Here is a 92,131-nt window from a genome sequence, read left to right as displayed (position 1 = left end):
GACGCAAATTTAACACTTTTCCTAAAATCCATGCACCGGAATTTCGGCTTGTGCCAAAGAAGCACTCCTTTGACAATTATGGCAAACTCATAAAAAGCACCATGCCGCTGATTATCAGTTGTTCCGCTAAAAAATTAACGGGTAAAGTTAATATAAGAGTATTTTTCAACTAATGAAAATGAGATTTATATAATTCGGGTAAAGTGTAAAAAATGATAAATTAGTGTTTATATTATAATTTGTCGGGTGTTATTATTATGTTCCGATTAATTGTATGGACGGGGACTTCATCAATCAGTGAAGTTCTGTCTACATGTTTTATGATAATGTATATAGTTCTGTTTATATGGTACTATGGCAAATGCCTTGATACTATCTTTGTTGAGTGCGGATGTTGCCAAAGACAATAAAAGTGCTAATGCTGTTAAAAATGAGTTTTCTTGTTTTTATAGGTTTATTATTATTCATTGGACTATTTGTTTGTTCGTTTATTATTTAGAGCGGGTTTCCACGCATTGAAGATTATGTGTTATGTTTTCAGTTTTTTCAGCCTCCGTATAGCGTCAAATGCTTCCGGATATAATTCAATGGCTTTCTCGTAGTTCTTTATAGCCGCTTCTGTCATGTGTTCTCTTTCACACTCTTTGCCAAGCAAGGTATATTCAGCGGCAAGTTTTTTGAGGAATTCATTTTTCCAGATTTGCTCTTCCTTAAGTTTTTTGTTTTCTTCTGCGAGAGTGTGTATAATTCCGAGTTTTTTGCGGATTAGACGTTTTGCGGCAGGTTTCTCGATGTCGTAGCGACTGTGAATTGCTTTGAAGAAGTTGTCGAGGAAAGAGTCGAAGTCTCTATTGTCGAATGCTGTGACGGCATCGTGATATTCTCGGTCGGCCTTGCTTTCGCTCAACGCCCGGTCTATATATCCACGGTTATTGTATTGGCGGGCGAATTGCACGACTTCTGTTCTTACGAATATATCCGACATCTTTATCGGTTCGCGCAGGCTGATTCCGTTGAGTGACGTGCAGCGGCTGAGAGCTACGTATGTCTGTCCTCCGGCAAATACGCCACCAGTGAAGTCTATGTTTACCTTACGGAATGTGAGTCCTTGACTTTTATGCACAGTTATTGCCCAAGCAAGGCGTATAGGGAATTGGGTATATATGCCAAGTTGTTCTTCTTCTATTTTTTTCTCTTTCTCGTTGAACACGTACCTTGTGTTTTCCCATATCTCACGTTCCACGTCATACTCGTTGCCGTCTTCCATAACCACGCAGATAATTTCATTTTCCTCATCTATACCGCTTATTACACCCAGCGAGCCGTTTACCCACCGCTTGTCTTTGTCGTTCTTGATGAATATAACCTGTGCACCAGGTTTCACTTGTAGTTCCATCGGGGTAGGGAGGGATGTCTCGGGAAAGTCACCTTTTATATTGCCATGGAAAACAGATGGACGACCTTTAATGCTAGCCAGTTGGCGGTCGTTAATATAATCTACTGTAGTGCGGCGTGAGGCAAGGGTTATGATAAGGTCAGAGTCTTTTCCGTTAAGTTTGGACCCAAGCCGTGAGTTGAGCGTCTTAAGGTCGTGTACTGTTGTTGAGTTATTTCTGATACGGTCTAGAATACCGATGAAGTCGGCATCAGTCTGTCTGTAAACTTTACGCAGTTCGATACTTATGAGAGGCATCTCATGGAAAATTTTTGCTGCGAAGAAATATGATGACGGGTAGAATGGTTGTAGCAGTCGGCGGTCGTCTTCACGTAATACGGGTTCGAGTTGATATATATCGCCGACGAATAGCATCTGTTTTCCACCAAACGGCTCACGCATGTTTCTACTGTATATCCTTAGCACTTTATCCATGAAGTCGATGATATCCGCTCGCACCATGCTTATTTCATCGATGATGATGAGTTCCACCTCACGAAGTAATTTGCAGTGGGCACCGCTGTATTTCAACGTCTGGCGGATGTTGCGTGGACTGTAACGGCTGTCGTTTGGGAGTAGGGGATGAAACGGAAGACGGAAGAAACTGTGCAGGGTACTCCCTCCGGCGTTGATGGCCGCTATGCCTGTAGGTGCGAGAACTACGTGCTTTTTCTTTGTGTTTTCGGCGACATAGCGAAGAAAAGTTGATTTACCCGTCCCCGCTTTTCCAGTCAGGAAAAGCGAGCGACGGGTATAATTGATTATTTGCATGGCATCATGCCATTCCTTGTTGTCTTGATCGGGTGTTAATGTCATCTCTATTGCATGCAATCAGAAATATACATCGTCATAAGTGACTGTGTTGTTTTTCTTTTTTTCAGTCGCTTCGCCATTAGGCTGAGCATCGGGAGAACCTGAAATGTTATCATTGGTAGTTTCGGATTTCTTTTGTATCGGATTTCCGTTTTCATCAATGAGTATTTCTTCTTCTGCAACTTGAACACTGTCAATATCTGTACTATCCTCTTCTTTTTTGTGATAGTAACTGCTGCATGTATACATGTCATACTTCACCGCTTCATCTTTTGGTTTGGAAAATTTACCGTGATATTCTTTGAAAGCAGGGTCATTAAGTACTGACTCGAAGAAATATCCGCAGATAGGTAAGGCTGTGCGGCTTCCTTGTCCAAGAGCACCGGTACGGAAGTGTATAGAACGGTATTCTCCGCCTACCCATGCACCGGCAACAAGTTTTGGACTGACGCCGACAAACCATGCGTCGGAGTGGTTGTTTGATGTTCCGGTCTTTCCGCCGAATTCAGTGTCGTTATGCTTACCTACATATCTCCAAAGGCTCATGCTGGTTGCTCCCGGCTCCCGCAGTCCGCTTTGCAGGAGTTGCTGCATGAGGAATGCACTTTTGTATGGTATGGCCTGATGCTGTTCGGTGGGGGCGGTGTATACTTCTTTTCCGTTGCGGTCGAGAATTTTTGTCACGAGCACGGGCTCGTGCATTTTTCCATCATTTATTACTGTGGAGTATGCATTCACAAGTTCAAGCAGATTAACATCGCTGGATCCGAGAGACAATGCCGGAGTATTGTCGAGCGGACTTACTATACCCATTGCATGGGCTGTATTCACTATATTGTCTATTCCGACTTCCTGTCCGAGTTTCACGGCTATTGAGTTTATACTCTGTGCAAATGCAGCTTTTAAAGGCATCGAATCATTCGTGAAATATCCGTTTGCGTTTGTCGGTGCCCATGTGACTTCCTTTTTCTTGAACTTATCATATACTTTCATGCTGAAATAAGAATCACGTCGTTTGTCGCATGGGGTAAGACCTTGGTTCATTGCCTCTGTATATACAAATAGTTTGAAAGTCGATCCGGGTTGTCTCATAGCTGTTACTTTATCATATTTCCATGCATCGAAATCTATATCGCCAACCCACGCCTTAACATATCCTGTGGTTGGTTCCATAGCCACAAAACCACAGTGCATGAAGCGGGTCATATAGCGGATAGAGTCCATCGTGCTTATTTCTTTTTCAATTGTTCCGTTCTCATAGTCAAATAGCTTGACTTTATGTGGTTTGTTCAGCCAATAGTTTACAGAATCGGGGTTATTGGGATATTTTTGGACGAGTTGTTTGTATACGGGTAATTTTTGTACTATGCCTTCAATAAAGTTGGGAATTTCAATGTGATGTTCATCCTGCCACGGATTGGTTCTTCCCCAATGATTGTTGAAGTTGCGTTGCACGACCTTCATCTGTTTGCGTGCAGCCTCTTCGGCATACTTCTGCATGCGTGTATCTACTGTGGTATATATTTTCAAACCACTGTTATAAAGGTCATAACCGTTTTCTTTGCACCATTCTTTCAGGTGATTGGCTACAGCCTCGCGAAAATAAGTCGCTTGTCCGTCATAGTTGCTTTCTACACTATAATCAAGTTTTATGGGAATATCTTTCAAAGAGTCGTATTCTTCTTTACTAAGATGTCCGTGGGTGACGAGGTTTTGCAAGACTGTATTACGTCGTTTCAGACTGTTATTCGGGTTTATTTTGGGGTTATAGTATGTTGTGGCTTTCAGCATGCCCACAAGAACAGCTGCCTGTTCGGTGGTTAACTCTGTCGGTGTATTGCCGAAGTATGTCTTGCATGCGGTTTTTATGCCAAAAGCGTTTGAACCGAAATCAACCGTGTTTGCGTACATTGTCAGAATTTCTTTCTTATCGAAAAGCATCTCTATCTTAACTGCCGTAATCCATTCCTTGCTCTTCATTATAAGCATTTTCAAGCCAGGAATGTTTCCTAATAGTCCGGTAGAGTATTGGGTGCGTACTCTGAACATGTTTTTGACAAGTTGCTGAGTGATGGTGGATGCACCACGGGCATCGTGGTGTATGACATAATCTTTTGCCGCAGCGGCCACGCCTTGGAAATCTATCCCGAAGTGTTTATAGTACCTTTCATCTTCCGTGGCGATGAGAGTTTTCCAAAAGACAGGATTTACTTCTTCATATTTTACTGGGGTTCTGTTCTCGCTGAAATACTTGCCTATGAGCACTCCGTCTGCACTATATAGTTCTGATGCCTGGCTTGTAACTGGATTTTTAATCATGTTCATACTCGGAGATTTGCCGAATAACCATAAGAAATTAATGTCTACGGCAACGAGATAAAGTATGAAAACTATAAATAGTGAGATAATTCCCGATATGGTTTTGATATACCAAGGTTTTCCCTTATACAGGCTCTTATACCAGTTGCCGATCAGGGAAATTTTGTTAATGCCGAGTTTACAATAGTAAACAAATGCGTTTTGTTTGTTTTCAGAGTCCATTTTCATATTTTTGAGATATGTAATTCATTATTTCTTCTTTGTCATCTGGGTGCACCCAATATATGTCTTTGTCTTTTTTATACCACGTCAATTGCTTGCGGGCATATCGTCTTGTATTGCTTTTTATGTGTTCAATGGCTTCTTCCAATGTATATATGCCATCTAAAAAATTAAATATCTCTTTGTAACCGACAGAGTTTAACGCATTTAAATTTCTATACTTGTAAAGCTGCCTGACTTCATCAAGTAGTCCTTCCTCCATCATTTTATCCACTCTGTTGTTAATTCTATCATAAAGTTCTTCACGACTCCTGTTAAGAGCAATCTTTATGATATTAAAAGGACGTTTTTGTTTGTTCTTTTTCCGGAAATAAGTATATGGTTTACCTGTTTGATAGCAGATTTCAAGTCCATGTATTACCCTTCGGTGGTTTTTCTTGTCAACCAGATTATAATATTCAGGATCTACGACTCTCAGTTCCTCAAGCATTCTGTCCAGACCTTCATGCTCAAAGCGTTTTTTCAACATTTCGCGAATTTCAGGCTCGATCGTGGGAATATCGTCAATGCCATTGCATACACTGTCAATGTACATCATTGACCCACCGGTCATTAAAGCTATATGGTTATTGTCATTGAACAATTTACTAAGGACTTTCATTACGTCTTGTTCAAACATAGACGCATTATAGTAGTCGTTCAAATTAAGAGCACCCACAAAATAATGGTGAACGTCTTTGAGTTGTTCTTTTGTGGGTGCTGCTGTTCCTATTTTCAGGCCTTTATATATCTGTCTCGAATCAGCATTAATGATAGGTATGCCATATTTTTTAGCAATATCCATACATAATGCGGTTTTTCCTACCGCAGTAGGCCCGGTGATGACAATAAGTGTATCTTTCATTAGCGAATTATACCTCGCTTGGAGTTCTCAATGAAAGAGCATATATATTCAACCTCCTTAACATTGGGATACTTGGCTCTTGCTTCTTGGATACCGTCTTTTATAAGGCCATTGGCATATATTATGCGGTACGTGTCGTGTATTATGTCTATTGTTTCATTGCTAAAACCGCGACGACGCAATCCGACAATATTTATACCACAGTACTTTGTAGGTTCTTTTCCCGCAATAATATATGGAGGAATGTCTTGGCTGAAACGACATCCGCCTTGAATCATTACATAACCGCCGATATGACAGAATTGATGACAAAGTACCGAGGCACTAATTATGGCATTGTCATCCACACAAACTTCTCCGGCGAACTTCGTTGAATTGCCTATGATCAGGCCGTTGCCAATGATGCAATCATGTGCGATGTGCATATTCTCCATAAGTAAATTGCCGGAACCTACGACAGTTTTGCCTTTACTTGCCGTACCGCGACTTATTGTGACATTTTCTCTTACACTGTTGTTATCTCCAATCTCACATAGAGTCTCTTCTCCCTTGAATTTAAGATCTTGGGGTTTTGTACTTATGCTCGCACCGGGAAAAAACTCATTGTCATTCCCTATGCGTGCTCCGGTGTGTACCGTTACACTGTTATAGAACTTATTATTGTTTCCGATGACAGTGTTTTTATCTATATAGCAGAAAGGACCGATTATATTGTTGTCTCCAATTTTTGCTTCCGGACTGATAAAAGCTAATGGACTTATTTGGTTCATACCTTATCGTATTATTTGTTTTTTACTATTTGGGCAGTGAATGTCGCTTCAGAAACAATATGGTCTCCAACGAATACATAACCTTTCATTGAGGATATTCCATGACGAACCGGTGCCAGCAATTCAACTTTAAATAACAAAGTATCGCCGGGTACGACTTTCTGACGGAACTTGACACTATCTATTTTCATGAAATAAGTAGACCATCGCTCCGGCTCCTCAACAGTGTTAAGTACGAGCAGACCGCCACATTGTGCCATCGCTTCCACTTGCAATACCCCTGGCATTACCGGCTCTTGCGGGAAATGTCCTTGGAAGAACGGTTCATTGCTTGTAATGTTTTTTACACCGACAATATTTGTCGCACCCAGGGAAATAACTTTATCTACCAATTGCATCGGGTAGCGGTGGGGAAGAAGTTCGCGTATCCTGTTAACATCCATTACAGGCTCTTCGTTTGGATCGTATATAGGTGCCTGAACTTCATGCTTGCGTATCTCCTTTCTCATTTGGCGGGCAAACTTATTGTTTATGGTATGTCCAGGGCGTGTGGCAATAATGCGTCCTTTTATAGGTTTACCAATAAGAGCCAAATCACCGACAATGTCGAGTAGTTTGTGCCGAGTGCATTCATTTTCCCAAACCAAAGGCTTGTTTTGGATATATCCGAGCTCTTCGGCATCATGGTGTCTTGCTTGAATCATATCGGCCAATTTGTCCAATTGCTCTTGCGATATTTGTTTTTCGTATATTACAATGGCGTTATCCAAATCCCCTCCCTTTATTAGGTTGGCTTTGAGTAAAGGTTCAATATCACGTACAAAAACAAAAGTGCGTGCAGGTGCAATTTCTGTTGTGAAGTTCTCTATCTTGTCAAGAGAGGCGAATTGGCTGTTAATGAATTTAGAGTTAAACGAGCACATTGTCGTAAGACTAAACTCATCATCAGGCAAAATTGTTATACATGAACCGGTTTCTTCATCTTTTACCTCAATCTTTTTGCGTATTATATACCAATCTTTGGGAGCATTTTGCTCTTCTGTCCCGATTTCATTTATTTTTTCTATATATTTGCTTGCACTTCCATCTAAGATTGGAAATTCAGGGCCGTTTACTTGAATTAGACAGTTGTCAATGCCTAATGCATATAAAGCCGCCAGTCCATGTTCTATGGTTGAGACTTTGGCATCTCCTTTTCCGATAACGGTTCCACGCTGTGTATCAATTACATTTTCTGCAATGGCATCTATTATCGGCATTCCTTCCAGGTCGATTCGTTGTATCTTATAGCCGGTGTTTTCCGGTGCAGGGTTAAATGTGATGGTAAGACTTAATCCTGTATGTAATCCTTTTCCACAAAGTGAAAAACTTCCTTTTAGTGTTTTTTGCTTCATCATAAAATAAAATTATTTATTCTTTAATTCTTCAATTTGTTTTTGTAGTTCGTTAATCTGTTTGTAAAGTTCAGGTAACTTGCGGAATATAGCTTGTGATTTAAAATAAGCTTTAGGCTCCATCGGTGGAGTGCCTATAAGTGTTTGATTACCTTTGATATTTCCAGGAACTCCGGATTGTGCACCAAGGAAAGTCTTGTCTCCGATATTGATATGTCCGGCCAATCCCACTTGTCCGCCAAACATGCACCACGAGCCTACTTTTGTACTTCCGGCAATGCCGACTTGAGCGGACATTACGGTATTTTCGCCAATCTCAACATTATGGGCTACTTGGATAAGATTATCCAATTTCACACCTTTATGTATTACGGTACTTCCCATAGTGGAGCGATCGATACATGTATTGGCTCCAATTTCAACATCGTCTTCAATTGTTACAATACCGATTTGCGGTATTTTGTTATATCCGTCAGTGTTGGGGGCAAATCCAAAACCGTCTGCTCCTATTACTGTTCCGGAATGAACGGTAACGTTGTTTCCCAATTTACAATTCTCATAGATTGTTACGTTCGGATATATTTTTGTGTTGTTTCCAATCTTTACATTCTCTCCAATCACTGTGTTGGGATAAATCATGCTGTTATCTCCAATCACTGCGTTATCTCCTATCACGGCAAATGCTCCGATATAGGCATCTTTTCCGATTATTGCGGTAGGGGCGATTGAAGCGAGGGGATTTATCCCCTTTTTTCTTGGTTTGCTTGATTCGTAAAGTTGTAATAATTTAGCAACGCATTCATAAGCATTTTTTACTCTGATGAGAGTTGCCGCTACCGGCTTGTTTAATTCAACATCCTCGTTGATGAGAATTATGCTCGACTCGCTGTCATAAATATATTGTGTATATTTGGGATTCGAAAGAAAAGATATTGCTCCTGCTTTTCCTTCTTCTATTTTCGCAAAGGTGTGAACTGTGGCATTTGCATCTCCTTCAACTTTACCACCGATAAAATCGGCAATTTGTTTTGCTGTAAATTCCATTTGCAGTTAATTTATTTTCTATTAATATGCAAATATAACAAATTTTATTTATATGCGTTGATAACAGAGATAATATTTTCTTATTTTTTTAGAAAGCAGTTGCATATTAAGTATTTCAGAAGCCTTTGAAATATCCTTTGTTGTTCCATCTTTATATAGAATGGTTATCTTGTCATCGTTTGTGTCATACATGTCTTTTTGAATGGTGTTGACGCTTATCATGTAGCTCGTGTCTTTTTCTTCGATGGCAAACTTTTTTGCAATACCGTGTCTTATTTCTGAAATTCGGTTTTCAGATATTGGTTCGTCGTAAACCTCAACCTTGAAAATGTTTCTGTTAATCATGTCACATGATAAAGTCGATAATATCTTGTCGTCATGATTTGCCCATACTTTCAGAGAACTCCAAATATCATTGTCGTCAAGACATTCGTACATCTTTAAGGCTTCATCGTGCTCATAGAACCAAGCACGGTTTACATCATTATTCAGAAAATAGGATAATGCAGGAGTCGCGAATAGTTTGTGGCCTTCATTTACCAGATGTTTAGCTCGTGTTAGTGCGTTGATCAGAACTTTTTCATAAGCTACGGCTGTCTTATGTAGATATACTTGCCAGTACATCAACCGTCGTGATGTGAGATAATTCTCTATGGAATATATTCCTTTTGAGTCGGCAACCAATTGGTCGTCGTGGACATTGAGCATCTTTATTATTCGCGCGCTTCCGATATTACCCTCTGTAACTCCTGTATAGAAAGAATCTCTGCGTAAATAATCAAGTCTATCCATGTCAAGTTGACTGCTTATGAGCTGATGAAGGAACTTCTTGGGGTATTCATCTTTAAAAATTTTCATGGCAAGATTAAGATGACCGCCGAGTTCCTTGTTTATCTGCTCCATCATAAGCAGCGATATTTCTTCATGGGAAATGTCTTTTATGAGTGTGTGTTCAAGTACATGACTGAACGGTCCGTGCCCTATATCATGCATAAGTATGGCCGCTTCGACTGCCTCTGCCTCACTATCAAAAATAAAGTTACCTTTTTGTTGTAGTGAAAGTATAGCTTCACTCATGAGGTGAAAAGCTCCCAATGAATGCAGAAATCGTGTATGTTGTGCGCCTGGATATACAACAGAAGCCAATCCCAACTGGTTTATGCGTGTCAATCGTTGCATAAGCGGATGTTTGACGATGTCAAGCAATAAACCGGTTGGGATTTTTATAAATCCGAAAACCGGATCGTTTATAATTTTAGCTTCATTCATTACATGCTAATTCGGCTTCCATTTCTTTTTGCAGTTCCTTTGCTTTTTGGGCGGCAATTTCTGCAAAATCCTCTCCTGTGGAAGCATATATTATTCCGCGGCTGCTGTTTACAAGAAGCCCGCAATCTTTATTCATACCGTATTTGCAAACTTCTTGCAAACTTCCTCCTTGAGCTCCTACACCTGGGACAAGAAGGAAATGATTGGGGGCAATTTTTCTTATGTCTCTGAACATCTCGCCTTGGGTGGCTCCTACTACGAACATCATATTCTCGTCATTTCCCCAATTTTGGCTTTTTTGAAGTACTTTTTCAAACAGTCTCTGTCCGTTTTTATCTTCCATAAGCTGGAAATCGTGACTGCCTTTGTTGCTTGTAAGTGCTAAAAGTATTACCCACTTGTTTTCATATTTTAAGAAAGGGGTGACACAGTCTTCTCCCATATAAGGGGCGACGGTCAAAGCGTCAATGTCATATTCTTCAAAAAATGTGCGGGCATACATATCCGATGTGTTTCCGATGTCTCCGCGCTTGGCATCTGCGATGATAAAATGTTTGGGATAGTTCTCTTTGAGATATTTTATTGTTTTCTCAAATGAAACCATACCTTTAACGCCGAACGCTTCATAAAAAGCCAAGTTGGGTTTATACGACACACAATATGGTGATGTCGCGTCTATTATTGCTTTATTGAATGCGAATATAGGATCTTCATCTTTTAGCAGATGCGGCGGGATTTTTTTTGTATCGGTATCTAATCCGACACACAGAAAACTTTTCTTTAATCTGATTTGTTCTATTAATTCTTGTCTGTTCATTATTATTTGTCTTTATTTAATAATGGAAAGATTATCGTAACACTTGCCGATTTATTATTACAGCTCGGCTTCTTTCATACGTTCTGCATTTTCTGCTACGGTAAGGGCGTCAATCATAGCTTGTATGTCTCCACCCATGAAGCCTTGCAAGTCGTGGGTGGTAAATCCTATGCGATGATCCGTAACACGTCCTTGCGGGAAATTATATGTTCGAATTTTTGCGCTGCGGTCTCCCGTAGATACAAGTGTTTTGCGTCTGTTGGCAATGTCATCGACATATTTCTGATGTTCCCTGTCGTATATGAATGTGCGCAAACGTGACAAAGCTCTTTCTTTATTCTTTGGTTGGTCTCGTGTTTCTGTACATTCAATAAGTATCTCTTCCGTCTCTCCGGTATTGGGGTTTTTCCAGGGATAACGCAGGCGCACGCCTGATTCTACTTTGTTTACGTTCTGTCCTCCGGCTCCCGAACTTCTGAACGTATCCCATTTGATGTCTCCTTCATTTATGTTTACCTCGAATTTGTCGGCTTCAGGAAGTACGGCCACTGTTGCCGCACTTGTGTGCATGCGTCCTTGTGTCTCGGTTGCCGGTACACGTTGCACGCGGTGTACTCCCGATTCATATTTCAATACTCCATACACGCAATCTCCGCTTACGGCAAAATCAATTTCCTTAAATCCTCCTACAGCTCCTTCGCTTGCACTGGTTATCGATAGGCTCCAGCCTTTGGAGTCGCAATACTTTTTATACATTTGGAACAGGTCGCCGGCAAACAGGGCGGCTTCGTCTCCGCCGGTTCCGGCTCTTATTTCCATTTGTACATTCTTTGCGTCTTCCGGGTCTTTGGGGATGAGTGCAAACTTAATCTCTTCTTCAATCTTAGGCATCAGTTTTTCGTTAATGGCCAGTTCCTCGCGGGCCATCTCTTTCATTTCAGGATCATTTTCATTCGAAAGAATATCTTTTGCTTCCGTAATACCGTTGATGCAGTTAATATAACGTTTGCGGGCATCCATAATGTCGCCGAGGTCCTTGTATTCGCGGGTTAGTTTTACGTAACGTTCCTGATCTGCGATTACGCTTGGGTCTGTAATCAACGTCCCTACTTCCTCATAACGGCTCACAAGACCGTCAAGTTTTTCGAGTATATTGTTGTTGTCTATCATTAATTGTCTGTTGTTTCTTTTTTTCAAGCAATGCCGGATTTTCTCGAAAAAACTTTATTGTTTTCTCAAATTCCTGGGTTTCGTATTTCTTTTAATACTCAAACACTCCGTATTCAGATTTTATTGTCAGGCTTTTCTTTCCTTCTTCTACACGTCCGACTATCTGAGCGTCAATATTGAAACTTTTGCTTATTTCAATTATAGAGTCGGCAAGTTCCGGGTTTACGTATATTTCCATGCGGTGCCCCATGTTGAACACCTTGTACATTTCTTTCCAGTCGGTACCGCTCTCTTCGCTGATGATTTTGAAAAGTGGGGGGACAGGGAACATATTGTCTTTTATCACCTTGCAGTTGTCTCCGACGAAATGTAGCACTTTGGTCTGTGCGCCGCCGGTACAATGCACCATTCCGTGTATGTCTTTTCGGTGAGCATCCAGGATTTTCTTTATCACAGGAGCATAAGTACGGGTGGGGGAGAGTACAAGTTTACCGGCATTGACATCCGTACCATCCACAGCCTGCTCCAAACTGTAGTTTCCGCTATATACAAGTTCATCAGGGACTGCATGGTCATAGCTTTCCGGATATTTCTCGGCAAGGTATTTGGAGAACACATCGTGACGTGCGCTTGTAAGCCCGTTGCTTCCCATTCCTCCGTTGTATTGCTGCTCATAAGACGCCTTGCCTGACGAAGAAAGACCAACGATGATGTCTCCCGGTTTGATGTTGGCATTGTCGATAACATCACTTCTTTTCATTCGGCATGTCACGGTAGAGTCAACGATAATCGTACGCACAAGGTCTCCCACATCGGCTGTCTCGCCGCCGGTGGCGTATATGCCTATTCCCATTTCACGCATTTGCGCAAGAAGTTCGTCGGTACCGTTTATTATAGCCGATATTACTTCGCCCGGAACAAGCATTTTATTACGTCCGATCGTGCTTGAAACAAGGATATTGTCCACCGCTCCTACGCAAAGCAAATCATCTGTGTTCATTATCAATGCGTCTTGCGCTATTCCTTTCCATACGCTTAAATCACCTGTCTCTTTCCAATACATGTATGCCAGAGCCGATTTGGTGCCTGCCCCGTCTGCGTGCATGATATTACAATACTCGGGGTCTCCGCCCAAAATGTCGGGGATTATCTTGCAGAATGCCTGCGGAAAGATTCCTTTGTCAATATTCTTAATGGCATTATGCACATCTTCTTTGGCTGCGCTTACACCGCGCATCATATATCGGTTATTCTTGTCCATAAATATTTTTGATATTAATAGTGTTTATTTCGGTGCTTTCAATCTTTGTTGTTCCAAAACTCCCAACTTGCGAATGCTTGTAACAACAGCATCTCAAGTCCGTTTTTAACATTGGCGCCATATTCTATGCCATTTTTCATGAATAGCGTCTCGTCCGGATTGTATATAAGATCGTAGAGAATCGTGTGATTATCCATTGCCTCGTATGGCAGTTGCGGACACTCGTCGGAGTGTGGATACATCCCGCACGGCGTGCAGTTCACAATCACGTTGTATTCTTTTATCACTTCCGGTGTCACATCTGTATACTGTATAGTTCCGGGACGTTTGTATCTGCTGACGAAGACAGTTTCGAGACCTAAAGATTTGAGGCCGTAATCGATGGCTTTCGATGCGCCTCCTGTGCCGAGAATCAATGCTTTCTTGTGATATTTTTCTAACATAGGCTCAATGCTTTGTGTAAATCCTATCACATCGGAATTATATCCTTTCAGCGTTACCTTATTGTTTTCATGTATCACCCTAATCACATTTACGGCTCCGATGGCTCTTGCTTCGGGACTCAGTGCGTCAAGATACGATATTACTTTTTCCTTATATGGAATAGTGACATTAAGTCCCCGCAGGTTTGGGGTTGAATCGATAATTTCCATCAGCGATTCTATTGACTGAATTTCAAAGTTCTCGTATCGGGCGTTTATTCCCTCGTCTTCAAATTTTTGGTTGAAGTAGCTTATCGAGAACGAATGTAGAAGCGGGTAGCCGATTAAACCGTATATGTCCATAGGGGTGTGTTTGTTTTATTTTGTTGCGAAATATAAGGTGCAGATGCCGAATGTGAGACGTTTGAAACCTGGGGCTCTGAAGCCGGCATTCTTCAATATTTCAATCATTTTCTCCCCTTGCGGGAAAGCCTCTATCGTTTTTATCAGATAGTTGTAAGCGGCCGGATCTTTTGAAATCATGTGTCCGTATGCCGGTAGAAATGTGTGAGAATAAATTCTGAACAACTGTTTCATCGGGAATCTGACAGGTGATGTCAGTTCTATGATGGACAGATGACCGCCCTTTTTCATTACTCTGTGCATCTCTTTTAATCCAAGGTCAAGGTTTTCAAAGTTCCGGATGCCGAAAGCCGCTGTCACCGCATCGAATGAATTGTCACCGAATGAAAGGCTCATGCAGTCTTCTTTCGAGAAAGAGATAATATCCGACAGGTTTTTACGAGCTGCTTTCCTGCGTCCGATTTCCATCATGCCGTTGCTTATGTCGACTCCCGTTATCTTGCATTGGGGAAGGCTTTCTGCTTGCATTATTGCAAAATCACCGGTCCCTGTGGCTATGTCGAGTATTGATTTGGGGGCATATCGTGCAAGTTGGCTTATGGCTTTTCGTCGCCAATACCTGTCGATGTTCCACGACAGGCGGTGGTTTAGAGTGTCATAGGTAGAGGCGATGTTGTCAAACATCAACTCTACCTGTTCCCCTTTGTCGGCCGATTGTCCGTATGGTTTTATCTCTTCCTGCTTGTACATTTATCTGCCGGCAAGATATTCGTTTACGTTCTTTTCTATTCGTGCCGCAATGTCATCGCTGTCCGCAGCCTTTGCGAATTTCTCTCCAGTGATATGTTCAAACAGTTCGATATAGCGGTCGCTCACGCTTTCGGCGTACTCGTCCGTTATTTCCGGCATTGTCTGTCCCGGTTCGTTCATGAAGTTATGCTCTATGAGCCATTGGCGTACAAATTCCTTTGACAGTTGCTTCTGTGGCTCGCCTTTGTCAAATTTCTCCTCATATCCGTCTGCATAGAAATAGCGGCTCGAATCCGGAGTGTGTATTTCATCTATGAGATAGACTTTTCCGTCTCGTTTGCCAAACTCATACTTTGTGTCTACGAGTATAAGCCCTTGTTTGTCAGCTATATCTTGGCCTCTCTTAAAGAGTTTTCTTGTGTAGTCTTCCATTACGGCATAGTCTTCCGCGCTTACTATGCCTTGCTTTATTATCTCGTCTTTCGATATGTTCATGTCATGTCCTTCGTCGGCTTTTGTCGTCGGGGTGATGATCGGCTCTGGGAAGCGTTGGTTCTCTCTCATGCCATCAGGCAGTTTCACGCCGCAAATCTCTCTGCATCCCTTTTGATAGTCGCGCCATGCCGACCCGGTAAGGATAGAACGGATAATCATTTCAACTCTGAAACCTTCGCATTTCAGACCCACTGTTACCATTGGGTCGGGGGTGGCGAGTTTCCAGTTTGGACAAATGTCGCTGGTGGCATCGAGGAATTTTGCGGCAATCTGGTTCAGCACCTGACCTTTGAACGGAATGCCTTTGGGAAGAATGACGTCGAATGCTGAAATTCTGTCTGTGGCAACCATGACCATCAGGTCGTTGTTAATGTCATACACGTCGCGTACTTTTCCGTGATACACGCTTGTCTGTCCCTGAAAATTGAAATCAGTTCTTGTTAATGCTTTCATCGTTATTCTGTTGTTTTGATATTTTTGTTTTGTCGAATGCCTCGTATGCGTTTACAATCCGTGTCACGAGCTTGTGGCGCACTATATCTTTTTGATTGAGATTTATAATGCTTATTCCTTCAATGCCGTTCAGTATTCTCAAAGCTTCCACAAGTCCGCTCTTCTGTTCTCTCGGAAGGTCAACTTGGGTCATGTCTCCCGTGACGATCATTTTTGTGTTCCATCCCATTCGCGTGATAAACATTCTTATCTGTGCGGGAGTGGTGTTTTGAGCCTCGTCCAAAATCACCACTGCATCGCTCAGTGTGCGTCCGCGCATGAATGCCAGTGGAGCAATCTGTATGATGTGTTTTTCCATCATGTCTTGCAGTTTCGCTGCCGGTATCATATCTTCGAGAGCATCGTAGAGCGGTTGCAGGTACGGGTCTATTTTATCTTTCATGTCGCCTGGCAGGAAACCCAGTTTCTCGCCGGCTTCCACCGCAGGGCGACTCAAGATTATCTTTTTTATTGTTTTTTCTTTAAGTGCTTTTACCGCAAGTGCTATACTGAGGTAGGTTTTTCCTGTTCCTGCCGGGCCTACGGCGAATACCATATCATTGGCGTGGTATGCTTCTATTAGTTTTTGTTGGTTTTCGCCACGGGCCTTTATCGGTTTGCCGGATATGTTGTATACGATGACTCCTTCGGGAAACTCATCATTGGGGCGTTCACCGTTGACGATTTTTATAATGTCTTCTTCATTCAGAGTGTTGAATTTAAGCACGTGTCTGCGCATTTTCTCGGTGCTTTCCTCGAATGCGCACATTTGTTCCTCGTCTCCGAGCACGCGCATGACATTGTCGCGCGCCACTATTCTCAGTTTGGGATATAACGCTTTTATCATTTGCAGATGAGCGTTGTTGACTCCGTAGAACGTTACGGGGTCTATGTCTTCAAGTACGATATGCTTCTCTATCAATTTCTTATGATTTTGAATTTTGTTGCAAAATTAGCGAAAAACGTTGTAATATACGAATAAAATCTGCAAAAAACATTGTTTATACTACATGTCTTTTCTGTATTAAAATATTGTTTATATGTTCTTTCGGTTTTGTTGGGTTTCGAATGCCGGGGCGGCCATCGGTCAGTTAATCCGAACGGGATATATCCGTATAGTATTGCGGATGTCCGTAAGAAAAGCCTTGACATGGTAATTATCTTGAAAGGTAAGTGATATGCGGCATCATGAAAATGACTCTTTACGATGTTATTTTCATTTATGTTCGTAAACTTAATGGTTGTCCGGTAAGGCATTATTGGGATAAAAAGTGTATCTTTGCATTGAAATTTGTTTTTCGAACATGAGGAAAATATTCAATACGAAGATAACCAAACAGAGATATTTGCAAGGCTTTTTTGCCATCGTTATTCTTTTGGCTGTTATACGCTGTGTTTTTCCGGGAGTGGCGAAGCCGTTGGACGGTAACGGGACGGAAATAGTTTCCGGGGCGGTTTTGGACGAGGGAAAAGCCGGAATACAGGTGTCAGAAAGAGTCGGCGCTCGCTTTTTCAATGCCGACGGCACTCCGGTAAAGCATCGCATATACAGTGTAAGTTCATTTCAGAAGGCGTTTCCGGATAATAATGACGTACAGCTGGAAGCGGCAAACTCTCACGGTGTGTCGCCGGTGAAAGATCGTGACGAGGCTGAGCATAGGAAGAAAGATCTTGTATATGTGGGTAGTAATCCTTATTATCATGTGGACAGACTCAACAGCAGTATTCCGTATCTTGTACCTCGTGCGGCCGTGCTGCTTCAGGATATAGGCCGTGCTTTTTTCGACAGTCTGCAAATAAAAGGCATACCGCTTCATAAAATTATTGTGACGAGTGTTCTCCGCACTCGTGACGATGTGCAAAGACTGCGCAACCGCAACGGAAACGCCACGGAAAACAGTTGTCATCTTTATGGTACAACATTCGATATATGTTATAACAGATATAAGACGGTGGAAGACCCTGACGGGCCGGAGCGTCGCCGTGTACGCAACGATACGTTAAAATGGGTATTGAGCGAGGTGCTGCGAGATTTCAGGGAACAAGACAGGTGTTATATAAAATATGAGCTGAAGCAAGGATGTTTTCACATGACTGTGAATTGATTTTTACTATTTTTCAATTCTGATAGTATTATGTCTATCTGTTTTGCGGTTGCATACAACTTTATGTTGTAATAATAAAGTCATGGAATTAACATTTCGTTTTTTTCTCATTCCAGATTGATTAAGGCGATATTGATTTCGATATACAATACTATAAGTTATTCATCACGGAAAGGTGGTTTGGGCTTTGTCTTGCAACGGGACGCTCGTTAGAGTGCGTTTGGCAGGTAATTGCGATGCGTTTAGCGTCTCGTTGTAATGCAACGGATTGCTGAATGTAGGCCAACGGGATGCTAAACGCAATGCAATAAGGTCTTTATCATTAATAGTCGTGAAGTGGAATTTTGCTATTTAGTTGATAGCCAAGCGATTATGTAAATTGCTTAAAACTTGCGTATTTACGACTCCTGTTTTTTCTTATTAAAAATAAACGAGTTTTGAAAGTCTTTTTGTCTTATTATTTCATAACCGCAATTAATGAATGTATCGTATTTAAAAAAGATGTGATAAGTTGAATAAAAATATATTATAGACATAGAGACACGGAGATATGGAGAGTTACCGTATTAAACGATATTTTCTTCATAATCTCCGTGTCCCTGCAGTTGTTTTTTTTCAGGCCGGGCTTTCTGTATACATTGTTTTATGTGTAGTGTCCGGTCTTTATCTGTCAATTATAGGAACGCTACAGTGAGTCCGGCCATTACTATACTTACCATGGACATGAGTTTGATAAGAATATTGAGTGATGGGCCTGACGTGTCTTTAAACGGATCGCCCACGGTGTCGCCCACGATAGTTGCCTTATGGCATTCTGAGCCTTTGCCGCCGAAATGACCTTCCTCTACCATTTTCTTGGCATTATCCCATGCTCCGCCTGCGTTTGCCATGAACACGGCAAGGGTGAAACCGGCGGTAAGTCCGCCTACGAGCAGTCCCATCACACCAGCCACTCCGAGCAGGACACCCACAACGATAGGGATGATAATGGCTAAAAGGCTGGGGAAAATCATCTCGCGCTGTGCCGAACGTGTGCTGATTTCTACACAACGGCCGTAATCGGGAGTGGCTTTGCCGTCAAGTATTCCGGCTATTTCACGGAATTGACGGCGCACTTCTTCAACCATTGTCTGTGCGGCGCGACCTACAGCTCCCATGGTGAGGCCGCAGAACAGGAATGCTGCCATTCCGCCTATAAAAGCACCGACAAGAACTTTGGGGTTCATCAGGTTTACTTGGAAGAACTCCATGTAGTCTACCATGTTGGCAGTGGCGGGATTGAACACTTCGCCAACGCTGTTGAAAAATATCTGTCCGTTGTCTACTGCGCGTACCATGGCAATCTTTATCTCCTCAACGTAAGATGCAAGGAGTGCAAGGGCTGTTAGGGCAGCGCTGCCTATGGCAAATCCTTTGCCTGTGGCCGCAGTGGTATTGCCCAGTGCGTCAAGTGCGTCTGTACGGTGACGCACGTTCTCGCCCAGTTCGCTCATCTCGGCGTTTCCGCCGGCGTTGTCGGCGATAGGGCCGTAAGCGTCCGTGGCGAGAGTGATGCCGAGTGTTGACAACATGCCTACAGCGGCGATACCGATGCCGTAGAGCCCCCTTGAAATACTTTCTGCGCTCATGGACAGATCAAAATGGTTGGCGCAGAGATAACTCAGCATGATTGCGACAGATATTGTCACGACCGGAATCATGGTTGAGATCATTCCCGTTCCGATACCCTTTATGATAACGGTGGCCGGGCCGGTCTGTGATGATTCAGATATCTGTCGTGTAGGTTTGTAGCTCTGGCTCGTGTAATATTCCGTGCCTTGACCGATGATTACGCCGGCCATAAGACCCGTCACTACGGAGAATGACACTCCTATCCAGTTGTCAAGTTCCAAAAGATACAAGATGACGAAAGACGCGGCGGCAATAAGTATGGCCGAAACATTTGTTCCCAGTCCGAGAGATTTGAGCAGGTCTTTCATTGTTGCTCCTTCATTGGTTCGCACAAGGAATATTCCGATCAGCGAAAGGAATATTCCTACGGAAGCGATTATCATGGGGGCAATGACGGCTTTGAGTTGCATATCCATATTGAAAGCGAAGGCTGTTGCTCCGAGGGCCGCCGTGCTGAGGATGCTTCCGCAGTAGCTTTCGTACAGGTCGGCGCCCATGCCGGCTACATCGCCCACGTTATCTCCCACGTTGTCAGCGATGGTTGCCGGATTTCGAGGGTCGTCTTCGGGAATGTTGGCCTCAACTTTTCCAACCAAATCGGCACCAACGTCGGCCGCTTTGGTATATATTCCGCCTCCTACACGTGCGAACAGTGCTTGGGTAGATGCTCCCATGCCGAAAGTAAGCATGGTGGTGGTAATGGTTATGAGTGCCATGCTGTCTCCGTTATAGAAATAACTGAGCACGAGGAACCAGATTGCGATATCGAGCAGGCCGAGTCCCACTACTACAAGCCCCATGACAGCTCCGCTACGGAAAGCTATTCTAAGGCCGTTGTTAAGTCCTTTCCGTGCAGCGTTGGCCGTGCGTGCGGAAGCGTATGTGGCGGTTTTCATGCCGAAAAAACCTGCAAGTCCGGAGAAAAGACCGCCTGTGATGAATGCGAACGGAACCCAAGGATTCTGTACATTAAGCGCATAGGACATGAAAGCGAATATAAGCGCAAGCACTACGAATACGATACCGACGACTTTGTACTGTTGTTTCAGATAGGCCATCGCACCTCGGCGCACATGTTCCGCTATTTCCCGCATGCGCGGTGTTCCCTCGTCTTCTTTCATCATCTGACGGAAGAAGAACCATGCCATTCCCAGCGCCGTTACAGATGCTGCCGGAATGAGCCAAAAAACTTCTGGAATGTTCATTGTTGTTTTAGGTTATGTTATTTGATTAAAATGAAAATGTGAGCAAAAGCTCTGGAGTTTTATTGTTAAAAAAAGAGGAGCGATCGCTCTGCTTTAACGCAGTGCACGATGGCTCCTTCAACTCTTTATACTATGTATATTGCATTAGTAGTTTTGTATATACTATTCGTCACCGAAATCCGACATGCTTTCCGCTTCCTCGTCGGGTTCACCTTCTATTTCAAATGTAGTGCGGTAGTTGTCTTCGGTAATATCATCGTCGCCCAATATGGTCGGTTCCTCATCGATGATATCATCTTCGTCAGGCTTGTTGTAGTCGTCTTCCGGAATTTCGTCTTCCTCGTTTTTCGACATTAGTTTCAGGCGTGGCTTCTCTGTCTCGGGTTTCAACTTTGCGAAAATGGCTTCCACCCATGTTCCTTTTACTACTTCAAGCACATCATATCCGTCGGCGACTTTCTTTTCGTACATACCGCCAGATTTGTGAAGCCTGTCTTTGGGGAGTGTGGTTGTGGATATGTCGAAACCGCTTTCGATAATATCCTTGACACTTTGGGATAACGATTCCCAACCGCCTCCGAAATTTCTGTCGAGTACTTCTATTAGTTTTGCGGCAGTGATATGGTGTATATTCTCATACGTGAGATCGGTAACACGTGATATCGGGCGTTTTTTGAGAGCCAATGTCATTTTGGTATTGTCGTCAATCTGTATTTGTCCGATTTTATATCCGGTCTTCTCAAATTTACCTTTCATTGCAGATGATGGCTCTTGAAGTTCTTCAATCATAAATGCAACCCTGATAATGTCTGTGTATCGACGGATGTTATCCCTTATGTCTGCATCCTTCTCCACACTTTCCAACATTCGGAAAATGTCATTCTCTTGTACGTCCCAGACTGTGTTTTTGGTCAATGTCTTGAGCGTGAGCGCTTTTTGTGCCATTGGTTGTGTCATTATTCTGAATATTTTTAATTTGTGTGCAAATGTATATACTTTATTCATTATCCACAAGTTTTTGAAGATTGTTTTTTAGTTAATTTCTCAAAAAAGGATGACAAGGTAAATAAATCGTCTTTTTCATCATGTCGTGTTGGTGCTTTACGATGTTTTTTGTTAATTTTGCGTACGTAAACAAATAATGATGAACTATGGATACATTTGAGAACATATCTACACCTATTTATATTGTAGAGGAGAAACTGCTTCGGCGCAATCTTTCCGTGATTTCTGATGTGGCGTCAAGGGCTGGCGTGGAGATAATTCTTGCTTTTAAGGCATTTGCCTTATGGAAGACATTCCCCATCTTTCGCGAATATATTAATGCAACGACGGCAAGCTCTTCTTTTGAGGCAAAACTCGCGTTTGAAGAGTTCGGAACTCCTGCACATACATATTCTCCCGCATATACCGATGATAGTATAGATGATATCGTGCGTTGTTCAAGTCATGTCACGTTTAATTCGTTGTCACAGTTTGAGACATATTTTGAGAGGGTTAAGGCGTTGGATGCTTCTGTGTCGTGCGGCATACGTGTTAATCCGGAGTATTCGGAGGTCGGCACGATGCTATACAACCCATGTGCTCCCGGTACGCGATTCGGTGTTTCGGCATGTAAACTTCCTGAGATATTGCCGGAAGGAATAGATGGTTTTCACTGTCATTGCCATTGTGAAAGCGGGGCTGATGTGTTCCGGAGAACCCTTGTGCATATAGAGGAGAAATTCTCACGTTGGTTTTCGCAGCTGAAATGGATAAATTTCGGTGGTGGTCACTTGATGACCCGTGATGACTATGATATCGATTTGATGGTGGAGATATTACGGAGTTTCCGTTGCCGTTATCCTAATCTTAGAATTATACTTGAACCGGGAAGTGCGTTTGCGTGGCAGACCGGAGTATTGGTGTCGCAAGTAGTGGATATAGTCGAAGATAACGGGATAAAAACCGCAATATTGAATGTTAGTTTCACATGCCACATGCCGGATTGTCTTGAAATGCCTTATCAGCCTGTCGTCCGTGGAGCGAAATCTCTTCCAATGGAAAAGGCAGTGGAAGAAAACACATACAGGCTTGGGGGAAATAGTTGTTTGTCGGGAGATTTTCTTGGAGCATGGCGTTTTGAAAAGCCGTTGAAAGTTGGAGACAGGGTCATTTTTGAAGATATGATTCATTATACGACGGTAAAGACCACCATGTTTAATGGAGTAGAGCATCCGGCAATAGGAATGCTTAAAAATGACGGGGAACTGACTGTTTTGCGCCAATTTTGCTATGAAGATTATAAAAATCGTATGGATTAATGCCGTTTTTAGTAAAAAAAGCTCGAAAAAATTTGTCGGAACAAAAAAAAGTACTACCTTTGCAACCGCATTGAGAGCAATGCTCCTGACAAAAGGAAAAGTTGCGGAAATAGCTCAGTTGGTAGAGCACAACCTTGCCAAGGTTGGGGTCGCGGGTTCGAGTCCCGTTTTCCGCTCGTTTTTATTATTCTACAAGGAAAACAACAATTTTTAAATGAACTTATATCTAAGATATTTTGATAAAGAGACATTAGTCACTAATGTTAATGATGCCATTACTTTTTTGGGTAGTATAAGTGAAATCGGAATGAACCCCGTACTTGAAGCCGATGTCCGTGAATATGTTGAGAGTGATGTTTACTATCCGAAGCGTTATAAAATACGTCCCCGTGTATATTTTATTATTATAAAGACTGAAGCAGCTACAATGCTCGATTTTAAGGAAAAGCGTGCTGTGCATGGCGGTACTGCCGATAGCAGAGAAAAGGTTTTGCCCCCTGTCATGTCACGTCTTAATGATAATCTGTTCGGATGGTATGAGGGAGAGATTGATTTTAAGCGTGTGCTTCAAGTTCCGGGAACAGGAAAATTCCAATATCGTGATACTCGTTTTGTAGCCCGTTGCAAGGCAAATTCAGGGTTGGAGTGTTATAACCGTATTGTCGATTATCTGCGTCAGCGTGTGGATAGCCGCAGCCAGTTCCCATCGGTAAAGGGAAAGAACTTTAAGTTCCATTATCTTGGAATGTGCAAATAGTATCGAAACTTGATAGAATAATAAGTCATGAACAAGGTTATGCTTATCGGAAATGTGGGCAGGGAACCGGAGGTTCGCTATGTAGATCAAGGTGTTGCGGTGGCGCGGTTGTCGCTTGCGACAACCGAACGCGGTTATACATTGCCGAACGGTACCAAGGTGCCCGATCGTACTGATTGGCATAATGTCGTGCTGTGGCGGAGATTGGCTGAAATAGTGGAAAAGTATGTGCACAAAGGTGATAAGCTTTATATAGAAGGGCGACTCCGTTATTCGGTTTATGACGACAAACATGGGAAGAGGCATAGTATTACGGAAGTGTGGGCAGACAATATGGAGATGTTGACACCAAAGACTTTGCAGATGTCTCAGGATGTTGAAAGTTCCGAAAATACAGCCGTTCAGTCTGCGACAGGCAAGTCGATGGAGCCGGAAAATGACTTGCCATTCTAAATTTAAATTAAAGTGTTACTTTTAACAATAGAACAAATGTTTAGTGAGGTGCATTTTATGGCACCTGATGCCGGGGTTATCATATCTGGTGTATTGGCCTGTCTTTTGTTGGTAGCTTCCGGTTTCGCTTCCGGTTCGGAGATTGCTTTTTTTTCACTTACTCCGAACGATCTTAGCATAATAGCCGAAAAAAAATCTGTATCGGATAGTAATATAATGCAACTTCTTAATGATTCGGAACGTACATTGGCAACAATACTGATAACCAATAATTTGGTTAACGTAACGATAATCATGCTTTGCAACTATTTTTTCGGCCGTTTGATAGATTTTGGCAATGCCTATTGGCTGCAATTCGTATGTATCACTGTTATTCTTACGTTTATATTGCTCCTTTTCGGAGAGATTATGCCTAAAGTATATTGCAGCCAACAGCCTTTGCGGTTCTGCCGTTTCTCTGCACCCGGTATTCTTTTCTTACGTAAAATATTCTATCCTCTTGGCAGTGTATTGCTTCGTTCCGGTGTGTTGGCGGAAAAAGTGGTGCAGAAAGAGAACCATGTTTTGAGTATAAATGACTTGGAGCAAGCGCTTGAATTGACGGATACCGATGCTATAAAGGAAGAGAAAAAACTGCTTGAGGGAATCGTGAGATTTGGTGACGAGACGGCAAAGGAGATAATGACGAGCCGCCAGGATGTCGTGGATTTGGACTTTAAATCAACATTTCCGGAAGTACTTAGATGTATTGTGGAGAATAATTATTCGCGGATGCCTGTGTATCAGGACAATATAGATAATATACGTGGGGTACTTTATATTAAGGACTTATTGCCACATTTAGGGAAATCAGCAAATTTCCGGTGGCAGACTTTGATTCGTCCGCCATATTTTGTTCCTGAAACCAAGAAGATAGATGATTTGCTTCGTGATTTTCAGGATAATAAAGTGCATATAGCCATTGTTGTGGATGAGTTTGGGGGAACGAGCGGAATAGTGACCCTTGAAGATGTATTGGAAGAAATTGTCGGTGAGATTAATGATGAATATGATGATGATGAGAAGAGTTATATACGTATAAATAGTAGCACTTTTATTTTTGAGGGCAAGACTTTGTTGAGCGATTTTACTAAAATAATGAAAGAGGATAGTAATATCTTTGCCGATGTGGAAGGAGAAGCTGATACTATTGCCGGGCTTTTACTTTACATAAAAGGTGAGTTTCCGCGGTTACATGAGAAAATACCGTTTGATAAATTCAAGTTTGAGGTATTGGAAATGGAACAGCATCGTATCTCGAAAGTGAAAGTGGTTGTCGGAGACAGAGCTTGATAATATTATTGCTGGACGATATTTAAACATAGCCTGCGGTTTGAGTTTGTCAGAGGGGGCAACCACAAACGTATTGGTGGATCTATATTTTTATATGCCAAATACACAAAGGGCATTGATTACATATATTTGAGTAATCAATGCCCTTTGTATGTTTTGCGAAAGTGGTATCAGTTGGCCGCTTCAAATTCTTTAAGGAAGCGCAAGTCGTTTTCAGAGAACATGCGCAGATCGCTTACTTGATATTTCAGATTAGTGATGCGTTCGACTCCCATACCGAAAGCATATCCGGTGTATATTTTACTGTCGATGCCACATTGCTCCAAAACATTCGGGTCGACCATTCCGCATCCTAAAATCTCCACCCATCCGGTGTGTTTACAGAAGCCACATCCCTTGCCACCGCAAATGTGGCATGAGATATCCATTTCCGCACTTGGCTCGGTGAACGGGAAATAGCTTGGGCGCAGGCGTATCTTGGTGTCGTTGCCGAACATTTCGTGTGCAAATGACAACAGAACCTGTTTGAGATCTGTGAACGATACATTTTTATCGATATATAGTCCCTCTACTTGGTGGAAGAAGCAATGAGCGCGTGCAGTTATGGCCTCATTACGATATACGCGGCCGGGGCATATGACCCTTATCGGCGGTTGTGAAGTTTCCATTACACGTGCTTGAACAGAACTTGTGTGGCTGCGAAGAACCATGTTTTTGGTTACATCATTCTTGTTTTGCTCCACAAAGAAAGTGTCTTGCATGTCGCGTGCAGGATGATCCGGGGCGAAATTCATTTTGGTGAATACGTGCATGTCGTTTTCAACCTCCGGGCCATCAGCCAGTACAAATCCCATCCGTGAGAAAATGTCGATTATTTCGTTTTTGACAATTGTCAGAGGGTGGCGAGTACCAAGTCTGATAGGGTATGGTGAACGTGTAAGGTCGAGCCCCTCTATGTCGCTGTCTGTTGTATCCAAAATCTCTTTAAGAGCGTTTATGCGTTCTTGGGCTGTTTGTTTCAGTTCGTTTATTTTTATTCCGACGCTCTTTTTTTGATCAGCCGGAACATTGCGGAAATCAGCCATAAGTGCTGTTATCTCACCTTTTTTGCCGAGATATTTAAGTCTCAGGTTCTCAATCTCTTCCGCATTGTTTGCGCTCATATTGCCAACCTCTTCCAGAAGTTGCTTTATTTTGTCAAGTATCATTGTTGCTTTAATTTATCTAAATTTCTTGCAAAGGTAATATTTTTGTACTTAAATAGCGCAAAATATCAAAATAAAGTTGTACTTTTGCGCAAATTTGGGAGATGGATAGCATTTCGATTTGAAAGATGAAAAGGTTTTTAATCGCGATTTTCGCTTTTGCCATGCTTATGTTTTCCTGCAATGGGAGTAAGATGGCTGGTTCTCATGACGAGGCTCCGGCAGACTCGTCAGATTTTGTAGACTCGGTTGTTGCCGACACAATGGAACTGTTGATAACGGAAACTCCGATGCCAAAGGCGGCTGATGAGCTTTTTGATGATTTCTTCTTTAATTTCGCCGCCAACCGGAAGTTGCAAATGGAGCGTATTGTTTTCCCGCTTCCAGTTATCAATGCAGAACGGACAGACTCTATTGGGAAATCGGAGTGGAAGACAGAGCATTTCTTTATGCGACAAGGATATTACACATTGATATTCGATAATGCAAGACAGATGGAGGCTGGAAAAGACACTACAATCAATCATGTGGTAGTGGAGAAGATCTATCTGAACATAAAGACTGTCAAACAGTATCTTTTTGACAGGGTAAATGGGTTGTGGATGATGCGCGGTATAAATATAATACCTATGTATAAAGACAAGAATGCATCGTTTCTTAAATTTTACCAGTCATTTGTGTCAGATTCGTTGTTCCAAGTTTCAAGTTTGAGCGATCCCGTAACATTTGTCGGTCCTGACCCTGACGATGATTTTGCCCAAATGGAGGGAGTACTGACACCTGAGACATGGCCTGCTTTTGCTCCGGATTTGCCTTCCAAGATATTGTATAATATCAACTATGGCCAGGCCAACCGGAACAGCAATGACAAGATTTTTGTAATGCGGGGTATATCAAATGGCCTTGAAATAGAACTTACATTTACTCGTCGCAATGGTAAATGGTTGTTGACCAAACTGATAACTTGAACCATGAAAGATATTAATAACTACGATCTTACGTCATATAATACCTTTGGGATAAAAGCATTTTGCAGAAGATTTGTAGAGTTTGACTCGTTAGAGGAGTTGCGTCTGATACTTACGACTCTGACCGCTGGAGATGCTCCGCTACTGATATTGGGCGGAGGAAGCAATTTATTGCTGACAGATGACTATTCGGGAACGGTGCTTCATTCTGCCATAAAAGGAATATCGGTAGATAGCATGCAGGAAAGTGTTCTGCTTCGTGTCGGCAGTGGCGAGACTTGGGATGATGTTGTGAGGCTTTGTGTCGACAACGGATGGTACGGTGCGGAAAACCTTTCGTTTATTCCTGGTGAAGTGGGTGCGAGTGCGGTACAGAATATAGGTGCCTATGGTGTGGAAGCCAAAGATATTATATATAAGGTGGAAGCGGTGGAAATCGGTACAGGACAGGAGGTCTCTTTCACAAATGAAGACTGTGCATACTCATACAGGCAAAGCCGCTTCAAGGGTGAATGGCGCGACAAGTATGTTATAACATACGTTACGTATAGGCTTAAAAGAACATTTTGTCCACAAATAGATTACGGAAACATTCGTTTAGAGCTTGAAAAGAGGGGCTTTTATAAACCTACAGCTGCACAGTTGCGAGATGTTATAATTGGCATAAGGAAAGAGAAACTGCCAGATCCGGATGTAGAAGGTAATGCAGGGAGTTTCTTTATGAACCCTGTGGTGCCGCGAGCCAAATATGATGAACTTTCTAGTTTATATCCGGAGATGCCTCATTACAGAGTGGATGCCGAATATGAGAAAATTCCTGCCGGATGGCTTATAGAGAGTTGCGGGTGGAGAGGAAAATCACTCGGCAGGGCAGGAGTACATTCTCGTCAGGCTCTTGTGCTTGTAAACCGTGGCGGAGCCGATGGTAAAGAGATCATGAGGCTTTGTGATATGATACGTAATGATGTAAGAAACAAGTTCGGAATAGAAATATATCCAGAGGTTAACATCAAATGAAGATAACTTTTCTTGGCACAGGCACGAGTTGCGGCAGTCCGGTTCTCGGTTGCAGTTGCGATGTGTGTATGAGTGAGGATCCTCATGACAAGCGGCTTCGCAGTTCGGTGCTGATTGAGACAGAGAAGACAAGAATACTCATAGACTGCGGTCCGGATTTTCGCCAGCAAATGATGTTCCGTCCTTTTCGTCGCATTGATGGAGTGCTTATTACTCATACGCATTATGATCACGTTGGAGGAATGGACGATTTACGGCCTTATTGCGCTTTCGGAGAGATAGATGTCTATGCCGATTCTGGAGCGGCCGACAGCTTGAGGCAAACTATTCCTTACTGCTTCACTGAGAATAAATATCCCGGAGTGCCCGGCATAAGATTGAATGTCATAGAACCTGACATTCCTTTTGATATTGGTGATATTACAGTAAGACCGTTTCGGGTGATGCATGGCAAAATGCCAATATTAGGATTTCTTATCGGTGATTTTGCTTATATCACGGATATGAAAACCATAGGTAAAGAAGAGATAAATGTGCTTAGAGGAAGGATTGATACGCTTATTGTCAATGCTTTGCGATTTGATAAGCCACATCATTCACATCAACTTGTAGACGACGCAATAGAGTTCTCGAGAACTGTATCTGCCCGACGTACTTTTTTTATACATTCATGCCATCATTTGGGTAGGCATAAGGATGCAAACCGGTGTTTCCCAGAGGGATTTGAATTGGCTTATGACGGACAGGAAATCGTGGTATAATACAAACCGTTAATGTTTGTTAGTATGAATATGTTTTATTTATGTGAAATTTGCACAAATAAAACAAATTCACTATATTTGCATCGTGTTTTTCATAGTATTAGATTTAAGGTTAACAAAGATTGGAGTACAGCGGTACTCCTTTTTTTTATGTCTTGCCGTTAGTATCGTGGTAGGTTGTTTGAAGTTTCTTCAGGCTTGTTTTATAAACGCTTCCAGGCATTTTGTGAATGAAATACTGTCATTATAATAATATTTCTTGTTACTGCGTAATATGGTGTACAATACATATTCAGGGAACGGAGTGCATGCTTTTTGATTAAGATAAATCAAATATTGAAGTTTTGCAGATATACAGAATTATTTGTTATGGTAAGTTGCGATAAGACGATGATAAGTATGTTTTATAAATATTAATCATGATTTCAATGTCGGGTTATCCCTTTTTCTATAAATTTACAAATAAAAGGATTTCTAACCAAACATTCATCATGATGTACTTACTATATTTTACCTGCGTTTTCGCTTGAATATTCTCCCGTATTGGGTCACAAGTTTTCTTGCCAGCATAAATGCGTCGAAGGCCGTGATGCTCTTGCTTATTATGCTTGTCATCATTTCGCCTTTTGTCGATGGCTTGTTGTCGTTTGTTATTTCCATCCAGATGTTTCCTATAAGCTCGCTGCTGGCATGCAGTTCATCACGCAACTCTTCTTTTCGCAACTGTATTTCTTCTATTGTATTGAATGTCTTCATCATGCCTTTTTGTTTGTTCAGTTTAATAGCAGGTTAGCGAGAAATCTTACCAACGGACGTTCTATCAGTGATTTGCGGAATGCAAAAATGGCAATGAGCATAATCGTGAATGCTCCCGAAACTATAGCGAAGGCACCCCCTAATCCTGTGGCGGGAGCCATCCAGTATACTATTGCGAACGACAGATAGAACATCATGGCTATCAGGAGCACAAAAAAGATAGTGAATAGCGTGAAAGCCGTGAGAAGACGGACGGTTTTGTCTATCACATCGAACTTCAAATATTCTTTTTGAAGTCCGATGTGTTTTTTCAATACTTCTATTAATTGTGCTATTGATTCAACGTTTTTATCGCTTGATAGCATATCTAGGATATGTTTTATAGAAGTGTAAATGTGTATTTATTCAGCAGGAGCAACATCTTTGATGTCGTCCACCAAATCGTTAATGTCTTTACGGCTCAACTTTATGTTGTGCTTTTTCATGAAGTCATCCACTGCGTCAGTGATTTTCTCACGGGTGTCACGACCTTTCTCGGGAGCCACCAAAAGACCTAAAACAGTGCCGGCAATAGCCCCTCCGAGGAATGCGCCGAGGTAACCTAAACTTTTCATAATGCTATAATTTTATTAGTTAAACAATCAATTCGTGAGGCAAATATATGAAAACTTTTCTGATTGTAAATTAAATGCGTGGCCATTTTTTGTTAAAATTATCCTATTTCCTTTATTTAACAAACTTTATGTGACTTGAATTGGGCTTTTCACTCAGTATTTAGTAACTTCGCAAACATATTTTTATATGAGAGAATGATTTTTAAGGTGTAATTAATAAAAAGATTTGAAATGAAGAAGTACATGGTTTTATGTGCCGGTTTGTGTGCGGCGATGGCTTTTACCGGATGTAAATCAAGTGAAAGTGCTTATAAGAAAGCGTATGAGAAAGCCAAGGCACAGGAGACGGCGCAAGTACAACCGGAAACAACGGAGACGAATACCAATGTTGTGGCTCCAGTGGTTGAGGCTCCGGTGACAGAAGTCAGAATCGTAGATAATTCCGATAATGTAGAGGTAAAGACAGAAAGCGTGTCTCTTGTCAATGGTTCCGGATTGAAGAATTACAGTGTTGTTGTTGGCTCTTTCTCTGTTATGGCAAATGCCGAGGGGCTTCAACAGCGTCTTAAAGGCGAGGGATATGATGCGCAGGTGGTTAAAAACACTGATCGTAATATGTATCGCGTGATTGCCACCACATTCGACAGCAAGGGTGATGCAGCTTCGAGTCGTAATGACCTTCGCGCCAAGTTCCCGGACGCTTGGTTGCTGTATAACGGCAGATAATAAATAACGTATCTAAAACGTGGCACGTATACTTTCTATTGATTACGGAAAGAAACGTACGGGATTGGCAGTTACCGACCCACTCCAAATAATTCCGGGTGGGTTGGCAACTGTTCTTACGTCAGACTTGTTTGATTATCTCAAGGCTTATGTGGCTCATGAGAGTGTGGAGCGTATTATAATCGGTGAACCGAAACAACCTAATGGTCAACCGAGTGAGAATATGGCTCGTGTGCAGGAGTTTGTCAATAGGTGGCGTAGGGCGGTACCGAGTGTTCCGATTGAATTTTATGATGAGCGTTTCACTTCTGTACTTGCACACAAGGCAATTATCGACAGTGGATTACGGAAAAAAGCCAGACGTGACAAGGCGCTTGTGGACGAGATAAGTGCGACTATAATATTACAGGATTATATGTCGTCACGTTTCTGATCCAGTATCATGTTTATTTATAAATAAAATACAACAAATGATTTTACCTATATACATATACGGACAACCTGTGTTGAGAAAGGTTTCCGAAGATATACCGACAGACTATCCTGAACTTGAGACACTCATCAGTGATATGTTTGAGACATTGACGGAGTCTGAAGGTGTTGGACTGGCCGCTCCTCAGATTGGCAAGGCTATTCGTGTGGTTGTGATAGACCTTGATGTTTTGTCGGACGATCTGCCTGAATATAAGGGTTTTAAAAAAGCATATATCAATCCTCATATAATTGAATACGACGAAACTATTGTTGAGTCTATGGAGGAGGGGTGTCTCAGTTTGCCGGCTATTCATGAAAAAGTCACACGTCCCACTCGAATACATGTGCAGTATCTAGATGAAAAATTTGAACCACACGATGAATGGGTTGACGGATATTTGGCAAGGGTAATGCAGCATGAGTTTGATCATCTTGACGGCAAAGTTTTTGTAGATCGTATTTCTCCAATGCGTAAACAGCTTATAAAGAGCAAAATGCGTGCGTTGTTGCAAGGCCGGTATCGTTGCGGTTATAAAACAAAAGCCGCACAGAGGAAGTAAAACTTGGAATGTATAGAAAGGTTGTATTCTTCATATTTTTATTTATACCGTTTGCCGGTAAGGCACAGTTTAATACCGACAAGTTGGTGGCAGTAGGGCGGAGTGCGCTCTACTATGAAGATTATGTTCTTTCTATACAATATTTTAATCAGGCGATAAGTTCCAAACCTTATCTTTATGAACCTTGGTTTTATAGGGCGGTAGCAAAGTATTATTTAGGAGATTATATCGGTTCGGAGCGTGATTGTTCACAGGCCATAAATCTTAATCCTTTTGTAGTAAAAAACTATGAATTGCGCGGATTGGTGAGGATACAGCAGGAGAAATACGAAGAGGCAATTTCTGACTATGTGTTGGCATTAAAATATGACCCAGAGAATGACGGGCTTTGGAATAACAGGGTTTTGTGCCGAATACATGGGAAAGACTATGATGGTGCTCTTGCCGATGTGGACACTATGTTGACCAAATGGAGCAGAAATTCACGTGTATATTCTATGCAATCGGAAATCTATTTGTTACGTAAGGATACGGTAAAGGCCATGGAAGCATTGGAGAAAAGTATAGAGATAAATCCGTATGACGCAAGCACATGGGCTGTTCGTTCCGGTATCAGTTTAAAGAGAGAAGCGTGGGATAAGGCTGAGGAATATCTGAGTAGGGCTATACATTTGCAATCGGATAATGCCGGATATTATATAAACAGGGCCTTGGCCAGATTGAAAAGGAATAATCTCCGTGGAGCTATGGACGATTATGACACTGCTCTTGATTTAGAACCGGATAATTTTCTCGGGCATTATAATCGAGGATTGCTGAGGGCGCATGTGGGTGATGACAATATGGCAATACTTGATTTCGACTTTGTTCTAAAACTTGAACCAGATAATATCATGGCTTTATTTAACAGGGCTATCTTGCTTGACAAAACAGGTGATTTGCGCGGAGCGATCAGGGATTATTCGAAAGTGATAAAGAAATTCCCTAACTTTTGGACTGGGTTATTACATCGTGCCGAGTGTTATCGCCGTCTCGGTATGGTTAAACAAGCGGAAGCAGATGAGTTTAAGGTGTATAAGGCGCGGTTGTATAAGTCTCTTTATGGAGTGCAACCGAGAATGAGTAAAGACCAAATCCGTAGGCAAAGTGACGTGAATCCTGAAAAATACAACCAGATTGTGGTTGCTGATGATGCCGAGGTAGAGCAAAAGTATAAGAGCGAATATCGTGGTTTGGTTCAAAATCGTGCTTCCGACATGGATTATATGCCAATGTATGAATTGTCATACGAATATGTGGGAAGTGAAATAAGTCGTTATATACCCTTTGACCGTCAGGTTGACGCCTTCAATACCGTATCTGAAAAACTGATGGATGATGGATCGCTCACAAAAAAAATATATATAAGTAATGGTCTGCACAATCTTGATGAGAAACGTGTTTCAGAATATTTTAAGTATATAGATGGATTAACGGCAAAACTAACAAGTTCCAAAGATACGGATTCGCTTATGCCACTTTTGCTCAGAAGAGCTTTGGCTTATTCTGAAATTCAAAATTTTGACAGTGCAATTGAAGATTTCAATACTTATATTGAGATAGACTCCATTTCTTCTTTGGCATATTGGCAGCGTGCCATTTGTCTGTTTAAGGCGAATGAAGTGAAAACTTCGCAGGGCAAGGGCATGGCAATGAAGACAACGAATGTATTGTCTGATATATCCAAGGCGTTGGAGAATAACCCTCAATGCGCTTATCTTTATTATAATCGTGGAAATGTATATGCCTTGCTTAAGGATTATGGCAATGCCATTGAAGATTATGGTAAGGCTATAGAGATAGATGAAAATATGGCTGAGGCTTATTACAACCGCGGGTTGTCTTATTTATTTGTTAATAATAAAGAAAGCAGTAATCGTGATTTGAGTAAAGCAGGGGAATTGGGACTTTATAAAGCATATAGTATAATGAAGAAAAACCGATAGAGTGGTAGTGAATATTTTGAAGTTAAAATTATTTTATTACGAATAAAATAATTAATTTTGCGCTCAATAAACTTAAAACATATATTGTAGATATGATTAACATTACTTTTCCTGACGGTTCTGTTCGCTCGTATGAGCAGGGTGTCACTGGATTGCAAATAGCGGAAAGCATCTCGCCTGCTTTGGCACGCGATGTATTAGCTTGCGGTGTGAATGGTGAGACGGTAGAACTTAACCGCCCGATAAATGAGGATGCGAAAGTTCAATTGTACAAGTGGGAAGATGAGGAAGGAAGGCATGCTTTTTGGCATACATCGGCTCACTTGTTGGCAGAAGCATTACAAGAACTTTATCCTGGGATACAGTTCGGTTTCGGACCGGCTGTCGAAAACGGATTTTTTTATGATGTATTATTAAAGGATGGCGAATCAATTAGAGAGGCTGATTTTGGTAAGATTGAGGCTAAGATGAAAGAATTGGCATCCAAGAAAGAGCCGGTTGTTCGCAAAGAGATTGCCAAAGCCGATGCACTCACTGAATTCGGAGCGGCAGGTCAGACTTATAAATGTGAACATATAGATCAGGATTTGGAAGACGGAACAATTACGACATATACACAAGGTACTTTTACTGATTTGTGTAAAGGACCTCACTTGTTGAATACAGGTTCCATAAAGGCCATTAAACTTACGAGTGTTGCGGGAGCATTTTGGCGTGGTGATGCTACGCGAGAGCAGATGCAGCGTCTTTACGGAGTGTCGTTCCCAAAGAAAAAGATGTTGGATGAGTATCTCGTTATGCTTGAAGAGGCCAAGAAACGAGATCACCGAAAGATTGGAAAAGAGATGGAACTCTTTATGTTCTCGGAGAAAGTGGGTAAAGGTTTACCGATATGGTTGCCTAAAGGAACGGAACTTCGTCTTCGTTTGCAGGATCATTTGCGTAAGGTTCAGACCCGTTTTGGCTATAAGGAAGTTATAACTCCGCATATAGGAAGCAAGAATTTGTATGTAACCAGCGGTCACTATGCCCATTATGGCAAGGATTCTTTTCAACCTATACATACACCGGAGGAGGGAGAAGAGTACATGTTAAAACCGATGAACTGTCCTCATCACTGTGAAGTGTTTGCATGGAAACCACGTTCATATAAGGATTTGCCTCTTCGTCTTGCAGAATTCGGTACAGTATATCGTTATGAGCAGAGCGGGGAGTTGCACGGGTTGACACGTGTTCGCTCGTTTACGCAAGATGACGCTCATATATTCTGTCGTCCTGATCAGGTTAAGCAGGAGTTTCTTAACGTCATGGATATAATAAATATTGTATTGACGGCATTCGGCTTTAACTTTGAGGCTCAAATTTCTCTTCGTGATCCTAATGATCATGAGAAGTATGTGGGTTCTGATGACGATTGGGCACGTTCGGAGGCTGCCATTGTTGAAGCTTGCAAAGAAAAAGGATTATCGGCCAAGGTTGAATATGGTGAGGCTGCATTCTATGGACCCAAACTCGATTTCATGATAAAAGACGCTATTGGTCGTCGTTGGCAGTTGGGTACCATTCAAGTCGATTACAACTTGCCGAAACGTTTTCAGCTTGAATATACGGATGAAGATAATACCAAGAAAACTCCGGTTATGATTCATCGGGCTCCGTTTGGATCGATGGAACGTTTCTGTGCAGTACTTATCGAGCATACAGCCGGACATTTTCCGTTGTGGCTTACTCCAGATCAGGTTGCTATACTGCCTATATCAGAGAAATATAATGATTATGCGGCAAAGGTTGCCAAATATTTTGATTCAGTCGGAGTTCGTGCTACCATTGATGCGCGTAATGAGAAAATAGGCCGTAAGGTTCGTGATAACGAGTTGAAACGTATTCCTTATATGCTTATTGTTGGCGAAAAAGAACAGACAGATGGAACAGTTGCCGTTCGTCCGCAAGGTGGTGGGGAGCAGTGCGTAATGTCAATGGAAGATTTTGCTAAGAAGATAAATGATGAAGTGGCAGAAATGACAAAGGACTTCTAATAATAAGTATGATTATTTTAAAAGTAATGCCATAAGACTGCGCTTAATGTTTTATGGCATTATTTTTATAATTAATTAGGTAGAAAAAGAATAAAATATTTTGATAATTCGCTGAATTATCGTATATTTGCAGCCGATTTTCATAAAATAGTTGAATGAAGAATGACAAAATAAAGAACCAGTACCGTGTCAACGAACAGATACGTGTACGTGAAGTCCGCATTGTAGGTGACGGCGGATCGACAGTAGTCCCTACACGTCAGGCACTTGACATGGCTCGTGAGCAAGGAGTAGATCTTGTTGAAATATCTCCTAATGCTAATCCTCCCGTATGTCGTCTCATCGACTATTCAAAGTTCCTTTATCAGCAGAAAAAGCGTGCTAAGGAAATGAAAGCCAAACAGGTGAAAGTCGAAGTGAAGGAAATTAGGTTTGGTCCGCAGACAGATGAGCATGATTATCAGTTTAAGTTAAAGCATGCGAAAGAATTTCTTGAAGATGGAAATAAAGTGCGTGCATACGTGTTTTTCCGTGGTCGTTCGATACTATTTAAGGAACAAGGAGAAGTTTTACTTCTTCGTTTTGCCAATGACCTTGAAGAATGGGGTAAGGTTGAGTCTATGCCGTCACTTGAAGGAAAGAAGATGTTTATTTATTTGGCACCGAAGAAAGCTGGTGTGGTAAAGAAAAGTCAGCAGGCCATGGATCGTGAGAGAAAGGCTTCAGAGATTAAAGATACAACAACTTCGATGTCTGTATCTGAGGATGATGAGCCGACAAATGGCGGATTGCTTGCCAATGCAAAGATAAGTGAGGACGCACTTAAAAAGTTGACGGCTGACGAAAACTGATGTAATAGGTTTTACTATTGATAATGAGAGAAACAGAGTGCGTAACGCCCGGTATATGCGTTGCCACTGTATAATAAATAACCAAATAATTAAAACGTAAAAAAATGCCAAAAGTAAAGACAAATTCCGGCGCAAAGAAGAGATTTCGTTTCACCGGTACAGGTAAGATTAAGAGACATCACGCTTACCATCGTCATATCTTGACGAAGAAATCAACTAAGCAAAAACGTAATCTTGTACACCAGACATTGGTAGACAAGAGCGATTTGAAGCAAGTTCGTGATTTGTTATGTCTCCGTTAAACCTAATTGTCAAACATTTAAAGTAAAGAAATTATGCCAAGATCAGTAAATCATGTTGCTTCAAGAGCAAAGAGAAAAAGAATTTTAAAGCTGACACGTGGTTACTTCGGAGCCCGCAAGAATGTTTGGACGGTTGCGAAGAACACATGGGAAAAAGGTCTTACCTATGCTTATCGTGATCGTCGCAATAAGAAACGTAATTTCCGTTCTTTGTGGATTCAGCGTATCAATGCTGCCGCACGCCTTGAAGGTATGAGTTATTCAGTATTGATGGGTGCTTTGAATAAGGCCGGAATAGAGATTAACCGTAAGGTTCTTGCTGACCTTGCAGTAAACAATCCCGAGGCTTTCAAGGCTATTGTAGCCAAGGTTAAGTAAAAGTATTTATTTCATTCGTGATATTATAATCAATAAAATAAAAGGTGATGAAAACATATTTTCATCACCTTTTATTTTTCCTTTTGGCTAAGTATTATAATTCCTTTTTCATGCTTGCAAATCTTAAATCTTCAATTCCTTTCATGGAGAGAGAAATCCGTTTGCGTTTTCTGTCTATTTCAATAATCTTGACTTTAACATGCTGATGTAGTCTTACTATTTGTGTCGGGTCAGTAATAAACCTATCTGCTATTTGAGATATATGCACAAGTCCGTCCTGATGAACGCCAATGTCAACGAATGCCCCGAAGTTTGTTATATTTGTAACTATACCGGGAAGAATAATACCCTCGACAAGATTATCAATAGAAGTGGTGTTAGGATCAAATTCAAATTCTTCTATTTGTTCTCTCGGATCTCGTCCAGGTTTATCTAATTCTTGCATAATGTCAGTAAGTGTTGGTTGTCCGGTCATAGATGTAATATAGCGTTTTATGTTTATTTGTCTACGTTTATTCTTATTTCTGATAAGTTCTTCAACAGTGCATCCACAATCATTTGCCATATGTTCCACTATATTGTAACTTTCAGGATGTACAGCGCTGTTGTCAAGAGGATTATGGCTGTCAGGTATTCTAAGAAACCCAGCGCATTGTTGATATGCTACAGGACCGAGTCGTGGAACTTTTTTTAGTTGTGTACGACTTGTGAATGCCCCGTTTTCACGTCGGTATTCCACGATGCTTTGAGCCAATGATAAACTGAGTCCACTCACATATGATAATAGATGCTTACTCGCTGTGTTCAGGTTGACACCTACTAAATTGACGCAACTTTCAACTGTATGATCGAGGCTCTTTTTTAGTTTTATCTGATCCACATCATGTTGATATTGCCCAATGCCGATACTCTTCGGATCTATCTTGACCAGTTCTGCGAGCGGATCTATCAGTCGCCTTCCGATAGATACCGCTCCACGAACAGTTACATCCTCATTTGGAAATTCCTCACGTGCGGTTTTGGAGGCTGAATATACTGATGCGCCGGCTTCACTAACCATAAAGACTTTTATCTGGGTGCCTTTTACTGCGTCGTCTACAAATATTTTTGTCTCTCTACTCGCTGTCCCATTTCCGATGCCTATGGCTTCGATGGCATATTCTTTTATCATGGCCTGCATGCGGGTTGTGGCGATGGAAATTTTTGATACAGGCGGGTGGGGGAATATAGCCTCATGATGTAGCAGGTTACCTTGTGTATCAAGGCAAGCAATCTTGCATCCAGTTCTAAATCCTGGGTCGACCCCCATAACACGCTTTTGCCCGAGTGGTGCGCTGAGTAATAGTTGCCGTAAGTTTTCGGCAAATACATTGATGGCTTCTTTATCGGCTTTTTCTTTACTCAGAGCTGCAAATTCAGTCTCGATACTTGGTTTGAGTAAGCGTTTATATCCGTCTTTTATGGCATAGGCCACCAGATCGCAACACTTGCCATGTCCATGTATATATCTTTGATACAGTTTTTCAATGCAATTATCATCGTCTACCGATATATTTACGCGTAATATGCCTTCATTTTCCCCTCGGCGTATAGCAAGAAGTCTGTGAGAAGAACATTTTCGGAGAGGTTCGGAGAAATTGAAGTAATCACTGTATTTGGCGGCATTCTCATTTTCCCCTTTGGCTTTTATTAATTTTGACGTAATGAATGCATCTCTGCGGAAACTGCCGCGTACTTGTTGTCTTGTCCATTCATCTTCGCTTATATGCTCGGCTATTATGTCCTGTGCACCTTTTATGGCTGTTGTGATGTCTTTAACTTCATCTTTTACAAATCTTTTGGCTATTTGTTCAGGCTCTCTTTCACGTTGTGACATAATGATTTTTGCCAATGGTTCGAGCCCCATTTCAAGTGCGATCTGAGCTCTGGTGCGACGCTTCGGCTTGTATGGCATATATATATCTTCCAGTTCGGTGGCATTCCAGATATTGTTGATGCGTATTCTCAACTCATCAGTCATTTTATTCTGTTCCGTGATTGTATTGATTATTGTCTCTTTTCGTTTGGCGATTTCTTTTAACCGTCCGCTCATGTCGTGGATAGCGGTAATCTGCACCTCATCGAGTTCTCCGGTGCGTTCCTTGCGATATCTGCTTATAAAAGGTACAGTGAATCCTTCATCAAGCATAGAGAGTGTATTTGCTACTCCGTGTTCAGGCAGGTTAAGTTCAGTGGATATCAGCTTTACGAATACCGATCTTTGATTTTCCATATATGTATTTATATTGTATGGTTGCAAAATTACCTATAAAATTCGAAACACTCATGTATTGCAGGAGTATTTTTCATAATGTATATCGTGTATCATTATTTGGTTGTATGGCCATCTTGTGGGAATGGTAAAGATAAGCGATTGGTATATTGGGTATCCTTTTGCAACGGGCGGTCAATCGGATCGCATGACAGAACAATGCTAGTTGATAGTATAAGGCTGATGAGTCCGTAATTACACTGAAAACTTCATGCATTAACTTGCATAATTTGTCAAGTGACTTGTGAATATGTCACAAATTTAATTTTGTGAAGAAATAAAAATTGTTATGGATAGAATGATAAAGGAAGAAGAGCTCAGGATACGCTTAATTTATTTTCTCATCAGCCACTTTTTCTCTTCCTTTGAGAATTTTTCTATTGCATATCTCAGCATTGTGCGAGGCATCTCCGTTCTATAGGTATCAACAAATTCATATAGTCGTCTTGGATTCCGCTTACCTGCTTCCCGTAGCATCCATCCGATGGCTTTGTGGATTAAATCGTGCGGATGGTTCATCATTTTTAAGGCAAGGTTATATGTGTCGTCAAATTCATTTCGGCGTATGAATGAGATTGTGGATACAATGGCAATTCTATTGTCCCACAGCAGTTTACTCTCTGCCAAACGGTAAAGAATGTCGTGTGACTTGTCAACCAAATAGTTGCCTACAATCATTGGGGCAGATAGGTCGACGAGATCCCAATTGTTAATTCTATCAGTGTGTTTCAGATACATGTTAAACATTTCCCTCATGACATTATCGTTTCCTTTCTGGCATTTTCTCACCATTATCAGTAGGGCGCACAACCTCACTTCGTGATATTCGGAATTCAAAAGTTTTAAAATGTCTGATTTATCAATGTCAGCGTACTTTCGTGCTATTATTCTTGTGTGTGGTACGATAACTCCAAGAAATATGTCTCCTTCTCCATATTGTCCTTTGCCGGTTTTGAAAAAGCGTGGAAGAAAACGTTGTTTTTCTTCTGTTGCCAGAAGGCTTAATTCCTTGATAATATTATCAGCATTTGTCATACTTGTGGTTAGTATTATGTTTACTATGTGTAATATCTTTAATTTACTAACTAAATAACGGTGTGTTCCTTGTTTTAGTGCTGTATACTATTCAAAATTTGTTAAAAATAACTCTAGATTTATTTTGATGTTTGCATGATTTGCAGTAACTTTGCGTTTTAATAAACATGATAATAAATGAACCATATACGAAATTTCTGCATAATAGCACATATTGATCATGGAAAATCAACCCTTGCCGATCGTATGCTTGAATATACCAAAACAATACAAGTAACAGAGGGGCAGATGCTTGACAATATGGATTTGGAGCGTGAGCGTGGTATAACGATAAAAAGTCATGCTATCCAGATGGAGTATACTTATAAAAACGAGAAGTTCATACTCAATTTGATAGACACTCCGGGACATGTCGATTTTTCTTATGAGGTTTCGCGTAGTATAGCGGCATGTGAGGGTGCGCTTCTTGTTGTAGATGCCACACAGGGTGTGCAGGCTCAGACAATCTCCAATCTGTATATGGCGATAGACCATGATTTGGAAATAATACCGGTGATAAATAAGATAGATATGCCGAGTGCTATGCCTGATGAGGTAGAGGACGAAATTATAGACCTTATAGGGTGTGACCGCTCTGATATTATTAGAGCAAGCGGTAAGACAGGACATGGAGTGGAAGAGATATTGAATGCTGTTGTTGAGCGCGTCCCACATCCAGTCGGAGAAATAGAATCACCACTACAAGCTTTGATTTTCGACTCGGTATTCAATTCTTTTCGTGGAATAATCGCTTATTTCAAGATTGAAAATGGTACGATAAGACAAGGTGACAAGGTAAAGTTTTTCAATACCGGCATGGAATATACAGCCGATGAGATCGGAGTGTTGAAAATGGATATGCATCCTCGTAAACAGTTGAGTACGGGTGATGTGGGATATATAATAAGTGGAATAAAGGATAGTAAGGAGGTAAAGGTAGGTGATACGATAACTCACGTATCCTGTCCTTGCGATAAGGCAATAGAGGGGTTTCAGGAGGTAAAGCCCATGGTCTTTGCTGGTGTATATCCTATTGATCCGTCTGACTATGAGAACTTGCGTGCGTCTCTTGAAAAATTAAAGTTGAACGACGCTTCGTTGACTTTCTCACCGGAGTCTTCAATCGCTCTCGGATTTGGATTCAGATGCGGTTTTCTCGGCCTGTTGCATATGGAAATAATCCAGGAGCGTCTTGACCGCGAATTTAATATGGATGTAATAACAACAGTGCCGAACGTATCGTACATGTGTTATGACAAGCATGGCGAAGTAAAAGAGGTTCACAATCCGTCAGGACTTCCCGAGCAAACGTTGATAGATCATATAGAGGAGCCATATATCAGGGCTTCTATTATAACAGCGGCTGATTATATCGGTCCGATAATGACATTGTGTCTTGATAAACGAGGCGAGCTTATAGATCAGCAGTATGTGAGCGGCAATCGTGTGGAGTTGCATTTTATGTTACCTCTTGGTGAAATAGTCATTGATTTCTATGATAAATTAAAGAGTATATCTAAGGGGTATGCTTCATTTGATTATCATGTGGATTGTTTCAGGCCGTCGAAGTTGGCTAAGTTGGATATATTGTTGAATGGGGAACCAGTAGATGCTTTATCTACTTTGACACATCAGGATAATGCGGTGGCATTCGGTCGAAGGATGTGTGAGAAATTGAAAGAACTGATACCGAGACAGCAGTTTGACATAGCTATTCAGGCGGCAATTGGAGCAAAGATTGTTGCTCGCGAGACAATAAAGTGTGTCCGCAAAGATGTTACAGCCAAATGCTATGGTGGAGACGTGAGTCGAAAACGAAAATTGTTAGAGAAACAGAAAAAAGGCAAGAAGCGTATGAAGCAGATCGGCAATGTGGAAGTGCCGCAAAAGGCATTCCTTGCTGTATTGAAATTGGATTAATAAAATAATTAAGGAGGAGTTGTATGCCAAATATAGGACTGACAAAGCGCGATGTGGCAAGAGAATTAGCCAGACGTTACAGTACAATGTCTCATGACGAATTGGATGTATTGGAGAATGTTTTGGTTCCGATGAAATTTCAGAAAGGTGAGAAGATTCTTGTTAAGGGTGAGACGTGTACACATATATATTGGATAGTAAAAGGATTAGTCAGGCTGTTTTATCATAAAAATGGTAAAGAGGTGACTGAGCACATGGCGGTAGAAAACCACATTGTGATGAGTATAGAAAGTCTTTTCAAAGAAGAACCTACAGCTCTTGAAATAATAGCTCTTGAACCGACGGTTATATATGCGATGCCAAGGCCTATTTTGGAACAGGTAGCAATGAAAAGTGTGAACATACAAATATTGTATCGTAAGATATTAGAAGAATCGTTGATAGAAAGTCAAATCCATGCAGACTTGCTTCGTTTTGAGACAGCACAGGATAGATATTCAAAATTGGTTAAACGGCATCCTCAACTTGTTTTACGCGCTCCATTGGTTTATATTGCAAGCTATTTACAGATGACTCCAGAGACTTTAAGTCGTGTCAGAACATCATCTTTGCTAGAAGATAGAAAGTGAGAATTAAAGTTATATCTGCCATTATCTTGCGTCCATAGATAGATTGCGAATTTGAGTTTCAAGTATTGAAAGGAGGGTTTCTTAATTTGTTTAGTTTGTGGTAAAAGAAGATAATGACTATTAATGAGCTGATCTGTTTTTCTTGAAATTGAAATTAATGATGATGTGGGTTTATTACATGAGAAATATTTTAATTGGAGCATTTGGACAGCTTAGACCTATTTAATGGAATAGTATACTTGTTCATCGTTGATGAGAATAATATGTACATGCAGGTAAGGCATTGTTATTAGAACGATGTATAAGTTAAAAGCATTCAGAGTACATTTTAGGGTAGATTCTAAATTACGTAGTATATAGTCATAACCAATGATAAAAAGGTAGAAAAGTGTCTACGTATAGTGTGAAGTACAATGGGCTTTTCACTTTCAAAGTTTTCAATGCTGCGGTGAAAAAATATACGAATTATCTTCCGACGCAGAAGCGGTTAATTTGTTGATATACAGATAAGTGTGACTCTAATCCGTACAAGTGACGTGAATTTTCTATGGTTGCAAGTTGTTAACCGTCTGCTACTTAAATTGTTACAAGCCGCACTAGCCAAACCGACAACAGTGACTCAATGTAAAAGTAGCGATAATCTTCCGATTATCAAAGGAATATAGTGACTTTAACTTTTCGCGACATACAGATGAGCGTACAAATTGCCTAAAAGTAAGTCTTGACGGCGAAGAGGAACTGGTCAATAAAAATACGTTTGAAGGCTGCGATATTATTTTGCTCGTAGAACATCAGCATTGCCTTTTTGTAGTCGATTGAATTTACCGTGCGGAATGAAATCGGGCAATAGCCGTTGGCGATGAGAATACCGTTGCTTACTATTCGGGCTGTACGCTTGTTGCCGTCGGTGAACGCCTGAATATAGCTTAGTAAAACGAGCGCAAGCAGAGCCTTCTCGAAGATATTGCTCTTGCCGTTGATTAGTCGCACTGTATCTTCAAGTGTCTCGCGAATCTGAAACTCATTGTCGAGGGGAGTATAGTTGGTTCCGGTTATACCGACACGGCGATGACGGATATTTCTCTCAACGCCTAATTCTTTTGTAAGTAGCGCATGAATCTCCTCGATACGGGCGACAGTCAAATCCATAAGATAGTCCGGCACATCAAGAATAAAGTCAAGAGCATCCTTGTGATTGAGGAGCATCACGGCTTCCTCTTTCGTTTTACCGCTTGCCGTCTGTTTTTCTTTCAGCAGTCTCTCCGTTTCCAGCAACGAATAAGTATTGCCCTCAATCTGCGAAGATTTCCAAGACAAGTCAATTCCGAGACGTTCCATCTCTTTGCGATATTCCAACTCGGACATCTCCGAGAGATGCAGACGGAAGAGTTTCTGTGCGTCATCAAGACGTTGCAATTCCTCATTGGTGAATAAATCCACCTTTGGAAGAATTTCATTTATGAGCTCAAAATTGAACGATTCCTGCACCTGACGTTCGTCGACATCCTTGTCAAAGTATGTGTCAAGATTCAACTCCATAGTCGCATGAGCCTGCGGAGTAAGTCTATAACGAGTAGCCGGACCACGACCGACAACCTCTATGTGTCCTTTAGCGACGCCATCGGCAATCAATCGTTTAAGTGTTGCCGGACTTGGGGCATTAGTCAATGCTGAGCCTATTTCAGCACGTGATACCTCCGGATTGTAGTGAAGGAACTGAAGGATTTCAATCTCTTGAGTCATATCTCAAAGTTTTTATCGGCTCAAAATTACTAAAATTTATTGGATTATCGGCTCAATTTGAGCTGATTTTTGCCATGTTAGCACTTGATTTGAGCCGATAGGCTCTGTTATCTATGACTTACGATGTCTTACTCTTTGCATCTTTTTACCTTTATCATCGTATGTATATGGTGATTCCGGGAGTTCCGGCATTAAAGATTCCCAACTTGTTGCCAATCCTATAACTTTCAAAAGTCGATATAGTGTGCTGAACGAAATATCGGTCATATTCCGATGCAGAAACTCAGTTTGTTTTCTTAACTGTTTGATACTTACTTTCTTAGGTTGATATTTGGGAACTTTCAGCAACAGAATAGCAACAAATGTCTGACAACTCCTGAAAAACGCCATTTTTCACCTTATTTTCCGATGCAGAATGTTTATTTCCCCACGCAAACGATATTTATATTGTGTAAATCGCTGTGTATCAATGGAGAATTTTTTGAATGATATTTTCGGGGGACAAACGGGGGACAAAATTTCGCATATAAAAAGAAAGAAAAACAATAAAACCACTTCCTAAAAGCCCTACTGAAATGTAAGGGACACGGTTTGTCCCTCACGATTATTTTTTCTTTATCCCTCCTTGTCCCTCGGATCTATAGTTAGATTCTGTTTTATTTCAGAAATGTTAAAAGCCGTAATCTTGCACACCAAAAGAAAAAAGCTATAAAAACATTCCTGAAAAACCATGCTGAAATGCAAGGGATATAATTTGTCCCTCGTTGTATTGTTGCTTGTCCCTCGCCTGTCCCTCGGACGAAAGTTAGGTTTGATGCCGTTTCCAATAACGTGAGTAAAGTAATGATGGAATAGGTTTAGTTTGGTTTTTGTATATCTAATCAAGTTCTAAACTAAACTACTTGATTTTCTCAATTTCTAAACTCTTGATTGCTTTTTCTTTTCGTCAGCAAATCCTTCTTTTTATTCGCTATTGTTTTGAAATGCGTTTTTCCGTTTATAGTGCTCCTGTTGTACACTTACTATCCTTTCTCGTCTTCACATCGTCTTTCGGGTTGGCAGATAAAAATTGTGTCGCAAAGGTATATATCCCGTCTTTCTTCCTTGCAAGATAGCAAGGTCTATCAATTGAGAGTGCAACTCAATGAGGGTACGCCAATGAGCCGACAACAGAAAAATTGGCTTACGAACAGCGTGAACAGCAACACCTATTTCAAAAGGGCTATTCCGCTAATGGGCTACCGCTTTGACTTCTCTGACATACTGAAACGCTACTTTGTCAAGCAATACGGACATATAGCCGAATACTATGCTGTGGACAAGACCGCTTTACGGACATTCCTTTGCGGTCGGATTGATGAAATAATTGAGATAACAGATTAAAAGAAAGATTATGCTGTACGATTACAGAAAAGAAAGTAAATCGCCTATGCTTCTGACTTTGGCGAATGGCAAGACCATTGAGGGCGAATTTATTGATTTGCGGATTGCCACCGAAACCTTGCCCAAGGGTAAACTGTGGTATCATATCCGACATACGGACGATGATTGGAGTGAACCAGCCTCTCTGAAAAACGGCTGTGTAGTAGTCAATTTCTGTGGTACATTCATTTGTGACCCTATCATTGATTTCCCTTGTGGCGAGGAACTGGAGATAGCAGAATGGTCATACCTGAACTGACCGACATCTGGCAGAACGGCAATGTGGGGCAATGCTCCACATTGCTGTGTCCATGCCATTTGGAAATACATATCCAATGGCATCAACTTTATAATTGGAGCTTGCAAGGCAAGCCGTTCTTCCTCTTATATATTCATCTTTGACTGTCAAGTCTCCTTTTGTATATATGGCATTTCATATTTCGCAATGGCGACCGGGCTGCTTTGTTCAACGAGCACCGGACTTCTTGCCTTTGTTTTCTTTGCCTTGATTTCTCCGGTTCTGTCGGTAAGGTAGAACGCGGCTATTCTGATGCTGGTTTCCGCGATCGTCGTGCCATTCTGTTCTTCGGCTATCCCTTCCATAGCAAAATACCTTTGGCTGTGCAGCGTCATAACGGATTCAGTATTACGGCATCCACATTGAGAGGACATACTGGATTCCTCGCTTCATCGCTCTGCTTCTTTTGGATTTACAGCCGAAGCGTACCTGAAACTTTGTGTCTGCGGACGGATGCTGTCCTTTGTCTGCGAACCTCGCTCACTTGTTTATTCACCAATCCATATCGTTACAGCTTTTGGTCGTGTTATTCCTCATTTTTCCGTTGCAAAGTTAGTATGCAGCCGGGTACGGCTGAAAGCCTTGGTCAATGGTGTAGCTTCACAAATCTTCCTTTATCGGGCCGGAGGTTTTGACGGCTTACGCTGACAAAAATAAAGAGTATTTGATTGCTAACCTTGTCGCAACCCTGTAACTGCACTCACTTATATTGGCAGCGTAAAAATAATTTAATTAACAACTTAAAGCATTGTAACATGAAACAGATTGAGAACAATTTCGCAGTATCAGGATTCGTAGGTAAGGACGCAGAAATCCGTCAGTTCGCAAACGCAAGCGTGGCACGCTTCTCATTGGCAGTAAGCCGTCAGGAGAAGAGTGGCGAGGAAACAAAACGTGTGTCCGCTTTCATCAACGTGGAAGCCTGGCGCAACAACGCCAACACCGATTCGCTTGCCCAAATCACCAAGGGTACCCTGCTCACAGTGGAGGGCTACTTCAAACCTGAAGAATGGATTGACAAGGACGGCGTGAAACACAACCGCATCGTCATGGTCGCTAACAAGTTCTACCAGACACCCGACAAGGAGGAAACTCCTGCGGAGCCGGAAAAGAAAACGAAAAAAGGTAAGAAATAACTCCTGCCTCGTTCCGACAAACAAAGCGGCTTCAGTCGCTTTTGTTTTTGCTCGTATGTTTACCTGTTATACATCTATGGGTTGCCCATTATAAGTTTTCACCCATCCCGTAAATGGCTTCTTCTATTTTTCTTCGAGAGACTTGCTCGGCTGCGCAATGTTGCACGTTGCTCCTCTTTCGCAAGACACTCTGCCGAAATCGCCCGATACAAAAAGATTTGCCAACCGCTCCAAGACTTCGTTTTCTTCCGGTAGGCAAAACATTTTGTTATTTATCGGGCTTGCAGAAGAAACTCGTTTACTGCCCGCCCTTTGCTTGGGTTGATATTTTCGACAGGAGGGAGAATTAAATACTGATTTTTAAGTCCCTCGCTATGCCAGACATGAACGACTGTCATAGGCTGCATTCTGTTGGTTGAATCTTACCTGTCCCGCTGGTAGTCGCTTTTGCTCCAGCCTCCGAATATCACTTTCACGATTTTGATGAACACCCACAATCCCAATACTGTAATGATTACGTCTCCCATATCACTGATTTATTTCTGATTACTACTTGTAAAGGTACTAAAAAATCACGATATGACAAATGTATAGTATTGAAAATTAGTTAGATAATATATTTTTATAGTCTTTTTCGCTCAATGTTTTCAATAATATTAATTATCGCATCTCTGTGTAGTTCAACTTTACGTCCTTGTGGATGTAGTGATAAAATAATAAATCTGTTATCCAATTTGTAAACCTTAATTTTAATGTGTGGGTTTTCACTATCCCATGATATATCGTATATAGTAGATGGAACAATTCCGTTATTTAAAGATGATATATAATTACTTGTCCAATCAATTGTAGTTTTGTTATCTCTCTTTATTCCATCAGTGAAAAGAACGATATATTTTGGCGACCAAAAATCTAATTCAGTATGGAATACCTTTAAGTTATTTTCTAAAGTGGAATAAAACACTTTATCACTTGGATTCCCTTGCGAATATGGAGCGACCTTACAAATGTTACTCCATGCCACATACTTAAACCATTCATCTCCGTAAAATCTTGTTGAGATGCCTTTTATAATGCTCCAAAATTGAGATTTACTTGTGTCATAACCGTCTTCAGAATTACACCATTGTTCCTCTACCCATGCCATTTGGTTATCCCTATTCCATCCTCTATCTTCATCATTATTACTGAAGAAAATGTCATAATCCCAAGTGCCAAACCAACCATTGGTTGCTCTTCCGTAAAAAATAATACCACTATTTGGAGTGATTGGAAATCTATTACCCCACTGCATTAAGAAAGGACAAAGATTATCATCTCTATTACAATCATCTCGTAGAGAGTTATATATAGGAATAAGTTGGGATTTAAATTGGTCTATATCATGTTTCATAACTATTGTGTATTGTATTATTTTTCAGTTTTGCTATTTAATACCAAACAATTCAATCTCAAATATCAAAGTTGAACCACCGGGTATGCCGGGTTGCGAGAACTTACCATATCCCATTTCGGCAGGAATGTAGATCTCCCATTTGTCCCCGATACACATCTGTTGCATTGCGATAATCCAGCCCTCTATCAGTTCGTTCAAACGGAACGCTATTGGTGTTCCGCCACGACTGCTGTCGAACTTCTTTCCGTTTATTGTCCACCCCGTGTAGTGTGCGGTGACGATACTGCGTGGCGAGGGATGTCTGCCATCGTTCTTTCCCTTACTGATGACCTTGTAGTAGATACCGTTTTGTAAAGATTTCACTCCTTCTTCTTTGGCTTTCGCTTCCAGCCAATCCTTGTTGGCTTGTATGTATTCTTTCTTGCTCATAATGAATTTATATTATAGCATCAATCGCAATGTCTTCCTCTGTATAATTAAATAGTTCGATAATCATTTGTCGTATTGCACCATTATCTAACCTGTATACACAAGAACGCTCTTTGTTTTGTGCTATTTCAATTCCAGTAATATGCTCAGCTTCATTGAAAATAATACCTAACATATAGTATATTACAGGAACATCATATCCTGCGTCTTCTGCCCATTCTAATTTATCCTTTGTTTTCTTTTTGCTTAAAAAAATTGTCCTTTCTTCGTCATTCCTTAGTTGAGCATATATATTTTTTTCGCAAGCATATCTAAGAGCAAAACAAACAGCATAAGGATCATACGATTCTTGACCTTTAAGATATTTGTTTAGTTCCGGTAAGATATCAGAATGCAAATTAGTACCCTCAAACCAATTCTTTTTTAAACCATCCTTTGCTTGATAAATAGCCGACAAATCTTGTTCATTTATTTTGGGATTATAGTGAAAGTAATAATTTGATAATGCACTATAATTTGCTTCATTTGTTTTTTTGAGTGAGTCTCTAAATGCGATAAAAGCTTTTGTGTTAATACTGGCTTTTGCTTGCGTAGGTTTGATATATTGTGTATTAAGTTTCTTCTTTAGTACCCAACCTCTAAAATGTTCTTCTGTAATATGAGAAAGAATGATTAGATAGAAATCTTCCCTGTTTTCCGACAAAAAGTCAGATAAAAAATATTGAGCGGCCACAACATTCGCATCATCTAAATAATCGAACACCTCGTCAATGATTAGAATTTGTTTTTTTTCATTATTGTAATTCATTCGAAATTTAACGAGACTTGTGATAAAGGTAATTATATCCCTTTGCCCATTTGATATTGTGTCAGCCTTCGGAAATGAAACGATCAGTTTGCCGTCTTGCTCGTGAGCAGCTATATTTCTTCCAGTTGTGTCAATTGATCTAATAATTGCATTGTAACTATTTTTGAGATTTACATAATCCTCATGCCTTTTGGCTTCCTGGAGATTTGCGCGTTTGTTATTATACAGCCAAATAATTTGAAAGAATACTTCAAATCTTGAAAATTTTGTGTTAGATATTCGTAATCCACTCACTTTATTTTGTAATTCTTGGTACTCACCAATATTTTCAAGATCATCAAATGTATGTTCATCTAAATCTCTCAAAATTGTTTCGGCAATTCCATTTTGCGCGATTTTTTCTGATAGATTAGTTAAAACTTTTTTGTTTTTGCCGAATGATGCCTTTATCTGTGAAAAGTTATAGTCAATATGTGCAGTTCTTGGTATTGATGTTCTTAACACAATATCTTCTACTTCCATAACACCTTGTTGTATGACTCTATGGGGAATATTACGGACTTTTGCTGTTGCTTTTAAACCGCTATTTATAACTGTTACATCAAATATAGAACTTATAGTGTTTTGGTCTTTATTTGCCGACAAAACATTATTATCGTATGTGATGCTTATCTCTGGCAATATGGGAGAGTTTTTGTCATGATACAAATCATCCGGTAAATCCAAACGATTGCTATTTAGGGACTCAAATCCTTTTGCGATAGACGACTTGCCAAATCCATTAGGTGCTACTAATAGATTTACTTTATTGGGGAGGATATGGACATCAAATGAGTTGTTCTGATCCATGAAGCCTTTTATATTCTTGATTGTTATATTAGATATCTCAGCCATATTTTCTTATTTTGGGGTTAATTTGTTTTATTACTCTTTCGGCTTACGTTTTCCCAGCGGCCCACTGAACTTGCCCCGATTGAGCGAAACTCCGTATTTATTTAGTATGCGGAATACGGAGCTGCGGCTGCTGAATCCGCTTACTTTCCAGATGTCATCTATTGAATGCCCGTTGTTGTACATCGCCACGATGGTTTTCTCCCTTTCCGCCTTGCTGATGTTATTCTCTTTGGACGGCTGGTTTATGTTCTGCTTTAGTTGGATGATATGCGCTGAAGCCTTTCGCAATGCGGCACACTCCTCCGGAAGCGCACCGAATATCTCCAACACATCCGCAGCCTTGGTTTCAGGAAACAGGTCGCCACGACTGTCCACCTTGTCGTGAATGGAGATAATCCGCACCACCTTTACACGGCAGAACTCGATGAATGCCGCCAGTTCACGAGAACCACGCAGGGCGTTGCTGAATTTAGCGAGTACGATTTCGTCTCCCCGTTCCATACTTGCCATAAGCTGTTTCCATTGGGGACGCAGTTTCTCGTGTCCGTTTTCCTCCTCAATCACTTGTACACAACCGTATTGCTTCATCCACTCCACATCAGTGTCGAAGCCGTCATAGCCGGCTGCCTTGAATATGTAACCCACTTTTGCCATAGTGCTGTTCAATGCTAAATGATACCAAGTGCAAAGATACAAAGTTTAATTCGGTTAAAATCATACTCAATAAAATATTTTTCAATTATTATACTTTGTATTTTCACTTGTTACGCTCTTGTTTATTTCGCGGATTATACTCGTAAGTATGAAAGAGAAAATATATTAAAGTTTTATTTTAGAGTATTATTATACAAACTTTTATACTTAACTTTGCCACCATAAACCAATAAAATATCATGTATAAAGGCTTGTTTAAAGTAGAATCAATGCAAAAATCGAAGAGAGGAAACTTGAAATCATACTCAAAGAAACGTGCTTCGTATGCCAAATCTTTTGCCGTATGTTTTGCCATTGTCACATTGGCATCATGTGGAGAAAAGACCGGCAACAGTATGTTTCAGACCGTTAAAAATGCTGCCGATGCTTACAGGTCATACCTGTCCGAGGTGCGAAAGGAAGCAAACCTGCCAACAGACCGTCTGATTGAAAAAGTCAACGACTGGCAGTCGCTTCGGGATTCGGTATCTGCCTGTGTCGCCAAAGACACGGCAAACCGTATTCACGCCAATTACGAAAGCGAAATTCGTGGATTGCACGATTCGTTGCGCATTGAATTTACCCGTCTGGCTCTGGAGAAGCCGAGAACTTTTGCGGATGTGTTGCTCATCAGAGAACAGACTTCCCAATACTGGCAAGACACGGAGCTGATGCAGTCGACAGCGGAAGCGGAGCCGTTTTTCAAACCATTGGATTCCGTCCTGACATATAAAGGCAGTGCCAATGCTGTCGTTGAAAAATACCGGATGTTCCTTTCCAAGACCTTGAAATCCGGAATAAGCGGCAAGAGTGAAATGCTTGCTTTCATAAAGGAAGAGGACAGGCTGTTCCGTTCTTTCCTGAGTCATCTTCCGGAGCTTGCCGATGCCGACCTGTCTGCCATTACGCGCGACACGGAGAAATGCTGCCTGTCGATATTCCAGTCTGCGGAGAATGGCAGGCTCTCTTACCGGGATGCCTTGGTATATACAGCCAGGCGAACCAACCGGAGAATCATACTTAACGCTTTGGCTTGCCGTGATGACATCAACCAAGGCAATGTAAAGACCGAAGCGCAGGCAAGGGCTTACGTTTGGATGTTGTTGCAGCCGTATGTTGCCTTGGATGGTTTCAGCGTGGCTATCCTGTCCGATATGGAAAGGACAACACTTCATGCAGTCGCTGACCGGACACCTCAGATGATAGCCAAACTCAACAAGACTGCCGGGACGAACAATGACCAATGGCGGGTATTGCCCGGAGTACTGATCAAGATAATGCTCACATCCATTTGACGAACCAGAAACAAATAAACACAACAGTTATGCTACAACTTTTTTACGATGACTTTCTCTCCTTTGTGCCGCTCCAGCTTCCGCAGTTGCTGGATGTAACCACAATGGAACAGCCGCGGTTCTACGACGATTACGTCCTCCTTTCGTTTCCGCTTGCCGACCCATACGATCTGGAAGAAGTGATGGACATCTTCGAGGACGACATGGAGCTGATAACCCTTTATCATCATATTCCTTCAAGCGCAACGACATTCGGAAGCAGCACCTGTGCCTATTCCAATCCGGCTTTCGGACAGATGTTCAAGATGAACGCGAGAGTTTCTGATACCGGCAAGGTTGACCGCATTGATGTGACCATCTATGAATCCCTGGAGTTCATGTGTTCTGACATCTGTCTTGACTTGAAACTTCACGAAAAGACCGGTCATTTCAAGTACCGCAAGACCAAGGAGGAGTTGCTTGCCGAATTTATATGAGACGGACGATTTACCTGCAAATGCTATACATTATCAATATGTACAGGAGTTGGATAGTCGTGGATGACGGATATGGATACAGGCAAAGTGTCGTGTTCAGACGGGGAAGGCCGGTTTCCTGCGTGTGTCGTATGCTCCGACTCCGTTCCACTTATAAGCACAATGGCTATGAGCGTGGCACGAAATGGAGCATATCCGAATACGAGTTGGACAAGGCATTGGCAAGGTATCGTCAAAAGAATCACGAGCTAAAGGCACGGCTTAAAAAAGGAGCGTCATATCTCGAAGCCAAGGATGTGGAAGCCATTATAGAGATTGCCACCTATGGGCTGGTCAAACTGGAACTGACCGAACTGCCATTATTCAAACAATACTGATTACACAAAGGATTACGATTATGATTTGGATTGTCATCGAAATGTTATTTCCGGCATTGCTCATTATACTGCCCATGTCATTGTGCAGGAGCAACCTGTTTTTTATGGCAAAGTTTTACCTCAGAATGGCGGGTAGCGAGAGTGCGAGGAAACTCTATGTGCAGTGTATGCTTATCTTCCTCCTGCTATATCACTATGTCTATGCAGGCGGACACTTCGGAGAGTGGGGAGTTCTGATATCCACCATACCCTGTGCCGTTCTGTTCTCGTTCAGACGTGCCGACAGGTGGATGCACAGACTCCACGAGGATAAGAAAAGGATCGTTATGGCAGCCTTGATTACATTAGTCATCTGCGCTGTACCACATCTGCACACCACGGCGTTCACGCTTGCCTTTCTTCTTTTGGCCGCCATGTTCTATCCCTCTTGCCGTGTGTTAGCCGAATGGCAGGATGAAGATACTCGCAAGCATTTGAAAGAAAATCCAAAAACAATGTCCGAACATTACTACTGACATCATCACGCGAGACTGCCACGAATAAGTGGATAGTGGCAGGTTGATAGAATCCACATATAGTCAAACAAAAATCAAATGAAATGATGAAAGACAAGAATAGAGCCGCCAATCATGTATTGGCAGATATGATGTTTTTCGACTACCTCAAAGAGAAAGTCGGTGAACGGAAGACAAAGACCGGTGCCTACTACGACCTGTTGGAGAAAGCAACGGCAGGTTTTATCGCTCCCTTTTTGAAGAACCACGAGTATGTGTTGCAGGCTGACCAGTGTCATGTGACCATTTCAGACCTTGCGGTGGAATGGCACTGGCACAGGGCTACCGTTAGGGCGTTCCTTGACAAACTGGAGGAGATGGGATATGTTCGTCGGACAAGGTTCGCAAAGAGTGTGGTCATTACCGTGACTTTTGCGCCATTCTCCAGTGGCGAAACTCCTGCCTCTTATATTGGTCATACAGGGGCCGGACTTGCCGATGATTTGGACAAGGCTTTGTCCGAATGGATAAATGGCAATCTGTCTGACGAAGATATGGGAGAGATTTGTGGACAGTATCATGAAGCCGGACGGAAACGGCTTGCCGATGAATCCGGCAAAGATCATTCGGGCGACAAGCCGGCAATAAAGGCAGGTGCAGAAACGGAGTTAGCCCAAGAGATTGTCGAACGTGTAGCCGTAGCCGGACTGAAACGCGCCATACGAAATTCGCGCTTCGATGACCCGACCGATTTCCTGGAGTTCTTCCACAAGGAACTGGAAGGTGACTGGACTTCGCTTTTGGAGGCATCCAAGATAACTGCCAAGATGATTCTGGACGCTGGAAACGATGGTGCGGCCAATAGTTCGAGCGAAACGGATATGCTTGCCACGCTCCGACAGCCGTTCAGGGCGTTATGGGCAAAGTACCAGGAGCGTGATTTCACCCTTTTATAGACTCCACAACCGGTGTTGTAAGTCAAAAATTATTGTATAACCACGGACGAGCCGTGATGCCCTACATTTGTAGGCTTGCCATTATAAACGTGCAGCGGTGCTTGCACGCTGACCAAACAGAGGGAAGTATGGGTAACTCAATACCCCACACGACTACGGTCGGTGGAAGCGGTTGCCGGACAAGCAGCAAGCTGTGGCAAATCGGTTGTCCGATAAAAACGGATAATATGGCTGAAAAATCATGGCAGGTGATGCACATGAACGTGATGAAAGGCATAACCACCGCCCAAAGCAACGAACACCAGCGCAACTGGACCGAACGGGGCTGGGACTTCGCCCTGGAAAAAGGAAGGTATGACCGTCAAAGGGAACGCCTGAATTTTGAGGTTGTCAAGGGCGGCAAGATTCAAGCAATAGACAAGAGGCAGTCCATTCCGGAACGGATGGCTGAAAGCCTTTTGCAACGTGGCATAAAAGATCCGAATGAGGGTCTGGCCGAGCCGAAATACCGGACTGTCGTGGATTTTATTCTGAGCGGTTCACAGAATACGATACGGCAACTGGCATTCGGGGATCAGGACGTGGTATATGAACCCGGCAATAATTTGGAAAATGCCACGCTCAAAAGAATGCCCGAAATAGAACAATGGGCAAAAGATATGTACCGGTTTATGAGTGAGCGTTTCGGTGAGGAGAATATCGTCGGCTGTTATGTACATCTTGACGAACTCTCTCCACATATGCACCTTACCTTATTGCCAATCCAAGACGGTAAGTTTGCGTTCAAGAAGATGTTTGCAGGAAAGGACAAGCTGGAGTTCTCGGCAAGGACGAAGAAGTTGCATGACGAGCTTGCGGAAGTGAACAGAAAGTGGAATCTGAAAAGGGGCAGGAATATTTCCGAGACCGGTGCAAAACATCGCACCACTGAAGAATACCGCCGACACCTATCGGAAGAATGTACCAATATAGAGGAACAGGTTGTCCAACACAAAAAAGCACTGTCCGACCTTAAAGTGGAAATAAGTCTGGCAGAGCGCAGGGTGAAAGGCTTGACCTCAATGTTGGACAACCTCAGAAAGGCGAAAGCGGAAAAGGAATCCCAACTATCGGCATTGGAACGCACCCTTCAATCCCATCAGGGAGATACGGCTACCATTATAGCCGAGAGGGAACGGTTGGAAAAAGAACTGGCTTCTATCCAAACAAAACTGGAAGACAAGCAGGATAAGCTACGGACGGCTGACCAACAGCTTGAAGCCCTTAAAAGGGACATGGATGCCATTGGCGAGCGCACGGAGGAACTGAAAGGCGAAGCCTATAAGTACAGTCGTGAAATCCATTCCAACGTGGATGTACTGCTCAAAGATGTAATGCTGGAAACATTGGTTGGAGAGCATTCGGCAAGAGTGGCTGAAATGGGAGCTGCGGAACAATCCGTCTTTGACGGTTCTTTGTTGCAGAGCCTGACCGAGCAAGGGGCGGAAGTGATGCACTGCGCCACGCTCCTCTTCCTTGGTATGGTCAACGATGCCACTACATTTGCCGAAACGCATGGCGGTGGAGGAAGTAAAAGCAACCTTAAATGGGGAAAGGATGATGACGAGGATAACCGTGCGTGGGCAAGGCGTTGCATGATGATGGCAAGCAGAATGATGCGACCGACTTCCGGCAAGAAGCAAAAGAGGTAATCGGCAGAATATGTTTTTCTGCAATGGATAACAAAACAAAATAATGCGTTGAATATGACAAAGAAAATATTTTTAATTCTGGCAGTGGCAGGTATGGGCTGTTCACTGCACATGAAAGCGGCTGTACCACCTGTGACAAAGGACACTGTACAGCTGGAGTCGTACACGGATATCGAACAGATGCTTCGGCCTTTGGATCCGACTTACCACAAGGGTGTATTCGTGACATCGCCTTGGAACGGCAACTGGCTTGTCAGTCTTCAAGGTGGTGCAAGTGCGTTCATTGGCAAACCTGTTGGTTGTGCCGACTTATTTGACAGGATAAAGCCTACTATTTTCGCATCGCTTGGCAAGTGGTTCACTCCGCAGATCGGAGCAAGAATCGGTTATGGAGGTTGGCAGTTCAAAGATTGCGAACTGGTCACAAATGACTACCATCACTTTCATGCTGACTTGATGTGGAATGTGCTTGGATATCGGTATGGCAAGGTTGAGAATCCTCGTTGGGGAATCATTCCATACATAGGATTTGGACTGATGCACAATCCGCAGAACGGACATAATCCGTTTGCCGTTTCATACGGAATACAGGGACAATACCGTATCTGTAAACGGCTGTCTGCATTGTTGGAAATTGGCAATGTTTCCACATTCCAGGACTTTGATGGCTATGGCAAATCCAATCGTTTCGGAGATAATATGCTCTCCGTGTCAGCCGGCTTGTCGTTTACGATTGGAAAGACCGGCTGGAAACGTGCCGTTGATGCGAGTCCTTACATCCGGCAGAACGAGTGGCTGATTGGTTACGCTTCACAGCTATCGGAGAGTAATCGCAGATACACCGGGCAACATGACAGGGCGATGAGAACGATCAACGAATTGAAGAAGATTCTGGAAATTGAGGGCTTGCTTGATAAATATAGCAAGATGTTTGATGACCGGGAGAGTTTGGGCAATGTCTATCCGAGAAACGATTACAGCGGACTGAACTCGCTCCGGGCAAGATTGAAAAACAGGCATTGGGATGGCAAGTCTCCATTGTCCAATGACAGTTTGTTCAGTAAGTCTGAATTTGTCAATGCCATACCCAATAATGACGGTAGCGTTGTAAACGGCTTCTATGTCACAGGTGCCGATTCCCTGCTGTCTCCGGATATGAATAATGACAGCATTTCCATTTATAGCCATTCGGATTATCTCTCCTTTATAGGTTCCGGTAACGAATGCATCGGTTCACCTGTCTATTTCTTCTTTGAACTCGGCACGGCTCAACTGACCGATAAATCCCAGTTGATCAATCTGGATGAACTGGCGCGTGTGACAAAGAAATACGGATTATCCGTGACTGTTGCAGATGCGGCTGACGCTGCCACTGGAACTGCCGATATAAACAATAAGTTGAGCGCATCGAGAGCCGATTATATTGCCACGGAGTTACGCAGGCGCGGAGTGGCCGTTGAAAATATAACAAAGGTCAGTCAAGGAGGTATTTCCAATTATGTACCCACTGAAGCTAACAGACATACCAAAGTCATGCTATATATGAAATAGTAAAGTGTAAGATTCTTTTTGTTCAAATTGATTAGTTAAATGTCAATTCTTTTGAAGGGAGAGCCTGTCCGTGATGGATCGGCTCTCTTGTTTTTGATATAGTACAAATTTATCGCCCCTTATACAAAGGCTGTGCTTTACAAATCATGAACTCCTCCGGCTCATCTTGCCGGCTCTATTTTCCTTTGCAAAGGTACTGCGGTGAGGGAACGCCAAGTACCGCTATGCAGGTCTGCTCGCTAATGGCTTGGTGGACTTGACAACAACTTTCCGCAATTTCCGTCAAGCGTAAATTGGGTATTTCATCAACTCCTCTGCCATTTACTTGTCTTATCCCTCTGTTTCCTCAGTCTCTTGATAGCACGTAAAATTCAGATCCCGACAAGAAAGCCGATAAAGGCTTCAAAATAAGGGAAAAGAAAAAGACAAAAGTTCAACGATTAAAACAGACTGATTATGCACAGCAAGATTTTTCAAATCACGGAAACAAGAGTTGACAGGGACAACTACTTGAACGAGGACACCCTTGAACAAGGGGACGGACACTATTACGACTATTGTTCGGAGATAGACGAGGAAGAACGCAAATTCCATATTGCCAATCTGATAGAAAAGGCATTGCCAAAAGGGATGTTCACTCTTGTGGGAGAAAACACAATCCGATACAATGGCGGTGCGGACAAGTGGAAAAAGGAATTTGTTACAGCCATCCAAGAAAAGGCACAAGCCGTTACCGTTGAAAACTGCATGATGTGGATTGGGGCGGTGTACCAACTTGAAAAATTTCTCAAAAATCCGCTTGACCTCGGTTATCAGTTCTATATGGACGAGCATGGCGTTAATGGCTATGCCGAACAATCGTACTCGTTTTTACAGATGGTCAGCCAGTTCGAGCCGGGAAAACTACTTTACATCGGTGGAGTTATTGACTATCATTTCTAAACGCTATGAGGACAAGACGAATGACAAAGGAACAAGGAAAGTGGTGCAATATCAGCCGATTTCCCAATTTCCACCACACAGGCAGTATTAAAGGAATGAAACGGATGTACTACGGAAACCAAGCACTTTTGGTAAGGTGCGGAGCGTACATATACAATGTTTCAAGTGAACCAAGTATCTATTATCAAGCAAAATAACAGACATTATGAAAGGAACAGAACATTTTAAGCAGGCAATTAAGGCATATCTGGACGAAAGAGCCAAGACCGATGAACTCTTTGCTGTATCGTATGCCAAAGAGAACAAGAATTTGGACGATTGCGTGACATTCATACTCAACCAGGCAATGGCAATCTGTAAAGAGGGCGGTTGCGGTATGACCGATGACGAGGTTTATTCGCTTGGAGTACATTACTATGATGAAGATGATATAGAAGTGGGAAAGGCGGTCAACTGCGGAGTGATAGTCAACCATAGAGTAGAACTATCTCCCGAAGAACAAGCCGAAGCGAGGGAGAATGCACTCAAAGCCTACCAAAACGAGGAACTGCGTAAAATCCAACAGCGAAACAGCAAACCGAAGCCGACCCCGAAAGCGGTCAGACAAGAACCCGAACAACCAACATTATTTGATTTAGGACTATGAGAGCGAAAACGAGATTACAGCATAAGGTAGTAACCGCCAACGGACGGTTACTGCCACAGACAAAGAAGCAGGAGTTATGGGCATTCCGTCAATGTATCAGCCATTACGCATACCGCACCAAAAACGGAGGAACGACCTGTATGGATTGCGGTTATCAATGGAACGAGAGCAACGAAAAGGTGTGCCGTTGCCCACATTGCGGTGCAAGACTGGAGATACTGGACACCAAGTGCAGGACATTCAAGGACAAAGCGTATTATTCCACACTTGCCACACAGGACGGTTTACAGGTACAGCGTGTATTTCTTATGAACGCAAACTTCCGTAAAGGCAAGAAAGCGGAGTATTATTCTATGGAGATTGCACGCTATTGGGTGGATGATAACGGCAAGACGGAGATAACGGCATTGAAACGCACACTCGGACATTACGCAGATACTTTTGTTTTGGACGGCTGTCTGGAGTTACGGAGAGACAACTATGTGTACAGACGGATTGCCGATTGCAAGGTCTATCCATATTATTCTGCCACTCCAAAGTTAAGACGCAACGGATTGCAAGGCTCATTGGCTGACATCGAACCGACACGGCTTATCGAAGCCTTGTTGACAGACAGCAGAGCCGAAACGATGTTCAAGGCAGGCAGGAAAACTGATTTGAACTACTTCCTGCAACATTCAATGTACTTTGATTTGTATTGGAACACTTACAAGATAGTCTTACGCAATGGCTATCATATAGCAGATATTTCTCTTTGGATAGATTACATCCGCTTACTTGAAAGGTGTGGCAAGGACATTCACAATGCCCACTATGTCTGTCCATTAGACTTGAAAGCCGAACACGACCGCTATCAGGAACGGGCAAGGATTATTCAAGAACGGGAGGAGCGTGAGGAACAAAGGAAAAAGGCAAAGGAGAGCGAGGAGCGTTTCAGAGAATTAAAAAGCAAATTCTTCGGATTGTCATTCACGGACGGACTGATTGTAGTCAGTGTGTTGGAGAGCGTGGATGATTATTACAAGGAAGGGAACGCCCTGCATCATTGTGTCGGACAATGCGAATATTATCTCAAACCGCAGTCGTTGGTATTTTCAGCACGGATTGACAACCAGCGTGTTGAAACCATTGAATTGAGCCTTGAAACATTCAAGGTATTGCAGTCAAGAGGGCTTTGCAATAAGGCTACGGAATACCACGACCGAATTATCCGGCTTGTTCAGAAGAACGCCCGGCAAATCCGTAAGCGAATGACCGCTTAATCTGTTCTTTCTTTTCGTCAGCCACTTGTTACGACACACATTGTAGCAGGTGGCTTTATGCGTGGCTACGGTAACTTGCTGATTACCGTAGCGATTTCTGTTATATAGGACTTAAATGCGCTTTTATAATGTACTGCATATATATCCTTTTGTATAATGTCGGCAACAAATAAAAACTATGGCCGAATTTATATCCTAAAACCTTTATAGGATAATCTCCCATTATAGTCATCGGAGGATTCTTCTTAGAGCCGACCATCACGCCACACGGCATTGTTTTATCGTGCAAAGGTACTATGGCGGTAGAATGCCAAGTACCACTTGCGCTAACAATTCAGTGGACTTAACGACAGCTTTCCACGAATGTGCCATTAGTGGTATTTCATTAACTCCCTGTTTGTTTACTTGTCTTATCTCCCTTACCCTATAGTCTTTAACGCACATAAAACATATCCCGGTGGCGAAGTTTGACAGCTTCAAGCAAAGGGAAAAGAAAAAAAATATTCAACATCAAAATTCATTAGAAATGGAGTACAACAATCAACTATCGGAGAACGACAAACGATTTGCAGACGAGTTCTCAAACTATGTGAACGGCAAAATGGCTTCACCCCGAAAAATGGGCAAGGCATTGGCGGACGACCACCGCTATTTGGTAAACGAGAAAGCCAAACTGATGTTCTACTTTATGGAGCAGTTGGCGGAGAACTGACACAAGGGAAGATATGACCAGCGTAACGAATGGGCGTGCCGTCTGGCAGCGGAATCCATAGACCATTTGGCAGAGAACGACCTCTATCATTTGCCCGAAGAGTATTACGAAAACCGTAAACAATAATGAGTATGCAAGCACTTCAAATCGCCATCCCAAGATGGAACATAACAGAGTTGAACGGTTACGAGCCGATAACCACCTTTTGGCAGGATTTCTCCATTGCCGACAAGTTCGGGAACAATGCCATAGCCGACACATACAGGCGAGCCAAGTCTGAATGGAAAGACAACTACAAGTATTGGACGGAACTTTGCCTTGTCCTCAATCACAAGATATGGCAGTGGCACGAGAGAGACAATCAAAGAGCCATTCTCTATGACAAACTGTGGAGGGAAGCGGATGCAATGACCGCTGAATGGTCGGACGAGGAACAGGAATATTATTTTGAGATAACGGATTAAATCAACCAGTGGGGAGATTGGAGAGGTCTCCCCACAAAAACAAAGAGTATGACTACCCAAGAACAGATACGGAAAGTAACGGACATTGCCCAAGAAAAAGGCTGGAGCATAAACGTTGGAGACGAAAACAAGACAAGCATACAATTTGAGTTTCAACGCTACACCAAATACGGGCAGGATTTCAATTTCAATGCCGATATGCAGGATGAAGACATCGACACGCTTATTGCCGGTATGAAGCGATATTACGAGGACTTTGACCCGGATTATGAAGCCTATTTATGGATTGGCGATGACGGACACGGCAGAAATGGCGCACCTTATCATATCAAGGATATTGTGTCGGATATGGAAGAAACCGAAGAACAGATATACGAGTTGCTGCAAGCACTTGAAGTTGAATTTATCTAATGGCTACAACTATGACTTTATCGGACAAATCATATTACAGAAGACTTTGCAGGAACATCCTTGCAGACCGCTTTAACTGGCGAAAATACTGCACACCGAACCTTTATTTTGGCAGGGAAATATGTGTTACACCGCTTCATTGTTCCTACGGACAAATCGGCTACACCATCAATTTCCCCTATACCAATGCACCGGAAGTGGAGTATGATTGGGAAATGAACAAACTTACCATTGATGATGAAAATTGGAAATTGGTATGTTAGACGAAATCAGACAAAACGGCAAGGTGGTGTTGTCGGGAGAGGATGGGTTTTCAATACCTATGTTTTTCAACAACTTGTGCGGCAAAAATTTTTCAGGCGAGAATTATCGGGATTATATCAGATACATAGCCTTCGGAGAAATGGGCTTCAAGCCCGGAGAAATCACACTCTACCGTAACGGAGTACAGGTAAGGACGGGTAAAATAAATATTGAAAAATAGATACGGATATGGAAACGACAACTATTCATCCTGCGGAGAGCTATCTTCGCAACGAAACCAATCCTTCGTCTCTATATGTGAGGATTGCAGGAAAACGCAGACGCTTGTTCATCAATCGGGACAGGGGTATTATTGGCATTATCGCGCCCGGCAAAAGGACAAAAGGTTATGTATTCACAGATTGGTCAAGCATCGAGCAGATATACTATCCCTCGCAAGAGCAGGAGGCGAATACGGACAGGAAACTCATTCTGAAATATCAGAAACTTGCCCGGCTTGCCACACATACAAATTCCTGGCTTCGTGACATCGCAAATGCGGATTTGGATAAATCCCTTTACGAGAACCACATCACGACCGGAACACGCATTGACGGCAAATGTATTGGGCTTGCCACTATCGAAAAATATTGTGGGACGGCATCTATGCAGCGTTTCAGAGAGGCGATGAAGAACAAAGAGAGTTTTTTCACTTGTCGCTTTGATTTTTGCGGTTATGACGGAACGCTTTGGTGTGAGCCACGGGACAATGGCGATATGTCGGCAGGCTTCAGCAAAGAATACCGGAATTGTGGCAACGGCTATTACTATCTGCTTATCAACGATGAATACGTGATAGGCTATGATATTGACTGACTATATAGCTACAACAATCCAACCGCAAAGAAAGAGACTAATTTGATTTGGAAAAGCGGGTAATATAGTCACCACACACCTCCAATTTGACAATCAGCGGATGCGGCAAAGTGATAGTCTTGCCATAGAAAATGGCAGCTACCACCTTGCCACCGCACCGTTCTATCTCCTCCTTGTAGTCGGTCATACTTTGCCCGGTAGTCAGTACATCGTCAACAATAATAACATCTTTCCCTTTTATATCTCCTGTGATTCGGTAATTTCGTTCAAGTATTCGATTCTCATAACCTTTGGCTTCATGCAAACATTCACGAGGCTCGAACACATCAACATCGTATAATCCTGATGTCAGATCCGGACAATGGGTACAGACATACCAGTTCAAACGCTTGAATCGCTGGATATATTTGAACTCATCGCTACAAGGCATGAACATGATATGAAAATGGTGGTCATCCATTTGTAAGGCGTTCATGCAAGATTTGAAAAACTCAATGCCGTGTATTTTTCCCTCCTTGAACTCATAGACTGAATGGCAGAACGCCTGCTGATCATCGTTGAGAAACGGTTTGTACCGGGACGGATAATATTGCCCATAGAATACTACTTTTGTATTGTGCAATTTGAATGGTTTGAGTGGTGGCTGTTCTTTGAATAAATCCGGATGTAAACAACAGAACATACGACAAGCATCCAGATGACCGGCTCTTACCGCCAAACGGCATAAACGGTCACGTTCATCCTTCTTCTCGGTCTTTTGCGCAGCTAAAAACGCCGTTTCTCCGGCTTTCCGCCGCCAATATCCAACGATATACCATAGGATACTGATAACACCGAGCAGGATTACAAATACCAGCCTTTCGTTCATATTGACCGTGAATTATGTGAGGAATAGCCTTCGTGCTGTTTACAAAAAATCATACTTCCAACAGTTCACTCGTCTTTGCCCAATAATAGAAGGCTTCCGGTAGATTGCTTTTCAACTTGTTCAGTTTGTTGGTCAGCGAAGGTCGAATAACCAAATCCTTGATGTCAACCGGATTGTTTGAATAGCGTTCCACTTCTGTGACTCCCTTTTCAATCAGCGTGGCTAAATAAGCCGCCCGTGCCGCATCAATAATAGCATTGTCTATCAGATACCGTTGTTTGTACATAAATGACTTTACACGGATGATTCCGTCTTGTATCAAGTTGAAATCACCTTCTCCGGATTTACCTCGTGTGGAGATACAGAGTGCCGTCTGACGGATGTCGTTGAAGACCTGTCCGATATCCGTTCCCAAAGACCGGTACGAGAGTTCGACTACCGCAATCTTGCGGAAAGCCTCTGCGGTAATCTGCAATCCTGAAACATTTTCAAACAACCGCCCCACGTCATAAAGTTGCTTGGCTATCTCCATCGAACAGGACCTGCCGTTCTTGTAATAAGGTATTCCGGTAGTGTTGGGAGCGAAAGCTGTCAGTTTATCCCCTAAAATATCTTCTGCGGACGGAACAGTCACCATTAACGGTTCTCCCTCCAGCCGTATGAACGGGCAATCAATGGCTATTTGCCGGGTTTGGAAATAATGAATGTCCTCGTACAATACGTCCAGCAGGATATAGGATTGGGCGTCCGTGTCGTTCCGGTAAGCTATCTGATAGAAAAACTTGGAATGGCTTTTAGGTATGTCTGCGTCGTCCCTTTGCTTGCGCTCCACGAGTTCCAGATTGATAAAGCCAAAATCGGCAAACGATTTCAGATAGTCCTCTATATTGGTTCCGGGAGGACAGATGACATCAATGTCGATTGATAGACGATGGGCAGATTTCCCAAGAATGAGCATAAGTGCCGTGCCACCCTTGAAGACGAGAGGACATCCGGCTTTAACCAACATTTCAAGCAGAGACAAGGCACGGATTACTTTCTCTATGAGGTTCTTGTCATTGTAGTGCAGTTCGGATGCAACCTGTTCAATCCATTCTGCCGTAAAACACTCTTTCTTTATCATTGTATGTTCAAGTTTTCTAAAATTGACGATAATTCTTTCTTCACTTTACGCCTGTCGGCATACCTGAAAAGCCTGTTCCTGTTGATTGTGTACAGGTTAAAAGCGTTTTCTATGATACGGTCACTCTCACTGCCTTGCAGGTAGAAAAAGTCCGTATCTCTCAATATATCCACTAACAGTTTTTCCAACGTGGGCATAGGCACGCCGGATACTTCTTGCAAGGGAGCTTCCGAAACAAGATTTTTTACGAAAATGACACGGCTGTCCATATCCACATACCGGTATATCATATTTTTGTCCGGTCGTAGGTAAACATCGTGGTTCTTGTCTTTCAGAAAATTGAAAACGGTTTCTGCCGAGTCCCTGTCCGTTTCCACGTAGATGATGCGGTTGGATGAAAGGTGATGTTGCAAAGGGGCTATGATGTCCCCTTGATAAACACAGAATTTCGCAAACGGAAAATCCGATTGCAACAAACCGTAAACCTCCTTCACTTCCTCTATCGGTTGGGGTGAAAAGACCTGCTTCATCACTTTGGCATACGTTCCCCGCCCGGTTCTGACCAGTACATTTTCATTCACGAGCTTGAACAGATACCAGGACAAAGAAGACTTTTTGATGCCTGTCTTCTCTTGTAGATAAGCAAACAAATCTCCTAAACTAAAGTCATGATGAACTTCAGCATAGTCAAGTATGAATGTTGTCGTCTCGTTGCTCATGTGATTATTATTCCTTTCTTCGACTGCAAAGGTAACAAATTTTCGGCACTAATTCAGAATAGTGCCGATATTTTGCGACTAATTAAGGTGAAAAATCTCTTTTTTTTGTGTAAGTAGGACTTATCAGTGGGACTAAACCAATTCAGCCGCAGAGAGGACGACTCTCTACGGCTGAACAGAACAGATAGCAGACTTTATACTCAGCGGTGCATCCCGCCACTGTATTCCACCTCCTCTTTTTGATATTGCTCCATTTCATTCAGCTTTTCATTGACGGATTGGAGATTGGAATCGAGCGAATTGTCGTGATCGTATGGGAAACTGTGGCTGACGGCAAGTCCGGCATTGGTCGCCGTGCCGACATCAAGGGTGTCGTCATCCCTGTTATACCCGATATGGAGAATATCTCCGTTTGGCATTTCAAGGACAGGAGTACGCTGCTTTGTCATCGCAGAGAACTGCTCGGCCGCCATGTCTTTGGCAACCTCTTTTATGTCACTGCTTGCCAGCCGGACACCATACCGTGTAATATGGTCACGGATTTCCTGCTCCGAGTATTTCAGCAGCACCTCGTAAGTTCCTCCCACGCTGTTGTTATAGACCACGGCAAAATCCTTGTCTTCTATCAGCAGATCATCACCCTTGTTCTGGCGAGGAGAGACAAAGGTATATTGCTCGTTGATTCCATCGCCGTCATAATACTCCTTGGCAAGCCGGAGTAATCCCTCATAATCGCCTTTTTCCCGAAGCGCATCCAGCCGTGAGGTGTCATCGGTGGATTGCAGGTAGGCTACGGAAGAGTAGAACACTTTTCCTTCGGGTACGGACTGTTTGACCTCATTCCGCTGCCCGTTATCCTGCTGCACCTTGCTTTTCTGTTCCAATTCCTGCACTATCTTATCCACATTCTGCGTAACGAGCGAGGTAGCCCTTTTTACATCCAGAAGTGTGGTCTTGATAAACTGGGGCGATTCCTTCAAGTGGTCCAGCCAGGATTTCAGATAAGCGCAGCTCTCTTCTTTCAATGCCTTGCTCATGCCGTAACGCTGTGCCACCAATGCGCTGCCCAATTCTGCCACCAGTTCCTCACGGGCGTATTCGTCCGAACCGAAACCGGACGGTTTGATACGGTCGAGTTGCCCCTCGATGCCCGTACTGTGGGTCATCTCATGCCAAAGAGTACCATAATAGGATTCGCCGTCCTTGAACTGGGATTTTTCGGGAACCACAATCTCGTTCTTGGAAATGGAAAAGTATGCCTTGTCCTGGTGCATCGGCTTGATCGGGCAAATCCAGCGGTTATCTCGAATCATCACATCCATTGGCTCAAAAGACATCTTCTCGCTTTCATCCAACTTTACGGCATCCCCATTCGCCAGCTTGTTCCAAAGTTCCGGACGGGCTTCCTGAAGATTGGTTTGGGCTACATTGAATACCCGGAAGACCTGCATCTTCGGATATACATTGTACATCTTCTTCTCTTCGTCGGATAGTTTCTTAAAGTCGTCATACTTGATCTTCTCCTTGGTTTCCTTGTGGATGCAGGTAATGGTAGTGAGCATCACGGGGAAGGATTTTTCGCCCTTGTTCACTGACACCCTCGGCAGTTCCACACCCTCCTTTGCCTGCTTTTCGGACGGTTTGTTCATCCGTTGCACGCAGTCAAAGGTACAGAAACGCGGTATCTTGTAGCCCTCGTTCTCGCAATGGAGAAGCAACATCAGCGCGTTCATCCCATTGTACTCACGTCCGGACAGATTCTTCGGCCACCCTAAGCTGCCTTCGGTAATCCATGGTTTCGTCCAGTCCTTGCTGATGGTCTCGATACGCTCGATCATCATTTCCGCAAAGAGGTCAAGAGCCTTGTCCTCCGCGGACGGGCCGTCATTGCTGTTTTTCCTGTAACCGGCCATGACTGTCAGTTGTTAGGGTTATACGGCTGTTTCACATATTCCGACATTTCCGATACTTTGCAGGCAATGTTCAGCTTGTCGTTATAGACGGACAGTTCCAGTTCACCTTTGGCCTCGATGCCGGTCTGCGGTTGCAGCCACTCCTCACGTTTACGGTCAAAGCCTAAGAAGCGTACCCACAGGTACTCGAAGCAGTCATTGACCTTTTCCGCGGAAAATGCGGAGAACTGCAAGAAATTCCTGCCTTTCTTGTCTGTCTTCTCCTCGATGTTCTTGCCTGTCTTTCCACGGAAGTGCATTTCGCCCTTGATGGAATCCTCGTTTGAAGCCACGGTAAGATTGACCGATGAAGCCGACAGATTGAAATAGAGGTTGTCTCCACGCTTCTTGAAAGTCAACACACCGGAAATTTCCACTCTCTTGCCTACGGTATAGTCAGCCTGATTGTACTCCTCTCCATCCTTAACGACAGAGATTTCCACTGTTTTGTCGATACCGTTTCTTGCCGGAATCATGCAATTTACGGCAAATGCCGTGAAAGCCTTGTTCTCATTGTTGGTGCGCACTACAACCGCCTTGCTGATGGTTCCGCACACTGTTACGTTACACTTAATCATATTGCTTGTAGTTTTATTTTAACCAAGACCATTTGACCGGAATATCCTATTAAATGTGAACTACCTGCATATACGTTCCGTCTTTAATCGGGCGCACGGATTTTAATCCAGACTATCCCTGACGCAATGACAACCTGCACACCCACAATCACGAGTGTCACCACCAGACCGAACAGCCGGTAGCATACAAGGGTATGCAGTCCTGCAAGGAACAGTCCGACAAACAACAATCCTATTTCCATCATCACGCGTTTCATTATCTTCTGATTTGTTCGTTCTGGCTCTGCTGTTCCGACATTCCCTGCTCGAAGTTTTGTGAAGCCTGTTGTGAAAGGACAATGGCATTGACCATTCCTGCCACTCGCATACGCTTGCTTTCCTCCGAGAGTTCAGGATTATTCAAAGTGGCGGACATCCGACTCAACTCAACGGTACAGAGTTCCCGTGAGACTTGCACGGTACCGTTGTCTGCCTGCAATACGGCTTTGTTGTTCTCTCCGATGACAAGGGCACAGCTTTTCATGTGGGGCAACAATGAAGTCAGTTCCACCTTCCGGCTACCTGCCATTTCAGAAATGGCTTCTTTCTGTTCCTCTTCGTTCTTGTTGTCAATGACTACCGCCAGCATCATCAGCGAGGAAAAGGCTTTGACCACCATATCCATAATCGGGTCATTCGTTTCTGAAAGTCCGACACCGCTGTCTTCCGATGATAACAGTTTCTTCATCCACTCTTCAGGACTTTGTGATTTTGTTTCCTGGGGAGTGGCAGTAACCTCCGTTTTGTATTTAGCCAACAGGTCGTTGCCATTATGCAAGGCTTGCAACTTGATGTTTCCCTTTTGGGCGATGTCTGCCAGATAGATTGCGGGATCAATGTCTCGCTTTTGTCCGTCAGCGGTAATCTGTGCCACTCCGAAATGCAGGTGTTCGCCGGTAGCCCGTGTGCCGGTGTTGCCTGACATACCAAGTCTCTGTCCGGCTTGCACCTTATCACCCACCTTGACATCAACAGAGGACAGGTGCATATAAGTGTTCTGTATCTTGCTTCCGTCAGCCCTCTCGTATTCAATGGTTACGGACTTGCCTCCGGCAGTTTTGGCATTTTGGTTTACTGCCACCACTTTGCCGTTATTCTCGGTAGCCAACACCGCATCGCCCTTACAGCGGATGTCCATACCCTTGTGCATTTGCTGTTTGTCAGCATCCATGGGGTCGGTACGCATTCCAAACGGTGAAGTGACAAACAGGAACTCTTCGCGCTCGACCGGGAATGAATAGGCGTTTGTCGTAACCGCTTGTCCGGTTCCTGTTTCCTGTCCTTTTGCCTTCATTTCGGTCATGACCATCCGGTCATACTTCTGCAGCCCGTTTGCTTCAATGATTTTTTGCAGACTTTGGGCATAATTGCCGCCACTTGCATACCCGGCCTTGGCAAGTCCTTCCGTTCAACCCTTGTAATCGTCAGGAGACAGGTCAAAACATTCCGCGTACCGTTTGTTCTCTACAAGGAATTTGGAGTGATGCTCGTAAGAATCGCCCACGCTGTCGTAGCTGCAAAACTTCTCGTTGGGCTTGTCATCGGTGTAAATACCGTATTTGCCACCTTGCGCAATCCATCCCGGAGTGGCTTTGATACCAAAATGGTTGTTCTCGTTCAGAGACAGACGGCTTTGCCCGTTGCTGCTCTCCAGTATGCCCTGTGCCAAGGTCACGGAAGCCGGGATGCCGTATTTGCGCATCTGTTCCATCGCAAAAACGGCGTATTTTTCCGCATATTCTTTATTCTTGCTCATTGCTTTGTCTGTTTATCGGTGCATTCCTTTTGATACCTCTTCCTCTTCTTCAACTTCCTCTTTAGGCTGGTCGTGCTTGATTTCCTCGTCACGGCTGATTTTCGTTTCCACTTCCGACTCCTGTTTTTCGGAAGAGGTCTGTTCCTGTGCTTGGCTCTTGTTCAGCACGTCCGCGAAAAGCGTTGCCGCCAGATGTTGTTTGAAACTGTTCCTGTCCTCGGCGACCCACATCCGTTGCCATTGCTGTGGTGTGACGCTTCGGGGCTGCGGTTTCTGGTTGTCAATGGTGGGAGCGCAGAGTATCGCCCCGTTCTTTGTCTTGAACACGGCCACTCGTTGTATGCGGTTCAAGTCAATGCTTTCATCTGCCGTGTGGAACAGGTCCACTTTTAGATCCGGCTTGCTCTCGGCAAGGGCATAGTATTTTCTGGCCAATTCTCCACGCACCTTGTCTATATTATCCAATGACTGTTTCAGCGTGGTGAAGAAACGGTTCAGGTCATCCTTTTCGGGATAGACGCTGTAACCGGCTTTTCCTTCCGGCTTGATGAATAAAGCCCAGCGGTTTTTGTCATCCTGTACCATCTGTATCTTCTCAAACCAGGGTTTGTCAGCTTGCTTCACCGCAGGGTGCGCATCGATGGTGGAGAGTGTTTCCAATGCCCAGTTTTTCAGACGCGCCACCTCTATCTGCTTTTCGGCGAAGTAACGGTCATCGGGACGGTAGCCCAACGCACCGTCCGGATTATAGAAACGCACTTTTTCAATGCCGCTTTTCTCCAATGCGCTTTGTATGCGCTGTTTGCTCATTCCCTTGATTTCGTTGTTCACCTCCAAGGATGCACCGGCAGGGAGTATCACATCGGCACTCTTGCCTTGTTTGTCGATGACCAGGACAATGGTCTTGTTTTCCTTGTCGGGATGCTTCTTGATTTCTTCAGCCACGAAGAAATGCTTTGGCATTTGCTCCCGCATCTGTTCTGTCTGGCGGTAGTTACGATAGGTGGCATACTCGATTTTCTCGCCCCGTTCTGCCTTGCGTATCACTTCCAGCGCATTGTTCACATCGCTCTCGATGGCATCTATCAGACAAGGGTTCTCTTTCAGTTCACGGTTCCAATAATCCACCAGTTTGACACTCTCGTCCGACAACCGGGCCGGAAGTCCCATTTCCAGCATCTTGATACCCGAAGCGATTTCGGCAATCAGCCGTTCCTGCTTGACGGCATCCTCTGTTGGGGGAATCCCGTTTTTCATCACCATTCCCTCACGGGCAAGGCGTTGCTGGTGTCCGGTGGCTGCTATGATTTGCCGAAGGGTCTCCTGCGCATAATCGGTGTAATGTGCGAAATCCTTTTGCCGTGGAATATATATCGCGTCTTTCTGGCTGTCATAATGCGCCACACCGCTGCCATCCGTGCGAACCGGTGCCAGATTTCTCGAAATAGATTGTACAAAGGCATTGAATTTCGGCCTGAGTTCACGCAATTCCTTTTCTCCGAATCCTTGCTCGACACTGTTGCCGTATTTTGCCAATGCGTCATCGTATGCTTTCCTGTCAACGTGGGGCAGCAAAGTCTGGTCGATATTGAACAATGTGCGTATCTCCCTGTTGTGTACGCCTTTGTATCGGTTCTTCTCTTCGGAAGAAAGTTTTTGGTAGTCATTCCTTGATATGACCTCGTTGGGATTGTTCCTGTTCACGTACTTGTTCCAATTATAGAACAGGAACGGTACTCCTTTTTCGTGTTCCTTGACGGATTCGCCTCTTGCCTTTGCTTCGCTATATAAGGTGAAGAGGTTGCTCTTGCATCCGTGCTTGTCTGAGTGCAGAGCCATGAACAGGGCGTTGAACGGACTGACCGCCACGCCTGCCGGATAAAACTTGGGATAGCCCTTGCCTGTGGCATTGAGCCAGTGGCCGCCCGCGCTGACCGCTCCGCTTAACGCTCCGGAGAGCAGTTCCACTTGTTTGTCGGCGGCATTTTTCTCAAACTGTGATTTCTCTTTCATATCTGTTGCTGTTTTATTGTATTCCTCTGGTACGCACAATCGTTTCCCTGTCGTTCTCTTCGTAATTCTGCGACATCAGTTGCTGGGTACGGTCGCTCTTGGCAAGGATGGCATTGGCAAGGGTATTAAGCGGCAATGCCCCGGCATTGTAAGCTGACACCACTTTTTCAGGCAACTGGATGGTGCAGGGTACATGGTCTATGGTTGCGATAAGGTTGTTCCCTTGCAGTATCGGACCGGAAATCCGTGGATTCAGCGGTTCGTCCGCATAGACCCGGTATCGGACGGAACGGTTTCCCGTATTCAAACCGTTATCCTCATTCCGTTCCCATCCTAATGCCTCGTGTCCTGCCTTGTTCAACAAATTGGCACCGCCCAGTCCGATCATCATCATTTTGAGAATAGGATTCTTAATGAATATACCGGCGACGATGCTGGCGATAGGCAGTACATTGTCTCCTAAATCCAATGATTTTGTCCTGCCCGTAAACATACCCACCAGAATATCCGGCAACATGGCAAGCACATAACCCAAATTTTTGCTTATGTCTCCCATGCCACTCAACCCCAAAGTTGAGAAAAAATTGCCCCAGCCGTTTTCGTTGGCATTGGCGGTTTGTTGTCCTGATTCAATGGCTGTATCTTCCCTTGATTCTTCTGCCGTTTCCGTTTCATTGGCTTGTTGGACGGATTGTGCGGTATGGGTGTTTCCCGATTGTCCCGGATTGTTTGCAAGCGCAGATTGACCTTTAACCTCTTCTTTCTTCTCCATATCCTGCAAATAAGTTTCCATGTATTCCGGAGCGATGACCATCGGAATATCCTTATATCGCTCATCTTTTATCTTTTGGCCGGCAATAAAATCAAACGGCATTTTCGCTTGGGCGTTATGGCTCATCCAGTCCCTGAAATCAAAACTCTGTACGGGAATCTTCTTGGTCAGCCGTTCATTGGTGGCGATGATATAAGGATTGTCATTGACTCGAATTTCATTGGCTTCTTTACGGAATCTGTCAAAGACATTCCTCTCACTTCCGAATACGCCCTTGCTGATGCAGTCTTCAACGGATGCAGTGTTTCCTGTTTTGTCCTTGGAGGAAGTCAGTGCTGAAAATGCCAGGTCAGCCCCGACAAATTTGGCGAAGCTCGCCCAGCTTCCCGCACCGCCGAGTGATATGGCATCGATGCTTGCACCGATGACTTTGCCTGTCCCTTTTTCCAGTTTGGACGGTTTGTAGGCTGCTTCCCCACGTCGCTCGATTTCTGCGGCAAGCGGTGACTGGTTCAATGTGTATGACAGCCCGAAAAGCGTGTTCTGTGCCGCCTTGCGCATGATGTATTCAGCGGAAGACTTGGGCATATTGTCTTTGACCATCTTGCCCGTCATCAACTCTCCGATACGGTATTCCGTATATGCGTAAGCGAGGTCGCCACCTAATTGTCCGGACAGTTCATCATATCTTTCCCTGCCGATTTCATCCACCACGGCGGAACGCCACTCGTTTGCCATTATCGTGAGGTCTGCCTGTATCTCCTTATTGTTTGCAATCTTATCCTTGCACATTTCAATGTAGTCCTCCGTGGTCTTGGAGTTCCATTCCCCGGTCACTTTCAGTGTCTGGTACGGATCCATCATCGGATTACCGGCTGCCGCCATAGAACCGAGGATGCCGGTTGCACTGGTGGAATATACTGCCATTTCCTCCGCTTGTCTTCGGTTGAGATAGTTCTGCGTGTCTCGCATGACAGGGGCAAGGTGACTATTGAAGTAGTCACCGAATACCTTTTCTATCTCCGCAAAGCGTGCTGTATGCTTGATTTCACCCATCTGCTAATAATTTAATTGGTTCAACAGTTGTTCCTTGGTTTGTTCTATGGCATTGTGGTATATCTCCATCTGCTTGGGGAAGAACTCTTCCAGCCATTCGTCCTTTTCTATCCGGTCCTGAATGAAACGGATGGCGGCCATCCGGTCGATTTCTACGGAATGTTCGCCTTCCTCCCGGTTATTGAACCATGCTTTCGTCCACCATCGGACTCCGGCACGGTCGGGATAGACGGACACCATTCTCGGAATATCGAAGCTCTGTACATCTATCTCCAGTTCCGACAAAGGGTCGATAATGCCACTACCGGCTACTGCCTCGGATTGAAGTTTTTTTTTACTTCCTCGCTCATGGTGGAGAGATAGACATTGTGCCTGAGAGCGAGATAATTCAGAAAATCCGCTATCAGGAGATTCTGTACCTTGCCCGCCAAAGGCAAGGCACGGCTGCCTATGCCCAAAGGGTTCGCCATGCTCGGCATCGACTCAAAGAAGTAGTTTTTGGCCGCTCCCACGGTGAACACATTACGCAGGGACTGTTCTGTATATTCGGGTACGATGTACTCGCCACGGAACAGATCTTCCATATAGACGGGAAGGAATCGGAGCATCAGTTCCTCGATTTCCTCCTTGTCACGGTCGTACCTGGTTTTGATCTCACCGTCAAACGAAGTGAACTCGTGTGCCGCACCGTGTCCCGATTTGCCGAGTGCCTGGATATTGCCGTAAAGCATGGTCAGGAACTCTATCGGATTCAGTTCCTCGCCGTCAAACGCCACTTCCATGTGAAGGTCGTTTCCACTGATGGCTACCGTCTGACCTGCTTTTACCTTTTGTCCGAAACGGATGAATATATTAGCAAGATGCGCATAGGTCACTTCGTATTTGCCATAGCGTATGACAATATATACACCATGCTCTTTGTCCGTACCGATACTTGACACGACACCGCTGCCCACTGCCGCCAAAGGACGGTGACTGGCATGGAAGTCTATGCCATGATTATAGGAAGTCTCTCCGGTGACGGCATCTTTCTGTTCCCCATAACCTTTTGACAAGGTTACTTCTTTATTCTTTTCTTCCTCAAAGGGCATACAATAGCCGCTTGGGGACTGTAGAATCATTTCTTCCGTGTATTTCATTTGTAGAATATTATTGTGTTATGACTGTCTTATCTTCTCATTCCTCCGCTATGGGTCTGTTCCTCCTGTTCCTGCTGTGGACGGGCTTGACGCTGATTGTCGGTAACGGACGCTTCTTGCTGGCGTTGGGTGTTGTTGCCAATCATCATCATGGTCAAGAAGATACCGGCTATCTTGCCGAGCCAGCCTGTACGTCCGAACACGAGGAATGCCCCGGCAATCAATCCGACTATGCTTAATCCCGATACTTTGCCATGCGCGAGGTTGCTGAAGAAGTTGTCTAACATATTCCCGGCATTCCCGTTGGAAACACCGCTTAAAAAATTGGACGCTCCATCGAGCGTGGAAGAGAGCGAACTTGACGCCTGGCTCACGCTGTCAAAAGTCTGTTCGGCTTTGCCGGTAAGTTTGTTTACCGTTTCGGTAGCCGCTTTCGCCGTGCCGCTGATGGCGTTGGTGGTATCTTCTCCGATGACGGCATCGCTCACGATGCGCACCACGCTCTTGTCGGTGGTCAGTTTCTCCCAGCCGACATATCCGGCCGCGGCTCCTACGGTTGCCGTCTTCAATGCACTTCCTGCCCCTCGCAAGGTCTGTGATGGGTGCAATACGGCTCCACCAACGGCTTTGCCTGTCGCTCCTGCGGCTTTGCCGCCTGTCTTTAATAATGAACTCCAGAATCCCATATCTTTTAGTTTTTACATTCTCGTTATGTTAAAAAGCACTGGCCTTTCCACTTCGTTTCCACCGTTTCATGGCAGACCTGGCTATCTCTGCTTTGTTGGCTTTGGGTTGTTCCCGTTCCGTGATTTCTGCCCACACGTCACCCATCGAGGTGTATTTCACCGCCATGGTCAGCCGTCGCAGCTTTTTGTTCATCAGTTGCAGCTTGGGACGGATTCCGAAAACGATTTCCATCCGCTGTTTCTCCGTCATCTTGTTGTCTGACAGGCAGACCGTGCGTATGTCATTGACAATTTCCACGGAGTTGTATATCAGTTCCCGGTATATCTTGTTCCGGTTCGTGGAGAGTGCTACTGCTACGGCATTGGCTGGACTTTTCCTGAGTTGCCCGGTGAACTCGCCCATATTCTCTGTCAAATGCGTTATCTCGTGATAGAAGCCGTATATCTGTGCGGCGTAACTGATGACCGAACGGAATGAATCCAGATAATCATTGAACTCCCGTTGCAGGTCGGTGACGGCTTCTACCTCCTCTTTCGTCCAAATGTGGCCGGTGGTTTGCAGGAGCATGATTTTCTCTTGGTTCTTCAAGGTCTTCTTGGACTTTTCGGTATAGATGAGAACCATTCCGGCAAGGGTGGGGTCTATCTGCGCGTGGACTTTCACGCCTATGCACAGCAGTGTGATTATGATAAAGATTGCCCGTCTCATTTTCTCTTTCCTCCATCTTTTTATCTTACCGTTGCTGCCCTGCGCCACCTGTTCATTGCCATTCGTGCCACTTCACCATTGTTCCTGTCCAGCATACCTGCCGTCACGTTGTTCCACACGTCCGTCATCGTGTAAGTCCTGATGCTCAGGTAAAGCAGGTTGAGTTTCTTTTGGAATGCGGACAGTTGGTCGTTCAATGCCCATAGGGTCTGGCTCCGTTCCGCTCCCGTAAGCATATTCTCCTTGCCTCCCTTTGCCACGGCATCACGGAGTAGGGAGAATACCGTCACCAGTTCGGTTGCGGTCTCGATGTACAGGTTGTTCATGCTCATTGCGGCGACAATGCCCTGTGGATTGTCGTTGATGGCTTTTTTCAACTTGCATAGCGAGATAAAAATCCTCACACCGTCATTGTACAGGTGGGTACAGGCTTTCAGCGAGGATGCGAAACCGCTTGCCGTTTTAAGGTAGCTGTTGTATTTCTTCTCCCACTGGCGCATCTGCTCGAACTCTGCGGCAATGGTATTCTGTAAAAGGGCGGTTTTCTTCTGCCCGTCCATCTGGTCTTTTACTTTGCCGAGAATCAGTTCGTTGCCTTCTGCCAATGCCACATATTCCAACGGATTGGTTGTGACAATCTGCGCTTTCGCCGTGACAGACAAGATGATGCCGAATAGGAGCATCGTTATTTTAATGATTGGTGATCTCATAGATTCCTTTTCGTTGTTTGTTAAACTCTACACGCTCTCTGATAATATCCACGATATTGATTCGTTTGGGCAGACCTGTCAATTCCAGCTTGGGCGTGGTCCTGTCCATAGACAACACCGTGACAGTCTTTAGTCCGAAAATCTGCTGCAACAAGCTCTGCTGTTCGTGGAAGTCCACCACACGGTACAATTCGATGTAACCGATACTGCGTTGGAACACGCCATGCTCGGCAGTCAGCTGTTCGCTACCGATGTGATAGCGTATGCGTTTCAGGTATATAAGCCGGTAAATCAAAATGAGGGAAAGGAGAACGGCAAGGAGGGTGGCGATAGATGCAAGAGGGGCGTTCTCCATTCCTCCATAGACCAGTCCCACGGGACAAAGCAACAGCAAGGGCAGTTCGTCAATGAAGAACTGTGCCGTTTGCGGTCGTAGCGAAATCTCTCTGTATATCGGTTGTTGCATGACTCTTATCTGTGTATATTGGGTTGTCGGTGTTCTTCTTCCTTGTCGGTTGCACACCCCGTTGTACCGAGTGGTGCTCCCAATGGGATAATCGCGTCCTTGATGCTGTCAAGGTATTCCTCGCCTGTCTTGCCAAGCAGGGCATCGTTCCAGTCCTTGTAACAGGGCATCAAGGGAAATACTTTTATACGGTCGGAATTGATGTGCATGGATTCCGCTATGGCTTGGAACTTTTTCACGAACTCACGCCCGGCACTGTCGTTGTCGAAACACAAGTAGTGGTTTATATCCGGAGTGACGGAAAGCATACCGCGAATCTGCATATCGGTGGGAGTGCCGCCCGTGGAGACGAACACGCTTTTCTTGGAAAGGTCAGGGTTGTCCCGAAAGCCATTCCTGTGTATCTGGTAGAAAGCCATTGCGTCGTAGGCACTTTCAAACCACGCAACGCCGCCTGCCTTTTGCAAAGGCTCACCGCTGAAATTGGCTATCCATAAGCCCTCGCTGCTGTTGCTGCCCTCGGCTTTGCCCTTGTAACTTCCGCTACCGTCCATCTTGGGACGGCCTCGTTCCTCCAGTCCTGCAATCTTGTCCGGCTCTTTGGGAAGTACCAGTGGAAAGGCAAGGTTGGCATACGCCAAACCGTCTGAACGGTGTCTGGTAGCCAGAAAGAAATGGTCGGCAAAAGCCCGTTGTGTGAAGATGTCGATGCCACGGTTCTTGAAGTAGGGGTAAAAACGTTTGTGGGTCTCCCTGTCTTTCACGTCAAAACGGTGGATGTCGTAATCATCCAGCCTGAACGGAGTGTTCTCCCGTCTGGGTTGGATGATACGCAAAGGTCTGTCATTGATGGGCTGGTTCAACAGCCTGTTGCAGATAAGGTTGACCAACCTGTCGGGAGAGACTCCATTCCGGTGTTCCGCAAACTTCTCCGGGAATGCCTTGATAAAGGATATGATATTATAGAGCTTTTGCTGTGGTGGCTGGAAACAGCATTTGCCGTTCGGTGTGACGATGAACTTGTCACCCCGGATGCGTGTGCCGTTGCTGTCCGTGCGGATATAGGACGGATAACGCAAGCCGTCACGCTTGTTCAGGTGATAGCCTGCGTCCATCAGTATATCCTGAATGTCCAGCCGTTGCAGGAAGTTATCGTATGTCAGTTCTCCGTTTGCCATTTCCGTGTTCCTTTTATTCCTTAAAATCCTCTGCGCATCTCTGCCACCTCCTTGTTCATCTGCGCTTCAAAGTTCCTTGCTGCCACATCCATCGGTGAGTCCACTCCCGGCTTGAAATAAGGACGGGGTGCGGAACTGAAACGCTCTCCGTAAAATTCCGGACAGGGATGGTGCAGCCCGTGGGCGACATCCGACAGCACTACCGCACCTGCGGCAAGTGCGGCGAATATCTTCGTACCCAATCCGCTGCTCATTTCGGGACGGGTCTTCATATCCACTTCGTTGAATATCTTGGAAAAGAGCTTCATGCGGTGGTAGTCATCGACTGCCAGGAACTTGTCGTACTGTTTCTGGCTGATTTCATGGGTGATGGGTTCTCCGTTGATGATGGCGGTCATCTTGTATTTGCCCTCCGTTTCTGCCGGTTGTACGGCGATGGCTTCCACTTCCACCTCACGTCCGTGTTCTCCTTCCCGGTACCAGCCTTTGTTTTCGTTGATGTATGACAAGTCCCGTCCGTCAATCAAGGCTCCTTCTTGTGGCTCTCTGATGATATGTTCGTCTTCTTGCAGTACGGTCTGTTCGGTAGAGTGCGGTGCAAGGCTGTTATCGGATTCCAATGGCAGGAGCAAGTCCTGTTCCTGTCGGTTCCGCATAGCCAGATCCTGCTCCACTTCGGGATGCAGGGCAATGCTGATGCGCTCCTTGCTGTTCAGCGATTCCAATGTGACTTTATCGGAATAGTCATTTTGAATAACATTGTTCAGAATCTCCAGGCGTTTCTCAACCGGATGCTCTTCAATGGAATTGGAGGTCAGTGCGGATAATTCCGCATCTGTGATGTCATAGACCATATCGACATGGATTTGTTCCGATTGTATGGTCAGGGTCTTTTCTTCGTTGTCTATAATGATGCCATGTGAGGACAGGCATTCCTGCCACTTCTCATTAGAGAAATAGACAGGGGAGGTAATCAACTCCTTGTAAGGCTTTGCCGGTTTTTCGCTTCTTGGCTTGTTTACCATCGGAGTGATGACTGCCTGCAAATCCTGCAAGACATCCTGTCGGACTGGCTGTACCTGCTCTTGTGGTTGCCGATGCCCTTTGTAGTAGAATCCGTAACCGCCCGATTGCATTTCACCGGGTTTCATTCGTCCGTCCGGGCGTTCTGCCACCATAGGCGTACCTGCATAGAAAAGCCGGCCGCCGACCCTGCGCAAGTGATAGCCTTCCTGCTGTCTGGGAGTCCATCCGAGGAAAGGGGGCGGCATACCGTACCTGCCGACCCTGCCATACTCACCGATGCCGATACGGTAGCCGTGAAGTCCCATTGCCACACGACCGTTGGCATTGCGTGCGTGGACGAAGTTGCGGGGCATATCAAAATCCTCCTTTACGATGTACGTGAAGGTCTCGTAGGCTTTCTTGTTGGCATGGTTCGTCCCCCAGTCGGTCAGGGCCTGCATCTGCTGCCTGCTGATGGGGTATCGTAACAGTGGGGAATCGTGCCCCTGTACTACTAACTGGTAGCTGTCACCCACAGGTACGACATGGGCTTGCATACCGTTGCGCATCAAAAGAGCACGCATTTCGGGTTGCAAGTCCGGTCTCATCGGGTTTGTGTTGCTTCGTATTGCCATAGTCCGTGTTTATGCTTCACCGCTTTCCATGGCGGCTTCTAATTGTTCGCTCTTGTAGTGGACGAATTGCTCGGCTGCCGTATCGTCAATCGTGAGCGAGTGCGCCTTGCAGTATTCCACCAGTTCTTCCTGCCATTCGGCAGAAAAGTGGTTGACGTAATCCAGCCAGCCGTATTCTCCGCGCTCCATCTTCTCGATGAGCACTTCTTCGGGATAATAGGTGTTTTGTGCCATAATTACAGTGTTTGAAAGGTTTTACTTGTGAAGTCCTGCACCCATATTGCGTTGGGCACTCTTTTTCTGTTCGTTCCAGAGTTCTTCCGTGTATTGCTCTTCCGGGATATAGTCGAGATTGCCGTCATCGTCCATCATCCAGCAACCGTAACAGCCGAAGGTGTATTTGTCCCATTCTCTTTTGGTCTGCTCGCTCCATTTCTTGGCGTCTCCCTGGCAGAAGCGGATGCCGTCCTTCTCGTGCAGGCTGATGCCGACTGTTACAGGCTCGTCTTGCATCACAAAGGTAAGCGGTTCGCCCTGTTGCATCACCTTGATTTCGACATTGCTGAGTTTCAGTTCTTCCGCCATCACCTGGAGGTTCCGGGCGATGACCTGCGTGGGGACGGACATGACCTGATTGGTTTCGGTATCGATCTGTACGAAGGCTTTTGTCTTTCGCCCGTCAGCCGTTACCGTGTCGGCAAGAATGACTTTGCCGGAACGGAGCTGCTTCTGTTGTTCCTCGCTGTACTTCTCCAAGGAGGATTTCTTCAGCACCGGGTAGAACACGACATCGGCTTCTCCGTTCTCCTTGCGCACGAAAGCGAATCGGCTACGGTCGGTGACTGTGTTTCCGTTATCATCGTTTACCTTGATGGGAAGTACAGGCGAGTGCCTGCCGTGGCTGAGTTCTTCCAAGATGTGCATAGGAAGGTCTTCAATCATTTCCCGTGTAAGTCCGAACTGCGAGAGAGTTTCGTAAGGCAGTTCTTCAAATTCAAATCGTACATGTTTCATATTTTAATATGATATTTTGATTATACTTTGACAAAGGTATATACTATTGTTCATACTTCAATTTGTGTAGTTCTAAATAGCCTGATTATTTGTGTTTATTTATGCTTTAAGTATGATTATAATGCAGTATTCATACTCTGAACTTATTTAATGTTATATTTTGGAGGTAAATCAAGACATCTTTTGGCACGGTCGGAGAACTGTTCCTACATTTGCATCTATGAGTAATACACGAATCGTTATAGCCCTTCTTTTGTTATTATCCGGGAACCATGTGAAAGCGCAGTTCAACACGGTTTCCTTTCCGGGCAATCGCAATAAAGTCACTGTTGAAAATCCCACCCGGACGACAAACAAAGCAGAGGCGACACCCGAAAGCATCACCTCTGTAAATGAAAAGTCCGTACCCGACAAGGTTTCATTGTCAAGTACGGACACAAAAAAGAAAGAGCAGGTAGCTCGCTATCTCAGCGTATGCTATCCGCTCTCACATATCAAGATAAATTCGCCTTACGGTTATCGGAAAGACCCATTCACGGGGAAGAGGAAGTTTCACAATGGTATTGACCTCCATGCCCGAAGTTCCAAGGTATTTGCCATGATGCAGGGGAGAGTCTTTGCTGTTGGACAGGATAAGGTGTCCGGGAAATATGTTACTATCCAGCACGGTGGCTTTACCGTCAGTTATTGTCACTTGTCTCAAATCTCCGTATCACAGGGGCAGGACGTTCTGTCGGGTGATGTTGTCGGGATTACAGGCAATACCGGGCGCAGCACTGGGGAACATCTGCATATAACCTGTAAATATAATGGAAATAGTATAGACCCTTTTATCTTGATTAGTTATGTGAAACGAGTTAGAGAATAGTTATAGGGGTATTACGAGGTGACGATAGATTATTGTTTTAAATCTTGCAGCATCTTATTATTTCAACAATAAGTGATAAATTGGAAAATTTACAAATATAATTTTATCGTCATTTTTCATGTTTTCAATTATATATTTTGCCACATCTGTATCCCCTAAAAGTATATTCGCTGCTGCTCTTACCATAGGTTCTGAGCTTTGGGTCATTTTTATCAACGGTTTCCTTTCTTCATCAGTCAAGTCTCGGAGTCTTTTAGTTGTTTGTAAGTAATTTATGAGGTGTATATCTGTTAACGATGTTTGCTTATCATTCTCAATTAGCCATTGAGCTAATTCTAAAGCAGTATTTAATGTAATTTTTCTTTTTGAGAGCATCTGTTTATTTTGTAATTCATCTGCGGCTTTAAGCATTTCCAAGAGGTCTAAATTGGCTTGAGTGTATACCCTAGAATCAATATCAACAAATTCTTTATATGAATCCAAAATTTTGTCATAAGGAATATTGTCAAATAATACATAGCCTAATTTTTCTAGAAATGAAAATATTGGTACCAGGAATGGTTTTTTGTTACCATCCTGGCTTACTTTTATATTTGAATTCTTGAAAAAATCATCAATATAAAACTTTCCATTGCCATCACTTTGGCAAGTCAGAAGGATGCAGATGTTCGCTATGTCTAATTTAAAGAATGCTTTGGGTTTGTTTAATCCAATGGGTTGATGTTCAATTAATGCCTTATGTAATTGAAGAATAGATTTGTTATCTTCTTTTGAAAAGATGCCATAGTCAAGTGGTGTTTTAATGTTCAATACTTTAATAACTTCCGCGTGCTTTTTAAAATTAGAAATTCTATTTTCTAAATCCGATATTATTCTATCTGTGTTTTTTGTTTTTAGAGTATGGCAATGACTTCCGAACTTTATTTGTCTAACTCTTAATAATGATAAAAAAATACTATATGCTTCTATGTATTGTTCTGTCGTTTTTGCAAGTATATCAATAGTTACATTATTTTCTTTCACATTCACGTTGTTCAATATCTTGAATGATAGCAAATTTTGAATCTCATAGGTGATAAAATCTTTCGAATATTTAAGAGTATATTCGTTGGCTATTATATTGTCTGTTACTACGGGTTCTTGCTGTATACCTGTAATCTCAGGAATACAAACAGTCATACGACTATTTCCTACGGGAATTTCTACACCTTCTTTTGTTTTCGCATACAAGAAAGACTTAAATCCATCAAATATATCCTTAGCAAAGTTTTCTTTCTTTCCTAACATAGTAAATCCCCATTGATATTCTGTCGCATCTTTTATATCCTCTATCTTAAATTCATCTTTGATAGCAAAACTCTTTTGTTTAATACAGTCAATAAGAAATTCAGCTAATTGTCTAGTTATAAAATCCTTATCGCTATCTAATATCTCAAAATGAAAATTTTTAGTCTTCTGATCATTCTTTAATTTAGATAATTCAGCTCTTATTTCTATTGGTGCCATCATTCTATAAAATATTGTGGAGGTGCCGTCTTCTTTTACTTCCACAACAAAAAACACAAATCCTTCACTACGGGCATTGTTAAGAAATACAGTCTCTATAGGAAAAGATTCTGTTTTCTTAAAGTCATTAACTTGAATACCTTTTACTTGTATCCTGATGCAACCAATAAAATTCCTTCGAACATCTTTCTTCTCTTTGTAAATATTCAAATAGCCGTCCCAATCTGGAGTTTTGTCATTTTCTTGAATTTGAGGAGAAATGAGGTTACATGTGTTGAAATATCTTTTGACAGCACCTGTGGCTAGTTCTTCAATGTCTTTTTTACTGAGCATTATCGTGATAACATTTATATTGTGGATGTTCAGAAATTACTTCTACTTTTATACACCTACGACCTTTAAGTCCAACTGCTCCATTCCTAACCAAATCTCTTGCAAGAAGTTCTGCATCTGTTTGGCTTACAGCAGTGATGACTAAAGTCTCTTGTTCATCAAAATCTGTAGTTATATCCAAAGTGTATTTATGTATTGAGTCTATCTGATTATTCTTCAATGCTCTATCAACCATTGAAGAAGACCAATTTATAACGGATGCAGGTGCTTTACGGGTGTCTTTTAGCATTTTTACTTTCACAGCTACATCTGTTCCGTCGGGATTCACTTTCCGAAACCGCTTGCATCCACACGAGCAACACCATATCGGAGGACGACGAGGTATATTATTTCCTCCCATAATGGCTTCCTTTCGATAGTTGAACATGAAATCTATTTCTGTCATATCTCCTGTGCCATACACTATATCAACGACTCTTTCACCGCATTCCGGGCATTTGGTCGGCTTGCGAGTTACGTTGATAATTCTTGGTCTTCTATCGTCTGGCATACTCATATCACATAAAGTATTTGCTTAAAAAATCTTCTTGGTATTCATTGAGTTCCTTGAATTGAGTATATCGATTGATACCGATTCCTTCGAGTGCATCTAATGACAACTCTTTTCCCTCATACATAGCAGATGTTGGAGTGAGTTTATAACAATCATTGTCAGCCCTAAAAGGAGTAACCCAGCATGAACTATCTTCGCGAGTACAGCTGGTGTCAACGACTTCAAGACGATAGCGAACTTGGTAATGTCCTTTACCGCTTAGATAGAGGTAGCATATATCTCCAATTTTCAAATTTTTGTTACGAGCTTTTTTCCAGTAGGCACATCCAAGTGTTTGAATGCTCTTTACATGGTCTATCATGTTCTCTTTTCCTTTTAATAGGAATATCCGTATTGATTCCATATATTAATCAATTAAGTCCTTCATAGATTGTTTAATTTATCCATAAGAGCATAATGTAAAATAGCCACATATTTACCTTTACGGTCAACAGGGATAGAGAGGATTTTCTCCTTCATAGCTTTTACCTCATTTAAGAATTTTTGTTCTTTAGAACCTTCTGAGACTTTAATGAGTTTGTATGTGTAGTATGAATATTGACGTGTGTGGTCTTCTATGATAGATTCGTTAAAATCTTCATTCACAAACAAAATTGGGCGTGGATAACCATCCCCATATTCATCTGCCATATTTCTATATTGATTCATATAGCTAATGTTTACATACTCCAGATTATGTAATGCTGTCAAATCCACAAATGGGATTAAAACTCCGAACAATGTTAGTCTCTTTAGGTTGTTACAATGAGATAGTTCTATCCAACGTAAACTTTGTGATAAAGACATAGATACTTCTTCAAGTAAGGGGTTGAAAGAAAAATCAAGTTCGACAATTCCATCCTGCCCACCGACAACTTTCTTCAACTTCTTATTCGTTGAAAGGTCTAAGTGTATGTCATTACCTCTAACTCCTTCCCACCGAAGATATTCTAGTTCAGTACATCCCGTTGTTATCAAATCTTTGATGAACAGATAACTGCAATCAATCTTTTTTAGATTCGGGAATTCAGAGAAATTCCATGTCGTAACCTCACTATTCATAGTAATATCACTGACATTGATTTCTTCAATGGCTTCAAGTTGCTCTTTCGATGCTGTATCAACATCTATTTGATACATTCGTTTAACTACATTCTTTATGTACTGGTTCATATTATTCATAATATTAATGGCTTATGCTGCAATCACTTGACTGATAAGTTTCACATAATCAATCAACGCTTTGGGACTATCGCGGAAGATGGTTGTAAACTTATTGAAGGGCGGTTGTTGCAATACAACGGTTGCAATATCCCCATTCTCGCATACATAGCGAATAAGCGTGCGCAGATATTCTTCCTGCATACGGGTCAGTTCTGCGCCATGAATCAATGCGCGATATTTCTCCAGCGCAACATTCTGTTCCACACCAATGATTGAACGGATAAAGGCGGCCACATTGTGCTGATATGGTTTTGTCCTGGTCTGTGCTTCAAACTCTTCCTTTGAGCCCAGCTCTTCCCAGAAAATCTGTTCCAGTCGACTGATGTCCTGTTCGGAAAGTGGTTCAAGGTGATAAATCTTCTGCAAGGCATCATCGTCTGACAGGTGTTCCTTGAGGTAATCTTCCACCCGGCGGCGATAGGTGCGGATAGGGGTTATGTTGACTCCGGAATTGTCCTCTACAAAAGTGTCTGTTACATTGATGGTAAATGTTTGTCCTGCCGCACCGCCATCTAAGTATTGAATAAGGTCACGGAGTTCCTTCCTGATGCGTTCAAGAGAACCCAGACTTTTCGATTCCCAGAAATGAGCGGACAATACCTCGTTCAGTACGTCCATCTTCGCCATTACCTGCGGAATGGAGGCTTTCTTTTCTTTGAGATAGGCGGCTATATCCATTATCTTCCTTTCGGATGAAGCGGAACTGACCGTGTCGTCTACCAATGCAAGTTGGGATTTCAATACCAGTGCATCAAATTTCAGTGCGGCCGTGTCGGTGGTCGCGTTCTTAAACAGTGGAGATATATTACCTTTCATGGCCATCACATCGCCAAGTGTCAGGCAGGTCATGGCTTCCGGACTGGTATATGTCTCTACTGCTCTCAGTTGCAGGCGCACATCTATCCGGTTTCTGTTCAGGTCGGCTATTTGCTTATGCAGGATGTCGGCAAGATTGTCGTGAAAAGCCTTAGAATCTTCATTGCTTTGATGTTCTCCGTCCTGCAAGGCGAATTTGATGTCCGTGCGCAAATTGAAGAGCAAACTTACGATGGACTGAGACTGTGTCGGCCGGGTTCCTTCTGGATTCATCTCGAAATATTCAAAATTGCGGTAGAAGTCGAATATCAGGAACTCTTTCTTGTCCCTGCCGTTGCCAAACAGGTTTTTGCACAGGCGTGTGCCTCTGCCTATCATTTGCCAAAACTTGATTTTGGAATGGATTGGCTTGAAGAATACAAGATTCACGATTTCCGGCACATCAATACCTGTATCGAGCATATCTACCGATACGGCAATTTGAGGTTGTTTTTCTTTATCTGCAAACTTATCAAGCAGGTCTGATGAATACTTTTCGTAATTGTCTATCACCCGACAGAAATCCGCTCCCAGGTCGGGATAAAGTGCGGCAAATCGCTCTGCTATAAATACGGCATGCTTGTGGTTATAGGCAAAAATAATGGTTTTACCTATCATCGTGTCATCTTTCACACTGATGCCTTCGTTCATCAGCCTGTTCAGTACATGGTCAACAGTATCTTGGTTGAAGATGTATTTGAAAATTTCTGTGGCGTTGATGGTGCGGCTATAGGGATCGTCCGGTTCCAATCCGGCTTTCATCTTCTCGTATTCGAAAATTTCTTCCAGTTGCTTCCGTTCTTCTAGGGTAAGTTGTTTGGGGTCAATGCCATCTGTGAGAATTTTGGAATTGTCTTTTATCGCTCTGAAAGGATTCAGATAGCCATCGGCAACTGCTTCATCGTATTCGTAGCTGTCTGTAGGTTCGCCTTGTTCCATGCCGAAAAGGTCGTATGTGGAACGATCGACTTCATCGCGTGGCGTTGCCGTCAAGCCTAAGAGGAGACCGTCGAAATAATCGAATATGGCTCCATACTTACCAAACACGCTGCGGTGCGCTTCATCGATGATAATCAGGTCGAACCTGCCCAATGAAAATGTCTTGGTGTCCTTGTCCAAATGGCCTATCATCGTTTGATAGGTGGAGAACAGGATACGCGCCGACATATCCACATCGCTGTCCCGCAAGGAACTGACCGTTATGTCCGGCAATAATTTTGTATAGTTCTTCTTTGCTTGATTAACCAGTTCAATTCGGTCGGCAAGGAACAGTACGTTCTTTACCCAGTTGTTCCGCACCAAAACATCTACGAGTGAGATACTGACACGCGTCTTTCCCGTCCCTGTAGCCATCACTAACAATGCTCGCCTGTGCTTCTTGTTGTAATGGTCGCAGACAGATGCAATAACCCGTTTCTGATAATTACGGTTGGTTATCTTGTCGGAAATAGTAAGGTCTGTAATGTCATTGCGCCCTCTTTGCGAAATCATGCGTTGCAGTTCATCGATGGTATGAAATCCCATTACTTTACGCGATGGATACCCTATGCCGTCTATTATATTGGTTTCAAAGCCATTGGTATAATAGATTACCGGTCTGGGGCAGGCATAGCGTGCAGCCAAGCAGTCAGCGTACAATTCCGCTTGATGACGCCCTTCTGCGGAATTCTTGCTTGTGCGTTTGGCTTCGATGACAGCCAACGGTATTCCGCTGGCATTGAATAATACATAATCGGCATAACCCACTCCGCTTTCATTGGGCATACCCTGTACTTCAACCTCGATGCAAGCCTGCCGGGCTATGGTTTCCCCTTTGCGCTCAGATATTTTCCAACCGGCTTCATGCAGTAGCAAATCGATATACAGCCGTCGTGTCTCCGCTTCCGACAGGTCGTTTACTACCGGCTGTGCTTCTACCGTTGCAGGCTGTGCATCGGAACTTTCTTCCATCGCTTGTGCAGCAGTGGTGGCTGCTTGTGTGGTGGTTGTGTTTACTTGGTCTGTTTGAGCAACAACGGCAAGAGGACTTGGCTGTGGCGTTTGCGGTATCAATTCTTTATCAAAATCAGGCAAACTGTCAATCACTTGCCACGCCAACAGGATAGAACCGATGATATAATAGAGATTAAGCACGGCAAAGAAAGACTCCCTGCGACCCACAAATCCGTCACCGGCGTGAGCTGCGGTATTGCCGATTTTGCGGACATAGTGAATACGCTTCATCAAGTCTTCGCTGTCTATGAAACCGGTGAAACGCTCATCGGTGGTTAGCGAAAGTAACGATGCCCGTTCGCCTATTTGCCACCCTTTCAGGCGGTAAACGGTCTTAACCATTGTCTCCAACGCAAGACGTGCATTCTGAGCGGAGATTATGGGATTCACTATCTGGAAGTCTTCCGCTGTCGAGCAGTACTTATAGACTGTGTTCAGTCCGCTTATATCTTTTATAATATCAAAGTTCTTCATAACCCTGTCATTTAATAAATTCCCAATAACCATCTTTGTCAGAACCTATGCGCCTGATGATTGTTCCATTCAACTTCTTGATATGTCGGGCAACGGTGGCGCGACCGATACCCAGTATCTGTGCATATTCATCGTAAGTGTATTCCGGATGTTCTTTTATTGCGGCGACAAGCCGTGAAGTGGTGTCATTGGCTTTTACAGTATCACTTGCAGTATCATTTACAGTATCACTTGCAGTGTCATTTACAGTATCATCAAGAGATTTTTGATACTGTATAATTCTACTTTCAAGGTTAGCAATATGTTGGGTTAACATTATAT

General features: G+C 43.3%; 90 protein-coding genes, 1 tRNA gene and 2 pseudogenes. 40 read left to right on the top strand and 53 right to left on the bottom strand.

The genetic code is table 11. From position 1 onward, the window contains the following. Positions 1-529 precede the first annotated feature (529 nt). From MoGM_RS10555 to MoGM_RS10490, 14 genes are all read right to left on the bottom strand, one after another. Positions 530-2,251, bottom strand: coding sequence for an AAA family ATPase (locus tag MoGM_RS10555; protein WP_104370009.1), 1,722 nt, complete (start codon positions 2,249-2,251; stop codon positions 530-532). A 15-nt stretch (positions 2,252-2,266) separates the two neighbouring features. Then, positions 2,267-4,789: a transglycosylase domain-containing protein gene (locus MoGM_RS10550; protein ID WP_104370008.1), complete on the bottom strand. Its 2,523-nt coding sequence runs from the start codon at positions 4,787-4,789 to the stop codon at positions 2,267-2,269. Next, a complete protein-coding gene (gene miaA / locus MoGM_RS10545) occupies positions 4,779-5,693 on the bottom strand; it encodes a tRNA (adenosine(37)-N6)-dimethylallyltransferase MiaA (protein ID WP_104370007.1) in 915 nt (304 codons plus the stop codon). The genes MoGM_RS10550 and miaA overlap by 11 nt, the downstream gene beginning before the upstream one ends. Continuing rightward, complete coding sequence (gene lpxA / locus MoGM_RS10540; RefSeq protein WP_104370006.1) at positions 5,693-6,463, bottom strand: acyl-ACP--UDP-N-acetylglucosamine O-acyltransferase; 771 nt, start codon at positions 6,461-6,463, stop codon at positions 5,693-5,695. The genes miaA and lpxA overlap by 1 nt, the downstream gene beginning before the upstream one ends. 11 nt (positions 6,464-6,474) lie before the next feature. Beyond that, complete coding sequence (locus tag MoGM_RS10535; RefSeq protein ID WP_104370005.1) at positions 6,475-7,860, bottom strand: bifunctional UDP-3-O-[3-hydroxymyristoyl] N-acetylglucosamine deacetylase/3-hydroxyacyl-ACP dehydratase; 1,386 nt, start codon at positions 7,858-7,860, stop codon at positions 6,475-6,477. 9 nt (positions 7,861-7,869) lie between these two features. Then, positions 7,870-8,901 carry a UDP-3-O-(3-hydroxymyristoyl)glucosamine N-acyltransferase gene (gene lpxD, locus MoGM_RS10530; protein ID WP_104370004.1) on the bottom strand — a complete coding sequence of 344 codons (1,032 nt, stop codon included), beginning with the start codon at positions 8,899-8,901 and terminating at the stop codon, positions 7,870-7,872. Positions 8,902-8,949: 48 nt separating this feature from the next. Continuing rightward, positions 8,950-10,170, bottom strand: a complete 1,221-nt coding sequence (locus tag MoGM_RS10525) for an HD domain-containing protein (RefSeq protein WP_104370003.1) — start codon at positions 10,168-10,170, stop codon at positions 8,950-8,952. After that, positions 10,163-10,987 carry an orotidine-5'-phosphate decarboxylase gene (gene pyrF / locus MoGM_RS10520; protein WP_104370002.1) on the bottom strand — a complete coding sequence of 275 codons (825 nt, stop codon included), beginning with the start codon at positions 10,985-10,987 and terminating at the stop codon, positions 10,163-10,165. Before pyrF ends, MoGM_RS10525 begins: the two co-directional genes overlap by 8 nt. A gap of 57 nt (positions 10,988-11,044) precedes the next feature. Further along, the gene (prfA, locus tag MoGM_RS10515) at positions 11,045-12,157 is read right to left on the bottom strand and encodes a peptide chain release factor 1 (protein WP_104370001.1); all 1,113 of its coding nucleotides are present in this window, start codon (positions 12,155-12,157) and stop codon (positions 11,045-11,047) included. A 91-nt stretch (positions 12,158-12,248) separates the two neighbouring features. Further along, positions 12,249-13,418 carry an AIR synthase-related protein gene (locus tag MoGM_RS10510; RefSeq protein ID WP_104370000.1) on the bottom strand — a complete coding sequence of 390 codons (1,170 nt, stop codon included), beginning with the start codon at positions 13,416-13,418 and terminating at the stop codon, positions 12,249-12,251. Positions 13,419-13,456: 38 nt separating this feature from the next. Beyond that, positions 13,457-14,203 (bottom strand): shikimate dehydrogenase, encoded by a 747-nt coding sequence (locus MoGM_RS10505; RefSeq protein WP_104369999.1) that lies wholly within the window; start codon positions 14,201-14,203, stop codon positions 13,457-13,459. 15 nt (positions 14,204-14,218) lie between these two features. Beyond that, entirely contained in the window at positions 14,219-14,953 is a 735-nt protein-coding gene (gene ubiE, locus MoGM_RS10500) for a bifunctional demethylmenaquinone methyltransferase/2-methoxy-6-polyprenyl-1,4-benzoquinol methylase UbiE (RefSeq protein ID WP_104369998.1), read from the bottom strand. Continuing rightward, positions 14,954-15,901 carry a phosphoribosylaminoimidazolesuccinocarboxamide synthase gene (locus MoGM_RS10495; RefSeq protein WP_104369997.1) on the bottom strand — a complete coding sequence of 316 codons (948 nt, stop codon included), beginning with the start codon at positions 15,899-15,901 and terminating at the stop codon, positions 14,954-14,956. Further along, positions 15,879-16,862, bottom strand: coding sequence for a PhoH family protein (locus MoGM_RS10490; protein ID WP_104369996.1), 984 nt, complete (start codon positions 16,860-16,862; stop codon positions 15,879-15,881). Before MoGM_RS10490 ends, MoGM_RS10495 begins: the two co-directional genes overlap by 23 nt. Before the next feature lie 382 nt (positions 16,863-17,244). Between MoGM_RS10490 and MoGM_RS10485 the strand changes: the two genes are divergently transcribed. Beyond that, the gene (locus MoGM_RS10485) at positions 17,245-18,045 is read left to right on the top strand and encodes a DUF5715 family protein (RefSeq protein ID WP_104369995.1); all 801 of its coding nucleotides are present in this window, start codon (positions 17,245-17,247) and stop codon (positions 18,043-18,045) included. A 674-nt stretch (positions 18,046-18,719) separates the two neighbouring features. On the opposite strand, the gene MoGM_RS10480 is transcribed toward MoGM_RS10485, so the two are convergent. Both MoGM_RS10480 and MoGM_RS10475 read right to left on the bottom strand, forming a co-directional pair. Continuing rightward, positions 18,720-20,921: a sodium-translocating pyrophosphatase gene (locus MoGM_RS10480; RefSeq protein ID WP_104369994.1), complete on the bottom strand. Its 2,202-nt coding sequence runs from the start codon at positions 20,919-20,921 to the stop codon at positions 18,720-18,722. Between the two features lie 162 nt (positions 20,922-21,083). Beyond that, on the bottom strand, positions 21,084-21,866 hold the full coding sequence (locus tag MoGM_RS10475) for a hypothetical protein (protein WP_104370013.1): 783 nt from the start codon (positions 21,864-21,866) through the stop codon (positions 21,084-21,086). Positions 21,867-22,072: 206 nt separating this feature from the next. On the opposite strand from MoGM_RS10475, the gene nspC reads away from it, so the two are divergent. The 5 genes from nspC (at position 22,073) to gldE (ending at position 25,766) form a co-directional block, all read left to right on the top strand. Next, positions 22,073-23,224: a carboxynorspermidine decarboxylase gene (gene nspC / locus MoGM_RS10470; RefSeq protein ID WP_104369993.1), complete on the top strand. Its 1,152-nt coding sequence runs from the start codon at positions 22,073-22,075 to the stop codon at positions 23,222-23,224. Between the two features lie 103 nt (positions 23,225-23,327). Then, a tRNA-Gly gene (locus MoGM_RS10465) sits at positions 23,328-23,400 on the top strand. Positions 23,401-23,438: 38 nt separating this feature from the next. Then, complete coding sequence (locus MoGM_RS10460; protein WP_104369992.1) at positions 23,439-23,981, top strand: hypothetical protein; 543 nt, start codon at positions 23,439-23,441, stop codon at positions 23,979-23,981. Positions 23,982-24,008: 27 nt separating this feature from the next. Next, entirely contained in the window at positions 24,009-24,434 is a 426-nt protein-coding gene (locus MoGM_RS10455; RefSeq protein ID WP_104369991.1) for a single-stranded DNA-binding protein, read from the top strand. A 36-nt stretch (positions 24,435-24,470) separates the two neighbouring features. Continuing rightward, positions 24,471-25,766 carry a gliding motility-associated protein GldE gene (gene gldE, locus MoGM_RS10450; protein ID WP_104369990.1) on the top strand — a complete coding sequence of 432 codons (1,296 nt, stop codon included), beginning with the start codon at positions 24,471-24,473 and terminating at the stop codon, positions 25,764-25,766. A 170-nt stretch (positions 25,767-25,936) separates the two neighbouring features. Here the strand turns inward: gldE and pheS are convergent, their stop codons facing one another. After that, the gene (pheS, locus tag MoGM_RS10445) at positions 25,937-26,974 is read right to left on the bottom strand and encodes a phenylalanine--tRNA ligase subunit alpha (RefSeq protein WP_104369989.1); all 1,038 of its coding nucleotides are present in this window, start codon (positions 26,972-26,974) and stop codon (positions 25,937-25,939) included. Between the two features lie 125 nt (positions 26,975-27,099). Here pheS and MoGM_RS10440 point away from each other — a divergent pair, with 125 nt between their 5' ends. The 3 genes from MoGM_RS10440 to MoGM_RS10430 are packed head-to-tail and all read left to right on the top strand — an operon-like array spanning position 27,100 to position 29,717. Then, a complete protein-coding gene (locus MoGM_RS10440; RefSeq protein ID WP_104369988.1) occupies positions 27,100-27,939 on the top strand; it encodes a DUF4348 domain-containing protein in 840 nt (279 codons plus the stop codon). A gap of 3 nt (positions 27,940-27,942) precedes the next feature. After that, positions 27,943-28,956, top strand: a complete 1,014-nt coding sequence (murB, locus tag MoGM_RS10435; protein ID WP_104369987.1) for a UDP-N-acetylmuramate dehydrogenase — start codon at positions 27,943-27,945, stop codon at positions 28,954-28,956. After that, positions 28,953-29,717: an MBL fold metallo-hydrolase gene (locus tag MoGM_RS10430; protein ID WP_104369986.1), complete on the top strand. Its 765-nt coding sequence runs from the start codon at positions 28,953-28,955 to the stop codon at positions 29,715-29,717. Before murB ends, MoGM_RS10430 begins: the two co-directional genes overlap by 4 nt. A 510-nt stretch (positions 29,718-30,227) precedes the next feature. Here MoGM_RS10430 and MoGM_RS10425 read toward each other — a convergent pair. The 3 genes from MoGM_RS10425 to MoGM_RS10415 all read right to left on the bottom strand — a co-directional run bounded on the left by MoGM_RS10425 (position 30,228) and on the right by MoGM_RS10415 (position 31,087). Then, on the bottom strand, positions 30,228-30,476 hold the full coding sequence (locus MoGM_RS10425; RefSeq protein ID WP_104369985.1) for a hypothetical protein: 249 nt from the start codon (positions 30,474-30,476) through the stop codon (positions 30,228-30,230). Between the two features lie 14 nt (positions 30,477-30,490). Next, positions 30,491-30,787: a phage holin family protein gene (locus MoGM_RS10420; RefSeq protein WP_371410527.1), complete on the bottom strand. Its 297-nt coding sequence runs from the start codon at positions 30,785-30,787 to the stop codon at positions 30,491-30,493. Between the two features lie 87 nt (positions 30,788-30,874). Further along, complete coding sequence (locus MoGM_RS10415) at positions 30,875-31,087, bottom strand: YtxH domain-containing protein (protein WP_104369983.1); 213 nt, start codon at positions 31,085-31,087, stop codon at positions 30,875-30,877. A gap of 231 nt (positions 31,088-31,318) precedes the next feature. Here MoGM_RS10415 and MoGM_RS10410 point away from each other — a divergent pair, with 231 nt between their 5' ends. The 8 genes from MoGM_RS10410 to rplT all read left to right on the top strand — a co-directional run bounded on the left by MoGM_RS10410 (position 31,319) and on the right by rplT (position 38,399). Continuing rightward, the gene (locus MoGM_RS10410; RefSeq protein WP_104369982.1) at positions 31,319-31,813 is read left to right on the top strand and encodes an SPOR domain-containing protein; all 495 of its coding nucleotides are present in this window, start codon (positions 31,319-31,321) and stop codon (positions 31,811-31,813) included. 19 nt (positions 31,814-31,832) lie between these two features. Further along, positions 31,833-32,246, top strand: coding sequence for a Holliday junction resolvase RuvX (gene ruvX / locus MoGM_RS10405; protein ID WP_104369981.1), 414 nt, complete (start codon positions 31,833-31,835; stop codon positions 32,244-32,246). A 37-nt stretch (positions 32,247-32,283) separates the two neighbouring features. Next, positions 32,284-32,847, top strand: coding sequence for a peptide deformylase (gene def, locus MoGM_RS10400; RefSeq protein ID WP_104369980.1), 564 nt, complete (start codon positions 32,284-32,286; stop codon positions 32,845-32,847). Between the two features lie 86 nt (positions 32,848-32,933). Beyond that, positions 32,934-34,832, top strand: a complete 1,899-nt coding sequence (locus tag MoGM_RS10395) for a tetratricopeptide repeat protein (protein WP_371410528.1) — start codon at positions 32,934-32,936, stop codon at positions 34,830-34,832. Between the two features lie 92 nt (positions 34,833-34,924). Next, a complete protein-coding gene (thrS, locus tag MoGM_RS10390; RefSeq protein WP_104369978.1) occupies positions 34,925-36,868 on the top strand; it encodes a threonine--tRNA ligase in 1,944 nt (647 codons plus the stop codon). Between the two features lie 155 nt (positions 36,869-37,023). Next, a complete protein-coding gene (infC, locus tag MoGM_RS10385; RefSeq protein ID WP_104369977.1) occupies positions 37,024-37,719 on the top strand; it encodes a translation initiation factor IF-3 in 696 nt (231 codons plus the stop codon). A gap of 104 nt (positions 37,720-37,823) precedes the next feature. Next, entirely contained in the window at positions 37,824-38,021 is a 198-nt protein-coding gene (gene rpmI / locus MoGM_RS10380; protein ID WP_104369976.1) for a 50S ribosomal protein L35, read from the top strand. A 33-nt stretch (positions 38,022-38,054) separates the two neighbouring features. Next, positions 38,055-38,399 carry a 50S ribosomal protein L20 gene (rplT, locus tag MoGM_RS10375; protein WP_104369975.1) on the top strand — a complete coding sequence of 115 codons (345 nt, stop codon included), beginning with the start codon at positions 38,055-38,057 and terminating at the stop codon, positions 38,397-38,399. Between the two features lie 94 nt (positions 38,400-38,493). Here rplT and MoGM_RS10370 read toward each other — a convergent pair whose 3' ends face one another. Together MoGM_RS10370 and MoGM_RS10365 are read right to left on the bottom strand one after the other, a co-directional pair. After that, positions 38,494-40,671, bottom strand: a complete 2,178-nt coding sequence (locus MoGM_RS10370; protein WP_104369974.1) for a Tex family protein — start codon at positions 40,669-40,671, stop codon at positions 38,494-38,496. Positions 40,672-41,043: 372 nt separating this feature from the next. Beyond that, positions 41,044-41,745, bottom strand: coding sequence for a DNA alkylation repair protein (locus MoGM_RS10365; RefSeq protein WP_104369973.1), 702 nt, complete (start codon positions 41,743-41,745; stop codon positions 41,044-41,046). A 177-nt stretch (positions 41,746-41,922) separates the two neighbouring features. Between MoGM_RS10365 and lepA the strand changes: the two genes are divergently transcribed. Then, positions 41,923-43,704 carry a translation elongation factor 4 gene (lepA, locus tag MoGM_RS10360; protein ID WP_104369972.1) on the top strand — a complete coding sequence of 594 codons (1,782 nt, stop codon included), beginning with the start codon at positions 41,923-41,925 and terminating at the stop codon, positions 43,702-43,704. A 23-nt stretch (positions 43,705-43,727) separates the two neighbouring features. After that, the gene (locus MoGM_RS10355) at positions 43,728-44,333 is read left to right on the top strand and encodes a Crp/Fnr family transcriptional regulator (protein WP_104369971.1); all 606 of its coding nucleotides are present in this window, start codon (positions 43,728-43,730) and stop codon (positions 44,331-44,333) included. 708 nt (positions 44,334-45,041) lie between these two features. Here the strand turns inward: MoGM_RS10355 and MoGM_RS10350 are convergent. After that, positions 45,042-46,076, bottom strand: coding sequence for a Fic family protein (locus tag MoGM_RS10350; protein WP_104369970.1), 1,035 nt, complete (start codon positions 46,074-46,076; stop codon positions 45,042-45,044). Positions 46,077-47,138: 1,062 nt separating this feature from the next. On the opposite strand from MoGM_RS10350, the gene MoGM_RS10340 reads away from it, so the two are divergent. Further along, positions 47,139-47,459, top strand: coding sequence for a molybdenum ABC transporter ATP-binding protein (locus MoGM_RS10340; protein ID WP_104370012.1), 321 nt, complete (start codon positions 47,139-47,141; stop codon positions 47,457-47,459). A gap of 10 nt (positions 47,460-47,469) precedes the next feature. Then, a complete protein-coding gene (locus MoGM_RS10335; protein WP_103878033.1) occupies positions 47,470-47,757 on the top strand; it encodes an LPD28 domain-containing protein in 288 nt (95 codons plus the stop codon). A 146-nt stretch (positions 47,758-47,903) separates the two neighbouring features. Here the strand turns inward: MoGM_RS10335 and MoGM_RS10330 are convergent, their stop codons facing one another. Then, entirely contained in the window at positions 47,904-48,101 is a 198-nt protein-coding gene (locus MoGM_RS10330) for a hypothetical protein (protein WP_103878034.1), read from the bottom strand. A gap of 450 nt (positions 48,102-48,551) precedes the next feature. On the opposite strand from MoGM_RS10330, the gene MoGM_RS10320 reads away from it, so the two are divergent. Then, positions 48,552-48,932, top strand: a complete 381-nt coding sequence (locus tag MoGM_RS10320) for a single-stranded DNA-binding protein (protein ID WP_008771331.1) — start codon at positions 48,552-48,554, stop codon at positions 48,930-48,932. Between the two features lie 622 nt (positions 48,933-49,554). Here MoGM_RS10320 and MoGM_RS10315 read toward each other — a convergent pair. The 4 genes from MoGM_RS10315 to MoGM_RS10300 are packed head-to-tail and all read right to left on the bottom strand — an operon-like array spanning position 49,555 to position 53,113. Then, entirely contained in the window at positions 49,555-50,325 is a 771-nt protein-coding gene (locus MoGM_RS10315; RefSeq protein ID WP_103878035.1) for a hypothetical protein, read from the bottom strand. Positions 50,326-50,358: 33 nt separating this feature from the next. Next, on the bottom strand, positions 50,359-50,757 hold the full coding sequence (locus MoGM_RS10310) for an FKBP-type peptidyl-prolyl cis-trans isomerase (RefSeq protein WP_103878036.1): 399 nt from the start codon (positions 50,755-50,757) through the stop codon (positions 50,359-50,361). Between the two features lie 7 nt (positions 50,758-50,764). Further along, complete coding sequence (locus MoGM_RS10305) at positions 50,765-52,459, bottom strand: ATP-binding protein (protein WP_104369968.1); 1,695 nt, start codon at positions 52,457-52,459, stop codon at positions 50,765-50,767. 30 nt (positions 52,460-52,489) lie between these two features. Next, positions 52,490-53,113 (bottom strand): recombinase family protein, encoded by a 624-nt coding sequence (locus MoGM_RS10300; RefSeq protein WP_103878038.1) that lies wholly within the window; start codon positions 53,111-53,113, stop codon positions 52,490-52,492. 269 nt (positions 53,114-53,382) lie between these two features. Between MoGM_RS10300 and MoGM_RS10295 the strand changes: the two genes are divergently transcribed. The 17 genes and pseudogenes from MoGM_RS10295 to MoGM_RS10215 all read left to right on the top strand — a co-directional run bounded on the left by MoGM_RS10295 (position 53,383) and on the right by MoGM_RS10215 (position 65,548). Next, positions 53,383-54,447: a hypothetical protein gene (locus MoGM_RS10295; RefSeq protein ID WP_233210258.1), complete on the top strand. Its 1,065-nt coding sequence runs from the start codon at positions 53,383-53,385 to the stop codon at positions 54,445-54,447. Positions 54,448-54,476: 29 nt separating this feature from the next. Next, a complete protein-coding gene (locus MoGM_RS10290) occupies positions 54,477-54,923 on the top strand; it encodes a hypothetical protein (RefSeq protein ID WP_008775663.1) in 447 nt (148 codons plus the stop codon). Next, complete coding sequence (locus tag MoGM_RS10285) at positions 54,920-55,300, top strand: hypothetical protein (protein WP_008771341.1); 381 nt, start codon at positions 54,920-54,922, stop codon at positions 55,298-55,300. The genes MoGM_RS10290 and MoGM_RS10285 overlap by 4 nt, the downstream gene beginning before the upstream one ends. Before the next feature lie 104 nt (positions 55,301-55,404). After that, positions 55,405-55,815, top strand: a complete 411-nt coding sequence (locus tag MoGM_RS10280) for a hypothetical protein (protein ID WP_225722406.1) — start codon at positions 55,405-55,407, stop codon at positions 55,813-55,815. An 83-nt stretch (positions 55,816-55,898) separates the two neighbouring features. Next, on the top strand, positions 55,899-56,750 hold the full coding sequence (locus MoGM_RS10275) for a helix-turn-helix domain-containing protein (RefSeq protein WP_104369966.1): 852 nt from the start codon (positions 55,899-55,901) through the stop codon (positions 56,748-56,750). Between the two features lie 227 nt (positions 56,751-56,977). Continuing rightward, positions 56,978-58,441, top strand: a complete 1,464-nt coding sequence (gene mobV, locus MoGM_RS10270; protein ID WP_103878041.1) for a MobV family relaxase — start codon at positions 56,978-56,980, stop codon at positions 58,439-58,441. Positions 58,442-58,495: 54 nt separating this feature from the next. Then, on the top strand, positions 58,496-59,992 hold the full coding sequence (locus MoGM_RS10265; protein WP_104369965.1) for an OmpA family protein: 1,497 nt from the start codon (positions 58,496-58,498) through the stop codon (positions 59,990-59,992). Positions 59,993-60,448: 456 nt separating this feature from the next. Beyond that, complete coding sequence (locus tag MoGM_RS10260; RefSeq protein ID WP_104369964.1) at positions 60,449-60,934, top strand: hypothetical protein; 486 nt, start codon at positions 60,449-60,451, stop codon at positions 60,932-60,934. A 5-nt stretch (positions 60,935-60,939) separates the two neighbouring features. Then, a complete protein-coding gene (locus tag MoGM_RS13405) occupies positions 60,940-61,131 on the top strand; it encodes a hypothetical protein (RefSeq protein ID WP_104369963.1) in 192 nt (63 codons plus the stop codon). 8 nt (positions 61,132-61,139) lie between these two features. Beyond that, entirely contained in the window at positions 61,140-61,580 is a 441-nt protein-coding gene (locus MoGM_RS10250; protein ID WP_008771352.1) for a PcfK-like family protein, read from the top strand. Continuing rightward, positions 61,577-62,842, top strand: coding sequence for a PcfJ domain-containing protein (locus MoGM_RS10245; protein WP_103878044.1), 1,266 nt, complete (start codon positions 61,577-61,579; stop codon positions 62,840-62,842). The genes MoGM_RS10250 and MoGM_RS10245 overlap by 4 nt, the downstream gene beginning before the upstream one ends. Before the next feature lie 526 nt (positions 62,843-63,368). After that, a pseudogene (locus tag MoGM_RS13515) lies at positions 63,369-63,680 on the top strand (sulfide:quinone reductase). A 5-nt stretch (positions 63,681-63,685) separates the two neighbouring features. Further along, entirely contained in the window at positions 63,686-64,018 is a 333-nt protein-coding gene (locus MoGM_RS10235) for a hypothetical protein (protein WP_008771356.1), read from the top strand. A 48-nt stretch (positions 64,019-64,066) separates the two neighbouring features. Beyond that, complete coding sequence (locus tag MoGM_RS10230; RefSeq protein ID WP_103878046.1) at positions 64,067-64,429, top strand: hypothetical protein; 363 nt, start codon at positions 64,067-64,069, stop codon at positions 64,427-64,429. Positions 64,430-64,440: 11 nt separating this feature from the next. Further along, entirely contained in the window at positions 64,441-64,692 is a 252-nt protein-coding gene (locus MoGM_RS10225) for a hypothetical protein (RefSeq protein WP_103878101.1), read from the top strand. Next, positions 64,686-64,913 carry a hypothetical protein gene (locus tag MoGM_RS10220; protein WP_104369962.1) on the top strand — a complete coding sequence of 76 codons (228 nt, stop codon included), beginning with the start codon at positions 64,686-64,688 and terminating at the stop codon, positions 64,911-64,913. The genes MoGM_RS10225 and MoGM_RS10220 overlap by 7 nt, the downstream gene beginning before the upstream one ends. 8 nt (positions 64,914-64,921) lie before the next feature. After that, complete coding sequence (locus tag MoGM_RS10215; protein WP_103878048.1) at positions 64,922-65,548, top strand: hypothetical protein; 627 nt, start codon at positions 64,922-64,924, stop codon at positions 65,546-65,548. A gap of 37 nt (positions 65,549-65,585) precedes the next feature. Here the strand turns inward: MoGM_RS10215 and MoGM_RS10210 are convergent, their stop codons facing one another. From MoGM_RS10210 to MoGM_RS10125, 19 genes and pseudogenes are all read right to left on the bottom strand, one after another. Beyond that, a complete protein-coding gene (locus MoGM_RS10210) occupies positions 65,586-66,416 on the bottom strand; it encodes a phosphoribosyltransferase (RefSeq protein WP_104369961.1) in 831 nt (276 codons plus the stop codon). A 49-nt stretch (positions 66,417-66,465) separates the two neighbouring features. Continuing rightward, positions 66,466-67,539 carry a nucleotidyl transferase AbiEii/AbiGii toxin family protein gene (locus MoGM_RS10205; RefSeq protein ID WP_103878050.1) on the bottom strand — a complete coding sequence of 358 codons (1,074 nt, stop codon included), beginning with the start codon at positions 67,537-67,539 and terminating at the stop codon, positions 66,466-66,468. Next, positions 67,536-68,258, bottom strand: a complete 723-nt coding sequence (locus tag MoGM_RS10200; protein ID WP_103878051.1) for a DUF6577 family protein — start codon at positions 68,256-68,258, stop codon at positions 67,536-67,538. Before MoGM_RS10200 ends, MoGM_RS10205 begins: the two co-directional genes overlap by 4 nt. Before the next feature lie 200 nt (positions 68,259-68,458). Then, complete coding sequence (locus MoGM_RS10195) at positions 68,459-70,171, bottom strand: zincin-like metallopeptidase domain-containing protein (RefSeq protein WP_104369960.1); 1,713 nt, start codon at positions 70,169-70,171, stop codon at positions 68,459-68,461. A gap of 5 nt (positions 70,172-70,176) precedes the next feature. Continuing rightward, positions 70,177-70,788 (bottom strand): hypothetical protein, encoded by a 612-nt coding sequence (locus tag MoGM_RS10190; protein WP_104369959.1) that lies wholly within the window; start codon positions 70,786-70,788, stop codon positions 70,177-70,179. An 83-nt stretch (positions 70,789-70,871) separates the two neighbouring features. Beyond that, a complete protein-coding gene (locus tag MoGM_RS13180; protein ID WP_181035927.1) occupies positions 70,872-71,045 on the bottom strand; it encodes a hypothetical protein in 174 nt (57 codons plus the stop codon). Then, positions 71,045-72,583: pseudogene (locus MoGM_RS13465) on the bottom strand (glucosaminidase domain-containing protein). The gene MoGM_RS13180 and the pseudogene MoGM_RS13465 overlap by 1 nt, the downstream one beginning before the upstream one ends. A gap of 12 nt (positions 72,584-72,595) precedes the next feature. Further along, the gene (locus MoGM_RS10180; protein ID WP_103878055.1) at positions 72,596-74,596 is read right to left on the bottom strand and encodes a zincin-like metallopeptidase domain-containing protein; all 2,001 of its coding nucleotides are present in this window, start codon (positions 74,594-74,596) and stop codon (positions 72,596-72,598) included. A gap of 13 nt (positions 74,597-74,609) precedes the next feature. Continuing rightward, complete coding sequence (locus tag MoGM_RS10175; protein ID WP_103878056.1) at positions 74,610-76,424, bottom strand: hypothetical protein; 1,815 nt, start codon at positions 76,422-76,424, stop codon at positions 74,610-74,612. 3 nt (positions 76,425-76,427) lie between these two features. Beyond that, on the bottom strand, positions 76,428-76,709 hold the full coding sequence (locus MoGM_RS10170) for a hypothetical protein (protein ID WP_008771370.1): 282 nt from the start codon (positions 76,707-76,709) through the stop codon (positions 76,428-76,430). Between the two features lie 23 nt (positions 76,710-76,732). Further along, on the bottom strand, positions 76,733-77,563 hold the full coding sequence (locus tag MoGM_RS10165; protein WP_103878057.1) for a M23 family metallopeptidase: 831 nt from the start codon (positions 77,561-77,563) through the stop codon (positions 76,733-76,735). A 29-nt stretch (positions 77,564-77,592) separates the two neighbouring features. Beyond that, a complete protein-coding gene (locus MoGM_RS10160; RefSeq protein WP_103878058.1) occupies positions 77,593-78,249 on the bottom strand; it encodes a hypothetical protein in 657 nt (218 codons plus the stop codon). Between the two features lie 28 nt (positions 78,250-78,277). Beyond that, a complete protein-coding gene (locus MoGM_RS10155; RefSeq protein WP_103878059.1) occupies positions 78,278-78,958 on the bottom strand; it encodes a hypothetical protein in 681 nt (226 codons plus the stop codon). A gap of 20 nt (positions 78,959-78,978) precedes the next feature. Then, the gene (locus tag MoGM_RS10150) at positions 78,979-79,668 is read right to left on the bottom strand and encodes a hypothetical protein (protein WP_103878060.1); all 690 of its coding nucleotides are present in this window, start codon (positions 79,666-79,668) and stop codon (positions 78,979-78,981) included. Then, entirely contained in the window at positions 79,649-80,134 is a 486-nt protein-coding gene (locus MoGM_RS10145) for a PH domain-containing protein (protein WP_103878061.1), read from the bottom strand. Before MoGM_RS10145 ends, MoGM_RS10150 begins: the two co-directional genes overlap by 20 nt. Positions 80,135-80,139: 5 nt before the next feature. Beyond that, positions 80,140-81,312 carry a toprim domain-containing protein gene (locus MoGM_RS10140; RefSeq protein ID WP_104369958.1) on the bottom strand — a complete coding sequence of 391 codons (1,173 nt, stop codon included), beginning with the start codon at positions 81,310-81,312 and terminating at the stop codon, positions 80,140-80,142. Between the two features lie 20 nt (positions 81,313-81,332). Beyond that, complete coding sequence (locus tag MoGM_RS10135) at positions 81,333-82,952, bottom strand: hypothetical protein (protein WP_181035928.1); 1,620 nt, start codon at positions 82,950-82,952, stop codon at positions 81,333-81,335. A gap of 9 nt (positions 82,953-82,961) precedes the next feature. Further along, positions 82,962-83,186 (bottom strand): hypothetical protein, encoded by a 225-nt coding sequence (locus tag MoGM_RS10130; RefSeq protein ID WP_008771378.1) that lies wholly within the window; start codon positions 83,184-83,186, stop codon positions 82,962-82,964. Positions 83,187-83,207: 21 nt separating this feature from the next. Continuing rightward, positions 83,208-83,966, bottom strand: coding sequence for a DUF4099 domain-containing protein (locus MoGM_RS10125; protein ID WP_103878065.1), 759 nt, complete (start codon positions 83,964-83,966; stop codon positions 83,208-83,210). 220 nt (positions 83,967-84,186) lie between these two features. Here MoGM_RS10125 and MoGM_RS10120 point away from each other — a divergent pair, with 220 nt between their 5' ends. Then, complete coding sequence (locus MoGM_RS10120) at positions 84,187-84,834, top strand: M23 family metallopeptidase (protein WP_104369957.1); 648 nt, start codon at positions 84,187-84,189, stop codon at positions 84,832-84,834. Between the two features lie 57 nt (positions 84,835-84,891). Here the strand turns inward: MoGM_RS10120 and MoGM_RS10115 are convergent, their stop codons facing one another. The 6 genes from MoGM_RS10115 to MoGM_RS10090 all read right to left on the bottom strand — a co-directional run. Continuing rightward, a complete protein-coding gene (locus MoGM_RS10115; RefSeq protein WP_103878067.1) occupies positions 84,892-86,673 on the bottom strand; it encodes a hypothetical protein in 1,782 nt (593 codons plus the stop codon). Continuing rightward, complete coding sequence (locus MoGM_RS10110) at positions 86,663-87,118, bottom strand: hypothetical protein (protein WP_233210253.1); 456 nt, start codon at positions 87,116-87,118, stop codon at positions 86,663-86,665. The genes MoGM_RS10115 and MoGM_RS10110 overlap by 11 nt, the downstream gene beginning before the upstream one ends. Before the next feature lie 112 nt (positions 87,119-87,230). Next, positions 87,231-87,587, bottom strand: coding sequence for a hypothetical protein (locus MoGM_RS10105; protein ID WP_233210252.1), 357 nt, complete (start codon positions 87,585-87,587; stop codon positions 87,231-87,233). Positions 87,588-87,649: 62 nt separating this feature from the next. Then, positions 87,650-88,438 carry a hypothetical protein gene (locus MoGM_RS10100; RefSeq protein ID WP_103878069.1) on the bottom strand — a complete coding sequence of 263 codons (789 nt, stop codon included), beginning with the start codon at positions 88,436-88,438 and terminating at the stop codon, positions 87,650-87,652. A gap of 21 nt (positions 88,439-88,459) precedes the next feature. Then, positions 88,460-91,810, bottom strand: coding sequence for a DEAD/DEAH box helicase family protein (locus MoGM_RS10095; RefSeq protein WP_104369955.1), 3,351 nt, complete (start codon positions 91,808-91,810; stop codon positions 88,460-88,462). Positions 91,811-91,817: 7 nt separating this feature from the next. Then, positions 91,818-92,131: winged helix-turn-helix transcriptional regulator (locus MoGM_RS10090; RefSeq protein WP_146078718.1), on the bottom strand; the 314-nt coding region annotated here is incomplete at its 5' end.

It is taken from the genome of Prevotella sp. MGM1, from assembly GCF_002933775.1.
In the GTDB taxonomy this organism is placed as follows: Bacteria; Bacteroidota; Bacteroidia; order Bacteroidales; family Bacteroidaceae; genus Prevotella.
This window is presented reverse-complemented; position numbering and strand designations above follow the sequence as displayed.

Bases quoted from the DNA above. Each gene is read 5' to 3' on its own strand.
- MoGM_RS10555 (WP_104370009.1), bottom strand. From the start codon at position 2,251: ATGACATTAACACCCGATCAAGACAACAAGGAATGGCATGATGCCATG.
- MoGM_RS10550 (WP_104370008.1), bottom strand. From the start codon at position 4,789: ATGGACTCTGAAAACAAACAAAACGCATTTGTTTACTATTGTAAACTC.
- miaA (WP_104370007.1), bottom strand. From the start codon at position 5,693: ATGAAAGATACACTTATTGTCATCACCGGGCCTACTGCGGTAGGAAAA.
- lpxA (WP_104370006.1), bottom strand. From the start codon at position 6,463: ATGAACCAAATAAGTCCATTAGCTTTTATCAGTCCGGAAGCAAAAATT.
- MoGM_RS10535 (WP_104370005.1), bottom strand. From the start codon at position 7,860: ATGATGAAGCAAAAAACACTAAAAGGAAGTTTTTCACTTTGTGGAAAA.
- lpxD (WP_104370004.1), bottom strand. From the start codon at position 8,901: ATGGAATTTACAGCAAAACAAATTGCCGATTTTATCGGTGGTAAAGTT.
- MoGM_RS10525 (WP_104370003.1), bottom strand. From the start codon at position 10,170: ATGAATGAAGCTAAAATTATAAACGATCCGGTTTTCGGATTTATAAAA.
- pyrF (WP_104370002.1), bottom strand. From the start codon at position 10,987: ATGAACAGACAAGAATTAATAGAACAAATCAGATTAAAGAAAAGTTTT.
- prfA (WP_104370001.1), bottom strand. From the start codon at position 12,157: ATGATAGACAACAACAATATACTCGAAAAACTTGACGGTCTTGTGAGC.
- MoGM_RS10510 (WP_104370000.1), bottom strand. From the start codon at position 13,418: ATGGACAAGAATAACCGATATATGATGCGCGGTGTAAGCGCAGCCAAA.
- MoGM_RS10505 (WP_104369999.1), bottom strand. From the start codon at position 14,203: ATGGACATATACGGTTTAATCGGCTACCCGCTTCTACATTCGTTCTCG.
- ubiE (WP_104369998.1), bottom strand. From the start codon at position 14,953: ATGTACAAGCAGGAAGAGATAAAACCATACGGACAATCGGCCGACAAA.
- MoGM_RS10495 (WP_104369997.1), bottom strand. From the start codon at position 15,901: ATGAAAGCATTAACAAGAACTGATTTCAATTTTCAGGGACAGACAAGC.
- MoGM_RS10485 (WP_104369995.1), top strand. From the start codon at position 17,245: ATGAGGAAAATATTCAATACGAAGATAACCAAACAGAGATATTTGCAA.
- MoGM_RS10480 (WP_104369994.1), bottom strand. From the start codon at position 20,921: ATGAACATTCCAGAAGTTTTTTGGCTCATTCCGGCAGCATCTGTAACG.
- MoGM_RS10475 (WP_104370013.1), bottom strand. From the start codon at position 21,866: ATGGCACAAAAAGCGCTCACGCTCAAGACATTGACCAAAAACACAGTC.
- nspC (WP_104369993.1), top strand. From the start codon at position 22,073: ATGGATACATTTGAGAACATATCTACACCTATTTATATTGTAGAGGAG.
- MoGM_RS10460 (WP_104369992.1), top strand. From the start codon at position 23,439: ATGAACTTATATCTAAGATATTTTGATAAAGAGACATTAGTCACTAAT.
- MoGM_RS10455 (WP_104369991.1), top strand. From the start codon at position 24,009: ATGAACAAGGTTATGCTTATCGGAAATGTGGGCAGGGAACCGGAGGTT.
- gldE (WP_104369990.1), top strand. From the start codon at position 24,471: ATGTTTAGTGAGGTGCATTTTATGGCACCTGATGCCGGGGTTATCATA.
- pheS (WP_104369989.1), bottom strand. From the start codon at position 26,974: ATGATACTTGACAAAATAAAGCAACTTCTGGAAGAGGTTGGCAATATG.
- MoGM_RS10440 (WP_104369988.1), top strand. From the start codon at position 27,100: ATGAAAAGGTTTTTAATCGCGATTTTCGCTTTTGCCATGCTTATGTTT.
- murB (WP_104369987.1), top strand. From the start codon at position 27,943: ATGAAAGATATTAATAACTACGATCTTACGTCATATAATACCTTTGGG.
- MoGM_RS10430 (WP_104369986.1), top strand. From the start codon at position 28,953: ATGAAGATAACTTTTCTTGGCACAGGCACGAGTTGCGGCAGTCCGGTT.
- MoGM_RS10425 (WP_104369985.1), bottom strand. From the start codon at position 30,476: ATGATGAAGACATTCAATACAATAGAAGAAATACAGTTGCGAAAAGAA.
- MoGM_RS10415 (WP_104369983.1), bottom strand. From the start codon at position 31,087: ATGAAAAGTTTAGGTTACCTCGGCGCATTCCTCGGAGGGGCTATTGCC.
- MoGM_RS10410 (WP_104369982.1), top strand. From the start codon at position 31,319: ATGAAGAAGTACATGGTTTTATGTGCCGGTTTGTGTGCGGCGATGGCT.
- def (WP_104369980.1), top strand. From the start codon at position 32,284: ATGATTTTACCTATATACATATACGGACAACCTGTGTTGAGAAAGGTT.
- thrS (WP_104369978.1), top strand. From the start codon at position 34,925: ATGATTAACATTACTTTTCCTGACGGTTCTGTTCGCTCGTATGAGCAG.
- infC (WP_104369977.1), top strand. From the start codon at position 37,024: ATGAAGAATGACAAAATAAAGAACCAGTACCGTGTCAACGAACAGATA.
- rpmI (WP_104369976.1), top strand. From the start codon at position 37,824: ATGCCAAAAGTAAAGACAAATTCCGGCGCAAAGAAGAGATTTCGTTTC.
- rplT (WP_104369975.1), top strand. From the start codon at position 38,055: ATGCCAAGATCAGTAAATCATGTTGCTTCAAGAGCAAAGAGAAAAAGA.
- MoGM_RS10370 (WP_104369974.1), bottom strand. From the start codon at position 40,671: ATGGAAAATCAAAGATCGGTATTCGTAAAGCTGATATCCACTGAACTT.
- MoGM_RS10365 (WP_104369973.1), bottom strand. From the start codon at position 41,745: ATGACAAATGCTGATAATATTATCAAGGAATTAAGCCTTCTGGCAACA.
- lepA (WP_104369972.1), top strand. From the start codon at position 41,923: ATGAACCATATACGAAATTTCTGCATAATAGCACATATTGATCATGGA.
- MoGM_RS10355 (WP_104369971.1), top strand. From the start codon at position 43,728: ATGCCAAATATAGGACTGACAAAGCGCGATGTGGCAAGAGAATTAGCC.
- MoGM_RS10350 (WP_104369970.1), bottom strand. From the start codon at position 46,076: ATGACTCAAGAGATTGAAATCCTTCAGTTCCTTCACTACAATCCGGAG.
- MoGM_RS10335 (WP_103878033.1), top strand. From the start codon at position 47,470: ATGCTGTACGATTACAGAAAAGAAAGTAAATCGCCTATGCTTCTGACT.
- MoGM_RS10330 (WP_103878034.1), bottom strand. From the start codon at position 48,101: ATGGAAGGGATAGCCGAAGAACAGAATGGCACGACGATCGCGGAAACC.
- MoGM_RS10320 (WP_008771331.1), top strand. From the start codon at position 48,552: ATGAAACAGATTGAGAACAATTTCGCAGTATCAGGATTCGTAGGTAAG.
- MoGM_RS10315 (WP_103878035.1), bottom strand. From the start codon at position 50,325: ATGAAACATGATATAGACCAATTTAAATCCCAACTTATTCCTATATAT.
- MoGM_RS10310 (WP_103878036.1), bottom strand. From the start codon at position 50,757: ATGAGCAAGAAAGAATACATACAAGCCAACAAGGATTGGCTGGAAGCG.
- MoGM_RS10305 (WP_104369968.1), bottom strand. From the start codon at position 52,459: ATGGCTGAGATATCTAATATAACAATCAAGAATATAAAAGGCTTCATG.
- MoGM_RS10300 (WP_103878038.1), bottom strand. From the start codon at position 53,113: ATGGCAAAAGTGGGTTACATATTCAAGGCAGCCGGCTATGACGGCTTC.
- MoGM_RS10295 (WP_233210258.1), top strand. From the start codon at position 53,383: ATGCAAAAATCGAAGAGAGGAAACTTGAAATCATACTCAAAGAAACGT.
- MoGM_RS10290 (WP_008775663.1), top strand. From the start codon at position 54,477: ATGCTACAACTTTTTTACGATGACTTTCTCTCCTTTGTGCCGCTCCAG.
- MoGM_RS10285 (WP_008771341.1), top strand. From the start codon at position 54,920: ATGAGACGGACGATTTACCTGCAAATGCTATACATTATCAATATGTAC.
- MoGM_RS10280 (WP_225722406.1), top strand. From the start codon at position 55,405: ATGGCAAAGTTTTACCTCAGAATGGCGGGTAGCGAGAGTGCGAGGAAA.
- MoGM_RS10275 (WP_104369966.1), top strand. From the start codon at position 55,899: ATGATGAAAGACAAGAATAGAGCCGCCAATCATGTATTGGCAGATATG.
- mobV (WP_103878041.1), top strand. From the start codon at position 56,978: ATGGCTGAAAAATCATGGCAGGTGATGCACATGAACGTGATGAAAGGC.
- MoGM_RS10265 (WP_104369965.1), top strand. From the start codon at position 58,496: ATGACAAAGAAAATATTTTTAATTCTGGCAGTGGCAGGTATGGGCTGT.
- MoGM_RS10260 (WP_104369964.1), top strand. From the start codon at position 60,449: ATGCACAGCAAGATTTTTCAAATCACGGAAACAAGAGTTGACAGGGAC.
- MoGM_RS13405 (WP_104369963.1), top strand. From the start codon at position 60,940: ATGAGGACAAGACGAATGACAAAGGAACAAGGAAAGTGGTGCAATATC.
- MoGM_RS10250 (WP_008771352.1), top strand. From the start codon at position 61,140: ATGAAAGGAACAGAACATTTTAAGCAGGCAATTAAGGCATATCTGGAC.
- MoGM_RS10245 (WP_103878044.1), top strand. From the start codon at position 61,577: ATGAGAGCGAAAACGAGATTACAGCATAAGGTAGTAACCGCCAACGGA.
- MoGM_RS10235 (WP_008771356.1), top strand. From the start codon at position 63,686: ATGCAAGCACTTCAAATCGCCATCCCAAGATGGAACATAACAGAGTTG.
- MoGM_RS10230 (WP_103878046.1), top strand. From the start codon at position 64,067: ATGACTACCCAAGAACAGATACGGAAAGTAACGGACATTGCCCAAGAA.
- MoGM_RS10225 (WP_103878101.1), top strand. From the start codon at position 64,441: ATGACTTTATCGGACAAATCATATTACAGAAGACTTTGCAGGAACATC.
- MoGM_RS10220 (WP_104369962.1), top strand. From the start codon at position 64,686: ATGTTAGACGAAATCAGACAAAACGGCAAGGTGGTGTTGTCGGGAGAG.
- MoGM_RS10215 (WP_103878048.1), top strand. From the start codon at position 64,922: ATGGAAACGACAACTATTCATCCTGCGGAGAGCTATCTTCGCAACGAA.
- MoGM_RS10210 (WP_104369961.1), bottom strand. From the start codon at position 66,416: ATGAACGAAAGGCTGGTATTTGTAATCCTGCTCGGTGTTATCAGTATC.
- MoGM_RS10205 (WP_103878050.1), bottom strand. From the start codon at position 67,539: ATGATAAAGAAAGAGTGTTTTACGGCAGAATGGATTGAACAGGTTGCA.
- MoGM_RS10200 (WP_103878051.1), bottom strand. From the start codon at position 68,258: ATGAGCAACGAGACGACAACATTCATACTTGACTATGCTGAAGTTCAT.
- MoGM_RS10195 (WP_104369960.1), bottom strand. From the start codon at position 70,171: ATGGCCGGTTACAGGAAAAACAGCAATGACGGCCCGTCCGCGGAGGAC.
- MoGM_RS10190 (WP_104369959.1), bottom strand. From the start codon at position 70,788: ATGATTAAGTGTAACGTAACAGTGTGCGGAACCATCAGCAAGGCGGTT.
- MoGM_RS13180 (WP_181035927.1), bottom strand. From the start codon at position 71,045: ATGAAACGCGTGATGATGGAAATAGGATTGTTGTTTGTCGGACTGTTC.
- MoGM_RS10180 (WP_103878055.1), bottom strand. From the start codon at position 74,596: ATGAAAGAGAAATCACAGTTTGAGAAAAATGCCGCCGACAAACAAGTG.
- MoGM_RS10175 (WP_103878056.1), bottom strand. From the start codon at position 76,424: ATGGGTGAAATCAAGCATACAGCACGCTTTGCGGAGATAGAAAAGGTA.
- MoGM_RS10165 (WP_103878057.1), bottom strand. From the start codon at position 77,563: ATGAAATACACGGAAGAAATGATTCTACAGTCCCCAAGCGGCTATTGT.
- MoGM_RS10160 (WP_103878058.1), bottom strand. From the start codon at position 78,249: ATGGGATTCTGGAGTTCATTATTAAAGACAGGCGGCAAAGCCGCAGGA.
- MoGM_RS10155 (WP_103878059.1), bottom strand. From the start codon at position 78,958: ATGAGACGGGCAATCTTTATCATAATCACACTGCTGTGCATAGGCGTG.
- MoGM_RS10150 (WP_103878060.1), bottom strand. From the start codon at position 79,668: ATGAGATCACCAATCATTAAAATAACGATGCTCCTATTCGGCATCATC.
- MoGM_RS10145 (WP_103878061.1), bottom strand. From the start codon at position 80,134: ATGCAACAACCGATATACAGAGAGATTTCGCTACGACCGCAAACGGCA.
- MoGM_RS10140 (WP_104369958.1), bottom strand. From the start codon at position 81,312: ATGGCAAACGGAGAACTGACATACGATAACTTCCTGCAACGGCTGGAC.
- MoGM_RS10135 (WP_181035928.1), bottom strand. From the start codon at position 82,952: ATGGCAATACGAAGCAACACAAACCCGATGAGACCGGACTTGCAACCC.
- MoGM_RS10130 (WP_008771378.1), bottom strand. From the start codon at position 83,186: ATGGCACAAAACACCTATTATCCCGAAGAAGTGCTCATCGAGAAGATG.
- MoGM_RS10125 (WP_103878065.1), bottom strand. From the start codon at position 83,966: ATGAAACATGTACGATTTGAATTTGAAGAACTGCCTTACGAAACTCTC.
- MoGM_RS10120 (WP_104369957.1), top strand. From the start codon at position 84,187: ATGAGTAATACACGAATCGTTATAGCCCTTCTTTTGTTATTATCCGGG.
- MoGM_RS10115 (WP_103878067.1), bottom strand. From the start codon at position 86,673: ATGCTCAGTAAAAAAGACATTGAAGAACTAGCCACAGGTGCTGTCAAA.
- MoGM_RS10110 (WP_233210253.1), bottom strand. From the start codon at position 87,118: ATGACAGAAATAGATTTCATGTTCAACTATCGAAAGGAAGCCATTATG.
- MoGM_RS10105 (WP_233210252.1), bottom strand. From the start codon at position 87,587: ATGATAGACCATGTAAAGAGCATTCAAACACTTGGATGTGCCTACTGG.
- MoGM_RS10100 (WP_103878069.1), bottom strand. From the start codon at position 88,438: ATGAACCAGTACATAAAGAATGTAGTTAAACGAATGTATCAAATAGAT.
- MoGM_RS10095 (WP_104369955.1), bottom strand. From the start codon at position 91,810: ATGAAGAACTTTGATATTATAAAAGATATAAGCGGACTGAACACAGTC.